79 protein-coding genes (1 of these 79 running past the window's edge) are annotated in these 115343 nt (G+C 71.7%); 48 read left to right on the forward strand and 31 right to left on the reverse strand.

Annotated features, from left to right (window positions below; genetic code table 11):
* Positions 1-11: 11 nt before the first annotated feature.
* Positions 12-1613: a methyl-accepting chemotaxis protein gene (locus Dvina_RS24105; RefSeq protein ID WP_223104731.1), complete on the reverse strand. Its 1602-nt coding sequence runs from the start codon at positions 1611-1613 to the stop codon at positions 12-14.
* Positions 1614-1921: 308 nt separating this feature from the next.
* Here Dvina_RS24105 and Dvina_RS24110 point away from each other — a divergent pair, with 308 nt between their 5' ends.
* Positions 1922-5188 (forward strand): GH92 family glycosyl hydrolase, encoded by a 3267-nt coding sequence (locus Dvina_RS24110; RefSeq protein WP_223104732.1) that lies wholly within the window; start codon positions 1922-1924, stop codon positions 5186-5188.
* A gap of 144 nt (positions 5189-5332) precedes the next feature.
* Here the strand turns inward: Dvina_RS24110 and Dvina_RS24115 are convergent, their stop codons facing one another.
* A complete protein-coding gene (locus tag Dvina_RS24115) occupies positions 5333-8659 on the reverse strand; it encodes a TIGR03767 family metallophosphoesterase (protein ID WP_223104733.1) in 3327 nt (1108 codons plus the stop codon).
* 113 nt (positions 8660-8772) lie between these two features.
* On the opposite strand from Dvina_RS24115, the gene Dvina_RS24120 reads away from it, so the two are divergent.
* Positions 8773-9948: a trigger factor gene (locus tag Dvina_RS24120; protein ID WP_223104734.1), complete on the forward strand. Its 1176-nt coding sequence runs from the start codon at positions 8773-8775 to the stop codon at positions 9946-9948.
* Here the strand turns inward: Dvina_RS24120 and Dvina_RS24125 are convergent.
* Positions 9898-10800 (reverse strand): lytic polysaccharide monooxygenase, encoded by a 903-nt coding sequence (locus Dvina_RS24125; protein WP_246656401.1) that lies wholly within the window; start codon positions 10798-10800, stop codon positions 9898-9900. The genes Dvina_RS24120 and Dvina_RS24125 overlap by 51 nt on opposite strands.
* A gap of 107 nt (positions 10801-10907) precedes the next feature.
* On the opposite strand from Dvina_RS24125, the gene Dvina_RS24130 reads away from it, so the two are divergent.
* On the forward strand, positions 10908-11201 hold the full coding sequence (locus tag Dvina_RS24130) for a hypothetical protein (RefSeq protein ID WP_223104735.1): 294 nt from the start codon (positions 10908-10910) through the stop codon (positions 11199-11201).
* An 88-nt stretch (positions 11202-11289) separates the two neighbouring features.
* Complete coding sequence (locus Dvina_RS24135; RefSeq protein WP_246656402.1) at positions 11290-12501, forward strand: monooxygenase; 1212 nt, start codon at positions 11290-11292, stop codon at positions 12499-12501.
* On the opposite strand, the gene Dvina_RS24140 is transcribed toward Dvina_RS24135, so the two are convergent.
* Positions 12498-13268 (reverse strand): helix-turn-helix transcriptional regulator, encoded by a 771-nt coding sequence (locus Dvina_RS24140; protein ID WP_223104736.1) that lies wholly within the window; start codon positions 13266-13268, stop codon positions 12498-12500. The two genes, Dvina_RS24135 and Dvina_RS24140, sit on opposite strands and share 4 nt — an antisense overlap.
* A gap of 67 nt (positions 13269-13335) precedes the next feature.
* Between Dvina_RS24140 and Dvina_RS24145 the strand changes: the two genes are divergently transcribed.
* From Dvina_RS24145 to Dvina_RS24160, 4 genes are all read left to right on the forward strand, one after another.
* Complete coding sequence (locus tag Dvina_RS24145) at positions 13336-14388, forward strand: zinc-binding dehydrogenase (protein WP_223104737.1); 1053 nt, start codon at positions 13336-13338, stop codon at positions 14386-14388.
* Between the two features lie 169 nt (positions 14389-14557).
* Positions 14558-15121: a SigE family RNA polymerase sigma factor gene (locus Dvina_RS24150; protein ID WP_380029790.1), complete on the forward strand. Its 564-nt coding sequence runs from the start codon at positions 14558-14560 to the stop codon at positions 15119-15121.
* Positions 15114-16352 carry a hypothetical protein gene (locus Dvina_RS24155; protein ID WP_223104738.1) on the forward strand — a complete coding sequence of 413 codons (1239 nt, stop codon included), beginning with the start codon at positions 15114-15116 and terminating at the stop codon, positions 16350-16352. The genes Dvina_RS24150 and Dvina_RS24155 overlap by 8 nt, the downstream gene beginning before the upstream one ends.
* A gap of 69 nt (positions 16353-16421) precedes the next feature.
* On the forward strand, positions 16422-17288 hold the full coding sequence (locus Dvina_RS24160) for a S41 family peptidase (RefSeq protein WP_223104739.1): 867 nt from the start codon (positions 16422-16424) through the stop codon (positions 17286-17288).
* On the opposite strand, the gene Dvina_RS24165 is transcribed toward Dvina_RS24160, so the two are convergent.
* Positions 17285-18151: an SDR family oxidoreductase gene (locus Dvina_RS24165; protein WP_223104740.1), complete on the reverse strand. Its 867-nt coding sequence runs from the start codon at positions 18149-18151 to the stop codon at positions 17285-17287. The genes Dvina_RS24160 and Dvina_RS24165 overlap by 4 nt on opposite strands.
* Positions 18152-18307: 156 nt before the next feature.
* On the opposite strand from Dvina_RS24165, the gene Dvina_RS24170 reads away from it, so the two are divergent.
* A complete protein-coding gene (locus Dvina_RS24170) occupies positions 18308-18583 on the forward strand; it encodes a hypothetical protein (protein WP_223104741.1) in 276 nt (91 codons plus the stop codon).
* 102 nt (positions 18584-18685) lie between these two features.
* Positions 18686-19282: a dihydrofolate reductase family protein gene (locus Dvina_RS24175; protein WP_223104742.1), complete on the forward strand. Its 597-nt coding sequence runs from the start codon at positions 18686-18688 to the stop codon at positions 19280-19282.
* Between the two features lie 46 nt (positions 19283-19328).
* On the opposite strand, the gene Dvina_RS24180 is transcribed toward Dvina_RS24175, so the two are convergent.
* Positions 19329-20075: a GNAT family N-acetyltransferase gene (locus Dvina_RS24180; protein WP_223104743.1), complete on the reverse strand. Its 747-nt coding sequence runs from the start codon at positions 20073-20075 to the stop codon at positions 19329-19331.
* A gap of 195 nt (positions 20076-20270) precedes the next feature.
* Here Dvina_RS24180 and Dvina_RS24185 point away from each other — a divergent pair, with 195 nt between their 5' ends.
* The 3 genes from Dvina_RS24185 (at position 20271) to Dvina_RS24195 (ending at position 23672) form a co-directional block, all read left to right on the forward strand.
* The gene (locus Dvina_RS24185; RefSeq protein ID WP_223104744.1) at positions 20271-20771 is read left to right on the forward strand and encodes a SigE family RNA polymerase sigma factor; all 501 of its coding nucleotides are present in this window, start codon (positions 20271-20273) and stop codon (positions 20769-20771) included.
* Positions 20768-21772, forward strand: coding sequence for a hypothetical protein (locus Dvina_RS24190; RefSeq protein WP_223104745.1), 1005 nt, complete (start codon positions 20768-20770; stop codon positions 21770-21772). The genes Dvina_RS24185 and Dvina_RS24190 overlap by 4 nt, the downstream gene beginning before the upstream one ends.
* A gap of 127 nt (positions 21773-21899) precedes the next feature.
* Entirely contained in the window at positions 21900-23672 is a 1773-nt protein-coding gene (locus Dvina_RS24195) for a discoidin domain-containing protein (protein WP_223104746.1), read from the forward strand.
* Between the two features lie 118 nt (positions 23673-23790).
* Here the strand turns inward: Dvina_RS24195 and Dvina_RS24200 are convergent, their stop codons facing one another.
* Entirely contained in the window at positions 23791-25260 is a 1470-nt protein-coding gene (locus Dvina_RS24200; protein WP_223104747.1) for an endo-1,4-beta-xylanase, read from the reverse strand.
* 310 nt (positions 25261-25570) lie between these two features.
* Between Dvina_RS24200 and Dvina_RS24205 the strand changes: the two genes are divergently transcribed.
* Positions 25571-27901 carry a beta-L-arabinofuranosidase domain-containing protein gene (locus tag Dvina_RS24205; protein ID WP_223104748.1) on the forward strand — a complete coding sequence of 777 codons (2331 nt, stop codon included), beginning with the start codon at positions 25571-25573 and terminating at the stop codon, positions 27899-27901.
* 25 nt (positions 27902-27926) lie between these two features.
* On the opposite strand, the gene Dvina_RS55275 is transcribed toward Dvina_RS24205, so the two are convergent.
* From Dvina_RS55275 to Dvina_RS24220, 3 genes are all read right to left on the reverse strand, one after another.
* Complete coding sequence (locus Dvina_RS55275) at positions 27927-30227, reverse strand: putative bifunctional diguanylate cyclase/phosphodiesterase (RefSeq protein ID WP_223104749.1); 2301 nt, start codon at positions 30225-30227, stop codon at positions 27927-27929.
* Between the two features lie 126 nt (positions 30228-30353).
* On the reverse strand, positions 30354-31595 hold the full coding sequence (locus Dvina_RS24215; RefSeq protein WP_223104750.1) for a low temperature requirement protein A: 1242 nt from the start codon (positions 31593-31595) through the stop codon (positions 30354-30356).
* A 347-nt stretch (positions 31596-31942) separates the two neighbouring features.
* Positions 31943-32995, reverse strand: coding sequence for an endo-1,4-beta-xylanase (locus tag Dvina_RS24220; protein ID WP_223104751.1), 1053 nt, complete (start codon positions 32993-32995; stop codon positions 31943-31945).
* Between the two features lie 178 nt (positions 32996-33173).
* Between Dvina_RS24220 and Dvina_RS24225 the strand changes: the two genes are divergently transcribed.
* The 3 genes from Dvina_RS24225 to Dvina_RS24235 are packed head-to-tail and all read left to right on the forward strand — an operon-like array spanning position 33174 to position 36266.
* Positions 33174-34445, forward strand: a complete 1272-nt coding sequence (locus Dvina_RS24225) for an ABC transporter substrate-binding protein (RefSeq protein WP_223104752.1) — start codon at positions 33174-33176, stop codon at positions 34443-34445.
* A gap of 13 nt (positions 34446-34458) precedes the next feature.
* The gene (locus Dvina_RS24230) at positions 34459-35418 is read left to right on the forward strand and encodes a carbohydrate ABC transporter permease (protein ID WP_246656403.1); all 960 of its coding nucleotides are present in this window, start codon (positions 34459-34461) and stop codon (positions 35416-35418) included.
* Entirely contained in the window at positions 35415-36266 is an 852-nt protein-coding gene (locus Dvina_RS24235; protein WP_223104753.1) for a carbohydrate ABC transporter permease, read from the forward strand. Before Dvina_RS24230 ends, Dvina_RS24235 begins: the two co-directional genes overlap by 4 nt.
* A 35-nt stretch (positions 36267-36301) precedes the next feature.
* On the opposite strand, the gene Dvina_RS24240 is transcribed toward Dvina_RS24235, so the two are convergent.
* Positions 36302-37306, reverse strand: coding sequence for a sigma-70 family RNA polymerase sigma factor (locus tag Dvina_RS24240; protein ID WP_223104754.1), 1005 nt, complete (start codon positions 37304-37306; stop codon positions 36302-36304).
* 165 nt (positions 37307-37471) lie between these two features.
* On the opposite strand from Dvina_RS24240, the gene Dvina_RS24245 reads away from it, so the two are divergent.
* Positions 37472-38977 (forward strand): MFS transporter, encoded by a 1506-nt coding sequence (locus Dvina_RS24245; protein WP_223104755.1) that lies wholly within the window; start codon positions 37472-37474, stop codon positions 38975-38977.
* 70 nt (positions 38978-39047) lie between these two features.
* Here the strand turns inward: Dvina_RS24245 and Dvina_RS24250 are convergent, their stop codons facing one another.
* Together Dvina_RS24250 and Dvina_RS24255 are read right to left on the reverse strand one after the other, a co-directional pair.
* Positions 39048-40364: a CE1 family esterase gene (locus tag Dvina_RS24250; RefSeq protein ID WP_223104756.1), complete on the reverse strand. Its 1317-nt coding sequence runs from the start codon at positions 40362-40364 to the stop codon at positions 39048-39050.
* A 46-nt stretch (positions 40365-40410) separates the two neighbouring features.
* Entirely contained in the window at positions 40411-42849 is a 2439-nt protein-coding gene (locus Dvina_RS24255) for an RICIN domain-containing protein (RefSeq protein WP_223104757.1), read from the reverse strand.
* Positions 42850-43108: 259 nt separating this feature from the next.
* On the opposite strand from Dvina_RS24255, the gene Dvina_RS24260 reads away from it, so the two are divergent.
* Together Dvina_RS24260 and Dvina_RS54430 are read left to right on the forward strand one after the other, a co-directional pair.
* The gene (locus tag Dvina_RS24260; RefSeq protein ID WP_246656405.1) at positions 43109-44179 is read left to right on the forward strand and encodes a S66 peptidase family protein; all 1071 of its coding nucleotides are present in this window, start codon (positions 43109-43111) and stop codon (positions 44177-44179) included.
* Between the two features lie 142 nt (positions 44180-44321).
* The gene (locus Dvina_RS54430) at positions 44322-45704 is read left to right on the forward strand and encodes a ricin-type beta-trefoil lectin domain protein (RefSeq protein WP_246656406.1); all 1383 of its coding nucleotides are present in this window, start codon (positions 44322-44324) and stop codon (positions 45702-45704) included.
* A 16-nt stretch (positions 45705-45720) separates the two neighbouring features.
* Here the strand turns inward: Dvina_RS54430 and Dvina_RS24270 are convergent, their stop codons facing one another.
* Positions 45721-46176, reverse strand: coding sequence for a hypothetical protein (locus Dvina_RS24270; protein ID WP_223104758.1), 456 nt, complete (start codon positions 46174-46176; stop codon positions 45721-45723).
* Positions 46176-46574 carry a hypothetical protein gene (locus Dvina_RS24275; RefSeq protein WP_223104759.1) on the reverse strand — a complete coding sequence of 133 codons (399 nt, stop codon included), beginning with the start codon at positions 46572-46574 and terminating at the stop codon, positions 46176-46178. The genes Dvina_RS24270 and Dvina_RS24275 overlap by 1 nt, the downstream gene beginning before the upstream one ends.
* A 136-nt stretch (positions 46575-46710) precedes the next feature.
* On the opposite strand from Dvina_RS24275, the gene Dvina_RS24280 reads away from it, so the two are divergent.
* The 5 genes from Dvina_RS24280 (at position 46711) to Dvina_RS24300 (ending at position 55082) form a co-directional block, all read left to right on the forward strand.
* On the forward strand, positions 46711-47604 hold the full coding sequence (locus tag Dvina_RS24280; RefSeq protein WP_246656407.1) for a helix-turn-helix domain-containing protein: 894 nt from the start codon (positions 46711-46713) through the stop codon (positions 47602-47604).
* Positions 47605-47677: 73 nt separating this feature from the next.
* Complete coding sequence (locus Dvina_RS24285) at positions 47678-49576, forward strand: maleylacetate reductase and hydroxyquinol 1,2-dioxygenase domain-containing protein (RefSeq protein ID WP_223104761.1); 1899 nt, start codon at positions 47678-47680, stop codon at positions 49574-49576.
* Between the two features lie 77 nt (positions 49577-49653).
* Positions 49654-51432, forward strand: coding sequence for an FAD-dependent oxidoreductase (locus Dvina_RS24290; RefSeq protein WP_223104762.1), 1779 nt, complete (start codon positions 49654-49656; stop codon positions 51430-51432).
* Between the two features lie 296 nt (positions 51433-51728).
* Positions 51729-53489 carry an RICIN domain-containing protein gene (locus Dvina_RS24295; RefSeq protein ID WP_246656408.1) on the forward strand — a complete coding sequence of 587 codons (1761 nt, stop codon included), beginning with the start codon at positions 51729-51731 and terminating at the stop codon, positions 53487-53489.
* Positions 53490-53615: 126 nt separating this feature from the next.
* The gene (locus Dvina_RS24300) at positions 53616-55082 is read left to right on the forward strand and encodes a sigma-70 family RNA polymerase sigma factor (RefSeq protein WP_223105684.1); all 1467 of its coding nucleotides are present in this window, start codon (positions 53616-53618) and stop codon (positions 55080-55082) included.
* A gap of 59 nt (positions 55083-55141) precedes the next feature.
* On the opposite strand, the gene Dvina_RS24305 is transcribed toward Dvina_RS24300, so the two are convergent.
* The 4 genes from Dvina_RS24305 to Dvina_RS24320 form a co-directional block, all read right to left on the reverse strand.
* The gene (locus Dvina_RS24305; RefSeq protein ID WP_281428403.1) at positions 55142-56593 is read right to left on the reverse strand and encodes an endo-1,4-beta-xylanase; all 1452 of its coding nucleotides are present in this window, start codon (positions 56591-56593) and stop codon (positions 55142-55144) included.
* Between the two features lie 363 nt (positions 56594-56956).
* Positions 56957-58414 (reverse strand): arabinofuranosidase catalytic domain-containing protein, encoded by a 1458-nt coding sequence (locus Dvina_RS24310; protein ID WP_425516571.1) that lies wholly within the window; start codon positions 58412-58414, stop codon positions 56957-56959.
* A 20-nt stretch (positions 58415-58434) separates the two neighbouring features.
* Complete coding sequence (locus Dvina_RS24315; RefSeq protein ID WP_223104763.1) at positions 58435-60036, reverse strand: glycoside hydrolase family 27 protein; 1602 nt, start codon at positions 60034-60036, stop codon at positions 58435-58437.
* A 26-nt stretch (positions 60037-60062) separates the two neighbouring features.
* Entirely contained in the window at positions 60063-61562 is a 1500-nt protein-coding gene (locus Dvina_RS24320) for an arabinofuranosidase catalytic domain-containing protein (protein WP_223104764.1), read from the reverse strand.
* A 383-nt stretch (positions 61563-61945) separates the two neighbouring features.
* Between Dvina_RS24320 and Dvina_RS24325 the strand changes: the two genes are divergently transcribed.
* Together Dvina_RS24325 and Dvina_RS24330 are read left to right on the forward strand one after the other, a co-directional pair.
* Positions 61946-63019: a ricin-type beta-trefoil lectin domain protein gene (locus Dvina_RS24325; protein ID WP_246656409.1), complete on the forward strand. Its 1074-nt coding sequence runs from the start codon at positions 61946-61948 to the stop codon at positions 63017-63019.
* Positions 63020-63029: 10 nt separating this feature from the next.
* On the forward strand, positions 63030-64331 hold the full coding sequence (locus Dvina_RS24330) for a cellulose-binding domain-containing protein (RefSeq protein ID WP_223104766.1): 1302 nt from the start codon (positions 63030-63032) through the stop codon (positions 64329-64331).
* On the opposite strand, the gene Dvina_RS24335 is transcribed toward Dvina_RS24330, so the two are convergent.
* Entirely contained in the window at positions 64326-65282 is a 957-nt protein-coding gene (locus tag Dvina_RS24335; RefSeq protein ID WP_223104767.1) for a PaaX family transcriptional regulator, read from the reverse strand. The genes Dvina_RS24330 and Dvina_RS24335 overlap by 6 nt on opposite strands.
* Positions 65283-65416: 134 nt before the next feature.
* Here Dvina_RS24335 and Dvina_RS24340 point away from each other — a divergent pair, with 134 nt between their 5' ends.
* Positions 65417-66772, forward strand: coding sequence for an extracellular catalytic domain type 1 short-chain-length polyhydroxyalkanoate depolymerase (locus Dvina_RS24340; protein ID WP_223104768.1), 1356 nt, complete (start codon positions 65417-65419; stop codon positions 66770-66772).
* A gap of 66 nt (positions 66773-66838) precedes the next feature.
* Here the strand turns inward: Dvina_RS24340 and Dvina_RS24345 are convergent, their stop codons facing one another.
* Positions 66839-68665: a family 43 glycosylhydrolase gene (locus tag Dvina_RS24345; protein WP_425516555.1), complete on the reverse strand. Its 1827-nt coding sequence runs from the start codon at positions 68663-68665 to the stop codon at positions 66839-66841.
* A 363-nt stretch (positions 68666-69028) separates the two neighbouring features.
* On the opposite strand from Dvina_RS24345, the gene Dvina_RS24350 reads away from it, so the two are divergent.
* Positions 69029-70396, forward strand: coding sequence for an extracellular catalytic domain type 1 short-chain-length polyhydroxyalkanoate depolymerase (locus Dvina_RS24350; protein WP_223105688.1), 1368 nt, complete (start codon positions 69029-69031; stop codon positions 70394-70396).
* 36 nt (positions 70397-70432) lie between these two features.
* On the opposite strand, the gene Dvina_RS24355 is transcribed toward Dvina_RS24350, so the two are convergent.
* Positions 70433-71206, reverse strand: a complete 774-nt coding sequence (locus Dvina_RS24355) for a FadR/GntR family transcriptional regulator (protein ID WP_223104769.1) — start codon at positions 71204-71206, stop codon at positions 70433-70435.
* A gap of 165 nt (positions 71207-71371) precedes the next feature.
* Between Dvina_RS24355 and Dvina_RS24360 the strand changes: the two genes are divergently transcribed.
* From Dvina_RS24360 to Dvina_RS24375, 4 genes are read left to right on the forward strand one after another with little or no spacing between them, the layout of a single operon-like run.
* The gene (locus tag Dvina_RS24360) at positions 71372-72736 is read left to right on the forward strand and encodes an ABC transporter substrate-binding protein (protein WP_223104770.1); all 1365 of its coding nucleotides are present in this window, start codon (positions 71372-71374) and stop codon (positions 72734-72736) included.
* A complete protein-coding gene (locus Dvina_RS24365) occupies positions 72733-73647 on the forward strand; it encodes a carbohydrate ABC transporter permease (protein WP_223104771.1) in 915 nt (304 codons plus the stop codon). The genes Dvina_RS24360 and Dvina_RS24365 overlap by 4 nt, the downstream gene beginning before the upstream one ends.
* Before the next feature lie 10 nt (positions 73648-73657).
* A complete protein-coding gene (locus Dvina_RS24370) occupies positions 73658-74554 on the forward strand; it encodes a carbohydrate ABC transporter permease (protein WP_223104772.1) in 897 nt (298 codons plus the stop codon).
* A 28-nt stretch (positions 74555-74582) separates the two neighbouring features.
* Complete coding sequence (locus tag Dvina_RS24375) at positions 74583-75725, forward strand: mandelate racemase/muconate lactonizing enzyme family protein (protein ID WP_223104773.1); 1143 nt, start codon at positions 74583-74585, stop codon at positions 75723-75725.
* An 8-nt stretch (positions 75726-75733) separates the two neighbouring features.
* Here Dvina_RS24375 and Dvina_RS24380 read toward each other — a convergent pair whose 3' ends face one another.
* The gene (locus Dvina_RS24380; RefSeq protein ID WP_223104774.1) at positions 75734-76714 is read right to left on the reverse strand and encodes an aldo/keto reductase; all 981 of its coding nucleotides are present in this window, start codon (positions 76712-76714) and stop codon (positions 75734-75736) included.
* Between the two features lie 311 nt (positions 76715-77025).
* Here Dvina_RS24380 and Dvina_RS24385 point away from each other — a divergent pair, with 311 nt between their 5' ends.
* From Dvina_RS24385 to Dvina_RS24415, 7 genes are all read left to right on the forward strand, one after another.
* On the forward strand, positions 77026-78705 hold the full coding sequence (locus tag Dvina_RS24385) for a glycoside hydrolase family 27 protein (RefSeq protein WP_223104775.1): 1680 nt from the start codon (positions 77026-77028) through the stop codon (positions 78703-78705).
* 34 nt (positions 78706-78739) lie between these two features.
* Entirely contained in the window at positions 78740-80818 is a 2079-nt protein-coding gene (locus Dvina_RS24390) for an RICIN domain-containing protein (RefSeq protein ID WP_223104776.1), read from the forward strand.
* A 9-nt stretch (positions 80819-80827) separates the two neighbouring features.
* Positions 80828-82303: a non-reducing end alpha-L-arabinofuranosidase family hydrolase gene (locus Dvina_RS24395; RefSeq protein WP_246656410.1), complete on the forward strand. Its 1476-nt coding sequence runs from the start codon at positions 80828-80830 to the stop codon at positions 82301-82303.
* A 98-nt stretch (positions 82304-82401) separates the two neighbouring features.
* Positions 82402-84372: an alpha-L-fucosidase gene (locus Dvina_RS24400; RefSeq protein WP_223104777.1), complete on the forward strand. Its 1971-nt coding sequence runs from the start codon at positions 82402-82404 to the stop codon at positions 84370-84372.
* On the forward strand, positions 84369-86750 hold the full coding sequence (locus Dvina_RS24405) for a ricin-type beta-trefoil lectin domain protein (protein ID WP_246656411.1): 2382 nt from the start codon (positions 84369-84371) through the stop codon (positions 86748-86750). The genes Dvina_RS24400 and Dvina_RS24405 overlap by 4 nt, the downstream gene beginning before the upstream one ends.
* A 1-nt stretch (position 86751) precedes the next feature.
* Positions 86752-88113 (forward strand): lectin, encoded by a 1362-nt coding sequence (locus tag Dvina_RS24410; RefSeq protein ID WP_223104779.1) that lies wholly within the window; start codon positions 86752-86754, stop codon positions 88111-88113.
* A gap of 1 nt (position 88114) precedes the next feature.
* The gene (locus Dvina_RS24415; RefSeq protein ID WP_223104780.1) at positions 88115-90472 is read left to right on the forward strand and encodes a ricin-type beta-trefoil lectin domain protein; all 2358 of its coding nucleotides are present in this window, start codon (positions 88115-88117) and stop codon (positions 90470-90472) included.
* Positions 90473-90519: 47 nt separating this feature from the next.
* On the opposite strand, the gene Dvina_RS24420 is transcribed toward Dvina_RS24415, so the two are convergent.
* Together Dvina_RS24420 and Dvina_RS24425 are read right to left on the reverse strand one after the other, a co-directional pair.
* Complete coding sequence (locus Dvina_RS24420) at positions 90520-91338, reverse strand: substrate-binding domain-containing protein (protein WP_223104781.1); 819 nt, start codon at positions 91336-91338, stop codon at positions 90520-90522.
* Between the two features lie 56 nt (positions 91339-91394).
* Positions 91395-92864: an arabinofuranosidase catalytic domain-containing protein gene (locus Dvina_RS24425; RefSeq protein WP_223104782.1), complete on the reverse strand. Its 1470-nt coding sequence runs from the start codon at positions 92862-92864 to the stop codon at positions 91395-91397.
* 859 nt (positions 92865-93723) lie between these two features.
* Here Dvina_RS24425 and Dvina_RS24430 point away from each other — a divergent pair.
* Genes Dvina_RS24430 through Dvina_RS24445 form a run of 4 tightly spaced genes read left to right on the forward strand, consistent with a single transcriptional unit; the run spans position 93724 to position 98658 of the window.
* On the forward strand, positions 93724-94788 hold the full coding sequence (locus Dvina_RS24430) for a sugar ABC transporter substrate-binding protein (protein WP_223104783.1): 1065 nt from the start codon (positions 93724-93726) through the stop codon (positions 94786-94788).
* Positions 94785-96308, forward strand: a complete 1524-nt coding sequence (locus Dvina_RS24435) for a sugar ABC transporter ATP-binding protein (RefSeq protein WP_223104784.1) — start codon at positions 94785-94787, stop codon at positions 96306-96308. Before Dvina_RS24430 ends, Dvina_RS24435 begins: the two co-directional genes overlap by 4 nt.
* Complete coding sequence (locus Dvina_RS24440; protein WP_223104785.1) at positions 96301-97320, forward strand: ABC transporter permease; 1020 nt, start codon at positions 96301-96303, stop codon at positions 97318-97320. Before Dvina_RS24435 ends, Dvina_RS24440 begins: the two co-directional genes overlap by 8 nt.
* Positions 97321-97347: 27 nt before the next feature.
* On the forward strand, positions 97348-98658 hold the full coding sequence (locus Dvina_RS24445; protein ID WP_223105690.1) for an enolase C-terminal domain-like protein: 1311 nt from the start codon (positions 97348-97350) through the stop codon (positions 98656-98658).
* 8 nt (positions 98659-98666) lie between these two features.
* Here the strand turns inward: Dvina_RS24445 and Dvina_RS24450 are convergent, their stop codons facing one another.
* Positions 98667-99869, reverse strand: coding sequence for an IS110 family RNA-guided transposase (locus tag Dvina_RS24450; RefSeq protein WP_223092370.1), 1203 nt, complete (start codon positions 99867-99869; stop codon positions 98667-98669).
* A 224-nt stretch (positions 99870-100093) separates the two neighbouring features.
* Here Dvina_RS24450 and Dvina_RS24455 point away from each other — a divergent pair, with 224 nt between their 5' ends.
* A complete protein-coding gene (locus tag Dvina_RS24455; RefSeq protein WP_223104786.1) occupies positions 100094-101014 on the forward strand; it encodes an amidohydrolase family protein in 921 nt (306 codons plus the stop codon).
* On the opposite strand, the gene Dvina_RS24460 is transcribed toward Dvina_RS24455, so the two are convergent.
* On the reverse strand, positions 100944-101651 hold the full coding sequence (locus Dvina_RS24460) for a FadR/GntR family transcriptional regulator (RefSeq protein ID WP_223104787.1): 708 nt from the start codon (positions 101649-101651) through the stop codon (positions 100944-100946). The genes Dvina_RS24455 and Dvina_RS24460 overlap by 71 nt on opposite strands.
* Positions 101652-101797: 146 nt before the next feature.
* On the opposite strand from Dvina_RS24460, the gene Dvina_RS24465 reads away from it, so the two are divergent.
* Together Dvina_RS24465 and Dvina_RS24470 are read left to right on the forward strand one after the other, a co-directional pair.
* Entirely contained in the window at positions 101798-102823 is a 1026-nt protein-coding gene (locus Dvina_RS24465) for a zinc-dependent alcohol dehydrogenase (protein WP_223104788.1), read from the forward strand.
* Positions 102820-103581 (forward strand): SDR family oxidoreductase, encoded by a 762-nt coding sequence (locus tag Dvina_RS24470; protein ID WP_223104789.1) that lies wholly within the window; start codon positions 102820-102822, stop codon positions 103579-103581. The genes Dvina_RS24465 and Dvina_RS24470 overlap by 4 nt, the downstream gene beginning before the upstream one ends.
* Before the next feature lie 31 nt (positions 103582-103612).
* Here the strand turns inward: Dvina_RS24470 and Dvina_RS24475 are convergent, their stop codons facing one another.
* The 4 genes from Dvina_RS24475 to Dvina_RS24490 all read right to left on the reverse strand — a co-directional run bounded on the left by Dvina_RS24475 (position 103613) and on the right by Dvina_RS24490 (position 112916).
* Positions 103613-106405 (reverse strand): hypothetical protein, encoded by a 2793-nt coding sequence (locus tag Dvina_RS24475; protein WP_223104790.1) that lies wholly within the window; start codon positions 106403-106405, stop codon positions 103613-103615.
* A complete protein-coding gene (locus Dvina_RS24480; protein WP_223104791.1) occupies positions 106393-109281 on the reverse strand; it encodes a hypothetical protein in 2889 nt (962 codons plus the stop codon). The genes Dvina_RS24475 and Dvina_RS24480 overlap by 13 nt, the downstream gene beginning before the upstream one ends.
* A gap of 67 nt (positions 109282-109348) precedes the next feature.
* Positions 109349-111391, reverse strand: coding sequence for a PQQ-dependent sugar dehydrogenase (locus Dvina_RS24485; RefSeq protein ID WP_223104792.1), 2043 nt, complete (start codon positions 111389-111391; stop codon positions 109349-109351).
* A gap of 16 nt (positions 111392-111407) precedes the next feature.
* Positions 111408-112916, reverse strand: a complete 1509-nt coding sequence (locus Dvina_RS24490) for an SMP-30/gluconolactonase/LRE family protein (protein ID WP_223104793.1) — start codon at positions 112914-112916, stop codon at positions 111408-111410.
* A gap of 540 nt (positions 112917-113456) precedes the next feature.
* Between Dvina_RS24490 and Dvina_RS24495 the strand changes: the two genes are divergently transcribed.
* Positions 113457-115343, forward strand: the 5' portion of a protein-coding gene (locus Dvina_RS24495; RefSeq protein WP_223104794.1) for a non-reducing end alpha-L-arabinofuranosidase family hydrolase. The gene runs 585 nt beyond the window's last position; the window shows 1887 of its 2472 coding nt (coding positions 1-1887); its start codon is at positions 113457-113459; its stop codon lies beyond the right edge, outside the window.

Genomic DNA, 115343 nt, shown 5'->3' on the forward strand with positions numbered 1-115343 from the left:
GCCGCCCCGCGTCAGTAGCGGAAGCGCTGGACCGTGCGGCGCAGGTCGGCGGAGAGGCCGGCCAGGTCGGCGACGGAGGTGTGGCTGGCGTCGACGGTGGCCTTGCTGGCCCGGGCGGCGTCGGCGATGGCGGTGACGTTGACGGCGATCTCGGCGGTGCTGGCGGCGGTGTCGTCGACGTTGCGCTGCATCTCGGCGGTGGTCGCGGTCTGCTCCTCGACGGCGGCGGCGATGGTGGCCTGGAATTCGTTGATCGTCTCGATGATCTGGCGGACCTGCTCCACCGTGGTGCCGGCCTGGGCGCTGCTGGCCTGGATCGCGGCGACCCGGCGGCCGATGTCCTCGGTCGCGGCGGCGGTCTGCTGAGCGAGCTCCTTGACCTCGTGGGCGACGACCGCGAAGCCCTTGCCCGCGTCGCCGGCCCGGGCCGCCTCGATGGTGGCGTTGAGGGCGAGCAGGTTCGTCTGCCCGGCGATCGCGGAGATCACCTTCAGCACGTCGCCGATCCCGGTGGACGACTCGCCGAGCGCGGTGATCGTCCGGGTGGCGCCGGCGACGGCGGTGACGGCCTCGCTGCCGACAGTGGCGGCTCGGCCCGCGCTGCCCGCGATCTCGTTGATCGCCGCCTGCATCTGCCGGGCCGCGGCCGCGAGGGCCTGCGTGTTGCCCGAGACGCTGTCCGCGACGGTGGCCACGACGCTGCTCTGCGCGGCCGACTCGCCGACCTGGGCGCTGACGAGGGCGTTGCCGCCGGTCAGCTGGTCGCTGGCGGTGCCGAGCGCCACGGCGGTGCGGTCCATGATGGACACCGTCTCGCGCAGGGATGCGCCGGCTGCGGTGAGGGCGGCGGCCATCTCGCCGATCTCGTCGCGGTCGGCCACGTCGGCGTCACCTGTCAGGTCGCCCTCGGCGAAGCCCTGCAGGACCTGCCGGACCCGGCGCACCGGCCGGGTGACCAGGCGGGTCACGGCCAGTGCGATGAGCACGGCGAGGACGGCGGCACCGGCGGTCATGGCGACGATGGCGATCTCGTGCTCGCGGGCGCTGTCCCGAGCGGCCTTGGCCGCCGCCGCGGCGGCCTGCATCTCGGTGGTGAACAGCTGGTCGAGCGGCTCGGCGAACGCGTCGTCGGCGGCCTGCAGGGGCCCGCTGAGCGCGGCGTCGACGGCCGCCGGGTCGTGCCGGTCGGCGGCCGGGACGACCTGCTGGTCCCGCACGCTGCGCCACGTCGCCAGCCCGGCCTTCACCTGCCGGACGAGGTCGGCCCGGCCCGCGTCGAGGGTGCCGCCGTGGTGCGCGAGGTAGCCGGCCAGCCCGGTGTCGATGACGTCGTCGACCGTGCCGATCAGGGCCCGCAGAGCCGCCGGGGTCGTGCCGGGGGCGCCGAGGGTGTACTGGAGCAGGTACACCCGCACATCGCCCTCACCGTCGCGGACCTGGGCCAGGTCCCCGAGCGGCAACGCGACCCGCTGGTAGATGTCGTTCGCCCGGTCACTGGCGCTGCGCGCCGCGGCGATGCCGGTCCACGACACGGCACCGGTCCCGATGACGGCGACGAGCACCGGCAGCAGGATCTTCGTGCGCAGCCGCCGGTCCCGCAACCACTTCGCCATCGGTACCTTCCCACGCGGTCATGGCCGCCTACGAGTGGCCGGCACCCAAGCCCATCGGCGGCCCCCCGGGGAAGCTGAGCCTCTTTGCCAGGGATCGGATGAGCGCGCGTGAGAGGCCGCGCCGCCTATTTGTCAAGAGTTGACAAAAGCGTGGCGTGACGGTGTGCTGCGTATGGACAGCCGCCTCTGTCCGGCCTCATCGATCCCGCCCGGCGCCGCCCCGCCCAGGCGCGCCACCGCCATGTCCGGCCGTGCACCGCCGTCGTGGCCGGCGGTGACACCCCCACACGAAACGGCAGGTTGCCGCAATGACGTCGTACCCTCCCCGCAAGGTTCCCCGGGTCCGGGCCTGGGCCGCGCTCGTGGCGCTCGCCGCCGGGCTGCTCGCCGCCGCGGTCACCGCAGCGCCGGCGGCCGCCGCGGCCGGTGACTTCATCACGGGGTTCGAGGCCGGGGACCCGCAGCCGACATGGCAGAACAGCGTCGAGAGCAGTGCCAACATCGGGGGGTACTGCTGCGCCCTCACGGCAATGGAGAGTGCTCCGCGCAGTGAGACGGCGCACGGCGGTACCACCGCGCTGATGTACTCCGGCAACGACACCAGCACGACCTCGTCGTACTCCTACAACCGGATCTTCGACGTCGACATCCCGATCGGCGCGTCGAGCACGCTGTCCTACTGGGTCTATCCGCAGTCCGGCGGGCACCTGGACGTCGCCGTCGACCTCATCTTCACCGACGGCAGCAGCCTGCGCGACTCCGGCGCCGTGGACCAGTACGGGGTGCGGGTGCACCCGACCTTTCAGGGCACCGGCAACCACCTGAACTTCAACACCTGGAACAACGTCACGTCGAACATCGGCAACTGGCTGGCCGGCAAGACCGTCGACCGGATCCTCGTCGCCTACGATCAGCCGGCGAACACGGGCACCTTCCGCGGGTACTTCGACGACATCTCGATCCTGGCCGGCGGCGGGGCCTCCGGGCGGCTGTCGGACTACGTCGACACCCGGCGCGGGTCCAACTCGAACTTCAGCTACTCCCGCGGCAACACGTTCCCGGGCACGACGGTCCCGAACGGCTTCAACTTCTGGACGCCGGTCACCAACGGCAACAACGACAGCTGGCTGTACGAGTACAACGCGACGACCGTGCAGGGGTTCGCGATCAGCCACGAGCCGAGCCCCTGGATCGGTGACTACGCCCAGCTGCAGGTCATGCCGATGACGGGCGGGGTGAAGTCGACACCTGACGCGCGCAAGTCCACGTTCAGCCACGGCAACGAGGTGGCGCGCGCGCACTATTACAAGACGCAGCTGGACACGTACGGCATCACGGCCGAGATCGCGCCGACGGACCACGCCGGGGTGATGCGGTTCCGGTTCCCGTCGGCGGCGGACTCCGTGATCCTGTTCGACACCGTCGACAGCGCCGGCGGCTCGCTCACCGTCGACACCGCGGCGCAGACCATCTCCGGCTCGATCAACCACCGCGGCCAGCAGCTGTACATCTCCGCGACCGTCGACAAGGCGATCGCCGCTTCCGGCACCATCACCGGGCAGGGCGCGACCAGCTGGATCCGGTTCGCGACGGCCGCCGGCGAGCAGGTGACGCTGAAGATCGGCACGTCGTTCATCAGCGTCGCGCAGGCCGCCGCCAACCTCGGCCAGGAGGTCGGCGCGAAGAGCTTCGACACCGTCAAGGAGGAGGCGGCGACCACCTGGGACACGGCGCTGGGCAAGGTCCGCATCGAGGGCGCGAGCGGCGACAACATGACCACGTTCTACTCGAACATGTACCGCGCGTTCATGTACCCGAACAACCGCTCCGAGATGGTCGGCGGGGTGCGCAGGTACCTCAGCCCGTACGACAACACCGTCCACGATGGACAGATGTACGTGAACAACGGCTTCTGGGACACCTCCCGCGCGGTGTGGCCGCTGTACAACCTGCTCGCGCCGACGCGGTCCGGCGAGATGCTCGACGGGATCGTGAACGCGTACAAGAACTTCGGCTGGACGCCGCGCTGGACCGGGCCGGGCTCGATCGACATCATGGTCGGCACCAACCAGGACCTGGCGTTCGCCGACGCGTACATGAAGGGCGTGCGCAACTTCGACTACCAGGCCGCGTACGCGTCGATGGTGAAGAACGCCAGCACATACTCGGGCGCCGGGAACAAGGGCCGCAAGGCGATCCAGACCTCGGTGTTCAAGGGGTATGTGGCCACCGACGTGCTCGGCGAGTCGGCGGCCTGGACGCTCGAGGACGCGAACAACAACTTCGGCATCGCGCAGATGGGTGGGGCGCTCGGCTTCAGCGAGGACGCGGCGTACTTCCGCAATCAGGCCCTCGACTACACGAACCTGTTCTCCCCGTCCGTCGGGTTCTTCCGCGGCCGGCAGAGCAGCGGCGCGTGGCGTACGACCGATGCGGCTTTCAAGCCCAACGAGTGGGGCTGCGAGTTCACCGAAGGCGCACCGTGGCACTACGCGACGGCGGCGCCGCAGGACCCCAACGGCATGGCGAACCTGTACGGCGGGAAGGCCCAGCTGTCGGCGAAGATCGATGCGGTGCTCGCCGCGCCGCGCGACTTCCTCCCCGGCTGCTACGGCGGGACGATCCACGAGATGTCGGAGGCGTACGACACCAACATGGGCCAGTACGCGCACTCCAACGAGCCCATCCACCACATGCTCTACATGTACAACTACGCGGGGACGCCGGCCAAGACGCAGAACCAGGTCCGCAAGGTGCTGACCACGCTCTACAACTCCGGCGCCGGGACCGGCAACGGCTACCTCGGCGACGAGGACAACGGCGAGATGTCCGCCTGGTACGTCTTCAGCGCGATGGGCTTCTACCCGGCGCGGATGGGCAGCACCGACTACACCATCGGTGCGCCGCTGCACCCGAAGGCGACGATGACGCTGGAGAACGGGCGGACGTTCACGGTCACCGCCCCGGGCGTCAGCGACACCAACCGCTACATCCAGTCGGCCACGCTCAACGGCGCCACCTACACGAAGAACTACCTGACCCACGCCGACCTGACCGCCGGCGGGACGCTGAACTTCGTGATGGGCCCGAACCCGTCGTCGTGGGGCACCGGCGCGGGCGACATCCCCGCCTCGCTGACCTCGGGCCCGGCGGCCCCGGTCCAGCTGCAGGACCGGGCGACCGGCAGCACCGTCACGGCCAGCGCGGAGAACGGCACCGTCGAGGGCCGGGCCATGCTCGTCGACGACACGTCGATGACGAAGTGGCTGGCGTTCGCGAACACGGCCACCATCACCTGCCAGCCGGCCGGACCGGCGACGGTGAAGCAGTACACGCTGACGTCGGCCGACGACGTGCCGGGCCGCGACCCGAAGGCGTGGACGCTGCAGGGCTCCAACGACGGGACGACCTGGACGACCGTCGACACGCGGTCGAACATCGACTTCGTCGACCGGCGCCAGACCCGGGCGTTCGTCATCGCGAACGCGACGGCGTACTCGCGGTACCGCCTGCAGATCACCGCCAACCACGGCGCCGCGGAGACGCAGCTGGCCGAGCTCGAGCTGCTCGGCTGAGCACCGGGAGCGGCGCGAGCCGTTGACCAGGGGTGCGGACCCCTGGTCAACGGCCGGCCGATGGTGCGTCAGGCCCAGAAGTACGAGTACTGCAGGCAGGTGCCGGCCAGGCTCATCTTCACGTCGGTAGATGGTGTAGACGGGCTACTTCGGATTGACCGGCGGCTTCGTGCCCCCGCCGCCCGGGTTGCCCGTCGACTCGCAGGTGGAGATCGTGATGTCGACCGCCGAGCCGAGCGTGGCCGCCGCGCCGCCCTGCGGGTGCTGGACCTGCACGCTGCCCTTGTCGACGCAGTTGTTGACAGTCGAGCGCTTGCCGACGACGAGGCCCGCCGCGGTGATGGCGCTCGTCGCGTCCGCCTCCGGCCAGCTCAGCACGTTGGGGACGGTGACGACGACCCGCCACGTGAACGAGAACTGATTGGCGATGCCGTAGAAGTCCCAGACGGTCGCGGTCACGAGCGTCTCCGCGCTGCCGGCGCCGGTCGGAGTGCCGGTGATGCGCCCGGCGGAGCTCGCGGTCAGGCCCGCCGGAAGCCCCGAGATCTGCCAGATGTACGGTGCCGTGCCGCGCTGCACCGACAGCGTCCGGTCGACGGGGACGCCGCGGGCCGACGTGATGTCGCCCGGTGAGGTGGCGATCGGCAACGAGTGCGTGGCGTCGGCCGGGCGCAGGACGCCGCCGAGCTCCGACCAGGCCCCCCACTCGCCCTGGGTGCCGAGGATGTTGCGGATGCGGTGGAACACGCGGCCGTCGCCGGCGACCCCGAACAGCTCCAGCCCGGCGTTGACGGCCACCTCGCTCAGCGTGCCGTCGAGCCAGGCGGGGCCGCTCAGCGCCGCCGCGTTCTTCGACGGCTGCCGCCAGCGGAACACCTGACCGTGGCCCTTCGTGGTGTACACATCCTGCGTCGCGGCCGTGAAGTCGAGCGCGGCGCTGACCGTCGTCATCGGCCCGTAGACCCCGTTGGGGTCGCTGAACTGCACCCAGCCCGACCCGCTCCAGTTGCCCGGGGTGACCTGCTGGCGCAGGAACGCGGCGCCGAGCGCGTTGACGCCGAACAGGCTCAGCCGGCCGTCGTCGTTGCCGGCCGCGGCGACCTGGGTCAGCCCGCCGTCCAGGGCCTGCCAGCCGGTCCCGGCCCAGCTGCCGGGCGAGGACTGGACGCGGTGGAACACGCTGTCGGCCGCGTTGGTGCCGAACAGCTCGATGCGCCCGTCGGCGTTGCGGGCCGCGGCCAGCGAGGTGAGCTGACCGTCCAGCTGGGTCCACCCGGAGCCGGCCCAGGTGTTCGCGGCCGGCTGGACGCGGACGTAGACGTAGCCGAGCTGGTTGAGCGCGTACAGCTCGATGCGCCCGTCCTGGCCGGTGCACGCGGCGACGACGCGCATCGCCGGGCCGTCCAGGGCGACCCACTCGGACCCGTCCCAGCGGGGCAGGTCCAGGCCGGTGCCGGGGGTCTGCGGGCGGCGGAACACCGTGCCGGAGCCGTTGACCCCGAACAGTTCGGTGCGGCCGTCCTTGTTGACGGCCACCGCGACCGAGGCGCCCCACTCGTGCACGGCCGGCAGCGCGAACGGCGCCGGCAGGAGCAGCTGCGTGTTGCGGTCGAGGTTGCGCCCGCGGCGCTTGGTGGTGCCGCCGTCGCGCTCCTGGATGTCGTTGGCGGCCATCTCCCGCGACAGTGCCGCCAGCGGCTTCGGCCCGCTGGTGTCGCCGCCGAAGCTCAGCGGCGCGTCGATGTCGATCATGGTCGTGAAGATCGAGATGGTACCCCGGCCGGCGGCGATGTCGAAGAGCCGGCTCTGCACGGGCCAGTCGATGTGCGCGGCGGTGCTGATCTCCCAGAAGCCGCCCGGCACCGGGCTGGTGGCGGCGCGGGGCCACGCGTTGATGCGGTTCTTGTGGTTGTGCCCGTTGACATGCATGATCACGTTCGGGAAGCGCAGCAGCAGGGCCTTGAGGTCGTCGCCGGTGTAGACGTCGCCGGGCCGCTCCGGCGCCTCGACGCGGTGGTCCGACGGCGGCTTGCGGACCGGGCCGGTGCTCATCGACGACCAGAAGTTGTGCATCGAGTCGAGCGTGTGGTGCGAGTAGATGACCATCAGCCGGTCCGCCACCCCGGTCTGGGTCTTGAGCTTGCCGTCCGTGCCGATGTACCGGGTGCTGTTGTTCAGCAGCTGCTGCTCGATCCAGCGGTACTGGTCGCCCTTGATGATGCCGCCCGCCCCGCCGGCGGTGTTCGGCGTGTCGAGCACGATGTGCACGACGAGGTCGGCGAAGCTCAGGGGCATCACGTAGTACGCCCGCGAGTCGTCCTTGTGCAGCCCGTGCCCGGCCGGCGTACCGGTCGTGGTGAAGTGCTCGTTGATGAACTGCTGCTTCGTCAGCAGCCGCCGGTTGGCGTCGGCCGGCACGTCGACCCCGGCGAAGCCGGCGAAGAGGCCGGCCTCGACCAGGTCGAAGATGTCGGCGGCGTCGGAGATCTCGTCGGGCAGCCCCGGCATGCCGCTGGGCTTGAACCCGCCGACGGCGAAGTCGCGCACGTTGATGAAGAAGAAGTCCAGGAACGTGCTGTCGACGGGAACGTTGCCCTGCACCAGCGCGTCGTGGTTGCCGAACACCGCATACCACGGCATCCCGAGGCCGTTGGCCGTGAACGGCTTGCGGGCCGCGTACGGCATCTGCTTGACCTCGGGGAACCCGGCCTGGAAGTACTTGTCCAGCCCCGGCCCGCGGGTGTTCGACTGCTCGAACGCCTTGTTCGCCGCGTGCCAGTAGTGCACGTCGAGGCCGAGCGCGTCGCTGCTGACGCTGTGGTCGAGCGTGGGGCTGCCCGAGTTGGGGGTGACGGTCCGGCCGCCGTCGAGCAGGTCGATGTACCAGCGGACCTCGTTGTACTGCGTGTTGTCGACCGAGTCGCCGGTGACGACGGTGAAGGCCAGCGGCAGGTTCGTCAGCGGACCCCGCCCGGTCAGCGCGATGGCCCGGCACATCGCGTCGACCACGTGCGTGGTCAGGCTCTCCTGCGGCCGGTACGCCTTCGACGTGGGGTACGTCCCGTTGTGCGGCGGCCCCGGATCGGCGTAGGCGTCGAGGAACTCCACGCGCAGCGGCGACTGGTCGTCGGTGATGTGCATGTCGGTCATCTGCGCGAACGCGGTGATCGCGTACGTCGGCGTGTAGGGCGTCCCGCCGAGATCGGCCCGGATCGTGTGCAGCTCCGGCGCCCCCTCGACCAGCTGCGCGTACCCGCCGTCACCGCCCGGCCCGATGAGCACGGTGCGTCGCAGTGTGGTCCGGTCCGCCGGGGCCAGCCAGGGCGGCGCCCCGTCGGCGGCGGCCGCGGCGGCCAGCCCGGGGGCCGGCCCACCGGCCACGGCGGGGCTCGTCAGCCCGCCGGCATCGATCGCCGCGGCCACCACACCGGCGCCGGTGGCGGCCAGCAGGTTACGGCGCGTCATCCTCATACGTCGTGCCTCCTTCATGATCGCACTGCCGCTGCGACGTTCCATGCCGTTCCATCGCCGTGTACCGGCTTGGAACACGCCTGCTACGTCAGCCATTCGTGAAGGAGATGCCCATGGACCTCGCCGTCGAGGTGCCGCCCGCACAGATCCCCGCGGCCCTGCGCGGCCTGGCCCCGTTCGCGCTGCGCCTGCCCGCCGAGGGCGACGAGCCCCGGCCCCTGCCGCCCGCGGCCGAGACGGCGCTGCTGGACCTCGTGGAGGACGCCGCCGCCCGGTCCGGCGTGCGGCCACTGGGCCGGGCCGACGTGGCGGGCACGCCCACCGGCGACGGGTCACTGCGCGTGACCGCCCGGGTCGAGCTGCGCCCGCCGATCGCCCTGCCGCCGCTCGACGCCGTCACCGTCAGCCTGACCGAGCTGCCCGCCGACCCGCCGGACGCCGACGCCGTGCTGGAGCTGCTGCGCGGACGGTTCGCCACCCTGTCCGATGTGGACCGCCCGGCGGCCCGAGGTGACGTCGTGCGGTTCGCGATCGCCGTGGACGGCGCTTCGAAGCCCGCACCTGTACTGCGATACGTCATCGGCTCCGCGACGCTGCTCGCCGGCGGTGTCGCCGCCGCGCCCGACCTGGTCGCCGCCCTGGCCGAGTCACTGCCGGGCCTGCGCGCCGGCGACACCGCCCGGCTCGCCGCGGCCGGGGTGCGGCTCACGGTGACGGTCCACGGCGTGCAGGAGCGCCACCGGCCGCCGCTCGACGACGCGTTCGCCGGCCTCGTTGATGCGTTCGAGACCATCGACGACCTGCGCGACACGCTGCGCCACCGGCACGAGCACGCCACCCGGGCGGTGCGCCGCTACGCCGTGCGCGAGGCCGTCCTCGACACCCTGCTCGCCGCCGCACCCGTCGCGGCCCCGCCGGCCCTGGTCGCCGACGAGGTCGCCCGCCGGCGCCGGTGGATGACGGCCCGCCTGCTGCAGGAGGGCACAAGCCTGGAGGCGTACCTGGAAGCCGCCGGCCGCACCGCCGAGGACGTCGACACCGAGATCCGCACCGCGGCCGTCGAGCGCATCCGCCGCCAGCTGCTGCTCGACGCCGTGGCCGCGGCCGCGGGCATCACCGAGCCCGACGACGACAGGCGCCGCAGCCAGGCACTGCGGGCCGCGGTCAGCGCGGTGCGCCTCACCGGACCCGGCGGCGAGCGCCTCGACCTGGCGGCCCTGGTCGGCGCCGCACCGGGGTCAGTGCAGCCGGCGCCGGCGCCGCACGAGCAGGAGCGAGAGCCCGCCTAGCGCGAGCACCGCCGCCCCACCCATCCCGGCGAGGACCGGCGTCGACGCGATCTCGGACGCGGCGGCGAGCCGCGGCGCACCGGCCGACGGGGCCGCACCGCCGCCGTCACCGGGCGCGGCGCCGAGTGCGGCGTTCGCCACGGCCGAGGGCCGGCCGGTGGTGCCGGCGGGCGGCACCGGAGAACCCGCCGGCGCCGCCGGGGCCGTCGTGGTGGTGGCGGCGGCGAACACCACGTCGGAGCACGAGTAGTAGGTGTCCGCGGTGCTGCTGTTCTGCCAGATCGTGTACATCACGTGCGGGCCGGTCCTGCCCTTCGGCAGCGCCCCCTTGATCGTGTACGCGCCGTCCACCACCGCCGGGTCCGTCGCGCTGAGCAGCGGCACCGTCTCCAGGTCGGCCCAGCGCAGTGGCCGGCCCGGCGAGTACCCGTCATTGGTCAGGTAGATGCGGAAGGTTCCCTTGTGCGGGATCGTCTCGGTGTACCGGAACGTGAACGCCGCCCCGGCGGTGAGCCTTGTCGAGGGCCAGTCCGCGCGGGCCAGGTCGAGACCCCTGTAGGCGTCGATTCCGCCGCTGCACAGCTTCCCGTCGGGGATGACCTGCCGATCGCGCCCGTTCACCCCGGCCACCCGGATGTTGTCCCAGTCGGCGACGTCGGCCCCGGCCGCCCGCGCGGCCTGGCACGCGGCCGACCCCTTCTGCTGCGCCGTACCCGCACCACACGCGTAGGCCCGGCTCACCGGCGTCGACGGCGCCCCGTGCGCCTGCGCGGCACCCGCCGGCCCGGCCAGCGCCGCCACCCCACCGACAAGCAGCGCGGCGATCCCGGCCGACGTACGCCGCGCGATCACGGCGACAGCCCCAAACCTCGACTCGTCCACCCCGGTGGTACGCAGAGCCGGCCGCCAAGGTTCACTTGTCGCCGGGGGTATGGCGAATGGATCAGCACCGCGCCCGGATGCAGGAGCCGGTGACGGCGGAGCGCTACGCGCTGTGGACAGCGGAGCAGCGCGCCGGGATCGAGATCGTGAACGGCCTGGTGCTGGCGGGTCCGAGCGCCTCCAAGCGACACAACCGCCTGGCCAGGCTGCTGGCGAACACCCTGGACGCCGCCGTCGGGCCGGACTGGAATGCCGACACCGGTGGCGACGTCCGGCTGCAGGATGTGCCGTTGACCAACTGCCGCATCTTCACCGATGTCGTGAAGCTGACCGCTCCCTTCCTGTTCGAGGCCGATCTCACCCGGCTGTGATCGGCGCGGCAAGCGGTCGAATCGGACTGACTGGTGGCGAATGGGGGTAATTCCCTGAGTCGCGATGCTCCGCCAGGTGGAATCATCGATGCTTGTCATCGTCTTGGGGGAGGTCGTGATGGGGAAAGCCGGGCGAGCGCTTGGCGCACTGGCCGTCGCACTGCTGATTGGTGCGGCCGTCGCCGGGTGCGGGTCGTCGGCGGGTGGCTCGGCGCCGGCCGGGGCTGCTCCCGCGGTGTCGGACCCGCACGCGGGGCACGGGTCGGCGCCGCCGCCCGCGCCGTTGCGCAGCGGTGAGCGGTTCCAGAACCTGGGCATGCCCGTCGCGTACACGCCGAAGGCGCCCAACGGCGGGACCGACGAGTACCGGTGCTTCCTGGTGGACCCGAAGCTGACGAAGACCGCGTTTCTGACCGGGAGCCAGTTCGTGCCGCAGAACGCGGCGATCGTCCACCACGCGATCTTCTTCCGGATCGCGCCCGAGCACGCCGATCAGGCCCGCAAGCTCGACGCCGACTCGCCGGGCGAGGGCTGGACGTGCTTCGGGGACTCCGGGGTGACGGGCGACGCGTGGGTCGCGTCGTGGGCGCCCGGGGCCGACGAGACGCTGCTCGCCCCGAACCTGGGCTACCCGATGCCGCCCGGCAGCCTGATGGTGATGCAGGTGCACTACAACCTGCTGGCCAGCGGCGGCAGCGCGGCCGGCTCCGATCAGTCGAGCATCCGGCTGCGGCTGAACGACGACGCCGCGGCGATGAGCCCGCTGCAGACCGGGCTGCTGCCCGCGCCCATCGAGCTGCCGTGCACCGCGGGTGAGACGGGCGCGCTGTGCGATCGGGCCGCCGCGGTGGCCGACGTCGGCAAGCGCTTCGGCGCCGAGATCGGCGGGCGCGAGGATCAGCTGGTCAAGCTGTGCAACCAGGGCGCACCGCCCGCGGCCGGCGTGACCCAGCACTGCGACCACAAGGTCCCGAAGGACGCCACGGTGTATGCGGTCGCCGGGCACATGCACCTGCTCGGGCGCTCCATCAAGATCGAGCTCAACCCGGGCACCGCCGGCGCGCGGACGCTGCTCGACGTGCCCAACTACAACTTCGACGACCAGGCGATCCATCCGCTCGACACCCCGGCGGCCGTGCACGCGGGCGACACGCTGCGGGTGACCTGCACCCACGACGCCGGACTGCGCGGGATGCTGCCGCAGCTCAAGGGCACCGCGCCGCGCTACGTGGTGTGGGGTGACGGCACCAGCGACGAGATGTGCCTCGGCCTGGTCGTGATGGGCGGGGCCGGCCGCTAGGAGCCGGTGGGGCCCGGCAGGTGGTAGACCACGAGCGTCTGCTCGGGGTGTTCGGCGACGTGGAAGGCGGCGTGCGACACGGTGATCGCGCCGAGACGGGGATGCCGGAGCCGCTTGCGGCCCGCATGGCTGAACTGGATGTCGTACTGCGCCCACCACGCCCGGACCTCCGGGCTCGCCGCGGTCAGGTCGGCCACCAGGCGGGCGACGCGCGGATGGGCGGGATGCCGTCCGGCGATCGCCCGCAGCCGGGCCACGATGCTGCGCGCCTCCTGCTCCCAGTCGACGAGTACCTCACGCGCGGCGGGCTCGGTCAGCATCCAGCGCACGACGTTGCCGCCCGGCGCGATCCCGCGGAACAGCTCGGCCGCGGCGTCGTTGACGGCCAGGACGTCGTAGCAGATGCCCGTCACATACGCGGGGTTGCCGCCCAGCAGCGCCGGAACGCCCGCGACCTCGGGCGCCACCTCCTCGGCGGCGTCCGGCTCCGGCGGCCCCACGCCACCGGCGAGGCGGCGCAGGTGCTCGTGCTCGGTCCGGGTCAGCCGCAGCGCCCGGGCCAGCGCGTCGAGCACCTGGCCGGACGGGCGCACGTCGCGGCCCTGCTCCAGGTAGGTGAGCCAGGTGGCGCTGATGCCGGCGAGCAGGGCCAGCTCCTCGCGGCGCAGGCCGGGCGTGCGCCGGCGCCCGGTGACCGGCAGGCCCGCGTCGGCCGGTGCGATCCGCTCCCGCCGGCTGCGCAGGAACGCGCCCAGCTCCGTCGTCACCTGACACCTCCGGTACTAGAATAAAGTGGCTCTGGATACCAGGCTACCGGCGCGCGAGGCTTGGTGCATGCGTGCTTGGACAGTTGCCTCACCAGACGATGACCTGCGGCTCCGCGACGTTCCCGAGCCGGTGCTGCGCGGCGGTGGCGTGCTCGTGGAGGTGCTCGCCGCCCATGTGCCGGCGTACACGGGCAAGGTCGTGACGGGCCACCGCGGCGGCCTGCCCGTGCCCCTGACCCTCGGCCCGTCCTGCGTCGGGCGCGTGATCGAGGTCGCGCCCGACGTCTTCCACGTCGCCCCGGGCGACATCGTCGTGGACACCGCGCTGCTCGACGCCGGCGGCGGCGACGAGATCCTGGTCGGCTGGGTCGGCCTGGGCGGCTCCGGGGCCGGCGGCGAGCGCACCGACCGGATGCGCGCGCAGTGGCGCGACGGCGTCTTCGCGGAGCGGGCGCTGTGCGCCAAGGAGACGGTCGTCGAGCTGCCCGGTGCGGACGCCTACCCGGACCCGGCCCGGCTGGCGTTCCTGCCGTGGCTGTGCATCGCCGCCTCGGGCCTGCATGCGGCCGGACCGCTCGCCGGGCGCGACGTCGCCGTGATCGGCGCGACGGGCCAACTGGGCGGCGCGGCGGTCCTGGTCGCCCTCGCGGAGGGCGCGGCGACGGTGACGGCGGTGGGCCGCGGCCAGGCGGCCCTCGACCGGCTGGCCGCGCTCGGCCCGCGGGTGCGCACCCACCGGCTGACCGGCGACCGCGCGACCGATGCGGCCGGCATCGGCCCGGTCGACGTGGCCCTTGACGCTCTCGGTGCCACGCCGACACCCGATCCGACCCTGGCCGCCTACGACAGCCTCCGCGGCCGCGGCACCCTCGTGCTCGTCGGCGGCGTCCGCCAGGATTTGGCCATCCCGTACGGCGACCTGATGCACCGCCGGCTGACCGTGCGCGGCTCCTGGATGAGCGACAACGCCACGGTGTCGACGGTCTGGCGCCTGGTCCGCTCCGGGCTGCTGGACCTCTCGGCGGTCGAGCTGCTCACCGTCGGCCTCGACCGGCCGGCCGCCGCCCTCGACCTGGCCGAGCGCACGACGGGGCTCGGCTTCGTGGCCCTCGTCCCCTGACCGCGGCGCCGCCGGCCGGGCCGCGGGGGGTTCCGGGCGACCGTCCGGCGGGTGCGAGTACCACCGCCGGATCTTGGTTTGAATCCTGCGTGCCATCCTGCGGGTGTAGTCCTCGAGCGGGCGGCGGCGGGCCGGCGCGCGAGGATCGCGGGGACTCGGGAGGCCATAGGTGATCGCATTCGCGGGGGAGGGCGCGGGCGACCCGATCGACCCCGGGGCGGCGCCCGGACCGGGGCGGCCGGTGGTCCGTCCCGGCCCCGACGGGTTCGCCGAGTGCTATCGGCAGAGCTTCACGGCATTGACCAAGCAGGTGTACGTCTACACGGGCGACCTCGGCCTGGCCCAGGAGCTCGTGCAGGAGGCGTTCTGCCGGGCGCTGCCGCGATGGAGGAAGGTCGCCGCCTACGACGACCCGGTCGCGTGGATCCGGCGGGTGGCGTTCAACCTCGCCAACAACCGGTGGCGGCGCGAGCGGATCGCGGCCCGCTACGCCCGCAGCCATCGCGAGCAGCACGTCGACGGCCCGAGCCCGGACCGCGTGGCGGCCCTGGCCGCACTCGGCCGGCTCCCCGACGGGCAGCGGCGGGTCATCGTCCTGCACTACCTGGCGGACAAGTCGGTGGCGGAGATCGCCGCCGAGGAGGGCATTCCGATCGGCACGGTCAAGACGTGGCTGCGCCGCGGCCGGGAGGCCCTGGCCGGCCTGCTCGGGGGAGGGGAGCGCAATGTATGACGACGAGCGGGACCCGTGGGTCGCCGGCCTGCTGACCTCGACGGCCGAGGCGGCTACCCCGTACATCCGCCCGCACGGCGCGGATGCGGTGCACCGCACGGTCCGCCGGCGCCGCAACCGCCGGATCTCCATCGCCGCCGCGGCCGTGGTGGCGCTCGCCGCCCCGCTCGCCGTCTTCGCCCTCGCCGGCCGGCCCGGCGCCGATCATCCGGCCGGCAACCCGCCGCCGAGCGGCGCGAGCGTCGCCCCGTCGGACGGTGCACCGCCGGCGCCCGCGTCGGGCGCGCCCACCGCCGCCGCGCCGAACGGCCGCATCAGCGCCGCCGACGTGCGCAGCGCGACGCTGCAGGTGCCGGACTGGCCCAACCAGTACGGCAACTTCGACACGAGCGCACCGCCCGGCTGCCCGAGCGGCAGCGTGAAGTTCAGCGGTGGCAAGGGCGGCAAGAACGGCGCCATCACGCTCAAGGGCGACCCGGTGTACGCCGACGTCGACCACGACGGCGCGCAGGAGACGGTCATCCTGCTCGAGTGCCATCCGCAGGGCGCCGACTACCAGGTGCTCGCGCTCGACCGGGACGCCGCCGACAAGATCGTCACGCTCGGCCGGGTCGTGCGCAGCGGCGGCCGGGAGACTGTGGACATCATGACGATCTGGGCCGTCCAGGCCGGCGACAACGGCCAGGTCAAGGTCGACGTGGGCGAGTACCGCCCGTGCTGCGAGCAGATCCAGGCCTCCCAGCACCAGTGGCGCACCTACGGCTGGGACGGCCGGCAGTTCATCCAGACGGCCGGCCCGACAACGTGGGGCCCCAACCCGAAGGTGACAGCCCTGGTCCTCACCGGCGACCCGGTGACGATGGTCAAGCAGGCGGACGGCTCGCGCGTGGGCACCCTGCGCCTGACCATCCGCAACGCGGCGAAGTACACCACGCCGGGCAGGCTGTGGCTCGACCCCGGCATCCCGAAGACCTGGACCGTCACGTCGTTCTCGGGCTGCCAGCTGGTGGCGGACTACGAGCCGGTCAACTGCTCGTCGGCCGCCCTGCCGGCGGGCGCGAGCCGGGTCGTGACAGTCGAGGTCGCCGCCCCGGCCGGCGGCTCGCCGATCAGCGCGGACCTCCGGCCGCTCGTCGGCGCCCGGGATGGCGACGCCGGCCTGTGGTATCCGGACGTCGCGAGTGGGGGAGCCACGAACAGCGGCCTGCACATCGCCGCGACCGGGGCCTGACCCACCGGTTCGCTGCGGGCGTAGCGGTCAGGGCGGCCGGACCCGGGCCGGCCGCTCTACCGTTCGATGATGTCCGACGTTCTGCTCGTGCGTGACCTCGTCGAGCGGCTCACCGGCTGGCTGCCGCGGCTCATGCCGCCCGGCGCGCGCCGCGACGCGCTCGTCGCGGTGCTCACCGACCGGTTCGCGGCGGTGGACACCCCGGTCACCGCCGCCGGCTGCGCGGCGATCGAACGGTGCGCGTGGACGGTCTCCCGCCATCTCGCGCTCACCTTCGAGCCCGGCGGCACCGGCCGGCCCGACACCGAGCCGCCGGGCTGGCCGGACCCCGACCCGGACGTGGTCCGGGCCCGGGCCGCGTGCGTGTCGCAGGTGCGGCGCACGGCCGACGGCACCTGCCTCATCAGCGTCGACGACCTCGACGCCGTCGGCCTCGCCCAGCCGTACCTCGACGCCGCCTTCACCCTCGCGCAGGGCTCGGCCCGGGTCCTGCTCGACCTGCGCGCCAACGGCGGCGGCGACCCGGCAACGGTGGCCCACATCGCCGGCCGGCTCCTCGGCGACACCCCGGCGCAGCTGTCCGAGGTCGTGTACCCGGACCGGCGGCGCCAGTGGTGGACCCCCGCACTGCCGACCGGCACCAGCCTGCGCCAGCCGGTCGCCGTCCTCGTCGGCCCGGGCACGTTCTCGTCGGGCGAGGCGCTGGCGTATCACCTGCAGGCCCGGGGCCGGGCCGTCGTCGTGGGGGAGACCACGCCCGGCGCCGCGGACCACATCACGCCGATCCGGCTGGCGCCGACGGTGCTCGCGTTCCTGCCCGAGGCGTACGTCGTCGACAGCGTGACCGGCACCAACTGGGAGGGCAAGGGTGTCGTGCCCGACGTCGTGAGCCCGCCCGGCACGGTGATCGAGACCGCGGTGACGGCGCTGGGCTAGCCGCGGAAGTCGTCGGCGTGCTCGCGCGCCCACGCCGCGAACGGCCGGGCCGGCGTGCCGGTGACGTCGGCGGCGGTGGGCATCGGCCCGGGTGCCGCGGCCGCCGGGGGCTCGGCGGGCCCGGAGCCGGGCGCGTCGCCGGAGTACGTCTGGAAGCCGGTGAGGAAGTCGGCGCTGGCCGCCGCGAAGCCGCCCTGCGCCAGATAGAGCTCGCGGGCCCGCGCCGGGGTCACGACCTCCAGGCGGATCTCCTGCCCGATGGCACCGGCGATGAGCCGGACCTGGTCGCGGCGGCTGATGGTCTCGGGGCCGTACAGGGTGTAGGCGGCGCCGTGGTGCTCCGCGCCGAGCAGCGCGGCCGTGGCCACGTCGGCGATGTCGCGCTCGTGCACCGGTCGTCCCGTGCGGTCGGGGAACGGTTCGCGCACGACCCGCTCGGCCCGGATCGACGGCCCCCACAGCCAGAGGTTGTTGAGCATGAACTCGGCCGGCCGCACGTGCGTCCACTCCAGGGCCGACCGCTCGACCGCCTGCTCGACGGGCAGGTGGAAGTTGGTGTCGTAGCCGGTGCTGACCGCGCCCGAGGAGAGCGTGACGATCCGCCGCACGCCGGCCCGCTCAGCCAGGCGCACCACCGCCGGCGCGGTCGCCGGAAACGGGAACAGGTACATCCGGTCCACCCCGGCCAGGGCCGGGCGCAGGTTCTGCGGATCGGCGAGGTCCCCGGTGAACACCTCGACCGGCCCGGGCGGGAGCCGCGACGGCCCGCGGGTGAGCACACGTACGGTCACGCCGGCCCGCACCAGCTGCTCGACCACCGACCGGCCGACGTTGCCGGTGCCACCCGTCACGAGAATTCGCATGCGTCCTGCTTAGCCTGCCGTCCCGGCCCCGGCAAACGCGAGCGCCGTGTTCACATATTGCCCTTGAGCAGCAGGAATGCTGATGTGGAGTCTCAAGTGGACGCTGAAATTCGACAGCGACCGCCGGCCCGGCGGGGAGGTCCATAGAATGAGCCGGTGCCTGAGCAGCGGCCGACCCGCTTCGCGGTGGAGTTCAACCGGGTGTACCGCGCCGACGGGCCCGGGCACCTCCTCGTCTGGTTCGCCGGCGGACGCACCGGCAGGGTGACGATCCTGGCCGGGCCCGCCGACCCGCCCGAGGAGTTCGCCGGCGAGGTCACCGCCGAGGCGCCCAGCTCCTGCTCCGCGGCGATCCGGGCGGGCGAGTTCTGGACGCTGCAGTGCAACCGCCAGGACGGCGGCGGCTTCAAGGCTCTGTACACGCCGCTCTGACCGCTCATCGCCGGAGCGTGTGCCGGCCTGTTGCGCGGGGCGGCGGGCACAGGTGTGCGGGAAGATGCAGGGACGTGACGGCGCAGTGGGGAGAAGGTGGAGATGGCCAGGGTTGTCATGCAGGCCGTCGTGTCGGTGGACGGCTTCATCGCCAATGCCGACGACTCGGTCGGGCCGCTGTTCGACTGGTACGGCAACGGGGACATCACGGTCCGGGCCAACGAGCAGTGGGCGTTCCGGGTCGGCCGCGCCTCCGCCGACTACGTGCGGCCGTTCTGGGACGCGGTCAAGGTCACCGTCATCGGCCGCCACCTCTTCGACACCACCGACGGCTGGTCGGGTGTCCCGGCGGCCGGGGATGCGCTCGTCGTCGTCACCCACCGCCCGCTGCCCGAGGAGTGGCTCGCCCGGTTCCCCGATGCGCCGTTCCACACCGCCGGCACGGTCGAGCGCGGCGTCGCGCTGGCCAAGGAGCTGGCCGGCGGCGGCCTGGTCTGCGTGACCGCGGGCGACGTCGGCGGCCAGGCGTTCTCGGCCGGCCTCGTCGACGAGGTGGCGATGGACGTCGTCCCGGTCGTCATGGGGGCCGGGAAACGGTTCTTCGGCGGCCACACCGGCACCGTCCTGCTCGACGACCCCGACCGGGTGGTCCAGGGCGACCGCGTGCTGCACCTGCACTACACCGTCAACCGGGCGTGAGGCCCGTCCCGGCCGGCGCCGCAGCGCCGGCCGGGACGAGCGCCGATCAGTACTTCGCGATGTAGAGGCGCTGCCCGGCCGGGCGGAAGCCGACCCGCTCGTAGACCCGCCACGAGTCGTCGCCGCCGGCCTCCAGCCACGCCACCTCGATGCCGCGTTCGAACAGCCGCTCGGTGACCGCGGCGGTGATCGCCCCGGCCAGGCCCCGGCGGCGATGCGGTGCGGCGACCGCGATGCCGGCGATCTCGCAGATGCCGTCGCTCGGCACGACCGTGCCGCCACCGCCGGCGTAGCGTCCGTCGGCGGTGCGGGCACCCGTGAACACCGCGCCCCGGTCCCGGGCACGGCGCTGCCGGTCGACGTCGGCGGGGCTCGCCGCGCCGGGTGAGCCGAACGCCTCGTGCTGCACGCCGATCACGCCGGCGATCTCGGCGTCGGTGTCGGGGACGAACAGCTCGAAGCCCGCCGGCACCGGCTGCGCGATGAACGTTGCCGGCGTGCAAACGAGGTACTCGTTGCGGGCCTCGACCGCGAATCCGGCGTCGAGCAGGAGCCGCTCGAGGGTCGGGGCGCAGGTGGTGACGTACTCCAGCCGCGGCGGCCGCCCGCCGAACGCCGCGACCAGAGCGTCGACGTCGGCCGCGGTGATCTCGGCCCCGGGCACCGGCGTCGCGTAGTTGATGTGTGGACTGTCGGTCCCGTGGTCGAGCCCGAGCACGAACGGGCCGGTCTCGACGGCGTTCGGGCGGGTGGACAGGTTGGCGACAACAGCGCGCTGAATGCGCAGATCCATGGTGGACGTACCCTTTCGAGGGCTCGGTGAAGGTGAGAAGCGAGGGCAGGCGTCAGCGGCAGGGGCCGCTGGAGACCGCGGGGATCACAGGCTTCACACTTTCGAGCACTCGGGGACGTCAGTTCGTCCGCTGGTCCCACGAATGTAGCAGACGGGCGATGCAACGAATCGGTGCCGCAGCTTCGTGAGGTTCGTGTGCGCGGTGAATCGCCTGTCTTCGAGGAGTTCCTGGCCGCTCGGCTGCCGGCGCTGACCCGGTATGCCACGGCGCTCGCCGGTGACCCGAACACCGGCGCCGACGTGCTCCAGGACGTGCTCGTCAAGGCCCAGCCCCGGTGGTCGCGGATCGCGGCGATGGACGAGCCCGAGGCGTACGTGCGCCGGATGGTCATCAACGAGCTCGTCTCGGCGCGCCGGCGGATCGTCGCCCGGCTGCGACGGGAGTCCCACGATCCGCCCGAGCCGGTCGCCGACGGCGCCGAGCAGCGGGCCGAGCGCGACGCGCTGATGCGGCTCATCCGCGAGCTGCCCACCCGCCAGCGGATCGTGATCGTGCTGCGGTACTTCGAGGACCTGGCCGACGCCGACATCGCCGCGCTGCTCGGCTGCTCCGAGGGCACCGTGCGCAGCCAGGCGTCGCGGGCCCTGGCCACCCTGCGCGGCATCGCCGTGCCCGTCCCGCTGGAGGAACGATGACCGACGCCGACGCGATCCGTGCGGCCATCGCCGCGATCGCGGACGAGGCCCACCCGGCGGCCCACATCCGCGCCACGCTCGACGCGCACGCCCGCCGCCACCGGCAGCGCCGCCTGGTCCTGCGAACCGCCGGCGCGCTGGCCGCGGCGAGCGTGGCCGGGGCCGGCGGGCTCGCCGCCTACCGCCGGACCCGGCCGGAGGACCTCGTGTTCCCGCCGATCGCCGGCGGCCCGGGTGGCGGCTGGCTCACCGCCGGGCTCGGCTGGCGACCGACGTGGCTGCCCGCCGGCTACGGCCGGACCAGCCTCGGCGCCGTCGTCGACGGCTCCCAGGTCGTCGTGGTGAGTCACGAGTGGGGCCGTGGACAGCGCCCGGGTGAGCTGAGCGAGCCGTTCGTGGCCCTCACCGCGGGCTGGTCGGACGCGTACGCGGCGAGCCCGCAGGTGGTCCGCACCGACCGCGTCGAACTCGGCGGGGCGAGCGCGGAGATGCGGACGTACGCCGACGACGGCGGGGTCCTGCTGACCTGGCAGCCGGCCACCGGTCCGCGGCTGTCGGTGTCGGCCGGCTCGCGCGACGCCGAACGCGACCGCAGCGTGGCCGTGCGGATCGCGAAGTCGCTGCGGCCGGACACCGGCACGTTCGCGATAGGCCCGAAGTTCGGCTGGCAGCCGGCGTCGATCGCGAGCCGGCCCTGGATGTACAGCCTCGGGGTCGTGAACCTCTCCTGGGTCCAGAACCTGTCCGTCCGCTTCGGTGAGGGCGAGCTGACGATGACCATCGGGCCGCGGCTCGAGCCGCTCTTCGACCTCGGGACCGGCCGGTCGGTGGACGTGGGCGGCGGCGCGGCCTGGCTCGACGAGCGCGGCGGCGACCTGTTCGCGAAGGACCTGAGCGGCCGGGACGTCCAGCTCAGCGGCGACTCCGAGGACCTGCCCCGGGTCCTGCGCGAGCTCGACCTCGGGCCGGTACCGGACATGGGCTGGTACGGCACCCGGTAGCCGCCGGCTCCGGAGGCGGGTGACCCGGGAAATCGCTCTCCCCACTTGACGCAGGAGGGTGACACCGGAGTAGCGTGCGATTCGAGAGAGCGCTCTCTATCCCCGCCAGGAATCCGCAAGGAGAGCCATGCGCACCCGAACACCACGCCGCACCCGGAGTTGGATCGCGGGCGCCACCGCTGTCGCAACGCTCGGGCTGGTCGGCGTCATCGCGGTACTCAACGCCGGCCCGTCCGCCGCCGCCCAGCTCGCGGCGCCCGCCTCGCCCGCACCGCCGCCCGGCTTCACGCTCACCTGGAGCGACGAGTTCGGCGGCGCGGCCGGCACCGGGGTCAGCACCGGGACGTGGAAGTACGACACCGGCCCCGGCAGCACGTTCGGCACCGGTGAGATCGAGACCATGACGAACAGCACCGCCAACGTCTTCCAGGACGGGGCCGGGCACCTGGTGCTGCGGGCACTGCACAGCGGCACCGACCCCCGCGCCGGCTGGACGTCGGGCCGCATCGAGACGCAGGCCGCCACCTTCGGCGCCGACGCCGGCGACGTCGTGCGGATGGAGTCCTCGATCCAGCAGCCGAACGTCACGACCGCCAACGGCGCCGGCTACTGGCCCGCGTTCTGGATGCTCGGCTCGACGCTGCGCACCGGCACGACGTGGCCGACGAGCGGCGAGGTCGACATCCTCGAGGACATCAACGGCCGCAGCTCCGTCTTCGGCACCCTGCACTGCGGCGTCAACCCCGGCGGGCCGTGCAACGAGTCGACGGGCATCGGCAGTGGCGAGCGGGCCTGTTCCGGCTGCCAGACCGGCTACCACACCTATGCGGTCGAGATCGACCGTTCGAAGTCCCCCGAAGAGATCCGCTGGTACCTCGACGGCGTCAACTACTTCACCCTGCCCGCGACCCGCGTGGACGCCACCACCTGGGCGAACGCCGTGCACCACCCGTTCTTCATCATCTACGACCTGGCGATGGGCGGCGGCTTCCCCGACGCGTTCGGCGGTGGCCCCAACGCCGCCACGATCTCCGGTGGCCAGATGAACATCGACTGGGTAGCGGTCTACAACAAGAAGGGCGGCGGCACGACAAGCCCGCCCCCGGCCGGGACCAACATCGCGCAGGGCCGGCCGACCACTGCCTCGTCGACGGAGAACGCCGGCAGCCCCGCGTCCGCGGCCACCGACGGCAACACCGCCACCCGCTGGTCGAGCGCGTTCACCGACCCGCAGTGGCTCCAGGTCGACCTCGGCCAGTCGTACAACCTCAGCAGTGTCAACCTGAACTGGGAGGCGGCCTACGCCAAGGCGTTCCAGATCCAGACGTCCCAGGACGGCACGAACTGGACGAGCATCTACAGCACCACGACCGGCACCGGCGGCAACCAGACACTGAACGTCACCGGCTCCGGCCGCTACGTCCGGATGTACGGCACCCAGCGTGCGACCGCCTACGGATACTCGCTGTACGAGTTCGGGCTGACCGGCACTCCCGGCGGCAACCCGAGCGGCGCCACCCTGCTGTCCCAGGGCCGCCCGACGACCGCGTCGTCGACGGAGAACGCGGGCACGCCGGCCGCCAACGCCACCGACGGCAACACCGCCACCCGCTGGTCGAGTGCGTTCACCGACCCGCAGTGGCTCCAGGTCGACCTGGGCGCCACCCACGCCATCAGCAAGGTGGCGCTCAACTGGGAGGCCGCCTACGCCAGGGCGTTCCAGGTCCAGACCTCGGCCGACGGCACGAACTGGACGACCGTCTACAGCACCACGACCGGCACCGGCGGCAACCAGACACTGAACGTCACCGGCTCCGGCCGCTACGTGCGGGTCAACGGCACCCAGCGGGCGACGGCCTACGGCTACTCGCTCTACGAGTTCCAGGTCTACGGCAGCTGACGCCGCCCGCCACCGAGCAGGCCCACCGCGGCCGTCCCGCACGGCGACCTGGGCGAACATCGGGCCCGGAGCCTGTCGCTCCGGGCCCGATGGGTGCCCACGTGCTGTGCGCCGCCGGTCAGGGGCTGGTGCAGGAGAAGCTGCCGGGGGCCGTGTTGGTGCTGCCGTTGACGAGGAACCCGAAGGTGGTCGTGGCGTTCGGGCCGAGGGTGCCGTTGTAGTCGGCGTTGCGGACGCTGACGGTGCCGCTCGTGCCGGTGTTGACGCCGTTCCAGACGTTGGCGATCGTCTGCCCGCCGGCCAGCGTCAGCCGGACCGTCCAGCCGTTCAGGGCCGTCGAGCCGCCGTTGGCCACGGTGACCTCACCCTGGTAGCCGCCACCCCAGGTGTTGACCATGCGGAACGCCGCGGTGCAGGTGCCCGGCTGCCCGGTCACCGGCGGCGAGCTCGGCGGGGGCGACGACACCGGGGGCGACGACACCGGGGGAGAGCTCGCCGGCGGTGAGGACACCGGCGGGCTGCTCGGCGAGGTGCTCGAGCCCGGCACCGTCGTGGAGGCGGCGTTGAGCGCGTTGAGCACGGAGGTGTAGGCGGGCTTGGGGCTGCTGTTGCGGTCGAACAGCAGCGGGTTCTCGCTCCCGCGCCAGGAGTCGCTGTCGCGGATACCCCAGGTCGTGATGCCGACGCAGCGCGGGACGCTCATGCACGCCTGCGTGAGCCCGCCGTACTGGCTGGTGGAGGCGTTGGTGACGTCGGCCTCGGTCAGGGCGACGTCGACGCCGAGCGCGGCGAAGCTCGACAGCGTGGTCTGGAAGTTCGACGGCAGCGAGCTCCCGCCGGTGAAGTGGGTCTGCAGCCCGACGCAGTCGATCGGGACGCCCCGCGACTTGAAGTCCCGGATCATGTTGTACACGCCCTGGGTCTTCGCGTAGGTCCAGTTCTCGATGTTGTAGTCGTTGTAGCAGAGCTTGACCGAGGGGTCGGCGGCCCGCGCGGTCCGGAACGCCACCTCGATCCAGTCGTTGCCGGTCGACTGCAGGTTCGACGAGCGCCGGCTGCCGTTCTCGGCGAACGCCTCGTTGACGACGTCCCAGTAGGCGAGCTTGCCCTTGTAGTGGGCCATGACGCCGTTGATGTGCTCGATCATCGCGGCCCGCAGGCTGCTGCCGCTGAGGTTCGCCCAGAACCGGGGCTGCTGAGCGTGCCAGGCCAGGGTGTGGCCGCGGACCCGCATGCCGTGCTGGGTCGCCCAGTTGTAGATCGCGTCGCCGCTGCTGAAGGTGAACTGGCCGCTGTTGGGCTCGGTCGCGTCGGGCTTCATCTCGTTGACGGCCGTCATCATGTCGAACTCGCGGTTGGCGATCGTGAGGAAGCCCGAGTCGCTGAGGCGGTCGCCGCCCATCGCGGCGCCGAAGTATCGGCCGCTGCGCTCGGCGGCCGCCTTCAGCGTGGACCCGGGCGGCCCGCTGAGATCGGCGTGGGCAAGCGTGGTCATGGCCACCGAGGCCACGGCGATCACGGCCGCGCAGACGCCGCCGAGCAGCAGCCGGGTGCGGCCGCGGGCACGGCGTCGGGGAACGTCTCGCATCTGTGACTCCATCCTTGTCGATCCGCCGCCGCCGGGCCGCAGGCCCGGAACAGACGATCTTGAGGTCGTCCAGAAACGTATTTCGTATGACGTCAAGTGTCAATGTATGCCAATGGAAATGCGCAGACCGGCGCCGGAACGCTTGTAAGTTCCATCCGCGCGCAAAAGTGTTATGGATATCGGAGCGAGAGAGTCGGGTCCATTTCGATGCTTGAATGTCGCGAAATGATCTGGCAGCCTGGCGAAGACATCATGTGAGCGCTCACACCCCGCCGCGCCCGGATGTCGATCACGCTTTCAGGAGGCTCGTGTGTCAACTGTTCCCTTGAGTCGCCGCCGATTGTTGCAGGCGACCGGCGCCGGTGTGGTGGCCGGTGTCGCCGCGACGGCCGGTGCCGTGGACGTTCCCGGCGCGGCCGCGTCGGTGGCGCCGGCCCGGGCCGACATCGGCGTCTCGGCGTATGCGTTCGACCTCGGGCAGGTGCGGCTGACGGCCAGCCGATGGCTCGACAACCAGGACCGGACGCTGTCGTACCTGCGGTTCGTCAACGTCGACCGGCTGCTGTACAACTTCCGGGCCAATCACCGGCTGTCCACGAACGGCGCCGCCGCCAACGGTGGCTGGGACGCCCCGAACTTCCCCTTCCGCACCCACATGCAGGGCCATTTCCTGTCCGCCTGGGCCCAGGCCTACGCCGTGCTCGGTGACACCGTGTGCCGGGACAACGCCGACTACATGGTCGCCGAGATGGCCAAGTGCCAGGCCAACAACGGCGCCGCCGGCTTCAACACCGGCTACCTGTCCGGCTTCCCCGAGTCCGACTTCACCGGGCTCGAGAACGGCCAGGGCGTCAGCGTGTCGTACTACTGCATCCACAAGACCCTGGCCGGCCTGCTGGACGTGTGGCGCTACCTGGGCAGCACCCAGGCCCGCGACGTGCTGCTGCGGCTCGCGGGCTGGGTCGAGTGGCGCACCGCCCGGCTCAGCTACGCCCAGATGCAGTCGGTGCTCAACACCGAGTTCGGCGGCATGAACGCCGTGCTGGCCGACCTCTACCAGCAGACCGGCGACGCCCGGTGGCTGACCGTGGCCCAGCGCTTCGACCACGCGGCGGCGTTCAACCCGCTCGCGGCCAACCAGGACCAGCTCAACGGGCAGCACGCCAACACCAACATCCCCAAGTGGATCGGCGCCGCCCGCGAGTACAAGGCGACAGGTACCACGCGCTACCGGGACATCGCGAGCAACGCCTGGAACATGACGGTCAACGCGCACACGTACGTGATCGGCGGCAACAGCCAGGCCGAGCACTTCAAGGCGCCCAACGCGATCGCCGGCTACCTCGCCAACGACACCTGCGAGCACTGCAACTCCTACAACATGCTCAAGCTGACCCGCGAGCTGTGGCTGCTCAACCCCGACAACGCGGCCTACTTCGACTTCTACGAGCGGGCCCTGCTCAACCACGTCATCGGCGCGCAGAACTCGGCCGACGCCCACGGGCACGTCACCTACTTCACGCCGCTGCGGCCGGGCGGGCGGCGCGGGGTCGGGCCGGCCTGGGGCGGCGGCACCTGGAGCACCGACTACAACAGCTTCTGGTGCTGCCAGGGCACGGGCATCGAGATCAACACCAAGCTGATGGACTCGATCTACTTCTACAGCGGCACCACGCTCACGGTGAACCTGTTCATGCCGTCGGTGCTGAACTGGAGCCAGCGCGGCCTCACCGTCACGCAGACCACGTCGTATCCGGTGAGCGACACCACGACGCTGCAGATCACCGGCGCCACGAGCGACGTGTGGTCGATCCGGGTCCGCATCCCGGCCTGGGCGGCCGGCGCCACGATCAGCGTCAACGGCGTCGCCCAGAGCGTCACCGCCACGCCCGGCAGCTACGCCACCGTCACCCGCACCTGGGCCTCCGGCGACACGGTCACCGTCCGGCTGCCCATGCAGGTGGTCACCCGGCCGACGAACGACAACGCCGGCGTCGTCGCGCTCACCTACGGCCCGGCGGTCCTGGCCGGCAACTACGGCAACAGCACGCTCTCCTCGCTGCCGTCGCTGAGCACGTCGTCGGTGGTCCGGACATCCACCAGCGCGCTGGCCTTCACGGCCACCGCGAACGGCGCATCGGTCGGCCTGGGCCCGTTCTACGACGCGCAGGGCTTCAACTACACCGTCTACTGGGCCGCGAGCGGCCAGGGGTCCGGCGGCGGCAGCTACCGCCTGGTCAACGCGGCCAGCGGGCTGGTGCTGGGCGTGCAGAACATGTCGACCGCCGACGGCGGCCTGGCGCTGCAGTGGACCGACAGCGGCACCGCCGACCACAACTGGGAGATGATCACCGACGGGTCGGCGGTGCGGTTCCGCAACGTCAACAGCGGCAAGGTGCTCGGCGTGCAGAACATGTCCACGGCCGACAACGCCCCCGTCCTGCAGTGGACCGACAACGGTACCGCCGATCACCGCTGGACCCTGCTCGACCAGGGCGACGGGACGTACAAGATCCGCAACGTCAACAGCGGCAAGCTGCTGGCCATCCAGAACAACTCGACAGCCAACGGGGCCTTCGCCGTCCAGGACTCCGACAACGGCACCGCCGACAACCGCTGGCGCCTGGTCCGCAACGCCTGAGGACCACCCCGGCGGCCGGTTTCGGTCAGGCCGCCGCGGTGGCCGCCTGTGCGGTGAACGTCCGCTCGAACGCGGCGGCGGTCATGGGGCGTCCGAAGTGGTAGCCCTGGGCGAGACGGTAGCCGACGTCGTAGAGCCGCTCGGCCTGCTCGGCGGTCTCGACACCCTCGGCGACGGCGTCGATGCGGAAGTCATTGGTAAAGCCGATGAGGTTCTTGACGATGACGGCACCGGCGTTGTCCGCGGCGGCACCGCTGACGAACGACTTGTCGACCTTCAGGACGTCGACGGGGCAGTTGAGCAGCAGGCTGAGTGAGGAGTGCCCGGTGCCGAAGTCGTCGAGGGCGACCCGCAGCCCGAGCGCCTTGAGACGGGCGAGGTGCCCGGCGGCGGTCTCGGTGTTGAGCACGGCGGTCTCGGTGACCTCGACGAGCAGGCGGGCCGGGTCGGCGCCGGTCTCGTCGAGGACCCGGATGACGGTGTCGACGAATCGGGGATCGGCGAGCTGGCGGGCCGAGACGTTGACGCTGAGCCGCTTCGGTGCGGCAGCACCGTATCGCCGCTGCCACTCGGCGATCTGCCGGCACGCCTGCGTGAAGACCCACGCGCCGATGTCGGTGATGGTCCCGGTGCGCTCGGCGATGGGGATGAACTGGTCGGGCGGCACCAGCCCGCGGGTCGGGTGCTGCCAGCGCAGCAGCGCCTCGGCGCCGGCCGGGCGCCCGTCGGGCAGCGCGACGATCGGCTGGAACAGCACGAACAGCTGACCGCCGGGCAGGGCGCCGCGCAGGTCGTCGGCGAGCCGGGCCGCCTCGGCGCCGGCCCGGTCCATGCCGGGGTCGAACCACTGCCAGCGGCGCCCGCCGGCCGCCTTGGCCGCGTACATCGCGACGTCGGCGCGGCGGAGCAGTTCGGCCGGCTCGTCGCCGGGTCGCGAGTCGGTGACGCCCAGGCTGACGCCGGGGCTCACCACGGTGCCGTCGAGGTCGGCGGGGTCCTCGACCGCGGCGACGACCCGGTCCAGCAGTGCCTCGACGCCGTCGCCGGCGGGCAGGACGAGCGCGAACTCGTCGCCGCCGAGGCGGACGACGGTGCCGTGCCCGCCCACGGTCGCGGCCAGCCGGGCGCTCGTGGTGGTGATGAGCCGGTCGCCGAGATGGTGGCCGTGGCGGTCGTTGACGGCCTTGAAGTCGTCGAGGTCGAGCAGCGCCACCCGGAAGGAGCGGCCGTCACCCAGCAGGCGCCGGGCCTCCTGCTCGAACAGGGCCCGGTTGCCGGCGTCGGTGAGGCTGTCGTGGGTCGCCTGGTGCGTCAGCCGGTCCTGGTAGCGGTGCAGCTCGCCGAGCTGGGCGTCGACGGTGGCCAGGAGGGACTGGTTGTCGCGCAGGGCGATGATCTGCCGGACGATGACGAGCCCGGTGAGGGCGACGGCGACCGCCTCCATCGCCCGGGTCTCGCCCGGGTCGCGGGTGCTGGTGGCCAGGAGCAGCACGTCGGCGACGGCGACGGCGAGAAAGGGCACGACGCTGATGCGCCGCCGGCTCCGGTGCGGCCGGGGCGGGCGGCCGGCGGCCCGCTGCTGGCTGACGGCGGCGAGGTGGATGCTCAGCGCGGCCATCGGCACGGACACGATGCTCGTGGACAGGTACGGCCACGGGGTGAGAAACGGCGACAGGCCGCCGAATCCGGCGCTTATCGCGCTGCCGGTGGCCAGGGCGTAGATCGCTCCGCGGTCCAGCCGGCCCGCGCCGGCGAACGCGACCTTGACGAACGTCGCCATCGACAGGCCGGCGACCACGCTGACGACGAGCATCGGCCCCGCGGAGCCGGTCTGGTCCACCCACTCCCGGTGCTCGCGCATCGAGAAGTGCCAGAGCAGCGCGCCCACGGTGAGCAGCACGACGCAGCCGTCGATGCCGAAGCGGATCCAGTCGCTGCGACTGCGCTGCCACGACGGCAGGCGCAGCAACGCCCACAGCACGATCCCGAGCACGGCCAGGTAGCAGGCCAGCGTCACCGGCCCGATCTGCTGGGAGGGCACCGGGCCGCCTGTCGCGTCGACGGCATTGGCCACGATGCCGGCGACGAGCGGCGCGCACGCCCACGCCATGTGCCGCCAGAAGCGCCGGGTCGCCGCGTCCAGGCCCGCCTGGCGGGCCGCCGCCCGGCACGCGCTCCCGGCCAGCACCCCCGTCGCCACCACCGGCAGCCAGCCGAGAGCCGGATGCGCCCACACGTGCCCCAGGCCGATGACCAGCCAGGCGGCACTGACCAGCACCAGCACCGCGGTGCCGAGCAGGGGGCCGTAGACACGTATGCGTGACATGCCCGAGCCATTCGGCCCGGTGACCGCGGACCTGAGCACGCCGATGCCGCGGCGGCGGTGCGATCCCGTCGCGGATGGTGCCGCTTCGGTTGCCGGCGCCGGCCGCGGTGACCTCGTCGCGGGCTTCTACCGTTCCCGCTCCAGGACCCGGACGGTGTGCCGGTAGCCCACCAGCTCATGGCCGACGACCTCGACCACCGCCGACAGCGCCACCAGCGCGACCGCGATGACCAGCAGGGTCAGGCTGGTCCCGGAGGCCGGGTCGAACGGCTCCGTCGCGCCGTAGCCGAGCGGCACCAGCACCGCGGCCACGAGCGGCACGAGCACGCACAGCAGCAGGGGCACGTGCGTCAGGTCGTAGGAGCGCATGAGCACGCTCCACGTCACGAAGATCATGATCACCAGGGCGGCCACCGGGATCGCCAGCGCGAGGGCGATCTGCAGCACCGACAGGCTCTTGTCCTCCACGGCCGTGGTGGCGATCCGCAGCCCCGCCCCGACGGCCGCGATCGCACCGAAGATCGGCAGGTGGGCGTAGCGCCAGACGTAGGTGCGGCCCGGCCACCGCTCGAGGATGGTGCGCGACGGGATGAGGAAGTACGCCCACCACAGCCCGCCCGCCAGCACCAGCCCGGACGCGGCGATGACCACCGCGGCCGGGCTCCAGCCCTGGGCCCGGACCAGCGCGAGCACCGCGCCGGTGGTGGCGGCGACCACCTCGCCGATGGTGATGAGCGTGAGCAGGCTGAACCGCTCGGCGATGTGCCCGGCGTTCCAGGGCGGGCGGCCCAGCCGGCGCTCCAGGGCCACCGGCGCGGCGAGCTCGGCCAGGGCCAGCGCGACGAGCAGCCCGATCGTCACGCCGACCGGCACCGCGACGAGCGCCGAGAGCAGCCAGCCGAGCTGAGCCGCGCCGATCAGCACCGCGTAGGCGACAGCGATGCGGCGGTGCTCCGGGTCCTGCCGCGCCGCCCGCAGCCACAGGCCGATGAGGGGCACCCGCATGACGATGTACCCGACGACCATCAGCATGTTGTTCGGGCTGTGCCCGTGCGCGGCGGCCTCGAAGCTGACCGGCAGCCCGAACGTCAGGATGACGACGCCGATCATCTGCACCAGTGTCGCCGTGCGGAACAGTGCGTCGTCGTTGTCGTAGGCGGAGGCGAACCAGGTGAAGTGCATCCACGCCCAGGTGATGGCGAAGACCGCGAACGCGTAGGCACCGAGCGCCGCGCCTACGTGCCCCGCGCCGACGTGCTCGGCCAGCTGGTCGGCCGCGGTGGCGAACGCGACAACGTATGTCAGGTCGTAGAGCAGCTCCACGGGCGTCGTCGAACGGCTCCGCTCGGCCGGGTCCCGCCCGCGCATCGGCCGGAGGCGATGGTGCAGATCATGCTTGAGACGTGCGGGCAGGACGGGGTCCACCGGGCCTCCAGTGCGACGAGCGACCGGTGAATCCTACGGCCCGCGGCTCACCGGCCGGTGGTAGTCCGGAGATTGCCGGCGCTCGTGAGGTTTGTGTTCTCCATGCCGTCGCAGTCGACCTTTCCCTCTGCCACCACGAGACCCATCGACAGACCGCCTGGCCAACTGCCGGAACGCTCATCGGCGCAGCGGGAGACTTTCCAAGCTGTTTGCACCAGGTTTCGGCAGCCGACGGTCGGGCAATGCCTTTCCGGAAAGCGCCCCGACGGAAGAAGGACGGGACGGTGTCGTCAGCATCGGACGGCGCATATCCGCATTGCCGAGAGCGCTCCGTAATACGCCGGCTTGCGGGTGCCGGCGGCGTCGAACAGCAGTGGCGTCAGGTTCGAGCGCCACGAGTCGATGTCGCGCACACCCCAGACCGTGACGCCGGTGCAGCGCGACACCGCGATGCACGCGCTGACGACCCGCCGGTACGCGTCGGCCTGGGCCGTTCCGGAGCCTCCGACGTCGAGTTCGGTGATCTCCACGTTGACTCCCAGCGCCGCGAAGGCCGCGATCGTCCGGCCGTAGGTGCTGGGAATCGCGGCGGCGCTGATGAAGTGACTCTCCAGGCCGACGCAGTCGATAGGCACCCCGCGGCTGCGGAAGTCGCGGACGAGGTCGTAGACGGCCTGGGCCTTGGGCAGGCCGAGGTCCTCGATGCCGAAGTCGTTGTAGCACAGCCGGGCCGCGGGGTCGGCCGCCCGCGCGGCCCGGAACGCCTCCTCGAGGTAGGCGGGCCCCAGGCGGTTGGCCAACATCGACGGCCGGACGGAGCCGCTGTCGGCGAACGCCTCGCTGACCACGTCCCAGGTGCCGACCTGGCCCCGGAAGTGGCTCAGGACGGCGGTGATGTGCGAGCGCAGCGCCGCGCGCGTGTCGTCGGCGGACAGTGCGGCGACCCAGGCGACATGGTCGGCGCTCGGTGAGACCAGGCCCCGGCCGCGCACTGCCGCACCGTGCGCCCGGGCACGGTCGACGACCAGCCCGGCGGCGGTGAAGGCGAACTGGTTGCGGGCGGGCTCCACCGCGTCCCACTCCAGGGCGTTCTCCGGTGTGACCGAGTTGAACTCCTGGTCGAGCAGGCCGGTGTAGACCGGATCGGTGAGCCGGCCCGGCTGGACGGCGGCACCGAAGTACCGGCCGCGCGCGGCGGCGGTGGCGCCGAGGCCGGTCGCCGCGGAGGCCGCGCCCGCGTCCGGGACCGCCGCGGCCCCGATCAGGGCCATGCCGGCCACCGCGGCGGCGGTGAGTGCGCGATGCCATCGTCCGGTCCGGCCGTTGAACAGTGCTCTGGTCATGGGTCCTCCCGGTGGAAGTTACACACCCGTGCCATGGAATCGATCAATGCGCATGGATCAATATTGACGAACGACATCATACGAAATACCTTCCCCGGTGTACGGCAACACCGGCCTCGACGCCGGCAGCCGGTGCGAGCAACGGCCCGGCGGCCCACCACACTCCCGGAGGCGCCACGTGCATCGCCGCATCATCGCCACGATCGCCACGGCCGCCGCGCTGCTGCTCAGTTCGGCGTGCTCCGGTGGCGGCTCCGGCAGCGGGTCAGGGTCCAACACCTTCGAGTTCTGGTCCTTCACCGGCATCAACCAGAAGGCCGACGTCGAGCGCTACACCAAGGCGCACCCCGAGACGAACATCAAGCTGACCGAGGTCGGCAGCACCAGCGAGACGGCCCAGGCGCTCACCGCCGCGCTGGCCGGGGGCAAGGTGCCCGACCTGGTGCTGATCCAGGGTGACGACCTGCCGAAGTTCATGCAGTCGCCGGACAACTTCGTCGATCTCAAGACGCTCGGGGCCGACAAGATGCAGGGGGACTACCTGCCCTGGGTCATGAGCCAGTCGACGTCGAAGGACGGCAAGGTCGTGGGCATCCCGACGGACGTCGGCGGCCTGGCGATCGCCTACCGGACCGACCTGTTCAAGGCGGCCGGCCTGCCGACCGCCCGCGACGAGGTCTCCAAGCTCTGGCCGGACTGGGACGCGTTCATCGAGACCGGCAAGAAGTACGTCCAGGCGTCCGGCGGCAAGCAGTTCCTGGACAATGCGCCGACGAGCGTCTACTTCCAGGCCATCAACCAGGGCACCGAGCGGTACTACTCCAACACCGACCGGAAGCTGTCCTACGACAAGAACCCGCAGGTGAAGGCGGCGTTCGACCTGGCCCTGAAGGCCATCGACGCGAACATCACCGCGAAGCAGGGCTCGTTCTCGTCGGGGTGGACCGCCGCCATGGGCAAGGGCGACTTCGCCGTGGTGGCCGCGCCGTCGTGGATGCTCGGCTCCATCCGCACGAACGCTCCCGCCACCGCCGGCAAGTGGGACGTGGCGGCCATCCCTGGCGGCGCCGGCAACTGGGGCGGCAGCTACCTGGCCATCCCGAAGCGGGCGAAGAACCCGCAGGCCGCCTGGAAGTACATCACCGCCACGCAGTCCCCGGCCGGGCAGCTCGAGCACTTCCTGGTCACCGGGGCGCTGCCGACGACGCCGTCGGTCTACACCGACCCGCAGCTCGTCTCCAGAACCGACCCGTTCTTCTCCGACGCGCCGATCGGCAAGATCTACACGGAGTCGGTGACGAAGCTCAAGCCGTTCTACATCGGGCTGGAGGACGGGCCGATCGGCACCGAGTTCCTCAACGTCCTGACAAGCGTCGAGCAGGGCAAGGTGACCCCGGGCCAGGCGTGGAGCACCGCCATGACAAACGTCAAGAACGCCGTCAAGGGCTGAACGGCCGCCCGCCGTGACGACAGTGCTGGGTCCGACCCCGGCGACGACGACCCGGACACCCCCGCCCCGCACCAGGTCCGTGCGGCTGGGGGTCCGGGACCGGCTGGCGCCCTACGCGTACGTGGCCCCGTTCTTCCTGCTCTTCGCCGTCTTCGGCCTGTTCCCGCTGCTGTTCACCTTCTACGTCGCCCTCTACGACTGGGACCCCATCGGTGAGCACACGTTCGTCGGGCTGGACAACTTCTCGCGGCTGGTGGACGACACGCGCTTCTGGGGCGCGGTACGCAACACGCTGAGCATCTGGGCACTGTCGACGGTGCCGCAGCTGCTGCTCGCGCTCGGGGTGGCGCACGTGCTCAACCATGCGCGGCTGCGGGCCCCGGCGTTCTTCCGGATGTCGGTCCTGGTCCCGTACATCACCTCGGTGGCCGCGACAACGATCGTCTTCCTCCAGCTGTTCGACCGCGACTACGGCCTGCTCAACTGGCTGCTCGGGCTGCTGGGCTTCGAGCACATCGAGTTCATGGCCTCCGTGCTCGGCAGCCACATCATGATCGCCGCGATGGTGATGTGGCGCTGGACGGGGTACAACACACTGCTCTACCTGGCCGCGCTGCAGGCGGTGCCGCGCGAGGTGTACGAGGCGGCCGCGGTGGACGGCGCGGGTGGCTGGCGGCAGTTCCGCCACATCACGATCCCCTCGCTGCGCCCGATCATCGTGTTCACCGTGGTCAGCTCGACCATCGGCGGGCTGCAGGTCTTCACGGAGCCGCTGCTGGCCAGCCCGGGCTCGCTGACGTGCGGTGCCGCGCGGCAGTGCCAGACTCTGACCCTCTTCCTGTACGAGCAGGGCTTCGGCCGGTTCCAGTTCGGCTACGGCTCGGCGATCGGCGTCGCGCTCTTTGTCATGGTCGTCATCGTCGCCACGATCAACTACCTGCTCGCCAGCCGGATCCGCTCGGAGCGCCCATGAGCACCACGGCGCGGCCGCACCGCCGCCGCATCGACCGGATCGCCTGGTGGGTCTACGGCCTGCTCGGGATCGTGGTCCTGCTCAGCCTGTTCCCGCTCTACTGGATGTTCGTGGTGTCGACGACCGACTCGGCCACGGCGACAAGCCTCCCGCCGCACGTGCTGCCCGGCGGCAACTTCCTGCACCTGGCCGGGCTGGTCTTCGACATCGTGCCGTTCCTCAACGCGCTCGGCAACAGCATCGTCGTGGCCACGGCCATCGGCGTCGGCCAGGCGCTGCTGTGCGCGCTGGCCGGCTTCGCGTTCGCGAAACTGTCCTTCCGCGGCCGCAACACCCTGTTCCTCATCGTCGTGCTGACGATGACGGTGCCGACGCAGCTGTCGGTCGTCCCGCAGTACCTGATCATCTCGCAGCTCGGCTGGGTGGACTCGCTCCAGGCCGTCATCCTGCCCGGCCTCGTCAACGCGTTCGGCATCTTCTGGATGCGCCAGCACATCGCCCACACCATCGACGACGAGCTGCTGCAAGCCGCCCGGGTCGACGGCGCCACGACCTGGCAGATCTTCTGGCGCATCGCGTTCCCGCTCGTGCGGCCGGCCGCCTTCGTGCTCGGCCTGTTCGGGTTCGTCACCGCCTGGAACGACTTCCTGTGGCCGTTCATCGTGCTCAAGTCGCCGGAGCACTACACCCTGCAGATCGCCATCAAGGCCCTGCAGAGCAGCCGCGACATCGACCTCGGCCTGGCGATGTCCGGCTCGTTCCTGGCCACGCTGCCGCTGCTGGTGCTGTTCCTCTTCGTGGGGCGCCGTCTGGTCAGCGGCATCATGGACGGCGCGTTCAAGGGCTGAGCGGCGCCGCTGCACCCGCCCGGCGCCGCGGGGTCTCATCGGCTCGGCAACGATCGCGGCAGCCCGAACCACGGCAGCACCGTGTTGTCGAAGCGGGTCATGGCGCAGATCCGATCGCCGCCGAGGGTCAGCACGAACAGGCCGGTGCCGTGGCTGACGCCGGTCGGGGTGCGCAGGTAGGCCGCGAACGCCGGCTGACCGTTGGCCCGCGTCGGCACCAGGTCGGACCGGCGGCCCGAGCCGAAGATGCCGGCGAAGAAGCGGGCAACGATGTCACGGCCCTCGTACTCGAACGGCATGGGCGGCATCGACATGAACACGTCGTCGGTCAGCAGATCCACCAGCGCGTCGAGGTCGGCGGACTCGTAGGCGGTGACGAACTTCGCCACGATCGCGTCCTCGGCGGGTGAGCCGGCGGCGGGAGCCGGCTCCCGGTGCTCCGCCGCCCGCCGCTGCTGCAGGCCGGCGCGGGCCCGTTTGAGTGCGCTCTTGACCGACTCGACGCTCGAGTCGAGCATCTCGGCGACCTCGGCGGCCGGGAACCCGAGCACGTCGCGCAGGATCAGCACGGCGATCTGGCGCGGCGGCAGCACCTGCAGGGCGGTCATGAACGCCACGGACAGGGCCTCCGTCTGCTCGTAGCGGGCCTCGGGGCCCAGCGGTGCGTCGAACGCCTGCTCCAGCAGGGTGTCGGGAAACGGCTGGAGCCAGACGACCTCGCCGATCCGGGTGGGCTCGGGCGGTTCGACGTTCGGCATGTCCCACTCCTTGACCGGACGCCGGCCGGCCGACCGGCGCGCGTTGAGGCACCGGTTGGTGGCGATCCGGTAGAGCCACGTGCGGAACGAGGCGCGCTCCTGGAACCCGCCGAGACCGCGCCAGGCGGACAGCAGCGTGTCCTGGAGGGCGTCCTCGGCGTCCTGGAAGTTGCCGAGCATCCGGTAGCAGTGCACCTGGAGCTCGCGCAGGTGCGGCTGGGTGAGCTCCCGGAACGCGCGGCTGTCCCCGGCCCGGGCCTTCGAGATCAAGTCGGCTGCCACTGTCTCCACTCTCGGGTCACGTGCGTCTGGCCCTGCACCACGTACTGACACCGGCCGGGGCCCGAAAGGGTCGGCCGGCGAGCGCCCTTTTTCCGGCCTGTGCGGTGTCTACCTCAGCGGTACCCCACCGAGCCACCACAGGCACCGCGGACGACCGGAGGAAGCATGCCGAAGAACAGCACCTCGACCCCCTTGACGACGGCTCAACGGTGGGCCGTCGCCGTGACCGCGCTCGCCGGGATGATGGTGTCGCTCGACGCGCTCGTCGTCACGACAGCGCTCGGGGCGATCCGCGTCGCCCTGCACGCCTCGATCGAGGAACTGGAGTGGACTGTCACCGCCTACGTCCTGACGTTCGCGGTGCTGCTGCTGACGGCGGCCGCACTCGGCGAGCGGTTCGGCCGGCGGCGCATGTTCGTCATCGGGCTGGCCCTGTTCGCGGTGGCGTCGGCCGGCTGCGCCCTCGCCCCCGACGTCGGCACGCTCATCGCGGCCCGCGCGGTCCAGGGCGCCGGGGCCGCGCTGGTGATGCCGCTGGCGCTGGCACTGCTCGGCACCGCCGTCCCGGCCGACCGGCGCTCCCGGGCGCTCGGCGTGTTCAGCAGCGTGGCCGGGCTGGCGGTGCCGCTGGGGCCGCTGCTGGGCGGTGCGGTCGTCACCGGGGTCTCCTGGCCGTGGATCTTCTGGCTCAACGTGCCGGTCGTGGCGGTACTGATCCCCCTCGCACTGACCCGGCTCCAGGAGTCGTCCGGGCCGCCGGCCCGGCTCGACCTGGGCGCTGTGGCGCTGGCCACCGCGGCCGCGCTCGGCATCGTCTGGGCGCTGGTGCGCGGCAACACCGCCGGCTGGGGCAGCGCCGAGATCCTGTCCACCCTGACCGCGGGCGTGCTGCTCGCCGTCGGCTTCGTCTGGTGGCAGCGGCGCGCCGCCGAGCCGATGCTGCCCATGCACCTGTTCGGCTCGCGGGCGTTCTCCGCCGGCAACATCGCGATCTTCTTCGAGTGGGGATCGGCACTGGGTGCCCTGTTCTTCATGGCCCAGTTCCTGCAGACCGGGCTGGGCTTCAGCCCGGCCCGCGCCGGGCTGGGACTGATGCCCTGGGGCGCGATGACCTTCATCGTCCCGCAGCTCACCGGCCTGCTGATCGGCCGGCTCGGCGAGCGGCCGTTCATCGTCGGCGGGCTGGGGCTGCACGCGGCCGCGATGACCTGGATCGCGCTGATCGCCGAGCCCGGCCTGGCCTACGGGCAGCTGGTCGCGCCGCTCGTCCTGTCCGGGATCGGGGTGGCCACGGCGCTGCCCGCCACGCAGAGCGCCGCGCTCAGCTCGGTCGCGCCCGTCTACGTCGGCAAGGCCTCGGGGGTCTACAGCACCATGCGGCAACTCGGTGGGGTGTTCGGTGTCGCCGCGGTGGTGGCCGCGTTCGCCGCCGGCGGCAGCTACCGGTCCCCGCAGAGCTTCAGCAGCGGCTTCGCCGTCGCGATCGGGGCCTGCGCCGCGCTGTCGCTGGTCGGGGCGCTGAGCGGGCTCGCCGCACCGGGCCGCCGGCCGCTACCCCCGGCTCCGGCCGGGCGCGCGCAGGAGGGGGAGGGCCGGCCGGGTGACGGTGCGCTCGCCGCCGAGCGGGTGGCGCACCGTGTGGGCGGCGACGCCACGGTCGCGGGCCCCTAGCCGGGCAGAAGGACGCCGGCCGGTGCACCACTGGGGTGCACCGGCCGGTCGCTTGACTGCGGTGTGACGGTCAGGGGCTGGTGCAGGTGACGGCGGTCGGCGGCGGAGAGCTGTCGCCGGTGGCGGTGAAGCCGAACGTCGTCGTCGCGCCGGCCCCGAGGGTGCCGTTGTACGCGGCGTTGCGGACCGTGACGTTGCCGCTGGTGCCGGTGTTGGTGCCGTTCCAGAGGCTGCTGATGCTCTGGCCGCCGGCCAGGGTGAAGCGGGTGGTCCAGCCGGTGAGCGTACTCGAGCCGCCGTTGGCCACGGTGAACTCGCCCTGGAAGCCGCCGGGCCAGGTGTTGACGATCCGGTACGTCGCGGTGCACGCCCCGGGCTGCCCGCTGACCGGCGGGCTGCTCGGCGGCGGGCTGTTCGGCGGCGGCGAGGACACCGGGGGGCTGCTCGGGGGCGGCGAGGACACCGGCGGGCTGCTCGGCGGCACCGTGCCCTGGAACTGCGAGAAGAACTTCCAGATCTCGCCCGACGTCCACGTGCGGGAGTCGTTCGGTGAGCCGGAGCCGTCCACGGGGCTCGGCGTGTGGTCACCGTCGAACGCGGCCCACTGGACCGGGTAGCCCGCCCGGCACCCCGAGTACGTCGTGGTGATGTGGGTCAGGCTGCCCTGCGCCGGTTCGCGCGGGCTCTGGGCGGTGCAGCCGTTGTTGCGCACGAAGGTGTCGCGCAGCGAGCGCCCGTTGGAGATGTTCAGGACGCTGTCGTGGATGCCGTGGATGCCGAAGTACGCCACCGGCTGCGTGCCGCCGTTGCACCCGCTGAGGTTCGCGCCCGACAGCACGGTGACGGCCCGGAACACCGTCGGCCGGGCGCAGGCGACCGCGTAGCTCATCGCGCCGCCGTAGCTCCAGCCCAGCGCGAACAGCTGGGTCGTGTCGACGCACAGCCCGCCCTCGATGAGCCGGGTGAGGTCGTCGACGAGCGTGAGGTCGCGGCCGTTGGTGTTGGCCCACCCGTTGTCGATGCCCTGCGGCGCGACGAAGATGGTGCTGTTGCTCGACAGCGGCTGCAGCCCGTAGTAGCCCGCGGACGACACGTTCGCGGCGGTGCCGTTGAGCCAGTGGAACGCGAAGATCAGCTTGTACTGCCGGTTGGCGTCGTAGTTGTCCGGGACGCGCAGGATGTACGTGCGGTTCTGGCCGCTGCTCTGGATCGTGCGGGTGCCGCTGGTCAGGGTCGGGGCCTTGCCGCACCCGGCGGTCGCCGCGAGCGCGCCGCTCGTCGCGGCGGTCGCGGTCGACCCCCGGCCGCTGAGGGCCTGCCCGGTCGTGACCGCGACGAGCACTGCCAGCGCCGCGAGTATCGGCACCCCGTATCTGCGTGTTGCCATCGCCTCTCCTTCCGTTCGATGCCCGGCGATGCGGGCGGGACCGCGCTCAGTTGCGGATCCACTGCTGGTTGCTGCCGCCGTTGCAGGTCCACAGCTGCACGGCGGTGCCGTTGGCCGTCCCGGCCCCGTTGACGTCGAGGCACAGGCCCGATGCGACGCCGGTGATCGTGCCGTCGGTGTTGATGCGCCACTGCTGGCCGGTGCCGCCGTTGCAGGTCCAGATCCGGGCCCGGGTCCCCGCCGCGGTGCCGGCGACGTCCAGGCACTTGCCGCCGTAGACCGTCAGCCGGCCGTCCGACGTGGCGGTCCACTGCTGGTTGGCCCCGCCGTTGCAGTCCCAGATCTGCACGACGGTGCCGTCGGCCTGGCCGGCGCCGTTGACGTCCAGGCACCGGTTGGCGGCGGCGCTGCGCAGCTCGCCGGTCGGGGAGCCGGAGCCGCCGAGCGGGGTGACGGACAGGTTGTCGAACTGCGCGGTGACGCCCTGGCCGGTGCCGTAGCCGATCTGGCCGGCGACCCAGGCGGAGTCGGTGACGGTGCCGACGGTCGTGCCGTCGATGACTCCGCTGAGGGTGGTGCCGTTGACGGTGAGTGCCAGCGTGTGCCAGCGCCCGGTGCCCAGCGCCGCCGTCGTGCCGCTGGCCAGCGTCCGCCAGTTGCCGCTGGTGTTGTTGCTGCGGATGGACCACGCGCCGGTGTCACTCACGCGGAAGTAGTAGCCGTTGAGGTTCTGCGGGCCCTGATGGTTGTAGGTGTTGCCGCGGGCGATGAGCTGGGCGTAGCCCGCCTTCTGCAGCATGACGTCGGACGAGAAGGTGTAGTTGCGCCAGGACAGGTCGCCCAGCAGGGTGTACGGCTCGGCCTGGCCGCTGGTCCAGTAGATCGGGGCCTGCTCCGACATCTGGCGCACGCACTGCCCGGTGTGCCCGCCGCCGCACGGGGTGATCTCGAACGAGCCCTGCTGGTCCATGAGGTATCTCGCCTCGCGGCCGGTGGCGTAGCTGTCGAAGGTGTCGCTGTAGGGCAGCGGCAGGCCGCCCGCCGCCGGGCTGGCCGCGGTGCCCTTGCCCGCGCCGGTGGTGGTCGTGATGCTGTAGACGTAGCCGGGCTGGACGGTGAGCGAGAAGGCCCCGCTCGAGGGCGTGAGGTCGGCGCCGCGCACGAAGTAGTCGGCGGCGTTGCCGGACCGGACGTTCGTCGCCCACACGTGCACGGTGCCGGTGGACAGCCCGCCGGTGACGGTGAAGGCGAGGGTCTGGGCCGCGGTGGCGTCCATCGTCTCGATGACGGTGCTGTAGTCGCCGGAGCTCGGTGAGCGCAGTGAGACGTAGCTGCCGTTGCTGCGGTTGCCGCCGATGTAGCCGCTGGAGTTGTCGAGGTAGCGCCAGCCGGGCGCGGTGACCTGCGTGGTCTGCGCCATCACCCAGGCGTTGCGGCCGATCGAGTAGGAGCCGGACCAGGGCTGCTGGGCGACCGCGACGCCGGTGGTGGCCCAGGGAATGTTGGGTGTGATGGCGGCGATGACGGGCCAGTTGATGTACGCGGTCATCTTGCCGTCGATGTAGCCGCGGTTGATGCCGCGGGCGAGGGCGGCGGCGCCGGCGTTGTAGTCGTCGGAGCCGTTCTCGCTGGCCCAGAGTGCCTTGCCGGTGGCCACGGCGTTGCCGGAGCTGGGGCAGCTGCTCTGCGCGCTGCGGTAGCCGCAGACGTAGTGGCTGCCGAAGACCGACACCGCGTTGGCGAACGCCGGGTCGCGCAGCGACTCGTCGGCGGCGGCCCAGCCGAAGTCGTCGGAGGCCACGAGCTTCACGCCGCCGTACCCGCGCGCGTTGAGGGCGGAGCGCAGGTTCTTGTACCAGGTGGCGTTGTAGCCCTTCTCGTTCCACCCGCCGAGGTAGTCGATCGTCAGCCCGTGCGTGCCGGCGCAGTCCAGCCAGGCCGTGAGGTAGTCGATGGCGTCACTGGTGAAGAACGTGCCGTTGCCGACCCAGCCGGGCGCACCCCACGCCAGGCCCACCAGCCGGATGCCGGGGTTGCGGGCCTTGGCCTGCTCCATCAGCCACCACTCGTAGCCCCGGTTGCAGTCGATGCCGCCGCGGGTGTGCTCGTGGCTCGGCTCGGCCCCGGACGTCGAGTTGGTGTCCCCGCCGATCTCGACCTTGAGGATCTGCATCGCCGCGCCGTAGCCGGGCCGGAACAGGTAGTCGAGGATGTCGCTGCGCTGCGGCTCCGGATAGTCGACGAGCAGCCGGCTGTTGCCACCGCCCCCGCTGACCGCGCCGATGCCGTCGAGCGTCCGCCCGCCCGATGCACCGTTGACGGTGATGGCCGTCGCGGCCTGCGCCGCAGCGGCCGGCCCGGCGAGCACGCCCGCCGCGAGCAGGAGCAGGCCGCTCAGCGCGGCCAGGGCGCGCGACACGGGCGTCGGGCTCGGCGACCGGGGGACGTGGCGGCGTCCCGGCCGTAGGCTCGCTCGCTGCACCATGCGCATACCTCGCAATGTCGTCGCCGGACAGGTCCATGGAGTCTCGTCGATTTTCCGGTAATGCCGACAGGTGCTTTCGGAAAATCTGTCAGTAGTCGCCGGTGGGTCATGAAAGTTGCATATCGGAAAGCCTTCGTGAAATGCCTTCGGAAAAGGTGTTATAAATGGCGCGCCGGCAAAGTCGTCCATTCGGGGAGGTTGATGCGCGACGGGTGGGCGCCGGAGTAGTCTCAGGCCTCGATCCGACAGGGGAGGACTCATGACTGAGCAGGCGCACCGATCGATGTCGCGCCGCGATGTGCTGCGCTCGGGTGCGGTCGTCGCCGGTGGGGTCGCACTGGGCGCGACCACGGGCGCCTCACCGGCCGGCGCCGAGCCGGGGACGGACCTGGCCCACGGGCCCGCGATCCGGCCGCCCGCACTCAAGCCGGGAGACCGGGTGCGGATCGTGGCGCCCGCCTACCCGGGCGACGGCCGGCTCGTCCGGGGCCAGCAGGTCCTGGAGAGCTTCGGGCTCGTCGTCGAGTACGGCACGCACGTCTACGACCAGTTCGGATACCTGGCCGGCACCGACGCCGACCGCCTGGCCGACCTCAACGCCGCGTTCCGTGACCCCGGCGTGCGCTGCGTCTTCGGCGCCCGCGGCGGCTACGGCACCCAGCGCATCATCGACGGCCTCGACGTCGCGGCCGCGCGCCGCGACCCGAAGATCTTCATCGGCTTCAGCGACCTGACCGTGCTGCACTGCCGGCTGTGGCGGGCGGCCCGGCTGGTGAGCCTCTACGGCCCCCTCGCCACCTGGACCGACACGCGCACCGGGCCGGAGTCGGTGGAGTCGCTGCGCAAGGCGCTGATGACCACCGATCCGATCGTGGTGACCCGCGACCCGGCCGAGCCGAGCTCCGCGGTCAGCCTGCCCGGCCGCGGCTCCGGCGTCGCGTCCGGCCCGCTGCTGGGCGGCAACCTGACCATGATCCAGGCGAGCATCGGCACCGCCGACCTGCCGAGCCTGGAGGGCGCGATCCTGCTCTTCGAGGACACCGGCGAGGCGCCGTACAGCTACGACCGCATGCTGACCCACCTGCGCCGGGCCGGCGTGCTGCGCAAGCTCGCGGGCGTCGCGATCGGCCAGTTCAACGCGGCCGGTGACGGCTCCAGCGGCTGGAGCGCCGCGCAGGCCGTCACCGACCGGCTCGCCGACCTCGGCGTGCCGGTGCTCGGCGGGCTGCACATCGGCCACGGCAACGGTCAGCTGACGGTGCCGATCGGCGCCCGGGCCACGATCGACACCGCCGCCGGCACGCTCACCGTCGAGCCCGGCGTGCGCTGATCGTCGACCGCGCCGGAAAGCGTGATGACCGGGGGCGTGAAGAGGTCGAAGTTGGGTGGCGCAGCTCCGGGCAAGAATGTCGGGAAATCCGTGTTACCGTCGATCGGCGTCAATGTGATTCGGAGCGCGTGAAGGGACCGCCATGCTGGTGCGCCGGCTGTTCACCGTCCTGCTCGCCGTCATCGGCCTGAGCGTCGGGGCCGCCTTCCCGGCCTACGCGGCCCCGGTGACCATCACGCCCGGCGCGGTCTGGAACGACACCGCCGGCCGCGTCATCCAGGCCCACGGCGAGGGCATCACCAAGGTCGGCGGCACGTACTACTGGCTCGGCGAGGACAAGACCGGCGGCTCACCGTTCCAGAACATCACCTGCTACTCGTCGAGCGACCTGAAGAACTGGACGTTCGTCGCCAACGTCCTCACCCGTCAGTCCGCCGGCGACCTAGGCCCCAACCGCATCGTCGAGCGCCCCCACGTCATCTACAACGCCGCCACGGCCACGTACGTGATGTACATGCACATCGACAACACGAGCTATTCGGAGCGCCGGACCGGGGTGGCCACCAGCAGCAGTATCTGCGGCAGCTACGGATACCGGGGCAGCTTCAAGCCCGCCGGCCACGACAGCCTCGACGACAACCTGTTCCTGGACGGCACCACCGCATACCTGCTCAGCGAGGACCGCACCAACGCGAAACTGCAGATCTACCAGCTCTCGCCGGACTTCCTGAGCGTCGCGGCGCTCGTCAAGACGCTCAACCAGTACGAGTCGCCGGCCATGGTCAAGATCGACGGTACGTACTACCTGTTCGGCTCCCACCTGACCGGCTGGAACACCAACGACAACCAGTACGCGACGGCCACCGCGATCACCGGCACCTGGAGCGCCTTCCGCAGCTTCGCGCCGGCCGGCACCAACACCTGCAACTCCCAGACCACGGCCATCCTGCCGGTGTCGGGCAGCAGCGGCACCAGCTACCTGTTCCTCGGCGACCGCTGGAACCCCGGCAACCTGGCCGACTCCCGATACGTCTGGCAGCCGCTGACGATCAGCGGCACCACCGTCACGATGACCTGCCGATCCAGCTGGAGCGTCGACACCGCGACGGGGACGGTCGGCGCGGGCGACGACACCGGCGGCGCCGCTGCCCTGCGCGGCGCGGGCTCGAACCGGTGCCTGGACGTGCCGAACCGGTCCACCGCCGACGGCACGCCTGTCGCCATCTGGGACTGCAACGGCGGCACCAACCAGTTGTGGACGCTCACCGCGGCCCGGCAGCTCACGGTGTACGGCACCAAGTGCCTGGAGGTGGCCGGGCAGTCGACGGCGCCCGGCGCGGCGGTGCAGATCGCCACCTGCACGGGGGCCGCCAACCAGCAGTGGAGCGTCAACGCCAACGGCACCGTCACCGGCGTCCAGTCCGGCCTGTGCCTCGACGTCACCGGTGCCGCCACGGCCAACGGCACCAAGGTCGAGGTCTGGACCTGCAACGGCGGCGCCAACCAGGCGTGGTCGCGGGTCTGACGAGCCCGCCGGCGCATCAGCCGCCCAGGCTGCCGGCGTCCGGGCCCTCGCCCCAGATGTTCATCGCCGTCCAGCGGGTCAGCCCGTACACAAGCGTCCAGCCGACTGGCGTCAGGTAGCTCACCGCGATGGCGGCCGCGGCGAGTGTCCCGGCCTGGACCCGATCCCGCAGGCCGGTGTCCCCGGTCTCCCCGCCGGAGCGCAGCGCCCGCCGGCCGGACCACGCGAGCACGACCGCGGCCAGCGGCGCCAGCCACGCCACCGCCATGGCGGCCGCGGTGAGCCAGGTGACCGGGCTGGCCACCGAGCCGCGCACCGACACCCCGTCGGGCAGCGGCCCGTACACCATGTCGTACACGCTGCCGCTGGTGCCGCCGTGCGGCCCGCCCAGCAGCGCGAACAGGAAGCAGAAGATCGCGAGCCCGTAGGCCCACACCAGCGCGAGCTGGGCCCGCCACAGCGCGTTCGTCATCAGTCGAGCACCCAGTTCAGCAGCTGCCGGCCCGGCGGCGACAGGGAGAAGGCCAGGAAAGCCAGTGTGAGCCCGGCCGCCCCGTACAGCCACCGCCGCAGCCCGGCCGGCATCTCCCGGCGCCGCCGGGCGAGGGAGGTGAACGACAGCAGCAGGAGCAGGACCGCGAACATCGGCCCGACGATGGTGCCGATCATGCCCGGAATCATCAGGGCCACGGCCGGGCCGCCGAACACGTCGCCCGGGGCGCGGCACCCGCCCGTGCAGTGATCGACACCGTGGACCGTGAAGGTGAGCAGGTAGGGCAGCGCCACCCCGGCCACGTACCAGCCGACCATCATCAGCTGGACGAGCACCAGAAGCCGGGCCGCGGCGAAACGGGGCTCCGGCTGCGACATGCGGAGATTGTACGGGTACGGCGCGGACCGGCCTACGGGGCGGCGTTGCGCTGCGCGAACCTGGCGACCAATCGGGTTTCGCGCTAGTCTCGCCCTCACCCGGCGACGGCCCGAACGCGACCGCGGGGAGGTGACAGTGACACCGCAGCCCCGTGAACTGTCGCTGCGCGACACCAACGGCATCCTCGGGCAGCCGTGGATCCGGCCGCTGCGCACCAGCGCCGGGCTCGGCTGGCCCGGCGTGTACGTGTCGACGCAGCGCGAGCGGCCATACCGGGCGGAGTTCGGCGCGGCCCCCAGCCACGTGCTGATCCTGCACCTCAACGGCCCGGTCCAGGTCCGGCGCGGGCACCTGGGGCTGACGTCGGCCCGCACGGTCCCGCCGGGCGGGTTCTTCCTGCACCCGGCCGGCAAGGACCTCACCGTCGAGCTGGGCGGCGACCTCGACACCACCCACGTCTACGTGAGCGACGAAGCCCTGCAGGAGGCCCACGACGGGCCGGCGGTGCGGCTCACCGAGGAGCTGGGCGCCGTCGACCCGCTGCTCGAGCAGCTGGTGCTCGCGCTCGACGGCGTGCTGCGGCGCTGGGAGCCGACCGCCCGCACCTACGTCGACCAGCTGACGGCCCTCGTCGCCGGGCAGCTCGCCCAGCGGCACAGCAGCCGCCGCGGCACCGCCGGGCCGCCCCCGCCGGCCCGCTCCGCGGGGCTCAGCGACAGGCAGCTGGCGCAGGTGCGGGAGCTGCTGGAGGAGCGGCTGGCCGAGCCCGTCCCCCTGGCCGCCATGGCCGCCGTCGCCGGGCTGAGCGTCAGCCAGTTCGGCCGGCAGTTCAAGGCCCGCGTCGGCCTGGCCCCGCACCAGTACCTGCTGCGGCTGCGCGTCGACACCGCCTGCCGGCTGCTGCGCGAGCGGTCCCTGCCGATCGCCTCGGTCGCCACCCGGTGCGGCTTCTCCCACCAGGAGCACCTGACCCGGGTCATGCGCCGGCACCTGGAGACCACCCCGGCCGCGATCCGCCGCGACGGCTGACCGCGCATTTCGTGTCGGCCGCGACAGCGCGATCGTGCAGGAACTCGCGCTGATCGGCGCCGATACTCGACGTATGTCGTTCGTCTACACCGCCGGCGCGGCCCGGGTCGTGTTCGGCTCCGGCACCCGGCAGCAGCTGGCCGACGAGGTCCGCCGGCTCGGCCGGTCGCGGGTGATGGTGGTGGCCACCCCCTCGATGCGCGACGCCGCCGCGCTCGGCGCCATGCAGGTCGCCCGGTTCGACGGCGTGGCCATGCACACGCCGGTCGCGGTGACGCATGACGCTTTGGGGGTACTGCGAGCAAGCGCCGCCGACTGCATCGTGTCGATCGGCGGCGGCTCGGCCACCGGCCTGGGCAAGGCGCTGGCCGTGCGCACCGGCCTGCCGCACATCGCGGTGCCCACCACCTACGCCGGCTCCGAGGTCACGCCGGTGCTCGGCGAGACGGACGGCGGCGAGAAGACCACCCGCTCGGACCCGCGCATCCAGCCGGCGACGGTCGTCTACGACGTCGAGCTCACCGCCGGCCTACCGGTCGCGCTGTCGGTCACCAGCGGCGTCAACGCCATCGCGCACGCCGTGGAGGCGCTGTACTCCCCGGACGCCAACCCGGTGACCGACGACCTCGCCGCGCAGGCGATCCGCCGCCTCGCCGGCGCCCTGCCCCGCATCGTCGCCGACCCGGCCGACCTCGCCGCCCGCACGGACGCGCTCACGGGGGCCTGGCTCGCCGGGATCTGCCTCGGCACCGCGGGGATGGGCCTGCACCACAAGCTGTGCCACGCGCTCGGCGGATCGTTCGGCCTGCCGCACGCCGAGGTCCACACGGTCGTGCTCCCGCACGCGATGGCGTTCAACGCCGCCGCCTCGCCCGGGGCGATGCGCCGGGTCGCCGACGCGCTCGGGGCCCGCGACGCCCCCACCGCCATGTTCGACCTGATCGCGCGGCTCGGCGGCCCCGTCTCGCTGCGCGACCTGGGCCTGGCCGCGGCCGACATCCCGGCGGTGGCCCGCGCCGCGACGAGCCGGCAGTACCCCAACCCGCGCCCCGTCACCGCGCCGGACGTCGAGACGCTGCTGCGCGCGGCGTTCACCGGCGAGCGGCCGGCCGGCCCGCCGCCCACGCCGGATCTGCGGTGGCTGACCGAGCAGGTCGTCGCGTCGTTCGGCGGGGCGCCGGACCCGCGGGCGCGGCAGCTGGTCACCGACCTCGTGCGGCGGCTGCACGAGTTCGTCACCGACAACGACCTCACGCCCGGCGAGTGGCAGTTTGGCATCGACTTCCTGACCCGCACCGGCCAGCTGTGCAGCGACGTCCGGCAGGAGTTCGTGCTGCTGTCCGACACGCTCGGCGTGTCGAGCATGGTGGACGTGCTGAGCAACTCCCGGACCCCGGACACCACGCCGTCGGCGGTCCTCGGGCCGTTCTACGTGCCCGGGCCGCCGGTGCAGCCGCCGGGCGCGGACATCGCCGCCGGGCTCCCCGGCACGCCACTGTGGACGGACGTCGCCATCGTGGACGTCGACGGCAAGCCGGTGGCCGGAGCGGTCGTGGACGTCTGGCAGTCCAACGACGACGGCTTCTACGACGTCCAGCTGCCCGACCAGGACGGTCCGGTGCTGCGGGCCCGGTTCCACAGCGACGCCGAGGGCCGGGTGCGGTTCTGGTCGATCCTGCCGTCGGAGTATCCGATCCCGGACGACGGGCCGGTCGGGCAGATGCTCGCCGCGACGGGCCGGCACCAGTACCGGGCCCCGCACCTGCACTTCATGATCAGCGCCGACGGCTACCGGCGCCTCATCACCCAGCTGTTCGTCGCCGGCGGCGCCTACCTCGACTCCGACACCGTGTTCGGCGTCAAACGCGAGCTCGTCGTCGACTTCGTCCCCGGCCGCGGGGCCCCGCCGGACGGCCGCGACGTCGCCGGCTGGCGCGCGGTGACCTACACCTTCCGGATCGCCGCGGCCTGAGCGGCTGCGCCCTCGACCCGCCCTCGGCCGGCCGGCGTCCCGCCGCCGGTCGCCCCACCATGCCCAAGGGAGCACCCATGACCGAAGCGGTCGAGACCGACGTCCTCATCGTCGGCAGCGGACCGGCCGGGAGCACGGCGGCGCTGATGCTCAGCACCTACGGCGTGGCGAACATCGTGGTCACCAAGTACGACCGGTTCGCCGACACGCCGCGGGCCCACATCACCAACCAGCGGGCCATGGAGGTGCTCCGCGACGCCGGCCTCGAGGAGGCGGTGGTCGCCCAGGCCACCCCGCAGTACCTGATGGGCCAGACCCCGTTCTGCACCAGCCTGGCCGGCGAGGAGCTGGGCCGGCTGCACACCTGGTACACGCATCCGGCGCGCCAGGCCGAGCACGACCTGGCCTCCCCGACCTCCATCTGCGACATGCCGCAGCACCTCATGGAGCCGGTGCTGGCCAACGCGGCGATCGCCCGCGGCACGCGGCTGCGCTTCGGCACCGAGTACCTCGGGCTGACCCAGGACGCCGACGGCGTCACCGCCACGGTCCGCGACCGGCTGCGCGGCGACACCTTCCGGATCAGGGCCAAGTATCTGATCGGCGCCGACGGCGGCCGCAGCCGGGTCGCCGAGGACATCGGGCTGCCGATGGTCGGCCAGATGGGCGTCGCCGGCAGCATCAACATCGTCTTCGAGGCCGACCTCACCCGCTACGTCGCCCACCGGCCGAGCACCCTGTACTGGGTGCTGCAGACCGGGTCCGACGTCGGCGGCATCGGCATGGGGCTGGTGCGGTGCGTGCGCCCGTGGAACGAGTGGCTGATCGTCTGGGGCTACGACATCAACGGCGAGCCGCCGAACCTCACCGAGGACTACGCCCGGCGGATCGCCCACCAGCTCATCGGCGACGACACGGTGCCGGTCACCGTCAGGTCGTCCTCGGCGTGGACGGTCAACCACCTCTACGCCGAGCGCTACCACACCGGCCGGGTCTTCTGTGCCGGCGACGCGGTCCACCGCCACCCGCCGTCGAACGGGCTCGGCTCCAACACGTCGATCCAGGACGCGTACAACCTGGCGTGGAAGCTCAAGCTGGTGCTCTCGGGTGCGGCCGACCCGCGGCTGCTGGAGTCGTACTCCGCGGAGCGGGCCCCGGTCGGCCGGCAGATCGTGGGCCGGGCCAACCGGAGCATCGGCGAGACGAGCCGCATCTTCCAGGCGCTCGGCCTGCTGTCCACCGAGGACCCCGAGCAGATGCGGGCCAACATGGCGGCCCGCAAGTCGCCGGGCCCGGAGGCCGAGAAGCAGCGCCGGCTGCTGCGCGAGGCTGTCGAGTTCAAGAACTACGAGTTCAACACCCACGGCGTCGAGCTCGACCAGCGCTACCGCTCCGACGCGATCGTCGCCGACGGCACCCCGGCACCGGTGCCCACGCGCGACCACGAGCTGCACCACCACCCGACGACCTGGCCCGGGGCGAAGGTCCCGCACGCCTGGCTCGGCCGCGGCGCCGGCCGGCTGTCCACGCTCGACGTCGGCGGCCGGGGCCGCTTCGCGCTGCTGACCGGCGTCGGCGGCGAGCCCTGGATCGAGGCCGCCCGCACCGTCGCCGCCACCCTCGGCGTGGAGGTCGTCGCGGCGAGCATCGGCCCCGGAGCCGACTACGAGGACCTGTACGGCGACTGGGCGACGCTGCGTGAGGTCGAGGACACCGGCTGCGTGCTGCTGCGCCCCGACAACTACGTGGCGTATCGCAGCACCGCCCTGCCGCCCGACCCCGAGCGGGCGCTCACCACGGCCCTGCGCCACATCCTGGCCCTCGACCTGACCACCGGAGAGGACGACGGACACTGATGCCGGAAATTCGTTATTTCACGAGCGCTTGCAGAGTCTCCTTACTGGCCGCCAGATGGTTTGGCTCGGGGTTTCCGAGTTTCCTTTCGGTGTTACTGTCACCCGCCTTGACACGCAGCTCCGGGCGCTCATAGCGTCAAGGCAATCGATTTCCCCGCTGTTTCCCGGCCGGGCATTCCGGGCCGCATTCCGCCGCAATTCGACGGACACCCCTGCGCACGACGCCGACCACGTCGGTCGGGTCCGTGCGCCTCCGGGCGGATGCCGGGCCGCCGGGAAAGAAAGAGCAGGCAAGCATGTCGCAGACCGTTCGAACCCGCCGGGCCCGCCGGGGCCGGTCGCTGGCGCTCATGGCGTCGGCCGCCGCGCTCGCGATGGTGTCCGCCGGGTTCGCGCTCAGCCCGGCGTCGGCCGCCACCGCCGCCACCACCCTGGTAGTCGACGCGAGTCAGACGCTGCGGCCCGTGACGCACGTGGCGACCGGAAGCCTCTACGGGCTCGCGAACGCGTCGCAGCCCACGGTGGCCCTCGCCCAGGCGATCAAGCCGAACACGTTCGTGCAGATGCCCGCGGGCGGGCGCCAGCAGCCCACCGGTGACATCGCCGTCGTCGCGCCGACGGCCGTCAGCGTCGGCGCCAAACTGGTCAACCGCCTGTCCGACTACTATCCCGGCTGGCCCTACCAGTTCAGCTGGAGCACGTGGACGCCCTTCATCAACTCACAGATCAACACCATGAAGGGTTCCTCGTACTACTCCAGCATCGCCGCCTACGAGCTGTGGAACGAGTCCGACAACACCTGGAACTCGGCCAACGGGACCTACGAGAACTTCTGGACCACGACGTTCCGCCAGGTCCGCTCGATCGACCCGAACAAGCCGATCCAGGGCCCGAGCTTCTCCGACAACATCGGCGACATGCGCAACTTCCTGCAGAACGCCGTCGCCACGAACACGGTGCCCGACGTGCTGGCCTGGCACGAGCTCAGCCGGTCCTCGAAGATCGCCGGGGACGTGGCCACGGTGCAGTCCATCGAGGACCAGCTCGGCATCGCCCGGCGGCCGATCGCCATCGAGGAGTACGCCGCGCCGAGCGAGGTGGGCCTGCCCGGCCCGCTCGTCGGCTACATCGCGAAGTTCGAGCGCCTCGGCATCCGCGACGCCGAGCTGGCGTTCTGGAACCAGTCGGGGACCCTCGGCGACCTGCTGACCGCCCGCGGTGGCAGCCCCAACGCCGCCTACTGGCTCTACACCTGGTACGCCGCGATGAGCGGGAACATGGTCGTCACCACGCCGCCGGCCCAGACCGGGATCGACGGCCTCGCCGCGGTGCCCTCGGGCCGCAACCAGGTGAGCGTCATCGCCGGCAACTGCAACGGGTCGTGCGCGGTGACTGTCAACGGGCTCAACGCGCTGAGCCTCGGCAGCACGGTCAGCGTCAAGGTCGAGCAGACCGTCTCGCTGGGCCGCACCGTCGCGTCCGCCGGGCCCAGCACCGTGTCCACCACGACCTACACGCCGTCCAACGGCTCCATCACGGTCCCCATCACCATGGCGACGAACAACGCCTACCGCATCACGATCACCCCCGGCTCGGGCGGCGGCGGCACGACGACCCCGCCGCCGACCGATCTGGCCGGCACCTACCGCATCGCCAACAACAACAGCGGGCTGCGCCTCGACACGCTCAACTCCGGCACCGCCTGGGGCACCGCTGTGGTCCAGGCGACGGCCGGCTCGGCCACCTCGCAGGTGTGGACGCTCGTATCCGTGGGCAATGGGCAGTACAAAATCGTCAATCAGTCGAGCAGCCTCGTCCTGGGCATCCAGAACGCGTCGACAAGCCAGGGGGCCACGGCCCTCGTCTGGGGTGACACCGGCACGTCCGACCACCTCTGGACCCTGACGGCCGACGGGTCGGGGCACTACAAGATCCGCAGCGTCAACAGCGGCCTGGTCCTCGGGGTCACCAACATGAGCACCAGCTCGGGCGCCCAGGTGCTGCAGTGGGGTGACTCCGGCACCGCCGACCACCTCTGGACCCTTACCAGAATCTGACGATCCGAAAAGCGTTATGCCACGCCGCTACAGATGGTCGGGGGGGCCGGTGCTTGACAGCGTCCGCGGCTCTGTGCCGAGATGGACACCCGGCTCCCTCGACTTGCACGGTGATGGCGCGTGGCAATGACGAACATCGGCCAGGCTTCTCTGGTCGCGGCGGCGAAGGCCGGAGACGAGCGCGCCCGGGACGATCTGCTGGCGGGGCATCTGCCGTTGGTGTACACGATCGTGCGGCGGGCCCTCGCCGGGCATCCCGGCGGTGTGGACGACGTGGTGCAGGAGACGATGCTGCGGGCGATGCGCCAGCTGCCGGCGCTGCGCGAGCCGGACAGCTTCCGGGCCTGGCTGGCCGCGATCGCGGTCCGTCAGGCCGGGACGTATCTGCAGCGGGAGCGGACCGTCAGCGGGCGGCGGGTGCCGCTCGACGAGCTCACGGATGCGCCGGACGCGGACGACTTCGAGGACCTGACAGTGCTGCGGGTGGAGCTGTCGGGGCAGCGGCGGCAGGTCGGGCAGGCGGTCGGCTGGCTCGACCCGGAGGACCGGGCGCTGTGGTCGCTGTGGTGGCTGGAGGTCGGCGGGGAGCTGAGCCGGGCCGAGCTCGCCACCGCGCTGGGCGTCGGCGTCGTGCACGCCGGCGTGCGGGTCCAGCGGATGCGGGAGCGGCTGGAGCAGGCGCGGGTGCTCGTCGCCGCGCTCGACGCCCGGCCGCGATGCCCCTGGCTGGACTCGGTCCTGGCCGACTGGGACGGCATCCCGAGCCCGCTGTGGCGCAAGCGGATCAGCCGGCACACCCGGTCCTGCGTGGCGTGCACCCGGGCCGCCGAGGACGCCGTCGACACCGAGCACCTCCTGAGCGGCTTCGCGCTGCTGCCGGTGCCGGGCCCGCTCATCGGCGCCTTCGGCGGCCACGACACCGCCGCCGGGATCAGCGCCGCCGCGCCGCCGGCCGCCGCGACCGGCCCGGCCGTCGCGGCCGCCTCGGCGAAGGCCGGCTGGTTGGTGGGTCTGCCGGTGGCGAAGCTCGTCGTCGCCGGGTCGCTGGCGGCCGGGGTCGCGGTGACCGTCGCGGTCTGGCCGCGCACCGAAGCGCCGTCGCCCCCGGTCGCGGCGCCCTCGGCGGTGCCGTCGTCCGCCGGTCCGTCATCGCCGCCGCCCCCGCCCGGGCTGCACACAGGCCCGGTGTCGCTGGAGCTCGACGCCGGGCCGGGCCGCTATCTGGGCACCGACGGCCAGCTCGGCGTCCTGGTCACGCCGGCGACCGCGGCCGCGCGGCAGCGGGCCACGTTCACGGCGGTGCCCGGCCTGGCCGACGCGGAGTGCTACTCGTTCCGGGCGGCCGACGGGCAGTATCTGCGCCACGCCTCCTGGCGGCTGCGCCTCGACCGCGACCAGGGCACCTCGCTGTTCCGCGGCGACGCCACCTTCTGCCCGCTCGGCACCGGCACCGGCGACGTCATGCTCGAAGCGTCGAACTACCGCGGCTACTTCATCCACCGCGACGGCGACGAGCTGTGGGTGCACCAGGCCGACGGCACCGCCGCCTTCCGGGCCGGCAGCACATTCCGCGTCCGGCCCGCGCTGAGCTGAGACAGGCGAAGGCGGTGTGGCCGCGGGATCGCCGCCACACCGCCGTCACCACCCGGGCGTCAGCTCAGGCTGAAGCGCTGGTTGGCCTGGCCGTTGCAGTCGTAGATCTGGATCTGCTGGCCGTTGCCGGTGCCCCAGACGTCGAGGCAGCGTCCGGACTGGACGCCGGTGATGGTGCCGTTGCTGTTGACGTTCCACTGCTGGTTGGTCTGGCCGTTGCAGCTGTAGATCTGTACTGCGGCGCCGTTGCCGGAGCCGGCGGCGTCCAGGCAGCGGCTGCCGTAGATCTGCAGCTGCTTGCTGGAGGTGTAGGTCCACTGCTGGTTGGACTGGCCGTTGCAGTCGTAGAGCTGCACCCGGGTGCCGTTGGTCTGCGAGGCGTTGGGCACGTCGACGCACCGGCCGGACTGCGCACCGACGATGCGACCGGCGCCACCACCGCCGCCGGAGGTCGGCGAGGTCGTGGGCGTCGGGGACTGGGTGCCCCCGCCCGTCGGCGACGTCGTCGGCCCGGCCGCGTTGAGGGCGTTGAGGACCGAGGTGTAGGCGGCCTTCTTGTTGCTGCCGCTGAACAGCAGCGGGTTCTCGCTCGAGCGCCACGAGTCCTGGTCGCGCACGCCCCAGACGGTGATGCCGACGCAGCGCGAGACGTTCATGCAGGCCTGGGTGAGGCCGGCGTACTGGGTGGTGGAGGCGTTGGTGACGTCGACCTCGGTCAGCGCCACGTCCACGCCCAGCGCGGCGAAGCTGGACAGCGTGGTCTGGAAGTTCGACGGCAGGGAGCTGCCGCCGGTGAAGTGCGTCTGCAGCCCGACACAGTCGATCGGCACGCCCCGGGACTTGAAGTCCTGGATCATCCGGTACACGCCCTGCGTCTTGGCGTAGGACCAGTTCTCGATGTTGTAGTCGTTGTAGCAGAGCTTGACCGACGGGTCCGCGTTGCGGGCGGTGCGGAACGCGACCTCGATCCAGTCGTTGCCGGTCTGCTGCAGGTTGGAGTTGCGGCGGCTGCCGTCCTCGTTGTAGGCCTCGTTGACGACGTCCCAGTAGGCGAGCTTGCCCTTGTAGTGGGCCATGACGCCGTTGATGTGGTCGATCATCGCCTGGCGCAGAGAGCTGCCGCTGATGCCACCCCACCAGCTCGGCTGCTGGGAGTGCCAGGCCAGGGTGTGGCCGCGGACCTTCATGCCGCGCTGGGTGGCCCAGTTGTAGATCTGGTCGCCGGAGCTGAAGTTGAACTGCCCCCGCTGCGGCTCGGTGGCGTCGGGCTTCATCTCGTTCTCGGCCGTGACCATGTTGAACTCACGCGCGGCGATGGTGGTGTAGGCCGAGTCGCCGAGCCGGCTCGCGGCGATGGCGGTGCCGAAGTATCGGCCGGACTGTGCCGCGGCCGCGCCGAGCGTGCTGGCCGCGGCGTTCGCGTCGGGAATCATCGCCATGGCGCCGATCACCGCGACGCCGGCGGCGAGCGCGCCGCCGAGCAGCGCACGGATCCGGGGTCTTGCTGCCACTGGGGCCTCCTTCTGGGTTCTCCGGCCGGAGGCGCCGTCCACCGCCCGCGGAGCAGACGGGAGCAGCCGCGCGGGTGCAGGGGTGTCGGCGGAAGGCCCGACCCGGCCGGAGAACGGTGGGCTTCAATGCGCAGCCATGCTGACACGCGCCCGGATCGCCGAGCAAGAGTTTCCGGAATAGATTCGTAAGTTCCGGAAGCGGGCGTGGCCCGGACCGGCACCGCGATCGATGCCGTTCCGGGCCGCTTTCCGCAGCTCTCACTGCTGTGATCGTCGCTCCGGCGGGCCGCCCCGCCGGGGCCGGTATCGAAACTTTCGAGTTTTCGAGCCTGAAAATTTCGGGAACCGGCCCCGGCGCGGCTGTCAGCGGTAGCCGGCAGCCACGATGTTGGCCTGCACCGCGTTCTCGGTCGCGTCGGACGGGTAGCCCGCGACCATGGCGCCCTCGTAGAACGTGCCCGCGCTCAGGTTGGCCCCGCCGCCCGGCTTGCAGCAGTCGCCGCCGCTGCCGAGGATGATGGCGCCCTGCTTCTTCATCGGGCTGTACCCGCTGGGAAGCCCGCCGTCCCACACCGTGTAGAGGCTGCCGGACTGCGCGTTGCTGCCCTTCATGGCGAAGCGGGACGTGCCGTTGTTCTTCAGCGTGGCGGTCACGAACTTGCTGGTGAACGCCCGCTGGGCGGAGTTCCACGACTGGCTTCCGCCCGAGTAGAGACCCCACTCCAGATCGGCCTGGACCCACGGGCCGGTGCCGGAGCAGCCGCCGAACCAGCACTCGGTGCCGAAGTTGATCGCGTCCATGGCCCCGGCGGCGTCGGCCTTGCGCGTCGTCTCGCTGTTGCCGTAGTCGAAGCAGCAGCCGCTGTTGACGTGCGTGCCGGAGGTGACCATGTACATGCCCTCGGGCGCCGAGCCGGTGGGCACGCCGGTCAGGTGGCCGTCGCGCCAGTAGCTGTTGCCCGGGTTGATGTACAGCGAGTACGCCTTGCTGCCGCCGACGGTCAGCGACTCCGAGGTGGCCCGGGCCGGGCTGCTCGAGCTGGAGCCCGGCACCACCGAGGAGCCCTGATACCACAGGTCGTTGCCGTGCCCGGACTGGTCGTATACCACCGTCACCACGCAGGTGGTGCCGGAGCAGAACGAGTCCTGGGCGGCGGCGTCGGCCGTGCCGCCGGCGGTGCGGGTCGCGATGTCCCGCGTCGCGTTGTCCGAGGACCGGCGCACCTGGTACAGGCGACCGGAGTAGGACTGCAGCAGCGCCCGGGTGGTGCTGTGCGCGGCGACGCACGGTGTCGCACCGGCCGCGTAGATGTCACACGGGCCGGCGCCCACCGGTGGCGGGGTCGTCGGGCCGGTCGGGCTGGTCGGCGTGGCCGGCTGGCTCCACTGCTGGTTGGCGCCGCCGTTGCAGGCCCAGAGGATGAGCTTGGTGCCGTTGGCGGTGCCGGCGGCGTTGGCGTCGAGGCAGAGCCCGGACTGCACGCCGGTGATGGTGCCGTTGCTGTTGAGGTTCCACTGCTGGTTGGTCTGGCCGTTGCAGTCCCAGATGATGACGGCGGTGCCGTTGGTGGTGCCGCGGTTGTTGGCGTCGAGGCACTTGGTCCCGTACACCTGCAGCTGCTTGCCGCTCGTGGCGGTCCAGGACTGGTTGGCCTGGCCGCTGCAGTCGTAGAGCTGCACCTGCGTGCCGTTCGCCGTCGACGAGTTGGGCACGTCGACGCAGCGCCCGGACTGCTGACCCACGATCGGCGCGGCCGTCGCCGCCGACGCGATGCCCGCCGCGAGGACCACCCCGGCGACGGTGAGCGCGGCGGCGCTCAGGGCGGCGACGGTGCGGCGGTTCACGTCCGGGTCCAGTTCTGGCTGCCACTGCCGTTGCAGGTGTTCAGCCGGACCAGCGCGTTGTTCGCGGTGCCGTTCGCCTCGAGGCACAGCCCGGACTGCACGCCGGTGATGGTGCCGTTGCTGTTGACGTTCCACTGCTGGTTGGTCTGGCCGTTGCAGTCCCAGATCTCCACCTTGGTGCCGGGCGAGGTCTGGTTGTTGTACGCGTCGAGGCACTTGCCGAGCACCTGCAGCTGCTTGCCCGCGGTGTAGGTCCACTGCTGGTTGGTGCCGCCGTTGCAGTCCCAGATGATCAGCTGGACGCCGTTCGTCGTGCTGCTGTTGGGGTCGTCGAGGCACCGGTTGGCGCCGGTGTTGCGGACCGTCGTCGTGGACCCGCCGCCGGGATTGCCGGTGGTACCGCCCGCGACCCGGTACATCACCACACCGTGCCCGGGCACGCTCGCGCTGATCGTGCCGCTGGTGGTGCTGCTCGCCCCGCTCCACAGGTCGGTCAGCGAGTAGGACGACGCGCCGGACTTGCCGATCGCGGCGGCCGTGGTGCTGATCGTGGCGGTCGCGGTGTTCTCGTTGAACAGCACCACCGACACGTCGCCGTTCGCCAGAGGCTTGGCCAGCACGTCGAGCCCGCCCGAGGAGCTCACCATCCGGCCCTGCTTGCCGGCCGAGTCCTGGTCGACCGCGATGACGGCCTTGTTGCCGAGGATCGACAGCGTGGTGGCGCTCGCGTTGACCAGGTTGTTGCCGGCCAGCAGCGGCGCGGCCATCTCGGCCCACAGGCTGAAGTGGGCCCGGTCCTCGGTGGCCGACATCCCGTTGCCGACCTCGAGCATGTCCGGGTCGTTCCACTGGCCCGGCCCGGCGTACGCGGCCAGCCCGACGTTCTGGTGGAAGATGTTCAGCACGCTGCTGAAGTTGTTCTGGATGTCGCCGGTGGTGCGCCACAGGTTGCCGACGGGTGCCGCCCACGTCCACGGGGCGTTCACGCCCCACTCACAGATGCTGTAGACGATCGGCCGGCCGGTCGCCGCGAGCGCGTCGCGCATCGCCGAGTAGCGGGCGATGTACTGCTGCGTGGTCGAACTGCCGTTGTTGAAGCAGTTGTCGTACTTCAGGTAGTCGACGCCCCAGGCCGCGAAGCTGCGCGCGTCCTGCTGCTCGTGCCCTAGGCTGCCGGGGTAGCCGGCGCACGTCTGCGTCCCCGCGTCCTCATAGATGCCGAGCTTCAGGCCCTTGCTGTGCACGTAGGCCGCGGTGCCGGAGATGCCGTCGGGAAACTTCGCGTAGTCGGGCTGGAGGTTGCCCGCCGAGTCGCGGTTGTGCTGCATCCAGCAGTCGTCGATGTTGACGTACTGGTAGCCGGCGGCCGCGAGCCCCGACGACACCATCTTGTCGGCGGTCTGCTTGACGAGTGCCTCCGAGACGTTGCAGCCGTACGCGTTCCAGTCGTTCCACCCCATCGGCGGGGTGAGGGCCAGGTTGTTGGCCAGCGCGTGGGCCGGCTCGGCCGAGCGCACGCCGATGTACCAGAAGGCCGCGCCGGCGGCCAGGAACAGCGCGACCGCGCGCACCAGCCAGGGTCTGAGTTGTATCCGCATTCGTTGTCTCCTTGATCGGCGCGCGGTCAGGCGCGCAGGCTCCACTGCTGGTTGGCGCCGCCGTTGCAGGCCCAGAGGATGAGCTTGGTGCCGTTGGCGGTGCCGGCACCGTTGGCGTCGAGACACAGGCCGGACTGCACGCCGGTGATGGTGCCGTTGCTGTTGACGTTCCACTGCTGGTTGGTCTGGCCGTTGCAGTCCCAGATGATGACCGTCGTGCCGTTGGTGGTGCCCCGGCCGTTGGCGTCGAGGCACTTGGAGCCGAGCACCTGCAGCTGCTTGCCGCTGGTGGCGGTCCAGGACTGGTTGGCCTGGCCGTTGCAGTCGTAGAGCTGGACCTGCGTGCCGTTCGTCGTCGACGAGTTGGGCACGTCGAGGCAGCGGCCCGACTGGCCGCCGACGATCTGGCTGCCGTTGCCCGAGCCGGTCCCGGTGCCGAAGGAGTATCCGGCGGCGGTGATGCTGGCCTGGACCGCGTTCTCGGTGGCGTCGGTGGGGTAGCCGGCGGTGATGGCGCCTTCGAAGAACTCGCCGACGCCGGTGTGGCTGTTGTCGCCGCCGGTGCCGAGCAGCAGTGAGCTGTCGTTCTTCATGGGTGAGTAGCCGTTGGGGAGGGGTCCGGAGAAGGTGGTGGTGAGGCCGCCGGTGGTGGCGTTGCCGTATTTGAGGGTGAAGTTGGTGGTGCCGTTGTTCTTTTCCCAGGCGGAGACGAACGGGTAGTGCACGCCGGAGTTGTTGGGGTCTTTGTTGGAGCCGGTGTTGGTGTGGTACATGCCGTTTTCGAGGTCGGCCTCGACCCAGGGGCCGGTGCCGACGCACGGGTTTTTCGGGTTCCCCCAGGTGCCGAACCAGCACGCGGTGCCCCACTCGATGGCGTTCATCGTGGCGTTGCCGGTGTCGGTGTGTGAGTTTTCGCCGCTGCCGTAGTCGAAGCAGCATTGGTCGTTCACGTAGTTGGAGGAGGTGATCATGTAGATGCCCTCGGGCTGGGCGCCGGTGGGGGCGTTCTTGGCGTGGTCGATGCGGTAGCCGACGCCCTGCGTGACCTTGATGCCGTACGCCTTGTGCCCGTTCACCGTGACGGGCAGGGCCTTGGCGTCCGCGCCGACGTCGGCGCCGTTGGGTCCGGGGCCCTTCCAGAAGCCGCCCCAGGAGATGGGCAGGTCGTTGTGGTTGCTCGTCTGGTCGTAGATCTTCGTGATCGTGCAGGCGGCGCTGCCGCAGAAGGTGTCCTGCGCGGCCGCGTTGGCCACGCCGCCGGCCGACAGCAGCCCCACGTCCAGATACTGCCGGTCGGAGCCGCGCTGGACCTGGTACAGCGGGCCGTTGTAGGCCGCGTACAGCGCCCGGGTCGTGCTGTGGGCGCCGATGCAGGGCGTGCCCCCGCTGGCGTAGATGTCACACACCTGCGGCGACGCCGCCGCGGCGCTCGGGGCCGGGGCGAGCAGCGTGATCGCCGCGGCGGCGGCGATCGTCACCGCCCCGCTCAGGGCCGCCGCGAGACGGCGGCCGACGGTGGGTTGCATGGGTCATCGACTCCTTGGTCCGGCTCACCGCCGGAATGTGAGCGCTCACAGCCGAGCGGCGGTGAGGGGTGTCGGCGCGGATGGGAAGAGCAGCGCTCCGGCGGGCACGGATTGACGGATCCGGCGGGAAGGTCTGCCGTCCGGTGACGTTGCCACAATGTTTCCATTCGTTCAAGAGGTAGCCGTCGATGGGGGGCGGATCGCGAGCCGCGCGGGTGAAAGGGCCGGACGTGACCTTCCACGGGGCCCGGCCATAACGCAAATTCGGCCTTGACCTGCACCGGACTCACGCGCATTCTGACGCCGCTTCAGCAATCGTTGAGCGGCAATGTCTGGTTTCCGAAAGAGGGTGCAGCATGCGTGGATCGGGTCGTTGGCTGCGAATGGCAGCGCTCACATTCGCGGCGGCGGTGGCCGGTGCCGTGATGCACGCGCCCGCGGCGGCCGCGGAGTCCAACGGGGGCGTGCGGGTCATGCCGCTGGGTGACTCGATCACCGAGGGCACCCAGGTGCCGGGCGGCTACCGCATCGGGCTGTGGCAGCGGCTGGCGGCCGGCGGGTATCGCGTCGACTTCGTCGGCTCGCAGTACAACGGCCCGTCGAGCCTGGGCGACCACGACCACGAGGGCCACCCCGGCTGGCGCATCGACCAGATCGACGCCAACATCACCGGCTGGCTGCGCACCTCGACCCCGCGGACGGTGCTGCTGCACATCGGCACGAACGACATCCTGCAGAACTCCAACGTCTCCGGTGCGCCCGGCCGGCTTTCCACGCTCATCGACCACATCATCGCGGCCGCGCCGAACGCGGAGATCTTCGTCGCCACCATCATCCCGCTGGGCAACGCCGGGCAGGAGTCGGCGGCGCGCACGTTCAACGCCGCGATCCCCGGGATCGTGCAGAGCCGGGCCAACGCCGGCAAGCACGTGCACCTGGTCGACATGCACAGTGTGGTGACGACGGCCGAGCTCATCGACGGGGTGCATCCGACCGCCGGCGGCTACGACAAGATGGCGGCCGCCTGGTACACCGCGCTGCGGTCCGTGCCCGGCAGCCTGGAGACCAGCGGCGGCGCGACCGGCTCCGCGCTCGTCGGTGCCGCATCCGGGCGCTGCCTCGACGTGCCGGGCAGCAACACCACCAACGGCACCCAGCCGATCATCTGGGACTGCAGCGGCAACGCCAACCAGCAGTGGACCTACACCGCGAGCAGGCAGCTGCAGGCGCTCGGCAAGTGCCTCGACGCCCCCACCGGCGCGGTGGCCGGTGCGAAGGCGCAGATCTACAGCTGCAGCGGCCAGGCCAACCAGCAGTGGACGCTCAACGCCGACGGCACGATCAGCAGCGTCTCGTCCGGCCTCTGCCTCGACGTCTACGGCGCGGCCACGGCCAACAACACCCCGGTGGTCCTGTGGACCTGCACGGCCGCCGCCAATCAGCGCTGGAACCGTTGAGAGGAACCGCATGGCTACGTCCCGCAACCGCACCGGAACACTCATCGCCGGCGCGCTCAGCGCGGTGCTCGCCACCGCCGGCGGCGTCCTGGTGAGCACCACGGCCCACGCCGCCGCCGGCTGCCGCGTCAGCTACGCCGTCTCCAGCCAGTGGCAGGGCGGCTTCGGCGCAAACGTCACCGTCACGAACCTCGGTGACGCGGTCAACGGCTGGACCCTCGCCTGGTCGTTCGGCGCCGGGCAGACGATCACCCAGCTCTGGAACGGCACCGTGACCCAGTCCGGTGCGCAGGTGAGCGTGGCGAATGCGAGCTACAACGGCTCCATCCCCAGCGGCGGCAGCGTCGCGTTCGGCTTCAACGGCAGCTGGACCGGTACGAACCCCGCGCCCGCCACGTTCGTCCTGAACGGCACGGCGTGCACCGGCGAGGTCGGCGGCTCGTCGTCGCCGACCGCCGGCCCGAGCGCGAGCACCAGCCCCAGCGCGAGCACCAGCCCCAGCGCGAGCACCAGTCCGAACCCGAGCTCCAGCCCGAGCACGGGTCCGGGCTGCACCGCCACCGGCACCGGTGGCGGGTCGGGGCCGTGCCCGGCCGGCTACGAGACCTCCAGCGGGCTGCCGAACCACACCATCTACCGGCCGGAGAGTCTTCCGGTACAGAAGATGCCGATCTTCGTCTGGGGTGAGGGCGGATGCTCGGCCAACGGCACGGCGTCGCTGCCGTTCCTGCGTGAGATCGCCTCCCACGGCTTCCTGGTGCTGGCCAGCGGCGCCCCGAACGGCTCGGGCTCCACGACCGCCGCCATGATGACCCAGTCGATGGACTGGGCGGTGGCCGAGAACAACCGGGCGGGCAGCAAGTACTACGGCCGGCTCGACACGTCCAGAATCGCCGTCGGCGGCTGGTCGTGCGGCGGCCTGGAGGCCTACGAGGTGTCCAACGACGCCCGGGTGAGCACCACCCTGATCTTCAGCAGCGGGCTGCTCGACGACAACAACGACTACCAGCTGCGCCGGCTGACCAGGCCGATCGCATACTTCATCGGCGGCCCGAGCGACATCGCCTACGCCAACGCCATGGACGACTGGGGCAAGCTGCCGTCCGGGCTGCCCGCGTTCATGGGCAACCTGAACGTCGGCCACGGTGGGACTTACACGCAGACCAACGGCGGGGAGTTCGGCCGGGTCGCCGTGCTCTACCTGAAGTGGCGACTGAAGGGCGACACGACGGCCGGCGCCGCCTTCGTGGGCAGCAACTGCGGCCTGTGCCACACCCAGTGGACGGTGCAGCAGCGCAACCTCACCCTATGACGCCGCGACACCGGCGAGGATCTCGGCGACGGTATGCGCACTGACGCTCGCCGGTGTCCCGTCGCCGTGCCGGGCCGCGACCGCCCGCACGTGCGCCTCGGCCGCCCGGGCCAGCCCGTCGTACACCGCGACGAAGAGGTCCCGGGCGGCCGGGCGCGGCCAGCCGGGCGGCAGCAGCCGGATCGGCAGCCGGGGGTCGAGGACGGCGAAGCGGCGGTAGGTGTCCATCACCGCGGTGCGGGCGTGCACCGCTTCCGCGCCGCCGACCCCGCCCGCGGCGATGCGGGGCAGCAGCGGCCGCCAGCGGCTGATGAACGCGTCGTAGTCCCCGGCGATGGCGGCGATGTCCCACGCCTGGAGCGGATCGCGCCGCGCCACCGCGCCGAACTCGACGTGCCGGGCCCGGAACACCGTCAATGACCCGGGGGCGACCGCGTCGAGCTGGCCGGCGGCCGGATCGGTGAGCGCGTGCGGTGAGATCCACAGGCCGTCGTAGAGCGGGGCGTAGCCCAGCCAGCGCAGCCGCCCGCGCAGCTCCCGCCGGCGGGAGCGCTCCTGCTGCGGCAGCGAGAAGGCGATGAGCGTCCACCACCCGTCCCACGAATCCGCCGCGGCCGCCGCCGACACGATCCACTGCCCGCCGGCCGAGAGCTGGCCGGCCGCGGCGGCCGCCAGCCGGTAGAGGCTGTGGCGGCCCTCCCGGCGGTTCTGCAGCACGCCGCGGCGGGCCAGCCGGCTGATCGCGGTGCGGGCGCCCGCCTCGCTCACCCCGGACTCGACGAGCAGGGCCACGATCGCGGCCGACGGCAGCCAGGCCCTGGTCCGCAGCGTGTAGTCGGCCATCAGCGTCAAGGCCAGGCCCTGGGGGGCGGGGCCGGACTGCCGCCGGGGGAGCCGCACCGCGGCGTCGTCGTCGGGAAAGATCTCCTCGATGTCGAACGCGTCGGCCACCGCCCGACTGTATCGCCTCGGGTGATCTCCACATCGATTGACACTTATGTGTCCCAGGTACACACTAAATGCCGCACGACGGCTTGGGAGCCGCGCCGTTTTCTCTCCGATTCCAAGAGACGAGGAGTAGGCGCATGCGATTGAGAAGGAAACTCCTGCTCGGCCCGGTGGCAATGCTGGTCTTCGCCGGGCTGACCCTCGTGGCGTTGCGGCCCGCGTATGCCGCGACGCTGACCGAGGTCACCAACTTCGGCGCCAACCCGGGGGGCATGCGCATGCATGTCTACGTCCCGGACACGCGCCCCGCCCACCCGGCGATCGTGGTCGCCATGCACGGCTGTGGCGGCTCCGGCCCGGGCTTCTACTCGGGCAGCGAGTTCGCGAGCCTGGCCGACCGGTACGGCTACATCGCGATCTACCCGAGCGCGACCCAGCAGGCCGGCTTCGGCAACTGCTTCGACACCTGGTCCGACGCGGCCAAGCGGCGCGGGGGCGGCAGCGACCCGGTGTCGATCGTGTCGATGGTGACCTACGTAGAGCAGCAGTACGGGGGCGACCCGAGCCGGGTCTACGCGACCGGCAGCTCGTCCGGCGGCATGATGACGAACGAGATGCTGGCGTTGTACCCGGACGTCTTCAAGGCGGGCGCGGCGTTCATGGGCGTGCCGTTCAACTGCTTCGCCAACGCGGCCGACTATCCGCCCGGCACCAGCCGCTGCACCGGCGGGAGCATGGACCGCACGCCGCAGCAGTGGGGCGACGCCGTCCGGCAGGCGTATCCCGGATACAGCGGGCCGCGGCCCCGCATGCAGCTGTGGCACGGCACCAGCGACACGCTCGTGCCGTACTCATTGCTGCAGGAGGAGATCGAGCAGTGGACGAACGTCTTCGGCCTCAGCCAGACGCCGACGTCCACCGACACGCCACAGTCCGGCTGGACCCGCCGGCGCTACGCCGACTCGTCCGGCACGGTGCAGGTCGAGGCGTACAGCATCCAGGGCGCCGGGCACAGCCTGCCCTCGGCCGGCATGGCCGCGTACGCGATCGCGTTCTTCGGCCTGACCGGCAGCGGGCCTACCACGTCGCCGGTGTCGAGCCCGCCCGTCTCCAGCCCGCCCGTGTCGAGCCCGCCCGCGTCGAGTCCGCCGGTGTCGAGCCCGCCCCCGGGTGGGTCCGCCTGCCGGGTGACCGACACGATCAGCGCCTGGAACACCGGGCTTACCGCGAACATCACCATCACGAACACCGGGAGCGCGGCCGTCAACGGCTGGGCGCTTACCTTCACGCTCCCGGGCGGCCAGAGCATCACCTCCGGCTGGAACGCGCAGTACAGCCCGGCCTCGGGGGCGGTGACCGCCCGCAACGTCAGCTACAACGCCACCCTGGCGCCGGGCGCGTCGACGACGATCGGCTTCCAGGCCACGCACACCGGCAACACCGCCCGCCCGGCGGCGTTCGCACTCAACGGCGCCGCCTGCACCATCGCCTGAGCGCTCCCTGACCCTCGAACAGCCCCGGCCGCGGCGCGCGAGCGCCGCGGCCGGAGCCTTGTGCGGTTACTGCAGCGAGGCGTCGTCGACGTAGAGCCCGTCGGTGCCGGCGGCCGTCTCGACGTACATGGTGGCGCCGGTCAGCGTGCCGGTCCACGACACGGTGGCGGTGCCCGTCAGCTGCGTCCAGCCGCCGGTGTTCACCGTGGCGGCCGGGGTGAGCTGGACGTAGTTCGTCGTGCCGTTCGCGGTGACGGCCAGGGTCACCTTCGCGCTCGGGGTGCCGGTCTGGGACCGGACCCAGATGCTCGTGGTGTAGCTCTTGCCGTTGGTGAGCTTGGACGTGACGTCCTGGGCCGGGCCGTTCCAGGCGGCGGTGCGGCCGCTCAGCAGCAGGGACTGGGTGCCGCCGTGCGCCACGGTGCTCGAGGACAGCGAGCCGGCGCCGAAGACGGACCAGCCGCTGGTCCCGCTCTCCAGGGTGCCGTTGGTGAGCAGGTTGCCGCCGCCGCCCCCGTTGTCACCGCTGCCGCCGGCGAACTGCCACCAGTTGACGTTGAAGAGGTTGCCGGTGCCGCCGGTGTACTTGAAGTACAGGTCGTGCGTGCCGGTCGCGCCGCTCACCGGGCACGTCACGGTCGTCCAGGTCTGCCAGCCGCCCGTGCCGGCCACCGTGCAGGTGCCGACGAGCGTGCCGTTGACGCTGTCGAGGTGCAGCTCGATGCGCCCGCCGCTGGTGGCCGAGGCGACCCGGGCGCTGAACGACGTCGCACCGTTGCCGAACGCGACGCCCTTGACCTTGACGTTGTCGCCGTTCTCGATGAAGCCGACGTTCATGCCGCCCTCGCTCGACGGCTCGGTCTCCACGCCGCTCTCCCAGGCGATGGTCTCGGCCTCCTGGCGCACGTACGGGTTGAGGGTGCCGACCTGCGGCGCGCCGGTCGTCGTCATGTTGATCGTCGGGATGGTGCCGTCGGCGTTGTAGTTGAACTTCTCCACGGCCACGGAGCGCGTGTAGCCGCCACCGCCGGGCAGCGCGCCGTTGTGGTAGAAGAAGTACGACCCGCCGTTGAAGTCGATGACACCGGGGTGGTTGGTGAAGCTCGAGCCCTGGGTCGGCATGACGGTGCCGCGGAACGTCCACGGACCGGTCGGTGACGTGGCGGTCGAGTAGGCGATGTACTCCGAGCAGCACTTCGCGGCGAACACGTTGTAGTACAGGCCGTTGCGCTTGTAGACCCAGGGGCCTTCCTCGAACAGCGTCGGCCGGCTCGTGTTGCCGGTGCGGGTGCCGAAGCCGGCGGTGGTGAGCGGGATCTTCGCCGGGCTGCCGTTCGTCGAGATCATGTCGGCGTTGAGCTTCACGTACCACAGGTTCGGGTTGCCGTAGTACAACCACGCCTGCCCGTCGTCGTCGATGAAGACCGTCGGGTCGATCTCGGAGCCCTGGATGAGCGGCCGGCCGATGGCGTCGCGGAACGGGCCGGTGGGGCTGTCGGAGACGCCGACGCCTATCGCGTTGCTGCCGTTGGCCATGCGCACCGGCACGTACCAGTAGAACTTGCCGTTGCGGTAGACGGTCTGCCCGGCCCACGCGTCGGAGCTCGCCCAGCTGAACGTGGACAGGTTCATCGGCGAGCCGTGGTCGGTCCAGTTCACCATGTCGGCGGAGGACCAGACCCGCCACTCGCGCATGGTGAAGTACGTCGAGTTGTCCTCGTCGTGTCCGGTGTACAGGTAGACCCGCCCGTTGTAGACGAGCGGGGCGGGGTCGGCGGTGTAGATCGTCTGCACGATCGGGTTGTCGGCCCGGGCGACGGCCGCCGGCATGAGGCCGGCGACGCACAGCAGGCCGGCGGCCGCGGCGAGCGCGCGCCGGATGGAAACTTTCACGGAACGCTCCTGATGTGGGCCTGTTACCGCTCACAATGCGCGTGGCGGGGCGCGGTGGGCGACAGGTGTGGGATGTCAGGGAACCTTGCCAGAATCGTTCCAGGCATTCAAGTAAATCGTTCGCCCGGGTCGGCGCGACCATTTGCGGCCGGCTCGCATAACGATTTTTCCGCAGGCTTCCGGACTTGAATGATGGGCATTGCTCTGGCACCGTCGGTTCCGCGCCGATGTGCGCTCACACCGGTCGATGCGCTCTGGACACCCCTGCGCCGGCCGCCGGGCCCGGGGTGCCGGTCCGGACGCCGGCCCCCGGGTGACCCGGACCCCATCGAATGCTTGCTGAAGGAGGGCCGCATGCATCGCATGCTGCTGCGGGCACTGCTGATAGCGGCGGCCCTGCCGCTGGTGGTGGCCGCCGTGCTGGTCTCGACACGGCCGGCCGCCGCCGCCGGCCTGACCCGGGTGACCGGGTTCGGCAACAACCCGACGAACCTCAACATGTACATCTACGTGCCCGCGAGTGTCGCGCCCCGCCCGGCGCTGCTGGTGCTGGTGCACTACTGCAGTGGTTCGGCGAGTGGGATTTTCAACGGTAACGGGCATGACTATGTGACGGCGGCGGATCGGTACGGGTACATCATCGTGGTGCCGGAGGCGACTCGTAGCGGTAGTTGTTTCGATGTGTCGACTCCGGCGGCGTTGAGGCGTAACGGGGGTAGTGATTCGACGGGCATCATGTCGATGGTGAGCTATGCCCGGTCGCAGTATCCGAGTATCGATGCGTCGCGGATCGTGGTGTCGGGGTTTTCGTCGGGGGCGATGATGACGAATGTGCTGGCTGCGGAGTATCCGGATGTGTTCAGTGCGGCGTCGGCGTTCTCGGGTGTGCCGGCGGGGTGTTTCGCGACGTCGGACGGGTCGTTGTGGAACAGTCAGTGTTCGGGTGGCAATGTGAGCAAGTCGGCGCAGCAGTGGGGTGATCAGGCCCGGGCGATGTATTCGGGGTACTCGGGGCGGTATCCGCGGATGCAGTTGTGGCATGGGACGACTGATACGACGCTGGCGTATCCGAACTTCGGTGAGGAGATCAAGCAGTGGACGAATTTGAACGGGTTGAGCCAGACGCCGGCGTTCACTGATCATCCGCAGTCGAGTTGGACGCGGACGCGGTACGGGAACACGGGGACGCAGGCGACGGTCGAGGGTGTGAGTATCGCCGGGGTCGGGCACCAGTTGCCGATGTCGGGGCAGCTCGCGTACGCCATCGCCTTCCTCGGCCTCGACGGCAGCGGCGGCACCACCACCTCTCCCACGCCGCCGTCCTCCCCGCCGGCGTCGTCCCCGCCGCCGCAGGGCGGGGCCAAACGGATCGTCGGTGCGCAGTCCGGCCGGTGCGTCGACGTGCCCAACGCGTCGCAGACCAACGGCACCCGGGTGCAGCTCTACGACTGCAACGGCCAGTCCAACCAGCAGTGGACCTACACCTCCAGCAAGCAGCTGCAGGTCTACGGCAGCCGCTGCCTGGACGCCGCCGGCTCCGGCAACGGCGCCGCAGTACAGATCTACAGCTGCAACGGCCAGACCAACCAGCAGTGGAACGTCAACAGCAACGGCACCATCACCGGCGTCCAGTCCGGACGCTGCCTCGACGTCTGGGGCACCGGCAACGGCCAGCAGATCCAGATCTACGACTGCAACGGCCAGGCCAACCAGCGCTTCAGCCTGAGCTGACCGGGCCGGAGGACGGGACCATGGCGGGCGGCCCGGCTACCGTTGTAGCCGGGCCGCGTCGCTCGGGCCGCCGCGGCGCACCAGCCAGGCGTCGGTGATGTGGTCGAACATCGCGGCGGCGGCCCCGTCCGGGTCGCCCGCGGCGATGCGCTCGTAGATGCGCCGGTGTCCCAGGTTCGACGCGATGCACAGCGAGCGGTCCGTGCGCCCGACGTAGCGCGCCGTGTGCAGCACCTGGCTGACCAGGGCCTTCACGACGGCTCGGGCGATGCGGTTGCCGGACGCCTCCATGATCGCATCGTGGAAGACCCGGTCCTGCTCCTCGTAGGCCACGTGGTCGTCGACGAGCTCGTCCATCCGGGCGACGGTTGCCCGCAGCCGCTCCACTGTCGGCTCGTCGGCCAGCCGGGCCGCGACATTCGCCATGTCCGACTCGAGCAGGCGCCGGGTGACGACGAGGTCGTCGAGGATCGCCAGGCTCTCGTCCTCGGCGACTGACGCGCCCAGGACGAGCTCGTCGAGCATGTTCCACTTCGACGGGGCCGTGACGACCGTCCCGCTGCCCTGGCGGACCTGGACGAGCCCCTTCTCCTGCAGCACCTTCACCGCCTCGCGGATGACCGTGCGGCTGACCGCGAACGTCTCACACAGGGCCGGCTCGGGCGGCAGCGGCGTGCCGGGCGGATGCACGCCCCGCACGATGCGCTGCACCAGCTCCGCGGTGACCGCCTGCGCGAGGTTGGCCGGGCGCTGCACCCATGACGGTGGAGCGACGGTCCGGCCGTCCGGGCCGGCCTGGGATGTCGTCATCGGTCCTCCGTCGGGCGCGGGCTGCCGTGGCGCGCACTGCGCGGCCAGTCTACGGGTCGGCTCCGGCGGCGCTCGAAGAGGGCCTTGCAAACATCATACGTATGCTCTTACATTGCCTCGCAGTGAACTCATGCGCAACACGACCTCACGGACAAGGACGTGCATATGTTCCGAAGCAGGCAGGCGGCGCCCGGCCGCCTCCGGATGGCGAGACTCGGCGGTGCGGCGATCACGATCGCGCTCGCCCTCAGCGGCTGCGGCCAGTCGGGCGAGGCATCCGCCGGCTCGTACGGCTTCCCCCAGGTCGCCCAGGACGACAACGCCGGCATCACCGTGTGGGTCGACGCCGACCGGGCGGCCGCGGTGGACGCGTTCAAGAAGGCCAACCCCGGGGTCAAGATCGAGTCGGTCACGTACGACGGGTCGGCGAACGGATCGAACTCCTTCCGGACCAAGATGCAGCTCTTCGACCGGGCCGGCAGCGGCTGGCCCGACGTCGTCTTCTCGACCCAGAACAACGACGCCGCGTGGGCCAGTCAGAGCACCAACGGCAAGCAGGCGTTCGCGGCAATGCTCGACCAGGGGCTCGTCGCCAAGGAGACCCTGACGAACTTCACCGCCGGCGCGCTGAACCCCTGCACCGTCGGCGGCAAGGTGTACTGCCTGCGCAACGACCTCGCCCAGGTGGTGCTCTGGTACGACCGGGCGCTGCTGCAGCAGTTCGGCTACGCGCTGCCGACCACGTGGGAGGAGTACCAGGCGCTCGGCGAGCGGGTGGCCCGCGAGCACCCCGGCTACATCGTCGGCACGGTCGGCGACGCCTGGACGCCCGAGGTGTTCTTCTGGGGCAGCAAGTGCCGGGCCAACGGCATCACGGGGCCCAAGTCGGTGACCGTCGACACCGGCAGCACCGAGTGCAAGCGGGCCGCGGCGATGCTCGACGTGCTCATCAAGAACGGCACCACGCCCTCCGTCAGCGTGTTCACCCCGGAGTTCGTCAAGACCTACGCCGGCAAGGTGCTCATGGCGCCCGGACCGGCGTGGTTCTCGGGCGCCATCTTCAACAACCCGCAGTCGCTCAACGTCGCCAAGGGCGAGCTCGGCGTCGCCGCGCCGCTGCCGTGGCGCGGCGAGGAGGCGGTGACCGGCAACGTGGGCGGCGGCACCTGGTTCATCAGCAGCCACTCGAAGAACCTCAAGGCCGCCGCGAAGTTCGCCGAGTTCGTCACCACCGCCGACGACTACCAGGTCAACCTCGCCCCCGGCTACCCCGCCTACGCGCCGGCCGCCGACAAGTGGATCAAGAAGCAGGAGTCGAGCGGCTACTACGCCACCGACCTGCAGCCGTTGATCAAGGCCGGCACGCAGATCTGGAGCGGCTGGGGCTCCGGCATCTTCAGCCAGGAGGCGATCTGGGCCAAGACCGTCACCCCCGCGATCGCCGGCGGCAAGAGCCTCGTCGGTCTGCTGCCGGAGTGGCAGACGGCCATCAAGAACCAGGCCCAGGTCGACGGCTACACGGTCACATGACGATCCTGCAGGAGGTCGCGCGCCCGGCGGGCGCGCGACCGCGGCCGGCGGCCGGGCACCGCGGGATGCGCTACCTGTTCGTGGTGCCCTATACGGTCCTGGCCGCCGTGTTCGGCGTGTTCCCGGCGCTGTACGCGGTCGTGCTCGCGTTCACCGACGGTGCCGGCCGTTTCGCCGGCGTCGACAACTTCGCCAAGGTGTTCGGTGACTTCCGGTTCCTGCCGGCTGTGGGCCACGTCGCCACCTTCCTGCTCATCTGGTTGGTCGCCCTGGTCGTGCTCGTCACCTTCCTGGCGATCGTGGTGCACGCGGTCCGGGTCCGCTGGCTCAGCCGGACGCTGCGGCTGGTCTTCTACCTGCCGGGCGCCGTCGCGGGCGCGTCGAGCGTGCTGCTGTGGCTGTTCGTCCTCGACCCCACCGCGAGCCCGGTGGCCGGGCTGCTGCGCGCGGCCGGGTTCACCAGCTTCAACCAGGTGATCGCGCCCGGGAACCTGCCGCCGATCTTCGCCGTCATCGCCTTCTGGACCGGCGCCGGCGGGTGGATCGTGATCATGTACGGCGCGCTCAACACGATCGGCTCGGACATGATCGAGGCGGCCCGGCTGGACGGCGCGAGCGCGCTGCAGATCGCCCTGCGCATCCAGCTGCCGCTGCTGCGCAAGTGGATCTCGTACATGGGCATCATGTCGCTCGCGGCCGGCAGTCAGCTGTTCGTCGAGCCACAGCTGCTGTCCCAGGCGAGCAACGCGGTCGTGCCCAACGACTACTCGCTCAACCAGCTGGCGTACCTCTACGCGTTCCAGCAGAACGACTTCAACGCCGCGGCGGCCGTCTCGCTGCTGCTGCTGATCATCGCCCTCGCGCTGTCGGCCGTCTTCGTCACGCGCGGCGGACTGTTCGAGAGGGACTGACACGATGGCCATGGCGACTGCACGAGGCCGGGCGGACACCGCCACCGGCTGGGCCGGCCGCACGATCGCCGCGGTCGTGGCCGCGGTGTTCGTCCTGTTCTTCGCCGTCCCGATCGTCTGGCTGCTGCTGGCGACGACCAAGTCGGCCCACGCGCTCGTCGTCGGCCCGCCCTTCGCGCCCGGCAGCCTCGGGGACCTGGCCGCCAACTGGCGCCAGCTGCTCGAGTTTCAGGACGGGGCGGTCGTGGCCTGGATCGGCAACTCGGCGCTCTACGCGCTCGGCGCGCTCGCCGTCACGCTGCTGGTGAGCATCCCGGCCGGCTACGCCCTGGCGATGACCGAGTTCCGGTTCCGCCGGTTCCTGCTCGTGCTCACACTGATCGTGATGCTGATGCCGAACACCGCGCTCGTCCTGCCGATCTTCCTCGAGCTCAACGTGGCCGGCCTGATCGGCAGCCCGCTGTCGGTCATCCTGCCGATGTCGTTCTTCCCGTTCGGCGTCTACCTGACCTATATCTACTTCTCCACCAGCCTGCCGCGCGACCTGCTCGCCGCGGCCCGCGTCGACGGGTGCACCGAGACCCAGGTGTTCACCCGGGTGGCCCTGCCGCTGGCCACACCGGTGGTGGCGCTCGTCGGCTTCTTCAGCTTCGTGCAGAGCTGGAACAACTTCTTCCTGCCGTTCGTGATGCTGCCCTCCAGCGACGGCTATCCGGTGCAGGTCGGCCTGACCGCACTGCTCGCCTCGACCCCGGCGTTCAACCCGAGCTCCGCCGGGACCCAGTCCGTGCAGCTGCCGACGCTCGCCCTGGCGACTGTCGTGTCGGTGCTGCCGGTGCTGATCGTCTTCCTGTTCGCGCAGCGCTTCCTGGTCGCGGGCATGACGGCGGGCGGCACCAAGGAGTGAGTGCCAACCGTGCCGACAAGGAGCCACAGTGAAGGTCACCGGATTCCGCAGCCTGACCACCCAGCACGACTGGGGCCGGCTGATCGGGGACGTCAACGGCGTGATGGCCGAGCCCTGTACCGACGTAAACGTGCTGATCCTGGAGACCGACGAGGGGCTCGAAGGGGTGGGCATCGGCCCGCACGGCGACGTCGGGCGCGTCTTCGGCGCGGTCGAGGGGGAGGACCCGCGGGCGGTGCCGGTCCTCTACGACCGGATGCTCGCCAGCGTGTTCAAGACCGGCCACGCCGGTGCGGCGTTCGGCGCGATCGGCGTGCTCGACATGGCGCTGTGGGACCTCAAGGCCAAGCTGGCCGATGAGCCGCTCTGGCGCGCGCTCGGCGGCCGCGACCGGTTCGTCCCCGGCTACGCCTCGGGGCTGGACATCGCGCTCGACGACGGCGAGCTCGTCGCCCTCTACGAGCGCTTCACTGAGCGGGGCTTCACCGCCGCCAAGCTCAAGGGCGGCCGCGACCTCGACCACGACCTGCGCCGGCTGGAGGCCGTGCGCGACGTGCTGCGGCGCAACACGGCCCGGCCCGCGCTGATGTTCGACGCGAACGAGTCCTGGCATCGGTCGCAGGCCGTTCGCTTCGTCGCCGCGTTGGAGCAGCGGGTCGACCTGACCTGGATCGAGGAGCCGGTCCGCCGCTGGGACGCCGCCGGCCTCGCCGCGGTGCGCCGGGGCGTGCGCGCCGCCGTCGCCACCGGGGAGAACCTCACCGGCCTCGAGCAGTACCGGCCGCTGCTCGACGCCGACGCGGTCGACATCGTCCAGGTGGGCAACGTCTGGGGCATCACCCACTTCCTGCGCGTGGCCGCCGTGGCCCACAGCCACGACCTTCCGGTGAGCCCGGTGGCCCACCACGGCAGTCCGCTGGCCCACGCCGCCGTGGCCGTGCCCAACCACCTGACGTTCGAGGTCCAGGATCTGGTCGCGCCGATCGGCCTGCACATCGACCAGGAGTTCCAGGACGGTGGCATCGTCCTTGGCGACGCCCCCGGTCTGGGCATCCGGGTCGACGAGGACCGGATCCGGGCGGACCGGGCGGCCGACGGGCCGGCGGCGGTGCACGGCCCGCACGTCCGCCCCGCCCGGGCGGGCCTGCGCCTGATCCCGGAGGAGGCGTAGGACAGGGACTAGGTGGCCGGCTGGATGAGGCCGGCGGCGTGCAGCGCCGGCCAGAGCGTGTCCGGCACGGCGGCCGCGGCCCGGCGGGCGGCCTCGCCGACCTCGGCCGGGCTGCGCAGGCCGACGACCGTCGAGACGACCGCCGGATGGCCGCGGACGAAGGCGAGCGCGGCCTCCGGCAGGGTGACGCCGTGCTCGGCGCAGATCGCCGCGATGTGCCGGGCCCGCCGGAGGATCTCGGCCGGCGCCGGCCCGTAGTCGTAGGTGGCGTCCTGCGGAGGCTGGTCCGTGGCCAGGACGCCGGAGTTGTAGACGCCGGCGACGACGACGCCGACGCCGTGCTGCTGCGCGGCCGGCAGCAGGTCGTGGGCGGCGCGCTGGTCGAGCAGCGTGTAGCGGCCCGCGCACATGACCAGGTCGACGTCGGTCTCACGCACGAAGCGGGCGAGCATCGGCGACTGGTTCATCCCGGCGCCGACCGCGCCGATGACGCCCTGGTCCCGCAGCTCGATGAGCGCGGGCAGGGCTTCGGTGACCGCCTGCGCCCAGTGCTCGTCCGGGTCGTGCAGGTAGACCACGTCGAAGTGGTCAAGGCCGCTGCGCCGCAGGCTCGCCTCGAGGGAGCGGCGCACGCCGTCGCGGCTGAAGTCCCAGACCCGGCGATGGGTCGCCGGCACGTCGAAGCCCTCGGGATCGCGGCCGGGCGCGGCGCCGGGTGCGGGCACGAGCAGCCGGCCGACCTTCGTGGAGACCAGGTAGGAGTCGCGTGGGCGGCCCCGCAGCGCCGCACCCAGCCGGCGCTCGGACAGGCCGAGCCCGTAGTGCGGCGCGGTGTCGAAGTATCGGACGCCGGCGTTCCAGGCGCTGTCGACCGCGGCGGCGAACGTATCGTCGTCGATCGCCCGGAAGAGGTTGCCACCCGGCGCGGCGCCGAACCCGAGCGCGGTGAACCGCAGCTGCGGCCGGCGGGGTAGCGCCGCGGTGATCACGACGTAAACGTAACTCGTATGATGTTCGCGGTCAACTGTCGATGCGGCGGCCCACCGGTGCGATCGGCCCGGCGTCGCGTCCGAGCACTCCGGATCGCGCGAAAGTGTTATGAGTGAATGCGCCGCAAAGTCGGTCGAGCGCAATTCGGAAAATTACATTGCACCGCCCGCGTGCGGCATTACCGCGACTTGATTCGACCGGAGTTCTCTGGCAATCTCATCGATCTCGATGACTGACGCCGAACCGCCTTCCACATCGGCTGTTAGCGCTCACAAACAGTGAAGTCCCGACCGCCAGAAGGACTTACCTCATGACCTCCGCCTTGACTCGGCGCCGCTCGCCCCGGCGCTGGGCCGCCGTCGCGGCCGCCGTCCTACTGATCCTCACCGGCGCCGTCACCGCCGTCCTGCGCGCGCCAAGTGCCCAGGCACTGGAGAACGGCGTCGCCCGTACCCCACCCATGGGCTGGAACAGCTGGAACACATTCGGCTGCAACATCAACGAGACACTCATCCGGCAGATGGCCGACGCGATCGTCAGCAGCGGCCTGCGCGACCTGGGCTACCAGTACGTCGTCGTCGACGACTGCTGGTTCAACCCGAACCGGGACTCGTCGGGGAACCTGCAGGGTGACCCGTCGCGGTTCCCCAGTGGTATGAAGGCGCTGGGTGACTACCTGCACGGCAAGGGTCTGAAGTTCGGTATCTACGAGGCGCCGCTGGACAAGACGTGCGGGCAGTATTTCGGCAGCTATCCGGGTGCGACCGGTAGTGGTGGTCATGAGACGCAGGACGCGCGGCAGTTCGCGGCGTGGGGCGTGGACTACCTGAAGTACGACTGGTGCTCGCCGACGGGCTCGATCAACGATCAGGTCACCGTGTTCTCGCGGATGCGTGACGCGCTGGCCGCGACGGGCCGGCCGATCGTGTACAGCATCAACCCGAACAGCGTCCATGCGAAGACCGGCCCGCAGCGTAACTGGGGCGATGTGGCCAATCTGTGGCGGACGACCGAGGACATCCAGAACATGTGGAACGGTGGTCAGGCCAACAACTATCCGATGGGTGTGCAGAACATCGTCGACGTCACGGTGCCGCTGGCCGGGTACGCCGGGCCGGGGCACTTCAACGACCCGGACATGCTTGAGGTCGGCCGGGGCGGCGGGATGAACGACACCGAGATGCGCAGCCACTTCGCGTTGTGGGCGATGCTCGCCGCGCCGCTGCTGGCCGGCAACGACATCCGTTCGATGAACGCCGCGACCACGACGATCCTGGGCAACCGCAACCTCATCGCGATCGACCAGGACTCGCTCGGGCTGCAGGCGACCCAGGTCTCCAACGACGGCACCCGCCGGGTGCTGGCCAAACGGCTCGCCAACGGCGACGTCGCGGTGGCCCTGTTCAACCAGGGCGGCTCCACCACCACCGTCTCGACCACCGCGGCGGCCGTGGGCAAGGCCGGCACCGCGTTCACGCTCCTCGACGCCTGGAGCGGCGCGGTCACCAACTCGTCCGGCCCGATCTCGGCCTCGGTGCCGGCCCACGGCACTGTCGTCTACCGGGTCAGCGGCGGTACCACCGGCGGCACCACCTCGCCGCCGCCGTCCAACGGCGCCACGACGCTCGTCAGCGCCGCCTCCGGCCGCTGCCTCGACGTGCCCAACAGCAACACCGCCAACGGCACGCAGCCGGTGATCTGGGACTGCAACGGCCAGGCCAACCAGCGCTGGACGGCCGCCGGGTCGACCCTGCAGGCCCTCGGCAAGTGCCTCGACGCCCCGCTGGGCGCCACCGCCGGCAGCAAGGTCCAGCTGTGGGACTGCAACGGCGGCACCAACCAGCAGTGGACGTTCAACGCCAACGGGACCGTCAGCGGCGCCGCCTCCGGCCTGTGCCTCGACGTGAACGGCAACGCCACCGCCAACGGCACGACGGTCCTGCTCTGGACGTGCAGCGCGGCCGCCAACCAGCGCTGGACCCGGGCCTGACGGGCCGCCCCGTCCCATCCGAAGGGATTCACCCATGACATTGAGACGCAGGGCCGCGACCATCTTCGCCACCGCGCTCGCGCTGGCCGCGGGCGGTGCGGTCGCACTGCACATCGCACCGGCCTCCGCGGCCACGGTCGACACGACCGCGTGGTACACCCTCGTCAACCGCAACAGCGGCAAGGCGATCGACGTGTACAACTCGGCGACGAACGACGGCGCCCGCATCACCCAGTGGACCCGCAACAACGGGACCAACCAGCAGTGGCAGTTCGTCGACTCCGGCGGCGGCTACTACCGGCTGAAGTCGCGCCTGTCGGGCAAGGTCCTCGACGTGTACAACCTCTCCACCGCCGACGGCGCGAGCATCGTGCAGTGGTCCGACGGCAACGGCGTCAACCAGCAGTTCCGCCTGGCCGACTCCGACGGCGGCTACGTGCGCCTGCTCAACCGCAACAGCGGCAAGGCCGTCGAGGTCCAGAACGCCTCCACGGCCGACGGGGGCAACATCGTGCAGTACAACGACTGGGGCGGCACCAACCAGCAGTGGCAGCTCGTGCGGGCCGACGGCGGCGGGACCAGCCCGACGCCGACCACGCCGGGGCCGACGACGCCGGGCCCGACCGGGCAGTTCACGAACCCGGTGATATGGCAGGACTTCGCCGACGGCGACATCATCCGGGTCGGCGACACCTACTACTACTCCGCCTCGACCATGCACTACTCGCCGGGCGCGCCGATCCTGCGCTCCTACGACCTGGTCAACTGGGAGTACGCCGGGCACTCGGTGCCCAACCTCGACTTCGACTCCAACGCCTACAACCTCAGCGGCGGGCGGGCCTACGTCAAGGGCATCTGGGCCTCGGCGCTGAACTACCGCAGCAGCAACAGCACGTTCTACTGGCTGGGCTGCACGGAGTTCAACCGCACCTACGTGTACAGCTCGACGTCGATCGACAGCGGCTGGTCGAAGAAGGCCCGGATCAACAAGTGCTACTACGACGCCGGCCTGCTCTTCGACAACGACACCCCGTACGTCGCCTACGGCAACACCACCATCAGCGTGGCCCAGCTGTCGTCGGACCTGACCTCGGAGGTGCGCTCGCAGACGGTGTACCAGACCCCGTCGAGCATCGGCACCCTGGAGGGGTCCCGCATGTACAAGCGGGGCAACTACTACTACATCTGGGTGACCCGGCCGGCCAACGGGCAGTACGTGCTGCGCTCGACCAGCCCGTGGGGGCCGTACGAGCAGCGCCAGGTCCTGCTGAACACGCCCGGCCCGATCTCCGGCGGCGGCGTGCCGCACCAGGGCGGCCTCGTGCAGACCCAGAACGGTGACTGGTACTACATGGCGTTCACCGACGCCTACCCGGGTGGCCGGGTGCCGACGCTCGCGCCGATCTCCTGGAGCGGCGACTGGCCGGTGCTGCAGACCGTCAACGGCGCCTGGGGCGTGAACTACCCGAAGCCGAACATCACCACCACGAAGACCGTCAAGCCGATGATCGGCACCGACACGTTCACCGGGACCGGACTCGGGCCGCAGTGGGAGTGGAACCACAACCCCGACAACACCAAGTGGTCGACCGGCAGCGGGCTGCGGCTGCAGACCGCGACCGTGACCGGCGACCTGTACAACGCCCGCAACACCCTGACCCAGCGCATCCAGGGCCCGTCGTCGACGGCGACCGTCGAGCTGGACTACTCGGCGATGGCCGACGGAGACCGATCCGGGCTGGCGATGCTGCGGGACTCCTCGGCGTGGATCGGCATCCAGCGTGACAACGGCGCCGCCCGCGTCACCATGGTGAACGGCCTGACCATGGACGGCAGCTGGAACACCACCGGCACGGGCACCGTGGCCGCCGCGGCCAACGTCTCCGGCGGCCGGATCTGGCTGCGCGCCACCGCCGACATCCGGCCCGGGTCCGGGCGGCAGGCCCGATTCTCCTACAGCACTGACGGCACCAACTTCATCGCGCTGGGGCCGGCGTTCACGCTCAACAACGCCTGGCAGTTCTTCATGGGCTACCGCTACGCCGTCTTCAACTACGCCACAAGATCGCTCGGTGGCGCCGTCACCGTGCGCTCGTTCACCCAGTCCGTTTAGGAGTTCTCTGTGCACAGGAAAGCGTTCGGCGCCGCGCTGGCGGCGGCGGTCGTGGCCGCGGGGGTGGTTGTCGCGATCAATGCGACATCCGCCTCGGCGGCGACCGTCGACACCTCGGCGTGGTACACCCTCGTCAACCGCAACTCCGGCAAGGCACTCGACGTCTGCGGCTCCGCCACCACGGACGGCGCCTGCATCCAGCAGTACGCGCAGTCGGGCGGGCAGAACCAGCAGTGGCAGTTCGTCGACTCCGGCGGCGGCTACTACCGGCTCAAGGCCCGGCACTCCGGCAAGGTCCTGGACGTGTACAACCTGTCCACCGCGGACTCCGCCAAGATCGTGCAGTGGACCGACGGCAACGGCACCAACCAGCAGTTCCGGCTGGCCGACTCCGACAGCGGCTACGTCCGGCTGATCAACCGCAACTCCAGCAAGGCCGTCGAGGTGCAGGGCGCCTCCACCGCCGACGGTGGAGCGGTCGTGCAGTACAGCGACTGGGGCGGCACCAACCAGCAGTGGCAGCTCGTCCGGGTCGGCACCACCACGCCGACCACACCGGGCAGCACGGGCGGCGGCACCTGCTCGCTGCCGTCGTCGTACCGGTGGTCCTCGACGGGCGCCCTCGCGACGCCCAAGTCGGGCTGGGCGTCGCTGAAGGACTTCACCAACGTCGTCTACAACGGCAAGCACCTGGTCTACGCCACCACCCACGACACCGGCTCCACGTGGGGGTCGATGAACTTCGGCCTGTTCACCAACTGGTCCGACATGGGCTCGGCGAGCCAGAACAAGATGAACTTCAACGCGGTGGCGCCGACGTTGTTCTACTTTGCGCCGAAGAACATCTGGGTGCTGACGTATCAGTGGGGTGGGACGGCGTTCTCGTACCGCACGTCCAGTGACCCGTCCAACGCCAACGGGTGGTCGGCGCAGCAGACGCTGTTCACGGGCAGCATCTCCGGCTCCGGGACCGGGCCGATCGACCAGACGCTGATCGGTGACGGTCAGAACATGTACCTGTTCTTCGCCGGTGACAACGGCAAGATCTACCGGGCCAGCATGCCGATCGGGAACTTCCCCGGCAGCTTCGGCTCCAGCTACACCCAGGTCATGAGCGACTCGACGAACAACCTCTTCGAGGCCGTCGAGGTCTACAAGGTCCAGGGCCAGAACCAGTACCTGATGATCGTCGAGGCGATCGGCAGCCAGGGCCGCTACTTCCGCTCGTTCACGTCCTCCAGCCTGAGCGGGTCCTGGACCCCGCAGGCGGCCAGCGAGTCCAACCCGTTCGCGGGCAAGGCCAACAGCGGCGCGACCTGGACCAACGACATCAGCCACGGTGACCTGGTCCGGACCAACCCGGACCAGACCAAGACCATCGACCCCTGCAACCTGCAGCTGCTCTACCAGGGCCGCTCCCCGAGCTCGGGCGGCGACTACGGTCTGCTGCCGTACCGCCCGGGTGTGCTCACCCTGCAACGCTGACCGCGCGGTGGCCGCAGGCGACACCTGCCTGCGGCCACCTTTTTGCCACGCTCCACACGTATGACGTATGACTCCATCGTCCACAGAGAGGTCCCGCCATGTCCTCCTCGCCCCTGTCCCGGCGCAGGCTGCTGATCGCGGCCGGCGCCGCGGCAGCCGCTGCCGGGCTCACGCGGCCCGGTGTCGTGTGGGCCACCGCCGGCCCGCAGAGCTACACCGCGGCCTGGTCGTCGGTCGACCAGCACCCGCCCGCGCCCGAATGGTTCCAGGACGCCAAGTTCGGCATCTACTACCACTGGGGCGCCTTCAGCGTGCCCGCCTACGCCAGCGAGTGGTACCCGCGCAACATGTACAACAGCGGCTCGAACGAGAACAACCACCACAAGGCCGTCTACGGCGACCCGTCAGTGTGGCCGTACCACAACTTCATCAACGGGGCCCGGGACAAGGCCGGCAACTTCGTGCAGTTCGCGCCCAAGCTGCGCGCCGCCGGCGGCAACTTCGACCCGGACGAGTGGGCCCAGCTCTTCGCCGACGCGGGCGCGAAGTTCGCCGGGCCGGTGGCCGAGCACCACGACGGCTTCTCCATGTGGAACAGCAGCGTCAACGAGTGGAACTCGGTCGCCAAAGGGCCGCGCCTGGACCTGCTGCGGCTGCACGCCGACGCCATCCGGGCCAAGGGCCTGCGGCTGTACGTCTCGCTGCACCACGCGTACAACTTCACCGGCTACTACCAGTGGGTGCCCCAGCAGTCCGACGCGAGCCTGCGCAAGCTCTACGGCCAGCTCGGCGCGGCCGAGCAGCAGCTGTGGTACGACAAGCTCCGCGAGGTCATCGACGGCTACCAGCCCGACATCATCTTCCAGGACTTCAACCTCGGCCAGATCAGCGAGGCGCAGCGGCTGAACTTCCTGTCGTACTACTACAACCGCGCGGTGGCCTGGAACAAGGACGTGGCCGCCACCTACAAGGACGGCTTCAACAACCGCGGCGAGGTCTACGACTTCGAGCGCGGCGGCCCGGCCGACATCCAGTCGCCGTACTGGCTCACCGACGACAGCGTCTCGAGCTCCAGCTGGTGCTACACCGCCGGCATCGGCTACTACCCGGCCACCGCGCTGCTGCACGCCCTGCTGGACCGGGTCAGCAAGAACGGCACCATGGTGCTCAACATCGCCCCGATGGCCGACGGCACCATCCCCTCCGGTCAGCGCAGCATCCTGCTCGCGATCGGCGATCACCTCAAGCGCTTCGGTGAGTCGGTGTATGCGACCCGGGCCTGGAGCGTGTTCGGTGAGGGCCCCACCCAGATGGGCGGCGGCTCCTTCCAGACCCCGCGCACCGGCACCGCCCAGGACATCCGGTTCACCCGCAGCAAGGACAGCCGGGTCCTGTACGCCACAGTCCTGGGCTGGCCCGGCAGCACCCTGCACATCACGACGCTGAACGCCAACCGGATCAACCTGAGCACGCTCAGCGCCGTGGAGCTGCTCGGCTCGACCTCCGGCACCGCCATCAACCTGCCGACCCGCAGCCAGGACGGCTCGGGCCTGCACATCACGATGCCCTCGGCGAGCGCACCCTACAGCGCCGGCGCCTACGTGGTCCGGCTGACGTTCTCCGGCCAGATTCCGGCCCTCGGCACGGGCGGCGGGACCGGCACCGGCTGGGTCCGCATCACCAACGCCACCACCGGCCTGGTGCTCGACAGCGGCGGCAGCGTCGCCTCCGGCTCCGTGCTCAAGCAGTGGAACTGGGACGGCAGCAACAACCTGCAGTGGCAGATCGTCGACCTCGGCACCGGCTACGTCCGCATCGTCAACCGCACCAACGGGATGGTCGCCGACAGCTGGGGCAACACCGCCAACGGCGCGAACGCCATGCAGTCGCCCTGGAACGGCGGCAACAACCAGCAGTGGCGGCTCAACAGCGTCGGCAACGGCCGCTACCAGATCATCAACCGCGGCACCGGCACCGCCCTGGACGGCGCCGGCAACACCACGGCCGGCTCGACCGTCGTGCTGTGGGCGCCCAACGGCAGCACCAACAACCAATGGAGCATCGCATGAGAATTCGTGCCGCACTGACCGGCCTGCTGCTGGCCGCGGCCGGCTTCGTCGTGGCCACCGCCGGGCCCGCCGCGGCCGCCACCTCCATCACCGTCAACGGCTCCTCCGGTGGCAAGACCTTCGACGGGGTCGGCGCGGTCAGCGGCGGCGGCGGCAACAGCCGGCTGCTGATCGACTACCCGGAGCCGCAGCGCGGCCAGATCCTCGACTACCTGTTCAGCCCCGGCTACGGCGCCGCGCTGCAGATCCTCAAGGTCGAGATCGGCGGCGACACCAACTCCACCAGCGGCTCCGAGCCCAGCCACGCGCACTTCCGCGGCGACCTGAACTGCAACCGCGGCTACGAGTGGTGGATCATGGAGCAGGCCAAGGCCCGCAACCCCGGCATCAAGCTGGCCGGGCTGGCCTGGGGCGCGCCCGGCTGGATCGGCAACGGCAACATCATGTCCACCGACATGATCGACTATCTGATCTCCTGGCTGGGCTGCGCGAAGCAGCACAACCTCACCATCGACTACCTCACCGCGGCCCAGAACGAGAAGCGCACCGACGCCAACTGGACGATCAGCCTGCGCAGCGCGCTCAACGCCAACGGGTACAGCGGCGTGAAGCTCATCTACGGCGACGACTACCCGGGCAGCTGGGGGCCGGCCAACGCGGTCGCGAGCAACGCGAACCTGCGCAACGCCATCGACGTGCTCAGCGCCCACTACGTGTGCGGCTACCTCAGCGCGCAGACGACGTGCACGGTGCCGGCCACCGCCACCAACACCGGTGAGACGCTGTGGAACAGCGAGGGCGGCTCGCAGGACTACAACGACGGCGCGAAGCCGCTCGCCCGCGGCATCAACCGCGGCTACGTCGACGGCCGGATGACCGCCTACCTCAACTGGGACCTGATCGCCGCGGTCACGCCCAACGTGCCGTGGGCGACCGTCGGCCTGGTGCTGGCCAACCAGCCGTGGTCGGGCTGGTACGCGGTCGGCAAGAACACCTGGGCCCTGGCCCACACCACCCAGTTCACCGCGCCGGGCTGGAAGTACCTCGACTCCTCCAGCGGCTTCATCGGCGGCAACCGCAACAACGGCAGCTACGTGAGCCTGAAGTCGACGAACAACACCGACTACAGCACGATCATCGAGACCATGGACGCGAGCGCCGCGCAGACGCTCAACTTCACCGTCGCCGGCGGGCTGTCCACCGGTGCCGTCCACGTCTGGTCGACGAACCTCAACTCGAGCAACGCCGCCGACCAGTTCCGCCACGCCGCCGACATCACCCCGTCCGGCGGCGCGTACTCGCTGACCGTCCAGCCCGGCTACCTGTACTCCATCACCACCACGACCGGCCAGGGTAAGGGCACCGCGACCGCCCCGGCCCAGGGTGCGCTCGGGCTGCCCTACAGCGACGACTTCGACGGCTACGCCACCGGCAAGCTGCCGAAGTACCTCCAGGACATGCAGGGCGCGTTCGAGACCGCCACGTGCGGGGGCGGCCGCTCCGGCGTGTGCCTGCGCCAGGCCTCGCCCCAGGCCCCGATCACCTGGAAGACCCTCGCCGACCCGAGCACCTACGGCGGCGGCCTGACCTGGTCCAACTACACCGTCTCGGCCGACGCGCTGCTGGAGAAGTCCGGCTACGTGCAGCTCGAAGGGCGCGTCGGCAGCCAGAACCTCGACCCCATCAGCCGCCAGAACGCCTACTACCTGCGGGTCACCGACGGCGGGTCCTGGTCGATCCTGCGCAACAGCACGGGCGGCACGGTGACCACCCTGCGCAGCGGCAGCGTCGCCGCACCGGGCCTGAACAGCTGGCACAAGCTCTCCCTGGGCTTCTCGGGCAGCACGATCACCGCCGGCATCGACGGCACCACCGTCGCCACCCTCACCGACGGCTCCTACGGCTCCGGCCAGGTCGGCTTCGGCACCGGCCAGGGTGTGACAGCCCAGTTCGACAACCTCTCCGTCGTGGCCGGGTCGGGCGGCCCCACCGGCGGCGGCGCCACGGCCCCGCTGCGCAACCTCAACGCGGGGCGCTGCCTCGACGTCCCGTCCCAGTCGCAGACCAACGGCACCCAGCTCGCGCTGTGGGACTGCAACGGCGGGGCGAACCAGCAGTGGACCCTCACCTCGGCCAAGCAGCTGCAGGTGTACGGCTCCAAGTGCCTCGACGCCGCCGCCTCGCAGAACGCGCGGACGTTCATCTCGGACTGCAACGGCCAGGCAACCCAGCAGTGGAACCTCAACGCCGACGGCAGTGTCACGAACGCCCAGTCCGGCCTGTGCCTCGACGCGAGCGGCGCCGGGACGGCCAACAGCACCCCGGTGATCCTGTGGACCTGCAACAGCGGCAGCAACCAGCTGTGGACCAGGAGCTGACATGAGAAGACAACGATCCGTGCTCGCGGCGGTCTGCGCGGTGGCCGTCGTCGTGCTCGCCGCCGTGGGCGTCGTCCTGCAGGGCGGACCCGGCGGCGCGACCGACGCGAACGCGTCGGTGACCGCGGGCTGCGGCCGGGCGGCGACCCTGGCCAGCGGCACGCACACGATCCAGAGCGGCGGCACCGGGCGGACCTACATCCTGCGGGTGCCCGACAGCTACGACGTCAACCACGCCTACCGGCTGGTCTTCGGCTTCCACTGGAACGGCGGCACCGCCGGTGACGTGGACGGCGGCGGCACCAGCGGCTACCCGTGGTCCTATTACGGCATGCGGGCCCTGTCGAACAACACCACGATCTTCGTGGCGCCGCAGGGCATCGGCAACGGCTGGGCCAACTCCGGCGGCCGTGACCTGACGTTCGTCGACGACATGGTGCGCGAGCTCGAGAGCGGGCTGTGCATCGACACGACCCAGCTCTTCGCGGCGGGGTTCAGCTACGGCGGCGGGATGAGCTACGCCATCGCCTGCGCCCGGGCGAGCGTCTTCCGGGCCGTCGCCGTGTACTCCGGCGGCCAGCTCAGCGGCTGCAGCGGCGGCACCCAGCCGATCGCCTACATCGGGCTGCACGGGCTGCGTGACCCGGTCCTCAACATCTCGCAGGGCCGCGCGCTGCGCGACACGTTCGTGCGGGCCAACGGCTGCACGCCGCAGAACCCGCCGGAGCCGGCCCAGGGCAGCCTCACCCACATCGTGACCACCTACTCCGGCTGCCGCGCGGGCTACCCGGTCGCGTGGGCCGCGTTCGACGCCGGGCACACGCCCGGCCCGGTGGACGGCTCGGCCGGCGACTACGAGCCCGGTGAGCGGTCCTGGACCCGTCCGGTGGTCTGGAACTTCTTCACCCAGTTCCAGACCGGCGGCCCGTCCAGCCCGCCGGTGAGCGCCTCGCCGTCCGCATCGGGCGGCAACCAGCCGAGCGGCCAGATCCGGGGCCAGGCCTCCGGCCGGTGCGTCGATATCACCGGGCAGTCCACGGCCAACGGCGCCGCGGCGCAGCTCTACGACTGCAACGGCCAGGCCAACCAGCGCTTCACCGCCACCAGCGGCAAGCAGCTGCAGGTGTACGGGACCAAGTGCCTCGACGCCAACAACCGCGGCACCACCAACGGCACCGCCGTCATCATCTGGGACTGCAACGGCCAGACCAACCAGCAGTGGAACCTCAACAGCAACGGCACCATCACCGGCGTGCAGTCCGGGCTCTGCCTCGACGCCAACGCCGCCGGCACCGCCAACGGCACCAAGCTCATCCTCTGGGCCTGCAACGGCGGCGCCAACCAGCAGTGGACCAGGAGCTGACATGTCCAGACCACGAATGACGCTGGCGGCCGCCGGGCTGCTCGCGGCCGGTGCGCTGGCGGCCCTCGCGCCGCCGGCCTCGGCCGCCGTCATGACGACCCTGTCGGTGTCGCCGAGCGGCTCCGGCACCGCCTGCACCGCGGCGCAGCCGTGCTCCCTGGCGCAGGCCCAGGCCGCCGTCCGGGCGGCGGCACCTTCGATGACCGGTGACATCGTCGTGCAGCTCGCCGGCGGCACCTACACCCTGGCCGCCCCGCTCACCTTCGGCGCGGCGGACTCCGGGGCCAACGGCTACACCGTGTCGTGGCAGGCCGCGGCCGGCGCCAAGCCGGTCATCTCCGGCGGCCAGCGGGTCACCGGCTGGACCGTCGCCGACTCCGGGCAGAACATCTGGAAGGCGAGCGTCGGCACCGGGTTCGACGCCCGCCAGCTCTACGTCGACGGGCGCATCGCCACCCGGGCCCGCACCCAGGTCAACCGGGGCGACTTCACCATCTCCACGAGCGGGATGAGCTTCACCAACGGGGCGCTGTCGTACCTCAACAACCTGGCGAACAAGAGCCGGGTCGAGGTCGAGTCGGTCGACTCGTTCACCGACCGCTACGCGCCCGTGCAGTCGATCGCGAACAACACCCTCACGATGCAGCAGCCCGCCTGGAACAACAACACGTTCGGCTACGACACGCTCAGCAAGCCGTTCCGGGCCGGGCCGCTGTACCTCGTCAACGCCCGCGAGTTCCTCGACAGCGCGGGGGAGTGGTACCTCGACACGGGCACCGGCACGCTGTACTACAAGCCGCTGGCCGGTCAGGACGTGAACGCGGCGGACGTGGAGCTGCCGCGCCAGGAGTCGCTGCTGCGGGTCGGCGGCACGTACAACGCGCCGGCGCACCACCTGTCGTTCAGCGGCCTGCAGTTCGCCAACACCAGCTGGCTGCAGCCCAGCACCGCGCAGGGCTACGCCGACCAGCAGACCGGCGCCTACCTGTACGGCAACCTGAGCCGGCCGGGCGACGCGCTGACGTCGTGCCAGTCCGGCTGCCCGCTGTTCGAGGCCACCCGGCCCGGCTGGCGGCAGATGCCGGCCGCGGTGCAGGTCTCGGCGGCCAACGCCGTCACCTTCGCCGGCAACCGGTTCACCAACCTCGGCCAGGTCGGCATCGGGATCGGCAACGACGCCAACGCCAACGCGACGGGCGTCGGGCTCGGCGCGTCGAACGTCACGGTCACCGGCAACACGTTCGACGCGCTGTCGGCCGGTGCGGTAGTCGTCGGCGGCGTCCAGGCCGACGCGCACCACCCGAGCGACGCGCGCATGACGAACAGCGCGATCACGGTCAGCAACAACGTGATCCACGACGTGGCGGTCGAGTACCGCAGCCACGCCGGCGTGCTCATGACCTACACGGCCGGGTCGACGATCGCGCACAACGAGGTCTACAACCTGCCGTACACCGGTATCGCGCTGGGCTACGGATGGGGCTCCAACGACCCCGGCGGCAGCCAGGACTACATCGACCGCGGGCTCTACAATTACCAGCCGCGGTACACCACGGCGACGGTCGCGGCCAACAATCACGTGACAGCCAACTTCGTCCACGACGTCGTGCAGCAGATGACCGACGGCGGCGCGTTCTACCACCTGTCCGCGAGCCCCGGCACCACCGTCGAGCAGAACTACTTCCGCAACACCAACGGCTGGCTCGGCATGTACTTCGACGAGGGCTCCCGCTACGTCTCCGCCTCGAACAACGTCCTGGAGAACGTGGGCACGTGGGCGTACAGCCAGGCCTGGGCGAACAACAACACCGGCAACCTGACCCTGACGAACAACTGGACGACCAGCAGCACCACGAACATCGCGACCGGATCGCGCGGCAACACCAACAGCGGCACGGTCGTGGTCAGCGGCGGCAACTGGCCAAGTGGTGCCCGCGCCGTGATGGCGGCGGCAGGCGTGTCCGGCGGCAATACCGGCGGCGCCACCGCACCGCTGCGCAACGCCAACGCGGGCCGCTGCCTCGACGTCCCGTCCCAGTCGCAGACCAGCGGCACGCAGCTCGCGCTGTGGGACTGCAACGGCCAAGCCAACCAGCAGTGGACGCTCACTGCGGCAAAGCAGCTGCAGGTGTACGGCTCCAAGTGCCTCGACGCCGCCGGCACCCAGGGCGCGCGGACGGTCATCGCGGACTGCACCGGCCAGGCGGCCCAGCAGTGGAACGTCAACGCCAACGGCACCGTCACGAACGTCCAGTCGGGCCTGTGCCTCGACGCGAGCGGTGCCGGGACGGCCAACAGCACCCCGGTGATCGTGTGGACCTGCACCAACGGCAACAACCAGAAGTGGTCGCGCAGCTGACCGATTGACGGGCGGGTCACGTGGGGGACAGCCCCCTCGTGGCCCGCTCAGCCGTTGCCGGCGCGGGTGGTGGTGTCGCGCAGCACCAGGCGCGGCCGCAGGGTGCCGTCGGGCTCCTGGCCGATCAGCCCGGCGTGGTGGGTCACGGCGAACAGCTCCAGCAGCGCCGTGACGCAGCGCCGGCCGATCTCGTCGTGGTTCTGCCGGATCGTGGTCAGCGGCGGATGCAGGTAGGCCGCCTCCGGGATGTCGTCGAACCCGACGACGCTGACGTCCTCGGGCACCCGGATGCCGCGCTCGGCGAAGGCGCGCAGGACGCCGAGGGCCATCTGGTCGCTGGCGGCGAAGACCGCTGTCACGGTGCGGCGGCGGGCCAGGCTCAGCCCGGCGGCGTAGCCGGAGCGCGCGCTCCAGTCGCCCTCGAGCATCGGCGGGGCCGGGCGGCGAAACGCGCGATGCGCCGCGCGCCAGCCGGCCACGCGGCTGTGCGTCTCCGGCCAGTCGCTCGCGCCGGCGACGTGCCAGACCTGCTCGTGGCCGAGCCCGAGCAGGTGCGCGACGGCCGCCCGGGCGCCGGCGGCCTGGTCGACGACGATCGCCGGGATGACACCGGCGGCATCGGACTGGATGGCCACGACGGGCATGCCGGCGGGCAGGCGCAGCAGCGCCGTCGGCGGCAGCGAGGCCGCCGTGATCACCCCGGCGACGCACTGGCGGGCCAGCATCGCGAAGGCCTCCGCCACCGTGTGCGGGTCGACGCGGCGCAGCGACTCGACCCGCAGGCTGTAGCCGCCCATGCGGGCGGCCCGTTCGATGCCGAGCAGCGCCGATGCGGCCCCGTGCACGGCGCGGTCGCGGGTGATCACACCGATCACCCGCGACCGGACGTGCTCCGGCTGATGCCGGTCCGTCGGGAGCACCGTCAGCGGTATCCGGCGGCGACGATGTTCGCCTGCACCGCGCTGTCGGTGGCGTCGGACGGGTACCCCGAAACCATTGCCCCTTCATAGAAGGTGCCGGCGCTCTGGTTGGTGTTGGTGGCGCAGCAGTCACCGCCGCTGCCGAGAATGATGGCGCCCTGTTTGCGCATGGGGCTGTAGCCGCGGGGCAGTGCGCCGTCCCAGAGCGTGGTGAGGCTCCCGGACTGGGCGTTGCTGCCCTTGATGGCGAAGCGCGAGGTGCCGTTGTTCTTCAGCATCGCGGTGACGAACTTGCTCGTGAACGCCCGCTGGTTCGGGTTCCAGGAGGAGCTGCCACCCGGGTAGAGGCCGTACTCGAGGTCGGCCTGCACCCACGGACCGCTGCCGGAGCAGCCGCCGAACCAGCAGCTCGTGCCGAAGTAGATGGCGTCCATGGCCCCGGCCCCGTCGGCCTTGCGCGTGGTCTCGCTGTTGCCGTAGTCGAAGCAGCAGCCGCCGTTGACGTGGGTGCCGCTGGTGATCATGTACATGCCCTCGGGAGCGCTGCCGGTGGGCACCCCCGACGCGGAACCGTTGCGCCAGTAGCTGTTGCCCGGGTTGATGTACAGCGAGTACGCCTTGCTGCCGCCGACGGTCAGCGACTCCCGGGTGGCACTCGCGGGGGTGTCCTGGCCGCCCGCGCCGCCGGGTCCCTGGTACTGCAGGTCGTTGCCGTGCCCGGACTGGTCGAACAGGATCGTGACCACGCAGGCCGTGCCGGAGCAGAAGGAGTCCTGGGCGGCCGCGTTCGCCGCACCGCCGCGGGTCACCACCCCGATGTTGCGGGTGGTGTTGTCGGAGGAGCGGCGGATCTGGTACAGGTTGCCGGCATACGAGCCGTAGAGGGCGCGCACGGTGCTGTGGGCCGCGATGCAGGGCGTGCCACCGGCGGCGTAGATGTCGCACGGGCCCTGGCCGGCGGGGGGTGTCGACGTGCTCGGTGAGGCGCTCGGCGAGGTGCTCGCCGACGGGCCGCTCGACGAGGGCGCCGGCCCGGACGTGCTCGGGCTGCCGGTGCAGGTGACGCCGTTGAGGGCGAAGCTCGCCGGCGCGGGGTTGGACCCCGTCGAGCTCGCGTTGAAGCCGAAGCTCGTGGTGGCACCGGTGGCGATGGTGGCGTTGTACGACGCGTTGGTGACCGTCACCGCGCCCGCGGACTGCGAGGCGGTGCCGTTCCACAGCTGGGTGATGGTCTGACCGGCGGTGAACGTCCAGGTGAGCCGCCAGCCGTTGACCGGGTCGCCGAGGTTCGTGACGTCGACGTTCGCGCCGAAGCCGCCGGGCCAGGAGTTGGTGACGGTGTACGTCACCCGGCAGCCGGTGGTGGCCGCGGACGCGAACTGCGTCCCGGCCACCCCGGCGCCGGCGACGGCCAGCGCGGCGGTGAGCGCAACGAGCGGCAGGCGCCGTCGTCGGGTGGTGCGCTCGAGCATCGGTTGTCCCTCCATGAGATCTACCGGTGGCGGCCAGCCGATCGGACATTCGCGAATACATTCGGCAGTGTTAGCGCTCACTTTGTCGATGTCAACCGAGCCCCCGAGCGACGGCGGTGACCACCTCGGCACAACACCCCGGCCGGCTCCCGGCCCGCCTGGCGCGGCGCCGTGCGCACCGGGCGGCACCGCCCGCTGGCTGCTGAAAGTTTCAACTGTGCCAGTGCGCCCGCCGGGCCTGACCACGCCGGGTCCCGGGCCCGTCGTGAGCCTGCGGTGCCGGTTGCCGCGGCCCGGCGGCCCTTGACGACCCGGTTGCGGGCGGTAACATTCGCGAATCTCATTCGCCTGTTTCGGGGCGGTGACGATCACCGGCGGTCGGGCCTCGCCGACTGATGGCGGGCGGCGAGGGCAACCCGATCCCCGTGGCCGTGCGGATGGCAGGCCGCACGGCCACGGGACCCCCGCCCTTGCGAGGGCACCGCGCCGTTCGGCGGCCACCGGCGTGACCGGTCGGCGGCGCCGCATCCGTCGCTGCTCGACCCCGGCTGCGCGCATCGGGCACGGCCCTTCCCCGGGCGTGGCCGCGACGCGAAACATCAGATGTGTGGCGCGAGCGTGCCCGAAAGTTGCGATCCCTCTGGACACGGACCGGCGCTGGATCTATAAAGACATCAGATGAATGTCGCCGTCGACGCTGGCGGCAGCAACACCCCCCTCCAGCGCGGCCTGCCGTCTCGCCGGTTCACACCCCCTATCGCCGCGTGCCCGGCGCCGCCCGCCGCCACGTCGGATTCCTCCGGCCCCCGGCACTTCGCCGCGCTGCGGCATCGAGCGTTCCCACGACCAAGGAGACCCGGTGAACCGCAACGCGCTACTCGGACTGGGCTTGACCGCGGTGCTGAGCACGGTCGTACTCACCGCCGCCTGCGGCAACAAGGACGCATCGCCGGGCGCCGGTGGCTCCGCCCCGCTGATCGGCGTCGACTATCCCCGCTCCGACACGGACTTCTGGAACTCATACATCAAGTACGTGCCGCAGTTCGGCAAGGAGCTCGGCGTCGAGCTCAAGACGACCAACTCCCAGAACGACATCGCCAGCCTCATCTCCAACGTCCAGACGTTCCAGAGTCAGGGCGTCAAGGGCGTGGTGATGGCGCCGCAGGACACGGCCGCGATCGCGCCGACGCTGCAGCAGCTGGCCACGAAGAAGATCCCGGTCGTCACCATCGACACCCGGCCCGACAGCGGGAAGGTCTTCATGGTGGTGCGGGCCGACAACCGCGCCTACGGCACGAACGCCTGCCAGTTCCTCGGCACGAAGCTCGGCGGCCACGGCAAGGTCGTCATGCTCGAGGGCGGGCTCGACTCGATCAACGGCCGGGACCGTACCGAAGCCTTCGAGGAGTGCATGAAGAAGGACTTCCCCGGCATCACCGTGTTCGGCGAGGCGACCGACTGGAAGGGCGACGTCGCGGCGACGAAGCTGCAGACGCGGATGACCTCCGACCCCGACATCAAGGGCGTCTACATGGAGTCGTCGTTCGCCCTCTCGGGCACGCTGCAGATCCTCAAGCAGCGCGGGCTGCAGGTGCCGCCGAGCGACCCCAAACACGTCTTCATCGTGTCCAACGACGGTATCCCGGAAGAGCTCAAGGACATCAAGGAAGGCCTGATCGACGCCACGGTCAGCCAGCCGGCCGACCTGTTCGCCAAGTACGGCCTGTACTACGTCAAGGCCGCCATCGAGGGCAAGACGTTCCAGCCCGGCCCGACCGACCACGGCAGCACCATCATCCAGGTCCGCGACGGCGTCCTCGAGGACCAGCTGGCGGCGCCCCTGGTGACGCTGGACGGGGTCACGATCGGCGGCCGGCCGACGGTGAAGTTCGACGACCGGTCACTGTGGGGCAACAACGCATGAGCGAATCCGGGCCGCGGTCCGGCGATGCACCCGTCGTCGAGGCCGTGCACATCACCAAGCGGTTCGGCTCGACTGTCGCGCTCGCCGACGCCGGCATCACGGTCCGCGCCGGCGAGGCCCACGCGCTCGTCGGGCGCAACGGCGCGGGAAAGTCGACGCTCGTCGGCATCCTGACCGGGCTGCAGGCGCCGGACGCCGGTGCTGTCGCCTTTCACGGCCGGCCCGCCCCGCCGCTCGGCGACCGGCAGGCGTGGCGGCGGCTTGTCGCGTGCGTCTACCAGCGCTCGACGATCCTGCCGGATCTGACAGTGGCCGAGAACCTCTTCCTCAACCGGCAGACCCGCGGCCCCGGCGGGCTGATCCGCTGGCGGGCGCTGCACCGCGAGGCCGAGCGGCTGCTCGCCGACTGGCCGGTCGACGTCGACGTCCGCCGGCCGGCCGCGGCCCTGTCGGTGGAGCAGCGGCAGTTCGTGGAGATCGCGCGGGCCCTGTCGACCGGCGCGCGGTTCATCGTCCTCGACGAACCCACGGCGCAGCTCGACGCGGCCGGCATCGCCCGGCTGTTCCAGCGGCTGCGGGCACTGCGCGATCAGGGCGTGACCTTCCTGTTCATCAGCCATCACCTCCAGGAGATCTACGAGCTCTGCGATCGGGTGACGGTCCTGCGCGACGCCCGGCACATCCGCACCGCACCGGTGGCCGGGCTCGACCGGCAGGCGCTGGTGTCGGCGATGACGGGGGAGGACGTCAGCCTTCCGACGGCGACACCGCGGCCGTCGGCCACGGACGCCCCGGTCCGCCTCAGCGTGCGGCAGCTGCGGACCCGGTCCGGTGCCGAGCTCGAGCTGGACGCGGTCGCCGGTGAGGTCGTCGGGATCGCGGGTGGCGGCAGCAGCGGCAAGGTCGAGGTGGCCGAGGCGATCGCCGGGCTGAGCCGCCCGGCCGCGGGCAGCGTCGCCGTCGGCGGCCGGGTCCTGCGGCCCGGCAGCGTGCCGGATGCGCTCGACGCCGGGGTCGGGCTCGTGCCGCAGGACCGGCACCGGGAGGGCCTCGTCCCGCTGCTGAGCATCGCCGAGAACGTCACGATGGCCGTCCCGGGCCGCGTCCGCCGATACGGCCTGCTCTCGCCGGCCCGCCGCGACGCACTGACCCGGCAGATCATCGACGAGCTGACGATCAAGGCGGACGGGCCGCAGGTCCCCGCGGCCGAGCTGTCCGGGGGCAACCAGCAGAAGGTCGTCATGGGGCGGGCGCTGGCCGGCGAGCCGGCGGTGCTGGTGCTCATCACACCCACCGCCGGGGTCGACGTGCGTTCCAAACAGACGCTGCTGACCGTCGTGCAGGACGTCCGCCGGCGCGGCACCACCGTGCTCGTCGTCTCCGACGAGCTCGACGACCTGCGTATCTGCGACCGGGTGCTGGTGATGTTCCAGGGCCGGGTCGTCGCCGAGAAGCCGTCCGGCTGGACGGACAACGAACTGGTCGCGGCCATGGAAGGGGTTGATCTCGACCATGTCTGACACCATCACCGGCGTTGCGGCGCCACCCCGGCCGTCGCGCCGCCCGCCCGCGATCGCCCGCCTGCGTGACGTGGCGCTGGTCCCGGCGATCGTCGTGGTGGCGATCGTGGGCTTCGCCGTCAACCCCGTGTTCCTCAGCTCGGACAACATCATCAACGTGCTGCAGAGCATGTCGGAGATCTCCGTGGTGGTGCTGGCTGAGACGATGGTGCTCATCAGCGGCCGGATGGACCTGTCCCTGGAGTCGACGTTCGGGCTCGCGCCCGGGGTCGCCGCCTGGCTCATCGTCGACCCGGCGGTCACGCACGGCCTCGGGGTCCACGTGCTGCCGCCCGGGCTGGCCGTGCCGGTCGTCCTGCTCGTCGGCGCGCTGATCGGTGCGTTCAACGGGCTGCTCATCGTCAGGTTCGGGCTCAACGGCTTCATCGTCACGCTCGGCATGCTCATCGTCCTGCGGGGCCTGCTGACCGGGGTCTCGGGCGGCAAGACCTTCTTCGCCCTGCCGGAGTCGATGACGTACCTCGGGTCGGCCGTCTGGCTCGGCGTGCCGGCCTCGGTGTGGCTGTCGCTGTCACTGTTCGCCGTCGGGATCGTCGTGCTCGGCTACACCCGTCCGGGCCGGGCGCTCTACGCGATCGGCGGCAACGCCGACGCGGCCCGGGCGGCGGGCATCCGCACCGACCGGATCCTCTGGTGCACGCTCATCGTGGCCGGCGCCCTCGCGGCGTTCGCGGGCCTGCTCATCAGCGGGCGCCTGGCGGCGGTGCCGGCCGCGCAGGGCAGCGGCGCCATCTTCCAGGTGTTCGCGGCCGCGGTGATCGGCGGCGTCAGCCTCAACGGCGGCAAGGGCACGCTCTTCGGTGCCTTCACCGGCGTCCTCCTGCTGTTCATGATCATTAATGTGCTCACGCTGGCCGGCGTGCCCGCCCAGTGGACGAACTTCCTCAACGGCGCCGTCATCCTCGTGGCCCTGGTGGTCTCCCGGATGACCGGCGGCAAGGCCCAGAACTGATGGAGCACGACACCATCCCGAGGGAGCATCGTGACTGAGCGCATTTCGTCCGTCGACGTCCTCGACGTGCGGTTCCCGACCTCGCGGCACCGCGACGGTTCCGACGCGATGAACCCGTTCCCGGACTACTCCGCGGCCTACGTCGTGCTGCACACCAGCGCCGGGGCGACGGGCCACGGGCTGGTGTTCACCGTCGGCCGGGGGACCGAGATCCAGGTGGCGGCCGTGCGGTCGCTCGCCGCGATGGTGATCGGGCGGCCGGTCGACGCGCTCGTCGCCGACCCCGGCGCCCTGGCCCGCCAGCTCATCGGCGACAGCCAGATCCGCTGGCTCGGCCCGGAGAAGGGCGTGGTCCACATGGCCGCCGGCGGGCTCGTCAACGCCGTGTGGGACCTGGCCGCCCGGCGGGCCGGCCGGCCGCTGTGGCAGCTGCTGGCGTCGCTCTCGCCGGAGGCCCTGGTGGCCCAGGTCGACTTCCGATACCTGCGCGACGCGCTCACCGAGGACGAGGCGCTGCAGCTGCTGCAGGCGGCGGCGCCGGGCCGGGCCGAACGGCAGCGGCGGCTGCTCGAGGACGGCTACCCCGCCTACACCACCACGCCGGGCTGGCTGGGCTACGACGACCAGAAGCTCGAACGGCTCTGCGCCGAGGCGGTCGACGCCGGCTACCGGCTGATCAAACTCAAGGTCGGGGGCAACCTCGCCGACGACGTGCGCCGGATGGGCATCGCCCGGCAGGCCGTCGGGCCGGCGATCGGGATCGCCGTCGACGCCAACCAGATCTGGGGCGTGCCCGACGCCATCCGGTGGATGCGGGAGCTGAGCCGGTTCGACCCGTACTGGATCGAGGAGCCGACCTCGCCCGACGACGTGCTCGGCCACGCCGCGGTCCGCCGCGCGCTCGCCCCGATCAAGGTCGCCACCGGCGAGCACGTCCACAACGCCGTCATGTTCAAGCAGCTGTTGCAGGCGGGCGCCGTGGACGTCGTGCAGATCGACGCGTGCCGGGTCGGCGGGGTGAACGAGAACCTCGCCATCCTGCTGCTGGCGGCCAAGTTCGGGGTGCCCGTGTGCCCGCACGCCGGTGGCGTCGGGCTCTGCGAGCTGGTGCAGCACCTGGCGCTGTTCGACTTCACGGCGGTGAGCGCCACGATGGAGAACCGCTTCATCGAGTACGTCGACCACCTGCACGAGCACTTCACCGACCCGGTGCGCATCCGCGGCGGCCGGTACGTGGCCCCGACCGCGCCCGGCATGAGCGCGCAGATCGTGCCGGCGTCACTTGCCGCGTACCGCTTCCCGGACGGCCCGGCCTGGGCGATCGAGGACGCAGCCTAATGTCTGAGTCAAGAGGCGAGAGCAAAGTTTGCTTGGTAGGGCTGCCGGGTGCGCAGGATGGCGTGCAGGACGTTGATGCGTCGGCGGGCCAGGGCGATGAGGGCTTGGTGGTGCCGCTTTCCTTCGGCTCGTTTGCGGTCGTAGAAGGCGCGGCTGGCCGGGTCTCGTTGCAGGGCGCAGAACGCCGATTGGTAGAAGATGCGTTTGAGGGTTTTGTCGCCGGCGTTGGCGCGGCGCAGGTAGTGCATCTTGCCGGATTGTTGCAGCACGGGGGCGAGTCCGGCTGCGGAGGCGAGCTGGTTGCCGCTGGCGAATCGGCTGATGCCGCCTGCCACGGCGAGGAACTCGGCGGTCAGGGTGGCCCCCATCCCGGGCAGGGACTGGACGAGGGCCGCGTCAGGGTGGCGGGTGAGCGCCTCGGCGAGCCGGGCGTCGATCGCGGCGAGTTTGTCGCGGCCGGCGAGCACCTCGCGGGCGAGGTCACGCACGATGTCGGCAGCGACTGCCTCGCCGGGCACCGTGAGGTGCTGCCCGGTTGCGGCGGTCAGGGCTTTGTCGGCCAAGGCCGTGATGACGGCGGTGTTGTGCCGGCCGGTGGTGCGCAGGTAGGTGATGATCCGGTTGCGGCCGGCGCGGCGGATTTCGGCCGGGGTGACATAGCGGGCCAGCAGTGCGGCATCGGCTTTGTTGGTCGGGTCGAGCACGCGTTCGAGGCCGGGATGGATCGAGGCGAGCAGGTCCCGCAGCCGTGCGATGCGGCGGGTCTGATCGACCACGAGCTCCCGGCGGCGTCCGGCCAGCAGCCGCAGTTCGGCATCGGCGTCGGTGTCGGTGGTGACCGGGCGCAGTTCCTCGCGGCGCAGCCGGATCTGATCGGCGATCACCTTGGCATCGCGCGGATCCGACTTGTGCTCGCCACCGCGGGTGGCCCGCCGGGCCCGGTTGACTGCCAGCCCGGATACGTGGACCAGGTCCAAGCCGGCGTCGCTGAGCATGACCTGCAACAGCCCGGCGATCCCGCCGAGTACGTCGATCGCGACCGTCGCCGGGCCGTGATCGCCCTCGGCCGCGTGGATCTGGTCGATCAACTCATGGATCGCCGCCGGTTCGTTGGCTACCTTGCAGCTGGCCAGCAGTTTCCCGGTCTCGGTGTGCACGATGGCGGCCCAGTGCAGTTCCTTGGCCACATCGACTCCGACCGCGACAGCCATCTGACTCCCTTCTCCCATGGCCTGTCACCGCGCGCTCTTGCCGCCGTCAACGCCCTACACAGCGATGGATCGCAGAGCCCAATCAGCAGTCAGCAAGAGCAGACGAGGCAGGCGGCCATGCGTCCTGAACCATCGACGGCAGCCAGCATGAAAGCCATACCTGCCTCGCCCGCGTCAACCCAGATCAATATCAAACCTGGGCTCGCTATGAAAGGTAGGGCGGCATGATCATCGACGCGCACCACCACCTGTGGCAGCCGGACCGGGGCTATGCATGGCTGCAGGAGCCCGGCCTGGAGCGCATCCGGCGCCCGTTCGGCCCGGCCGACCTGACCGTGGAGCTGGCCGCGAACGACGTCGATGCCACGGTGCTCGTGGAGGGCGGCCGGTGCCACCCGGACGAGGCGGCGGACCTGCTGGCCATCGCGGCGGCCACCGAGCCGATCGCCGGCGTCGTGGCCTGGATCGACATCGCGGCGCCCGACGTGGCCGGCGCCGTGGAGCGCTACCGCCGGCTGGACGGCGGTGAGCTGCTCGTCGGCGTGCGGGCGCAGGTGCAGGGCGAGGCCGACCCCGACTATCTCGACCGCCCCGACGTGCGCCGCGGCCTGGCCGCGGTCGCGGCCGCCGGGCTCGTGTTCGACCTCGTCATCCGGGCCGACCAGCTGCCCGCCGCGGGCCGCGCCGCGGCGGCGGTCGGCGAGCTCAGCCTCGTGCTGGACCACCTGGGCAAGCCCCGCATCGACGCGGGCGCGGCCGGGCTGCGGGCGTGGCGGGAGCCGTTCGCGGCGCTCGCCGCCCGGCCCAACGTCGCCTGCAAGCTGTCCGGGATGGTCACCGAGGCCGGTCCGGGCTGGAGCGCCGAGGACCTCGCCCCGTTCGTCGCGGTCGCCGTGCAGGAGTTCGGGCCCAGACGTCTGATGTTCGGCTCCGACTGGCCCGTCTGCCTGCTCGTCGCCGACTATCGCGGGGTGCGCGACGCCCTGGCCGCCGCGCTGCCACCCCTACCGGCGGCGGAGCTCGACGAGATCTACGCCGGCACCGCGGCGCGGACCTACGCCCTGGCCGAGCGGGTCAGGCCGGCTCGACCGGCACCTGCGCCGGCGCCGCCAGGACCGCACGCAGCCACGCCTCGGAGGTGTTGACGTGCACCAGGGCGCTCGCGTGGGCCAGCAGCTGATCCCGCGCGCGCAGCGCGCGATAGATCGCCGCGTGCTCCTCGATCGTGGTGTGCGCGGAGTTGCCCTCGATGAGCCCCCGCCACACCCGCGCGCGCAGCGTCCGGCTGGACAGGCCGTCCATCAGCGTCGTCAGGGTCTCGTTGCCGGTCGCCGCGATGACGGTGTGGTGGAAGGCCGTGTCGAAGTGGATGAGCTGCTCGTGATCGTCAGCGGCGGCCCGCATGTCGTCGAGGATCCGGCCGAGCTCATCGAGCTGCTCGCCGCTCAGGCGCAGCGCCGCGAGTCCGGTGGCGACCGGCTCCAGCATCCGGCGGACCTCCATCACCTCGAGCAGCGTGTCGTCCTGCAGCAGCTGCACGGCGAGCCCGAGGCCCTCCAGCAGCAGCCGCGGCGCCAGGCTGGTGACGTAGGTCCCGTCGCCGCGGCGCACGTCGAGGACCCGGGCCGACTCGAGGACCTTCACCGCCTCCCGCACACCGCTGCGCGACAGGCCCATCTGGGCGGCGAGCTGCGGTTCGGGCGGCAGCCGTGACCCCGGCGGCAGCTCGCCGCGCTGGATCATCGCCCGGATCCTGGTGATCGCCTCGTCGGTCAGTGCCACCGATCACTCCCTTGCGCCCGCTCGGTCCGCCAGCGCTCACTATAAAGACATCTGATGTCTGCGGATCGGCGAACACCCCTTGAGAAAGGAACGGCAATGCCACGCTGTACCACCACGATCCGGCGGTCCGGCCGCGGGACACGCCAATGACCCGGGCCGCGTACTACCTCGGGGACCGCGCCTTCGCCGTCCGCGACGCCGATCCGGTCGCACCCGGCCCGGGCGAGGTCCGCCTCGACGTCGCCTACACCGGCATCTGCGGCACCGACCTGCACATCCTGCACGGCGCGATGGACCACCGGGTGCAGGTACCCGCCGTCATCGGCCACGAGATGTCGGGCCGGATCGCGGCCCTCGGAGCCGGCGTCGAGGGCCACGCCGTCGGCGATCCGGTGACGGTCATGCCGCTCGACTGGTGCGGCGAGTGCCCCGCCTGCCGCGCCGGGCACACCCACATCTGCCACCGGCTCAACTTCGTCGGCATCGACTCCACCGGCGCGATGCAGCGCTCGTGGACCGTCCCGGCCCGGCTGCTCGTCGCGCTGCCGCCCGGGCTGGCGCTGCGGCACGCCGCGCTGATCGAGCCGACCGCCGTCGCCGTCCACGATGTGCGGCGCTCCCGGCTGACCCGCGGTGAGCGGGCCGTCATCATCGGCGCCGGCCCCGTCGGGCTGCTCATCGCCAAGGTCGCGCAGGCCGCCGGGGCCGAGGTGACAGTGCTGGAGATCGACCCGCACCGCCGCCAGGTGGCCCTGGGGCTCGGCCTCGCGGCGATCGACCCGGCCGGCGTCGACGCCGTCGAGCACGTGCGGGACTGGACCGGCGACGCCGGCGCCGACGTCGTGTTCGAGGTGTCCGGCTCGGCCGCCGGGGTGCGGGCGGCGACGGACCTGCTGGCCGTGCGCGGCCGGCTGGTCATCGTGGCGATCCACCCCGCCCCGCGGGAGGTGGACCTGCACCGGTTCTTCTGGCGCGAACTGGAGATGATCGGGGTCCGGGTGTACCGCCGCGAGGACTACGAGGAGGCCGCGCGGCTGGTCCTCGAGGGGCTGGTCCCGGCCGATGAGCTGATCTCCCGCATCGTCCCGCTCGACGACGTCATGCAGGCGTTCCACGCCCTCGAGGCCGGAGGCGACGTCAAGGTGCTGCTGGACTGCGGAGGCGGCGCATGAGCCCGTTCGACCTGACCGGCCGGCTGGCCGTGGTGACCGGCTGCCGCCGCGGCATCGGGCTGGGCCTGGCCGAGGCGCTCGCCGCTGCGGGCGCCGACATCATCGGGGTGAGCGCGGCGCTGGAGGACACCGGCAGCGAGGCCGCCCGGCGGGTCACGGCGCACGGGCGCTCCTTCACGCCGTACCGGGCCGACCTGGCCGACCGGGCCGCCGTCCGTGCGCTCGCGGCCCGGCTGCGCGACAGCGACCGGCCGGTGGACATCCTGGTCAACAACGCGGGCACGATCCGGCGCGCCCCGGCCGCCGAGCACACCGACGAGGACTGGGACCACGTCCTGGAGGTCGACCTCTCCGCGCAGTTCGTGCTGGCCCGGGAGGTCGGCCGGGCGATGCTCGAGCGGGGCACCGGGCGCATCATCTTCACCGCGTCGATGCTGAGCTTCCAGGGCGGGGTGACGGTGCCCGGCTACGCGGCCGCGAAGTCGGGCCTCGCCGGGCTGACCCGGGCCCTGGCCAACGAGTGGGCCGGCCGGGGCGTCAACGTCAACGCGATCGCGCCCGGCTACATCGCCACCGACAACACGCAGGCGCTGCAGGACAACCCGGAGCGCAGCCGCTCGATCCTGGAGCGGATTCCGGCCGGGCGCTGGGGCACCCCGGAGGACCTCGGCGGTGCCGTGGTCTTCCTGGCCTCCGACGCGGCGCGGTATGTGCACGGGGCCGTCATCCCCGTCGACGGCGGCTGGCTCGCCCGCTGAGCGCCGCGCGGGCCGCCCCGGCGCCCTGACGTCACTGCGGCACCGCCGACCCGATCAGCAGCCAGGTCACGGCCGCGCACGCGGCGCCGACCGGCACCGCGGCGATGACGAGCGCCGCCAGGAACCACCACTCCACGCGGCGCGTGACGCGGGCCGGCAGCCCCTGGATGCGCAGCGGCGCCAGCTCGCGGCGCGGCGTGGTGATCGTCGTGACGGCCAGGCCGGCCAGGCCCAGCAGCACCGAGAGCGCGCCGGCGAAGACGAAGAACCGCAGGGCCAGCGCCGAGCCGGACCGGCCGAGGACGGCGCGCTCGTCGGCGACGGTCCGCCGGCCCACGACGCTCAGCCCGGCCGCGGTGAGCGCCTCGGCGATCGACGGCGGGGCGTCAGCGGCCAGCCACACCTCGCCGAGCCCGGTGAGCTCGGAGTCGGTCGAGGCCCGGTCGGCCTGCTCCAGATCGACGAGCGTGCCGCGCCGGCCCAGCCGGGGCAGCCGGTCGGCGTGGCCCACGACGGTGCCGCCGACCGGCCCGTCGAACGCGGCATAGGCGCCGTCGGGCGGCAGCGGCCCGGTCGACACGAGCGCCAGGGCGGCCGGGACGTCGGGCGGCAGGAGGCTGCCGGCCTCGCGACGCGGGGACGGCGGCAGCGTCACCTCGAGCCCGCCGCCGGTGGCGGTGGCGCTCGCGCCGGCCGGCATCCGCCAGGCGGCGGTGAACGGCTGCCCCTGGACGGTGTGCAGGGCGAGCCGGGCGGGTGCCCCGAGGTTTGTCGGCAGCCCGATCTGGATCGACACGAGCCGGCAGCCGGCGGCGCAGGCCGGGGCCGCGGCGGTGTACGTGTGCCGGCCGAGCGACAGGGCGCCGAGGTCGACAGGCACCCGCTGGACGCCACCGGCCGGCGCGACGACGGCCGTCAGCGTGGCCGGTTTGCCCGCGAGGTCCACGGCGGTCAGGTCGACGCCGAGGGTGGCGCCGGTCAGCGTCACGCCGGGCCCGGCGGCCGGGCGGAGCCGGGCCGCGAGCGCCGACACCGGCTCGGGGGAGTAGCCGGCCGGCCAGTACGCCACCGCGGCCAGCCGGGTCGAGTCGACCGCGAGCGATGAGGGCAGGGCCGTGCTCACGGCCGGGATCGGCACGGCCGCCATCGCGTAGCGGCCCGCCGGGTCGGCCGCGCGGGTGGCCCGCAGCAGCTCGGTCCGGGTGGTCTGGCCGATCGACAGCACGGTCGGGGCGCCCACCGTCAGCTCGGCCCGGTACTGCTGGTCGCGATCGCCGACGACAGTGGCCAGACCGGCGAAGCTGAACGAGCCGAACGCGACCACGAGCAGGACCAGGAGCCGGTGCGCGGCCGGCCGCCGGGCCAGCCGGAACGCGGTGAGCGCGGCGCTCAGCGCACCGCGGCGCAGATACCGCGCGGCCAGCCGGGCCGCCAGCGGCCGCAGCAGCCGGGCCGACAGCAGCGCCAGCGCGGCGATGATCAGCGCGGGCGCGACGAGCGTGACCCCGGTCAGCACGCCGCTGCGCCGCTGGGCGATCGCGGCCGCGGCGATCAGGACGAACACGGTCTCCAGCAGCAGCGTCCGCACCCGGGCGCTCCCGCGGTCCACCTCGCGCAGCAGCGTGCTGACCGGCGCGCTGACGGTCCGCAGCTGCACGACGAGACCGGCGAGCAGCGCCCCGAGGACGGCGATGCCGGCGTAGGGCAGCAGCGAGCGGTCCATGTACGCCGGGGCGGGCGCGGCCGCGCCGACGATCAGCCGCCCCAGGAGCACGCCGACCGGGGCACCGGCGAGCACGGCCAGCACCGTCTCACCGGCCGCGAGCCACCACAGGACGCGTCTGGGTACTCCGCGCAGCGCGACGACACCGTACTCGTAGCGGTGCGCCCGGGCCGTGTTGGCCACCGCGAGCAGGATCACCGCCCAGGCCAGCACGACAACGGGGATCGCGGCGAGCGGGATGACCGCGTGCGCCTCGGCGCGGCTGCGGTCGATGCGGTCGAGCAGGTCCGGCAGTGCGGTGCTCACGCTGATCCGGCCGGTCTCATCCTGCTCGGCGGTGGCGGTGAGCCACTCGCGCAGCGCCGCCAGCCGCTCGACGGTGATCGCGCCGGCCGTCGCCCGGGCCTCGAAGGACTGCAGCTCGCGCGGGTGGTCGATGCCGGCCAGAGTGTTGCGGGCGACGTACATCGGGTCGTTCTGGTAGTCCTGGTCGCTGCGGTCGGCGTGGCCCCAGTAGAGGTCGGCCGGGTCGCGCGGCCTGACCAGCCCGACGACCGTCATCGTCCACGCCGTGCCGGCCGGGACGAACAGGTTGAGCGAGCTGTCGAAGGTGGCCGCCTGGCTGTTCACCCGGGCGCCGACGGCGAGCCCGAGCCGCTTGGCGGCCGCCTCGCTCAGGACCGTCTCGCCGCCGCCCATCAGGCAGCGCCCGGCCACGACGACGACCTGCGCGCACAGGTCCTCGCGGAAGGCGACGCGGCGCACCTGATCGCCCCCGGCCCGGTCGCGGCCGCCCGGCATGGCCAGGAACTCGGTGCTGAAGACGCTGACGAACCCGTCCAGCTGCACCTTCTCGGCGGCGAGCCGCTCGAACTCGTCGGGCATCGCGCCGCCGGAGGCCCGCTCCACCGGCGCCGACACCCAGATCGTGCGCTCGGCCCCGCCGGCGTGGCGCACCTCGCCGGCGACCACCGCCCGGTCGATGGCGGTGAGGTAGATCGGTGCCGCGACCGCCGCCGCCGTGGCCAGCACCGCCAGCAGCCACAGTGCCAGTGCCTGGCCGCGCCGCGCGCGCAGCATCCCCAGCATCAGCGCCGCCACGGCCACCCGCCGGTCCGGTACTGCGGTGCCAGCGCGCAGCCGGCGAAGAGCGCGGCGGCGGCCGCCGTCGTGGCCAGCAGCGCGATCGCGGCGACGCCCGGGTTGCCGGCCGGGGCGGGCCAGGCGTCGGTGAACACCGGTATCGGCGGGTGGGCGATCGCCCGGGCTACGGCCGCGGCCAGCCCGGCGGTCAGCGCGGCCAGCAGGATCGGGACCAGGGCGGCCCAGCGGCCCGCGGCGTGCAGTGCCGCGGCCGGCACGCCCTGACGGCGCAGCGCCACGAACTCCTCGCCGCGGGCCCGGCGCTGCACCGCCGCGATGACCAGGAGGGCGATCGCGGCGGCCAGCAGCCCGAGCCCGCCCATCAGCAGGCCGTAGCGGTCGGCGGCGGCCGGCCCGAACCGCGCCTGGCGCGCGTCGGCGGCGGCGACCGAGTCCTCCCCGACGACGGTGAGCCCCGCGGCGCGCAGCCGGTCGGTCACGTCGGCGGGCGCGCCGGGGGCGAGCCAGACCTGCTGCCGCTCCGCCCGTGGGGCCCCGCCGGCGATCCGGTCGGCGTATTCGAGGTCGACGAGCACCCCGTGGGTGCCGATGCCCGGCAGCAGCGGCGCGGCGATCGGCTCGACCGGCACCGCCCGGCCGCCGAACAGGTCGATCGCCCCGGTGCCCCGCTGATCCGCCGCGGGCGGCCGACCGGCCACCGCGGCCGGCAGCGGCACGGGCGCGTCGACCACGTAGAGCCGCCCGTCGACCGGCAGCTTCGACAGGCCCGGCGTGACGGCGGCGAGGGCGAGGCGCCCGTCGTACGAGCGCATGCTGACCGTGGCGGCCACGTTGCCGGCGCCGGTGCGCCAGCGGCCGGGGTCGGCGAAGACGTCGGGGGTGATGACGGCGCGGCCGTCGGCGTCCAGCCGCTGCAGCTCGACCGCCCGCCCGCCGACCAGCTCGAACGAGACGAGCCGGCAGCCGGAGCGGCAGTCGGGCACGCTCGCGTCGGCGGTGCCGGGCCGGCCGTCGACAGGCGTGAAGCGGGCGGACAGCGGTGCGCCGGTGGCGGTGACGACGAGCGTGGCCAGCAGCACCGGTGGCCCGGTCGGCGGGGCGGCACCGGCGTCGGGCAGATCGTCGCTGACGGCCGGCAGACCGGCCGTCAGGGTGAGGCCGGTGCCGGCGAAGGTGATCGGTGGCGGGGCCGCCGGGCGCAGCCGGTGCGGGTCCAGCGGGGCCGGGCCGGCGAGGACGTAGGGCAGCCGGGGCGAGTCGACCGCGAGCACCGGCTCGCCGCCCGGTCCGAGCCCGGCGACGACGGCCATCGCCTGGTGTCCGCCCGGGTCGGCCGCGCGGACCGCGTTGAGCAGGTGGGCCCGGTCGCCCGGGGCGACGGTGAGGACCCGCTGGCCGCCGACCTCGACCGCGGACCGGTCGTGGCGCGCCTGGCCCGCCTCGGCCCAGTGCTGGGCGGCGACCGCGAGGAGGCATCCGGCCGCGGTGAGCAGGGGCAGCATGCGATACGCGGAGGAGCGCCGGGCCAGCAGCAGCGCGCCGAAACCGGCGGCGACCCGGCCGTTGACGAGCGCCGAACGGCCGGCCGCCGTCGCCGCGGGCACCAGCAGCCGCCCGACGAGGATCGCGGCCGACGCGGCGAGCGTGCCCGGCGCGAGCAGCTGCACGCCGATGGCGCTGTGCGCGGCCAGGCTCTGGTAGATGCTCGCCCCGGCCAGGCCGAGCACGCACACCTCGACGACGGCTGTGCCGAGCCGCGGCGGCCGCGGCGCGGCGGCGTGCAGCAGCCGCTCGACCGGCAGCCCGGTCGTCCGCCAGTCGGCCAGGACCGCGCTGAGCAGGGCCGCGGCCAGCACACCACCGGCGATCGGCAGGCGGGCCGGGCCGTCGGCGAGCACGCCGATGAGCGCGCCCGCCAGTGCGCCGGCGGCCAGCGGCACCCCGGTCTGCCCGCCGGTGGCCGCGAGCAGCCGCCAGCGCCGGGCGCCGCGCAGCGCGAGCTGGGCGGCGTCGGACCGGCGCGCCTCGGCGGCGTAGCGGGCGGCGACCGCCATCGCGAGCCAGCCGATGACGGCCAGCTGGGCGGCGGCCAGGAGCACGCCGCGGGCCACGACCTGCCGGTCGGCGGCGATCCGGTCGGCCAGCGCCGCGCCGGCCGTGTCGACCTGGAACGGCACCCGGCGCATCCGCTCGACGGCGGCCGTGAGCTCGCCGCCGTGGGTGAACACCGACGGGCCGAGCAGTGCGTCGAAGGTGGCGCGGACGGTGGTCGCGGACGCGGCCACGGTGTCGAACGTCGTCCAGGCGGCGTCGGCGCCGCTCCAGTACCACGACAGCGGGTCGGCCGGGCGGTAGATGCCGGCCAGCCGCAGCGGGCGCCGGGGCGCGGCCGGCCCGGTGGTCACGTCGAGCCGGTCGCCGACGCGGACGCCGAGCCGCTCGGCGCTCGGGGCGCTGAGGACCACGTCACCGGTCGCCTGCGGACAGGACCCGTCGACGACGGCGTTGGCGCACAGTGCTTCGCGGTAGCGCAGTGGCAGCGCCAGTTGCCGGTCGCCGGCGGTGAGCGTCGCGGCGACCTCGACGCCGACCGCCTGGCCGGCGACCGGCAGCGCCAGGGCCCGGCCGGCCGAGGCCGCGAACGTCTGCACGACCGTCTCACCGGCCAGGTCGAGGGAGACGGTGCCGGTCGCGGAGACTGTCCGTTCGCTCTGCGGCGCGGCCGCGATACGCGCGTCCGCGGCGGCGTCGGTCGCCCGCGCCGCGTACCACGGGGCCAGGCTCAGGCCGGTGCTGACGAGCGCGGCGAGCAGGAACATCCCTGTGGACACCACGCGGCGGGCGACGATGGCGCCCCAGATCAGCGCGAGCATGCGCCGGCCCGATTCACCGGATCAGTGTATGGAGAATCGGGCCGGCGGCAATCCCGTGCGCCGGCGGCTATCCGCCGAGGGCCACGTGCAGGATCTTCTCGTTGCTGTTGTTGGGGACACTGTCCTTGTCGCCGGCGTTGGAGGTGGTGAGCCACAGCCCGCCGTCCGGGGCCGGCTCGATGGTGCGCAGCCGGCCGTAGGTCCCGACGAAGTACTGCTGCTGCCCGGTCAGGCTGCCGTCGCTCGTGATCGTCGTGCGGTACATGCGGGTGCCCCGCTCGCAGGCGATGTAGAGCGCGCTGCGCACGACGGCGATGCCGCTGCACGAGCCCTGCGCCACGGGATAGGTCGCCTTCGGGGCGAGGTAGCCGGCGGTGGCGCAGCTGCCGGTGGTGCCCTCACAGGCCGGCCACCCGTAGTTGCCGCCCCGGACGATGAGGTTCGTCTCGTCCATGACGCTGTTGCCGAACTCCTGCTCCCACAGCCGCCCCTGGGCGTCGAAGGCCAGGCCCTGCGGGTTGCGGTGCCCGTAGCTCCACACCGCGTTGCCGAACGGGTTGTCGGCGGGGATGGTGCCGTCCGGGTTGATGCGCAGCACCTTGCCGTTGAGCCCGTCGGTCTTCTGGGCGTTGTCGCCGTTCTGCGCGTCGCCGGTCGCGGCGTAGAGCTTGCCGTCGGGGCCGAAGCGCAGCCGCCCGCCGTTGTGGTACTTGTTGCGCAGGATGCCGGTCAGCAGGACCTGTTCGGTGGACGGCACCAGCCGGTCGTCCTCCACCTTCATCCGCACGATGCGGTTGTCCGTCGTGGTGGTGTGGAAGATGTACAGCCAGTGATCGGTCGCGAACGTCGGCGCGATCTCGATGCCGAGCACGCCGCCCTCGCCGTCGGTTCCGGCCACCCCGGGCACGGTGCCGATCGACGTCTTGGTGCCGGTGGCCGGGTCGAGGTGGACGATGTCGAAGAGGTCCCGGCGGGTGTAGAGGACCGTGCCGTCGGGGAGCGTGAGCAGGCCCCACGGCAGGTCGAGCTCGGTGGTGACCTGGGTGACGCCGCACACCGGGTTGGTGCAGGCGGCGCCGGTGGTGACGGTCACGGTGCCGCTCGGGCCGGACGCGTTGCCCTGAGCGTCGCGGGCCACCACGTAGTAGGCGTAGGTGGTGCCGGCGCTGAGGCCGCTGTCGGTGAAGGTCACGGCGTTCTTCACCGTGGCCACCTTGCCGCCGTCGCGGTACACGTCGTAGGAGGCGACGCCGACGTTGTCGGTCGAGGCGGTCCAGCCGAGGGTGACGGTCGTGCCGGCGGCCGAGGCGGTCAGTCCGGTCGGTGCGGTCGGCGGCTGGCTGTCGGCCTGGCACTGCGGCGGCGTGATCGGCACGGTGGCGCTGGCCTGCGAGACGTTCCCGGCCGCGTCGCGGGCGTTGACGTAGAGACCCCACGTCACCCCGGGCGTCACGGTGAGACCGGTCGAGAGCGTCGCCCCGCTGACCGAGGTCATCAGCTGCCCGTCGTGGTACACGTCGTAGTAGGCGACGCCGACGTCGTCGGTGGCGGCGGCCCAGGCGAAGGTGACCGAGTTGCAGGTCAGGTTGCTGACCCGCGGGTTCGACGGCGGCGTCGGCGGCTGCGTGTCGGTGCTGGCGACGCTCCACTGCTGGGTGCCGCGGCCGCTGCAGGTCTGGAGGTTCGCCGGAGTGCCGTTGGCGATGGCGCCGCCGCGGGTGTCGAGGCACAGGCCGGACTCGACGCCGATGATGGCACTGCCGCTGATCCGCCACCGCTGGTTCGCCCCGCCGTGGCAGGTGTAGATCTGCACCTGAGTGCCGGGCTGCGTGCCGTGGCCCACCGCGTCGAGACAGCGGGTGCCGTCGAACAGGCGCAGCTCGCCGGCCGCGGTGGACTGCCACGCCTGGTTCGCCGCCGCGGTGCAGTCGCGGATCTGCACCGTGCTGCCGGCCGTCCCGCTGCTGCCCGCGACGCCGAGGCAGCGGTGGGACGTGACGCCGACGATCGGGACGCCGGTGGCCGCGGACGCGTTCGAGTCGATGCTCACCACTGCGGACGCGGCCGCGATCAGGAGCGCGGCCGTTGCCGCGCGCCAGCGTGCTGACATGGGTGGTCCTCCAGGATCAGTACGGGTTGCCGGGCAGGTTGAGGCGCACGCTGTAGAGGCCGGCGCCCGACGACGGGGTGCCGGAGGTGATGAACAGCGTCCGGCCGTCGGCGCCCCCGAACGCCGCGTTGGTCGTGGCCCGCCCGACGGTGATGAGGCCCAGCTGCGCGCCGCTTGGCGCGTACACGTGGATGGTGCCCTCGGGGTTCGAGGCCCAGTACAGGTTGCCGGCGCAGTCGATCGTGACCCCGTCCGGGCCGTTGATCGACGTGAAGACACTGCGCGCGCCGATGGTGCCGTCCGCGCCGATGGGATACTTGACGATCTGGTTGGTGCCCATGGCGGCGACGTAGAGGGTCCGGCCGTCGGGGGACAGGGCGATGCCGTTGGGCTGGCGCAGACCGCCGTCGACGAGCTCCACCTGGCCGTTGCGCACGCGGAAGACGCCTGTCATGCCGCTCATCGCGTCGGGCCGGTTGCCCCGCTGGTAGTTCGGGTCGGTGAAGTAGACGGTGCCGTCGGCGGCGATGGTGAGGTCGTTGGGCGAGTTGAAGAGCTTGCCGTTGTACTGGCCTGCCACGCTCGTGCGCGCGTGGTCGGCCAGGCTGTAGGCCGAGACGCTGCGCTGGTCGTGCGTCGCGGCGATGATCCGGGTGCCGTCGGCCGTGACGGCCAGGCCGTTGCTGCCGGCGTTCGGGATGAACTGCTCGAAGGTGGACTGCGGGGTGTAGCGCCAGATGTTGGAGGGCTGCACACCCTCGGACCCGGTCGCGCTCTGCAGGTCGGAGAAGAGCAGGTAGCCGGGGTTGGCCACCCATGTCGGCCCCTCGGTGAAGGCGAAGCCGCCCCGCAGCAGGGTCGCCGACATCGACGGCGCCGGCAGCGGGCCGGCCGACGAGGAGCACGCCGGTGCCGGGGCACTCGCCGACGGGCTGACTGAGGGGCTCCCTGACGGGCTGCCCGGCGGGCTGACTGAGGGGCTGCTCGACGGGCCGCCCGTCCCGGGGGAGCGCCACTGCTGCTCGGCGCCGCCGCCGCACGTCCACAGCACGACCCGCGTGCCGCCGGCGGTGCCCGCGCTGCGCGGCGTCAGGCACAGCCCGGACTGCACGCCGGTGACGGTGCCGTCGGCGTTGACGCTCCACTGCTGGTTGGTCTGGCCGTTGCAGTCCCAGATGACGACCGCGGTGCCGTTGGTGGTGCCGTGCCCGTAGGCGTCGAGGCACTTGCTGCCGTAGACCGTCAGCTGCCGGCCGGCCGTGTAGGTCCAGCGCTGGTTGGTGCCGCCGGTGCAGTCCCACAGCTGTGTCGCGGCGCCGTTGGCGGTGCCGGCTCCGCTCACGTCGAGGCAGCGGCCGGACTGGACACCGACGATCGGTGCGGTCTGCCCGGGCCCGATGGTCGCGGCCAGCGCCGGTGCCCGGGTCGCCAGCACCACGCCGGCGAGCACCGCGAGCGCGACCAGGGCGCCGATGCCGGCCGCCGTCCGGCGTTGCCTCCGGTGTCCGATGTTCGAGCTGGTCATGACCCTCCTTCGAGACTGCGAACTCGACGTGCGTCGATGCCCGAAGTGTTTGCCGACTCGCCGCCGACGGTCAATCGCACCAGATCCGATGAACCGGGCCGACCGGGCATTTCCGCCGAGAGATGCCCGTAAGGCGTTCCGAAACTCTCGGCCGCTCCATGAAATTTTCGCCGCCACCGAGCGCTACCGCGCCATCAGCGACGGCTCGCCACCGCCCGTTCGAATCGGTCCGGCGTAGTGGCGGAAGGTGCTCGCGAAGAAACTGTTATGGATCGGCCGGCGATCAAGTCAATGCCGAAAATTTCGGCGAGCAATGCATTCGTGATGCATCGCAAAAGGCGTCATGAGCTGCGGGAACAGCGTCGGCGGCAGGATCTGGCGGGATTGCTCCGCTTGAATGTTCCGGAAAGTTCTGGAAGCCTCCGGTCCTACATGCGAACGCTCCGCTAGGCGCTCGCCGATTGACCCGCCAAGGTCGTACCCGGCCGAGCATGTTAGCGCTCACGCGACGCTCAAATTACCGGTAGTAAGGAGACCAGGGTGGCTAGAAGCCCTTCCGCTCGACGGGGCGGGAAGAGATCATTCGCGATCAGAGCGCTGATCGGCGGCGTGGTCGGTGTCGTTGCGGTGTCGGTGGCCGCGGTCATGATGCCCTCGGCGAACGCGGCGGCGAGCACGCTCGGCGCGGCCGCGGCGCAGTCGGGTCGGTATTTCGGCACGGCGATCGCGGCGGGCCGGCTCGGTGACTCGACGTATTCGACGATCGCCGGGCGTGAGTTCAACATGGTGACGGCTGAGAATGAGATGAAGCCGGATGCGACGGAGCCGCAGCGGGGGCAGTTCAACTTCAGCTCGGGTGATCAGATCTACAACTGGGCGACGCAGCGTGGCATGAAGGTGCGTGGGCACACGTTGGCGTGGCATGGGCAGCAGCCTGGGTGGATGCAGAGTTTGTCGGGGTCGAGTCTGCGGCAGGCGATGATTGATCACATCAATGGTGTGGTGGGTCATTACCGGGGCAAGCTGGCGTACTGGGATGTGGTGAACGAGGCGTTCAACGAGGACGGCAGCCGCCGTAACTCGAACTTGCAGGGTACGGGCAACGACTGGATCGAGGTGGCGTTGCGCACGGCGCGGGCCGCGGACCCGTCGGTGAAGCTGTGCTACAACGATTACAACATCGAGAACTGGTCGTACGCCAAGACGCAGGGCGTGTATCGGATGATCCAGGACTTCAAGTCCCGGGGTGTGCCGATCGACTGTGTGGGGCTGCAGACGCACTTCACCGGTGGCAGTTCGTTGCCGTCGAACTTCCAGACGACGCTGTCGAGCTTTGCCGCGTTGGGTGTGGATGTGGCGCTGACCGAGGTTGACGTCACCAACGCCTCGACCACCCAGTACGCGGGGTTGACGCAGGCGTGTATGAACGTGGCTCGCTGTGTCGGCATCACGGTGTGGGGGGTGCGCGACAGCGACTCGTGGCGTTCCAGTGAGAACCCGCTGCTGTTCGACGGCAGCGGCAACAAGAAGGCCGCCTACACCTCGGTCCTCAACGCCCTCAACGCGGCCAGCCCGACGACCTCGCCGACCACGTCGCCGACCGTCTCGCCGACCACGTCGCCGACCGGCGGCTCGACCGGCGCGCCGGGCGGCACCAACGAGATCGTCGGATCGCAGTCCGGCCGCTGCATCGACGTGCCCAACGCCACCCAGACCAACGGCACGCGGGTGCAGCTCTACGACTGCCACGGCCAGTCCAACCAGCAGTGGACCTACACCTCCAGCAAGCAGCTGCAGGTGTACGGCTCCAAGTGCCTCGACGCCAACGGCGCGGCGACCGCCAACGGCACGGGCATCATCATCTGGGACTGCAACGGCGGCACCAACCAGCAGTGGAACGTCAACAGCAACGGCACCATCACCGGTGTGCAGTCCGGGCGCTGCCTCGACGTCTGGGGCACCGGCAACGGCCAGCAGGTCCAGCTCTACGACTGCAACGGGCAGGCCAACCAGCAGTTCCGGCTGGTCTCCCTCGGCGGGCCCACGTCGCCGCCGCCGTCCTCGCCGTCGTCCTCGCCGTCGACGTCGCCGACCGGCGGCCAGACGTGCACGCTGCCGTCCACCTACCGCTGGTCGTCGACGGGCGCGCTGGCCAACCCGGCCAACGGGTGGGTGTCGCTGAAGGACTTCACCAACGTCGTCTACAACGGCAAGCACCTGGTCTACGCGTCGAACGTCAACGGCAGCGGGCAGTACGGCTCGATGGGCTTCAGCACCTTCACCAACTGGTCGGACATGGCCTCGGCCACGCAGACCGGGATGAGCCAGGGCACCGTCGCGCCGACGCTGTTCTACTTCGCGCCCAAGAACATCTGGGTGCTGGCCTACCAGTGGGGCCCGAACGCCTTCAACTACAAGACGTCGAGT

Origin of the sequence: Dactylosporangium vinaceum, from assembly GCF_019904175.1 — a bacterium.
Classification (GTDB): Bacteria; Actinomycetota; Actinomycetes; order Mycobacteriales; family Micromonosporaceae; genus Dactylosporangium; species Dactylosporangium vinaceum.

Bases quoted from the DNA above. Each gene is read 5' to 3' on its own strand.
- Dvina_RS24105 (WP_223104731.1), bottom strand. From the start codon at position 1,613: ATGGCGAAGTGGTTGCGGGACCGGCGGCTGCGCACGAAGATCCTGCTG.
- Dvina_RS24110 (WP_223104732.1), top strand. From the start codon at position 1,922: ATGACGTCGTACCCTCCCCGCAAGGTTCCCCGGGTCCGGGCCTGGGCC.
- Dvina_RS24115 (WP_223104733.1), bottom strand. From the start codon at position 8,659: ATGAGGATGACGCGCCGTAACCTGCTGGCCGCCACCGGCGCCGGTGTG.
- Dvina_RS24120 (WP_223104734.1), top strand. From the start codon at position 8,773: ATGGACCTCGCCGTCGAGGTGCCGCCCGCACAGATCCCCGCGGCCCTG.
- Dvina_RS24130 (WP_223104735.1), top strand. From the start codon at position 10,908: ATGCAGGAGCCGGTGACGGCGGAGCGCTACGCGCTGTGGACAGCGGAG.
- Dvina_RS24135 (WP_246656402.1), top strand. From the start codon at position 11,290: ATGCTTGTCATCGTCTTGGGGGAGGTCGTGATGGGGAAAGCCGGGCGA.
- Dvina_RS24145 (WP_223104737.1), top strand. From the start codon at position 13,336: ATGCGTGCTTGGACAGTTGCCTCACCAGACGATGACCTGCGGCTCCGC.
- Dvina_RS24155 (WP_223104738.1), top strand. From the start codon at position 15,114: ATGTATGACGACGAGCGGGACCCGTGGGTCGCCGGCCTGCTGACCTCG.
- Dvina_RS24160 (WP_223104739.1), top strand. From the start codon at position 16,422: ATGTCCGACGTTCTGCTCGTGCGTGACCTCGTCGAGCGGCTCACCGGC.
- Dvina_RS24165 (WP_223104740.1), bottom strand. From the start codon at position 18,151: ATGCGAATTCTCGTGACGGGTGGCACCGGCAACGTCGGCCGGTCGGTG.
- Dvina_RS24175 (WP_223104742.1), top strand. From the start codon at position 18,686: ATGGCCAGGGTTGTCATGCAGGCCGTCGTGTCGGTGGACGGCTTCATC.
- Dvina_RS24180 (WP_223104743.1), bottom strand. From the start codon at position 20,075: ATGGATCTGCGCATTCAGCGCGCTGTTGTCGCCAACCTGTCCACCCGC.
- Dvina_RS24190 (WP_223104745.1), top strand. From the start codon at position 20,768: ATGACCGACGCCGACGCGATCCGTGCGGCCATCGCCGCGATCGCGGAC.
- Dvina_RS24195 (WP_223104746.1), top strand. From the start codon at position 21,900: ATGCGCACCCGAACACCACGCCGCACCCGGAGTTGGATCGCGGGCGCC.
- Dvina_RS24200 (WP_223104747.1), bottom strand. From the start codon at position 25,260: ATGCGAGACGTTCCCCGACGCCGTGCCCGCGGCCGCACCCGGCTGCTG.
- Dvina_RS55275 (WP_223104749.1), bottom strand. From the start codon at position 30,227: ATGTCACGCATACGTGTCTACGGCCCCCTGCTCGGCACCGCGGTGCTG.
- Dvina_RS24215 (WP_223104750.1), bottom strand. From the start codon at position 31,595: ATGCGCGGGCGGGACCCGGCCGAGCGGAGCCGTTCGACGACGCCCGTG.
- Dvina_RS24220 (WP_223104751.1), bottom strand. From the start codon at position 32,995: ATGACCAGAGCACTGTTCAACGGCCGGACCGGACGATGGCATCGCGCA.
- Dvina_RS24235 (WP_223104753.1), top strand. From the start codon at position 35,415: ATGAGCACCACGGCGCGGCCGCACCGCCGCCGCATCGACCGGATCGCC.
- Dvina_RS24245 (WP_223104755.1), top strand. From the start codon at position 37,472: ATGCCGAAGAACAGCACCTCGACCCCCTTGACGACGGCTCAACGGTGG.
- Dvina_RS24250 (WP_223104756.1), bottom strand. From the start codon at position 40,364: ATGGCAACACGCAGATACGGGGTGCCGATACTCGCGGCGCTGGCAGTG.
- Dvina_RS24255 (WP_223104757.1), bottom strand. From the start codon at position 42,849: ATGGTGCAGCGAGCGAGCCTACGGCCGGGACGCCGCCACGTCCCCCGG.
- Dvina_RS24260 (WP_246656405.1), top strand. From the start codon at position 43,109: ATGACTGAGCAGGCGCACCGATCGATGTCGCGCCGCGATGTGCTGCGC.
- Dvina_RS54430 (WP_246656406.1), top strand. From the start codon at position 44,322: ATGCTGGTGCGCCGGCTGTTCACCGTCCTGCTCGCCGTCATCGGCCTG.
- Dvina_RS24270 (WP_223104758.1), bottom strand. From the start codon at position 46,176: ATGACGAACGCGCTGTGGCGGGCCCAGCTCGCGCTGGTGTGGGCCTAC.
- Dvina_RS24275 (WP_223104759.1), bottom strand. From the start codon at position 46,574: ATGTCGCAGCCGGAGCCCCGTTTCGCCGCGGCCCGGCTTCTGGTGCTC.
- Dvina_RS24285 (WP_223104761.1), top strand. From the start codon at position 47,678: ATGTCGTTCGTCTACACCGCCGGCGCGGCCCGGGTCGTGTTCGGCTCC.
- Dvina_RS24290 (WP_223104762.1), top strand. From the start codon at position 49,654: ATGACCGAAGCGGTCGAGACCGACGTCCTCATCGTCGGCAGCGGACCG.
- Dvina_RS24295 (WP_246656408.1), top strand. From the start codon at position 51,729: ATGTCGCAGACCGTTCGAACCCGCCGGGCCCGCCGGGGCCGGTCGCTG.
- Dvina_RS24300 (WP_223105684.1), top strand. From the start codon at position 53,616: ATGACGAACATCGGCCAGGCTTCTCTGGTCGCGGCGGCGAAGGCCGGA.
- Dvina_RS24315 (WP_223104763.1), bottom strand. From the start codon at position 60,036: ATGCGGATACAACTCAGACCCTGGCTGGTGCGCGCGGTCGCGCTGTTC.
- Dvina_RS24320 (WP_223104764.1), bottom strand. From the start codon at position 61,562: ATGCAACCCACCGTCGGCCGCCGTCTCGCGGCGGCCCTGAGCGGGGCG.
- Dvina_RS24325 (WP_246656409.1), top strand. From the start codon at position 61,946: ATGGCAGCGCTCACATTCGCGGCGGCGGTGGCCGGTGCCGTGATGCAC.
- Dvina_RS24330 (WP_223104766.1), top strand. From the start codon at position 63,030: ATGGCTACGTCCCGCAACCGCACCGGAACACTCATCGCCGGCGCGCTC.
- Dvina_RS24340 (WP_223104768.1), top strand. From the start codon at position 65,417: ATGCGATTGAGAAGGAAACTCCTGCTCGGCCCGGTGGCAATGCTGGTC.
- Dvina_RS24350 (WP_223105688.1), top strand. From the start codon at position 69,029: ATGCTGCTGCGGGCACTGCTGATAGCGGCGGCCCTGCCGCTGGTGGTG.
- Dvina_RS24355 (WP_223104769.1), bottom strand. From the start codon at position 71,206: ATGACGACATCCCAGGCCGGCCCGGACGGCCGGACCGTCGCTCCACCG.
- Dvina_RS24360 (WP_223104770.1), top strand. From the start codon at position 71,372: ATGTTCCGAAGCAGGCAGGCGGCGCCCGGCCGCCTCCGGATGGCGAGA.
- Dvina_RS24365 (WP_223104771.1), top strand. From the start codon at position 72,733: ATGACGATCCTGCAGGAGGTCGCGCGCCCGGCGGGCGCGCGACCGCGG.
- Dvina_RS24370 (WP_223104772.1), top strand. From the start codon at position 73,658: ATGGCGACTGCACGAGGCCGGGCGGACACCGCCACCGGCTGGGCCGGC.
- Dvina_RS24385 (WP_223104775.1), top strand. From the start codon at position 77,026: ATGACCTCCGCCTTGACTCGGCGCCGCTCGCCCCGGCGCTGGGCCGCC.
- Dvina_RS24390 (WP_223104776.1), top strand. From the start codon at position 78,740: ATGACATTGAGACGCAGGGCCGCGACCATCTTCGCCACCGCGCTCGCG.
- Dvina_RS24400 (WP_223104777.1), top strand. From the start codon at position 82,402: ATGTCCTCCTCGCCCCTGTCCCGGCGCAGGCTGCTGATCGCGGCCGGC.
- Dvina_RS24405 (WP_246656411.1), top strand. From the start codon at position 84,369: ATGAGAATTCGTGCCGCACTGACCGGCCTGCTGCTGGCCGCGGCCGGC.
- Dvina_RS24410 (WP_223104779.1), top strand. From the start codon at position 86,752: ATGAGAAGACAACGATCCGTGCTCGCGGCGGTCTGCGCGGTGGCCGTC.
- Dvina_RS24415 (WP_223104780.1), top strand. From the start codon at position 88,115: ATGTCCAGACCACGAATGACGCTGGCGGCCGCCGGGCTGCTCGCGGCC.
- Dvina_RS24425 (WP_223104782.1), bottom strand. From the start codon at position 92,864: ATGCTCGAGCGCACCACCCGACGACGGCGCCTGCCGCTCGTTGCGCTC.
- Dvina_RS24435 (WP_223104784.1), top strand. From the start codon at position 94,785: ATGAGCGAATCCGGGCCGCGGTCCGGCGATGCACCCGTCGTCGAGGCC.
- Dvina_RS24440 (WP_223104785.1), top strand. From the start codon at position 96,301: ATGTCTGACACCATCACCGGCGTTGCGGCGCCACCCCGGCCGTCGCGC.
- Dvina_RS24450 (WP_223092370.1), bottom strand. From the start codon at position 99,869: ATGGCTGTCGCGGTCGGAGTCGATGTGGCCAAGGAACTGCACTGGGCC.
- Dvina_RS24455 (WP_223104786.1), top strand. From the start codon at position 100,094: ATGATCATCGACGCGCACCACCACCTGTGGCAGCCGGACCGGGGCTAT.
- Dvina_RS24465 (WP_223104788.1), top strand. From the start codon at position 101,798: ATGACCCGGGCCGCGTACTACCTCGGGGACCGCGCCTTCGCCGTCCGC.
- Dvina_RS24470 (WP_223104789.1), top strand. From the start codon at position 102,820: ATGAGCCCGTTCGACCTGACCGGCCGGCTGGCCGTGGTGACCGGCTGC.
- Dvina_RS24480 (WP_223104791.1), bottom strand. From the start codon at position 109,281: ATGCTCGCGCTGATCTGGGGCGCCATCGTCGCCCGCCGCGTGGTGTCC.
- Dvina_RS24485 (WP_223104792.1), bottom strand. From the start codon at position 111,391: ATGTCAGCACGCTGGCGCGCGGCAACGGCCGCGCTCCTGATCGCGGCC.
- Dvina_RS24490 (WP_223104793.1), bottom strand. From the start codon at position 112,916: ATGACCAGCTCGAACATCGGACACCGGAGGCAACGCCGGACGGCGGCC.